This is a genomic window from Winogradskyella sp. SYSU M77433 (assembly GCF_029911945.1).
GTDB lineage: Bacteria > Bacteroidota > Bacteroidia > Flavobacteriales > Flavobacteriaceae > Winogradskyella.
In genome coordinates, this window is sequence record NZ_JARYTG010000002.1 from 1 (window position 1) to 115,343 (window position 115,343).

Below are 115,343 nucleotides of genomic sequence, written 5' to 3' on the forward strand. Positions count from 1 at the left end.
TTTCGGGGCGCAAATATATAACCCTTTTCCTTATTCACAACTACTTTTTTAATCTTTTTTTAATCTTTTTTACAATTCGCTTATAACTAGCTTTTTATATATGAAAGTTTTTTAGAAGACTTATCTATTTATTAAAAGAGATCTCTAAATAATAGTAACTATGTACTATAAGAAGAAATCCCAAACTAGACCAAAACGTATGGTAAAGTCTCTATAAGGATGGTTTGGTGCAGAGAAATAATCGTAACCTGTAAAAGATGAATTAAAATGTTCTGCTTTAAAAAAGATTCTTGTTTGTCTAATTTTTGCATTGACAAAAAAGTCTAATCTAGGAAAGCCTCCAAGTTTTGTATTATTCTGTGTGTAAAATTCTGCCAACAAAGGATCATATCCATTCATATTATACTCACTAAAATAATTTAGTGTTACTCCAGTTTGCAAGGTCATTGCTTTTTTGAAAAGTTGATTTGTATAATACAATGTGTTTCTTGCAATAAAAGCAGGAACATTAAGAACATCTTCATCACTGACTACATTTTGATACATTAAAGTATTGTCTAAAGCAAAATTCCCTACTCTAAACTCTTTTTGAACTTTTAGTCGTAGATATTGTAGTGAGTTTTGGTACTGCTTTGGTCTAATTATTTTGACTCCTTCAATATTGTCTTCTAAATTAAAAAATGTATAGTTATCAATATTTGATATATCTAAATCAGCATATAGATACTTTTCAGATTTTAAACTGAATTTGATTTGTTGTGTGTTTACATTTTCAAACGAATCAAAGTTGTACCAGTTGTAATTGATATATCCACTTTGATACAAAAGGAAATTATAATTAGGTAATCTTGAATTAATATTTAATCCTGCAGAGAGTTTAATATCATCATTTATTCTTAAATCAATATTTGAGTCAATAAAGTTACCCTTAAAATCATTTGATAAATTAAGCCCTGCTTCTCCCCTAAGTTCTATAAAGTTTATCTTTTTATGATATCCTGCCGATATATCTAAAAAATTGGATTTAATTCTATTTGTTATATATTCATCAGGAAATATAACGACACTATTATATCCATAGTTAATATCATTATACCCTATATTGAAATTTATTCCACCTATTATATTATTATCATATAACAGACCTACTTTCGAATTAAAATTCTCTAGGGTTACTTTATCATTTATGTTATTTGTAAAAAACTCTCCAAAGAAATCTCCTGCTGGCGAGTCTTGGTAATATTGAAAGTATTTATCTTGAAAGAAAATACTATTAGTTACCGACAGTTTGTTATATGACAAGGAGTCTTTTTTACTTACTATATCATAGCTATGTTCTAAATAAAAACGCCTACCTTCTAATATGTTTTCTGCATCTTGAAAATTTGGATCAAAAACAGATCTATCTATAAATTCCTCTTCACCAGAAGTGAAATTCTCAATATCTTCATCTTGTAAACCTCCATTTTCTTGATTAAGGAGATCTTGCATTACTATATGACCTCTTGCTTTGTATCTTTTATTTTTGGATTTATAGTTGGATGTAAATCTAAAGTTTCCTGAACTGGTTAAAACATTTTGATAATTCCCCAAGGATCTTAGTCCTTTGTAAGCAATAGAGAAATTAAACTGTCTAGATAAGTTTACTGTGAAAAAAGCATCTAGCATTTGCCCTTGCTCAAAAGCTGTCTTATACGTTAAGCGTGTCCAAGGGGTTGGTACTTCATAATATCTTATATCATCCGTTTCAAGATAGTTGAAATGTCTTGCTCTAGCCGCAAAGAGTGGCATGGAGTTATTTGTAGCTACATTAAATGATAAAGTATTATAGGTCTGACCAATATTTGCAAAAGGCATAAGACCAAAATTATCTTTTTGTAAATAATTGAATTTGTAATCTTTTTTTAGGGATAAGGTTGTATCTACTTCTATAGAATCAGAAGTATTGAATTGAAGATACATGTCTATTGTTGCTGATTTATCCTTGCTAATATTATTTGCAAATTCTTTTCTAGAAATAGAGTCGTTTTGAAAATTACCTCTTCTTTTTTTTGATCCTACAATGTCTTGTGCGTAACAAAACATACTAAACTGCAATAACAATAAAACACTTATAAACCTTGATAACATATATTATTAATTATATAAAATAAATAAGCCCTGCTTTAAAATAAATCAGGGCTCAAGATATTTATTATCTTAATTAATTTACAATAACTTTATGATTGTATACTTTTCCATTATTAACTAACTTTAAAATATAGCTACCTGGTGACAAATTAGAAATATCCATGCTATAACTAGTCAGGGCATTTTCTATGATTTCATCATGAACAATTCTTCCTCTAATATCATATATATATAATTCAGTATGAGGTTCAGGGTAAGCAAAATTTATGTTAAGCTCACTTCTAGCAGGATTTGGCCATATCTTAAAACTTTCGCTAGTGTATGTTTCATTACTTAAAACCAAATCAGGAGCTGTCACTATTAACGAGTAATCCTGGGAAGAACTCTGAAGATTTCCTTTATGAGTAACCTGAATAGTGTAAGTTCCAGCAATTGGTGCTTCAATATCAACACGTTCAACTGTATCTACATTATTATCTCCTTTTGTTGCGCCTGAATTAATATTAAAGGCTAAGAGTTTCCATGGTGTATGCTGGATAAATCCACCTGCATCAATAATCCTCAAATCTAAATCATTAACTAAAGCTGGTGTAGAACTATTAGAACTTCCTGCTTGGCTAACACCTGCAGGATCTGTCCAGCAAATAGTAACACTTATTGGTCCAGTTCCAGAGGTTGTAAATGATTTCGTGTATGTTTGACCATTTTGTAGTGTTAATTCAGATATCAATGAATTTCCCACTTCATTATTTTGTATGACTTCTGCAGCATATTTAGAATTTAATAATCCCCAACCAAAAAAAGGATCTGGTCCTTCACGAGAGGAGTCATCATCAGCTGTATGACAAACAAGCCCCTTTAGAGTAGCCGACCTCATATATTGAGAGTTAAGATCATTGTAGTATTGTTGTAACAAAATAAGTGAACCTGCAACGTTAGGTGATGACATAGAAGTACCTGTAGAAGTTCCATAATCACTAATACCAGTACTTACTGTTGAATAAACTGAAGTTCCATCACCAGCAATATCAGGCTTTATTCTACCATCATCACTTGGTCCTTGACTACTGCTAGGGTTTATAGTCATACTCAAAACTTCACCATTAGCATCTATACTAGGGTTTGCAACATTAGCTACAACTAAATTATTTTTAGAGTTTTTCTCAGCTGTTAATTTATCATAACCAGCTGCTAAACCACCACTATACACAGATTGTCCATCATTTCCTGCAGATAAAACTTGTAGATAATAAGGAAAAGTATAAGCAATATCATCCCAAAGAGCTGCGTCACCATTATAACACCCCATCATCCAAGTAGGAGCATTTTGAGATCCACTTTGATTCAACACTGGAATACCATAAGAATGGTTAGATATTAAAAGTGCATTGTTTGAAGCTTCAGATACTACTTCTGCATTGTCGTTTCCCCAATCATAAGAAACCACATTACCTTGAGGCGCCATACCTTTTGCCAAAGGGTCAGCTCCTCTTGCTACAATAGTTCCAGTAACATGTGTTGCGTGATCGTCAAAAGTGCTAGTCGATAACATATCTGGTGTGGTAACCCTATAAACTGGAGGTAAAGCACCATTTGAAAATTCGGTATGGTTTGATAAAGCTAAGCCTTCATCCCATACACCAACAGTCATATTTTGTCCATCTAAATTTAAACCTAAGCCACCACCTGTGTTTAAAAAATTAGCTCTCGTTGCTATAGCACTGTTTACATTATCTATAGACCTATAGATAGGCTCTCCATTAATAACATCAAAAATGTGGTAATTTACACCATTAATTTGTTTGATAATTTTATTTTCAGGATTACTAATCAAGTAATCGTTAATCCTATCTTCTCTTTTAGAGTTAAGTTCATTTATTTTATCTTTTAGTGAACTAATCTGTGTTGGGTTATAATTAGATATAATCACTGCTTTTTCTTCTTTTGTTTGAGCTTCTACAGCAATTGAAACAAAAAAAATAAGGCTTAATACTAAATAACTTTTTTTCATTTTTATTTTTTTATAAATATAAAAAAAAGCATAGCTGTTAACTATGCTTTTTATGATAAAATTATGTGTTTACTCCTAGATTATTGCAAGGTTAGTACAAATTGGTAATCACCATAACCCTCTAATGGGCCTGTAGCAGTTAATACCGAGTTTGTATAATCATAAGATGAACTTTCTATAGTATGAATAGCAAATAAACCAACAACAGGATCTCCTGTATCTGTATTACCATCATTAAAGCTTAAGCTACCATCAAGTCCAAAAGTTAATACAGCACCATCAATAAAGTATGTATCAAAGCCATCTGAATTTGTAATAACAAACTGAGATGCAGTAACATCACCTTCAACTCTTTCTAACTCTACTTGGTAAGACTCTCCAAAGAAATCACTAAGTCCAAGAGGAGCATTCACCCCAGCTATGAACTGTTCATCAACACTGAAAGTTCCTATAAACACATCAAGAGATGGATTAATAACAACTCTCTTAACTACAGGGTATTGAGGTTCACTTTCTAAGCCAGCTGTGATTTGAGAAGAATCAGTTCCTGTTAATTCAACATCAAATATCATAGGCTCTGTTAATGTTACTCCATCTAATTCACTTAAATGAAAAACTAGATTACCTAAATAGTTATAATCAAAACCAGTATTGTTATCTGGCCCACCATGACTTGTACTGCCTGCAGGTATAACTAAAGTACCATCATTAGAAAAATAATTTGCTGGATTATCACCTGAAACTGGTGTCATAGTATAAAATATAGATAAATCCTTACTTGTCGTAGGTACTTGGATATTAACATCAATCTCGATATCTGTTTGTGCTCCTTGAAAAGCACCTACTGTATCAGGACTACCTTCTACAAATTGTACCCATCCACTTTCAACGTTTGGTTGATACTTTAAATCATCACTACTGTCTTCGCATGAGGACATACTCAAAACAATAATAAATAGTCCTAAAAATTTTAATACGTTTTTCATACTCATTTTATTTTATTGTTTTGTGAATTGATAAGTTGTTTGTGAGGGACTAGAACAGTCGCCTTGTACATCATCAGTAAATGTTACATTTAACACAGTATCGTCAGAAGTATCATACATCTCATTAACTGTTGCTGGACCAAACCAATCATCAAAAGAAGAACATGCACATGAGGTACCGTTTAGTGGTACTACAAACTCATTACATACTAAGTTGATATAAAAGTTACGGAATGTTCCACTACAATATGAAGGATAATTTTCTGTTAAGAATGTTCTCTGTGTAGGACCAGAAGCAGATACTTCCACAATTGTACCATGACTAAGAGTATAACCATCAACTTGCGCAGATGTTTGTTCTATTAGATAAGACCCTACAAAATAATCGTCTGGAATTGGACATACTTGAAAAATATTAACTGTATGTGTAGTTGTTCCATAAACAAGATCAGTAGATGAGTCATCCATATTTAAAACTATTGTTTCAGGAGTTGTTTCAACAGATGTATCAACACCGTTAATTGTTAATATACCAAAGTATTCATTCGCTGGTATTGTAACAACAGGATTAACAATAGTATAGTTTTCGGCATTAGCAGTGCTATTCTCTTCATCAAGAGTTACGGTAATAGTTCTGTCAGATGAAGATACCGTAGAAGATTCAATAACAACTTCTACAGTCCCAACATCGTCAATAGTTACAGCCAAATCCGATGTAGCTCCTTGAAAAGACACTAAGGTTTGACCATTAACATTGTCAAATGTAGTATCGCTTACGTCATCATTACCACAAGCAAAAAATGCAAGTGTGATAAGAGAACTAAATAATATTTTAACTTTTTTCATTTTCTATTTTTTTTATTAATACTGTGGGTTTTGGTCCACTTCTGGATTAGCTACGATTTCAGAAATAGGAATAGGAAGCGTAAATCTGTAATCATCATTATCAATAGCACAGCTATAGAAAGAACATTCTCTAGGATCTCTATCCATAGATCTATTACCTCTATTACCTAATCGCTTTAAATCTACCCATCTATGTCCTTCAAATAAAAGCTCTAATCTTCTTTCATCCAAAATAGCACCAAAAGCTTCTTCTTGAGAACCGTATGTTACAGCTGCTTGAGAAGAACCGTAACGTGCATCTCTTAATTGCTTAAGGTAAGTAGAAACATCACCTAACAAATTAGCATCTGCAGCAGCTTCAGCTCTAATCAACAACATCTCTGCTGATCTAAATACTTTTAAATCATTCATTAAAGGTTGACCTTCACTACCTGGATATTTAAATACTGGTAATAAATCGTCATTAATGAAAGCATCATTTGTTTCATAATTAGGGTCTGGCTGAAGAACAGGCAAGTTTAAGTTTCTACTATATCTTATGTCCGTAGTATTTAGAGCTAAGATATTATAAACCGATCTAGACATCTCCATAAAGAAACCATCATCAGGAGTAGCAAATGCGAATAAGCTACCAGCCCAACCACCACCTGCAGTTCCCTGACCATCATAGCTATCACTAATAGTTCTCTCTAAAGCAAAGATAAGTTCTGTATCATCAGTGTCATCATACATGTTATAGTACTGTGTCTGATCAGCAATGTCATAAGATTCTAATAAATCAGCAGCATAACCATCTGCTAATGTGTATTGCTCTCTATAAGCTGCCATTCTAGCTCTTACTGCGGTAACAAAATCTTGATTAATAAATTTATAACCTAAATCTTGATTCAACAAACCTTCAGCAGTATCTAAATCAGAATTAATTAATTCATAAAACTCACCATTAGTACTTCTAGGTTTTGTTGCAAAAATATCATCAGTAGTAGCATCCATCAATACACCCGCTAAAGCTGTATCATCTGTATAATCAGTTGAAAAGAAAGTTACAATTTTAAAATGACAATACGCTCTAATAGCATAGGCTTGTCCTAAAATATTATCGTAAGTTTCAGGATCCTCACTTCTATCGATACCTGGAGCTGCTTCTATAATTCTATTAGCCATGTTAATGGCTCCATAATTACCTGCCCATATACCTGCCGGATAACCTGAACTACTGTTCATGTTAAAATTTAACAATCCAGCATTCTGCCCACCATTATCAAGCCCTCTATAAGACTCATCAGTTAGTACAGCTGTAAAACCAATCTCAAAAGTTGTGTCAAGGTTATTATATGCTCCTAATAAACCACTTTGTAAATCGTCTATTGTAATAAATGCATTTTCTGCACCTAATCGCCCTGGTTGCTCTATATCTATAGCGTCATTACAACCTACAAATGTTGCTATACCTGCAGCGATAATTAATTTAAAAAATTTATTTTTCATCATCCTTTTTTTTTATTAAAATCCAAATTCTACACCGATAGAGTATGTTCTCGGAGTTGGGTATTCCCATTGTGTTGATCCCACACCTTCAGCGTCAAAACCTCTCCATTTAGTCCAAGTCACTAAATTCTCAGCACTACCAAAAATTCTCATAAAAGAAAACCCAATGTCATCAGTAAACTTCTTTGGTACATTATATCCAAACTGAAGGAAACGTAGTCTTATATAATCTGAGTCTCTTAGGAAACGATCAGAGAATTGATCATCAGGAATGTTAGTAGCAGTTAAAGAAGGAATATTAGTTATATCTCCTGGTTGTTGCCATGCATCTAAGATATCACGTGTGTGTCTGAACTGACCTATTGAAGTAGGATCTAAATAATCAGAATAATCAAAATCATATCTGTAAACCCCAATAGTATAGTTAAACTGTGTATCTAAATAAAAATTCTTGTAACTAACATTGAATCCAAAACTACCTTGATAATCAGGATATAAATTTTTCCCAGTAGCTCTTTGATCTCCTTCATCAATATCTTCAGTTAAATTACCATCAATATCGTAGAATAATAAATTACCATTTGCTGGGTTAACACCTGCGAAAGGAGCTGCGTAAATTTCACTTAGTGGACCACCTACTCTTCTTGTGAATGCCACATCTCCAGCACCACCTAAATCAATAAATTCTTGCTTATTGTAGTTACCAACTAAATTCAAAGTAAGATTCAACCCATCTGTATCGTTACTTCTTAGAAGATCGTAATGTAATTCTAAATCAACACCTCTATTTTCCAACTCACCAACGTTAGCTGAAATTGATGAAATACCACCATTTAAAGCTGGTGAAATAGGTGTAGGCAAGTATAAATCTGTTGTGTTTTTCTTATAAACATCTACAGATCCACGTAATCTATTTTGGAAAACTCCAAAATCTAAACCAATGTTAGCTTGAGCAACGGTCTCCCATTTAAGATCATTATTCCCAATTTGCCCAACACTATAACCATTAGCACCGCCATACTGTCCACCTGTAGCAAACAAGTCTCTAGTTAGATCAGGCGCATTAAATGGTGCAAATTGACCTGCAGCACTAACAATATCCTGATTACCAGCAGTACCGTAAGATGCTCTCAACTTTAACATATCGAAAACTGAACCTTCCATAAATGGTTCGTTATGTATATTCCAACGACCAGAAACTGACCAGAATGTACCCCAACGATTAGATGCCGCAAAACGGTAAGATGCATCACGTCTTAAAGTAGCAGAAACACCATACTTAGTATCATAATCATAATCAACAAAACCAAAATATGAGAATAAACCTGCATTTCTTACAGTAGCATCAGCTGTATCAATAAAATAATCGTTTGCAGAATTGTCATCTACAAAACCAGCACCATCCCCAGGCGAGAATGTATGAAAATCTAAACCTTCAGCAACATAGCCAAAACTTCTCCAATGCGCTTTGAAATATTCTGTAAATACCGAAGCTTCTAAAGTGTGCTTATCGAACATTTTTCTATAGGTCAAAGCATTAGTAACATTTATTAAAACAGACATGTTACTATCTTGATCTTGTCTACCTGGTGTTTCATTACCATCTTCAGCAAAATATTGTGCTTTAAATGAGTCTGGATGCTCAGTATATAAAACCTTTTCATCTGTGAAATCAGCACCAATAGTAAACTTATATGTTAAATTATCTGTAATTTTATAGCTCGCGTTAGCACTTGCTAAAATCTTAATTTCATCTTCTCTATATGTTTGATGCTCTAATAAGTCCAAAAGCAATAATGGTGTATTCTGAAAACTTACAGGTATATTACCTGCATTATCAGGATCATAATCATTAGGAGAAATATAAGGCACACCCGAAACAGCACCTAAAGCCAAGTTTCTATTAACACCACCAGTACCTATAGATAAAGGCACATTATTTCTTGAATAATTAAGCGAAAGTGATGTATTATACTCAAATTTCTTATCTTCAGACTTACCAGAGATATTATTTCTAAAGTTAAATCTCTTTAAACCACTAGCCTGGTTTAATATCCCTTCTTGATCTGTAAAACCAAAAGATGTAAAAGAATTTATATTTTCACCACCAGCAGACAAACTTAAAGTATGCGTTTGAGCATAAGCCGTACCAAAGAACACATCTAACCAATCTGTATTAACCATACTCGCTCTTAGAGCCAATTCTTGATCAGATAAAGTAGAACCAAATCCAGCACCATAATCTTTCTGCAATTGCAACTCTTCTCTAGAATTCATTAAATCATAATCATTTGTCTGAAGCCTTGAAATACTAGAAGTTCCAACATACTTAACCTGAAGACCTGTGTTAAAAGAAGCTCTTTTAGTTGTAATAACAACCACACCATTAGCACCTCTGTTACCGTAGATAGAAGTTGCACCCGCATCTTTTAAAACAGAAAGTGTTTCAATATCATTAGGGTTTAAACTTCTAAAATTATCCTCATCTACAGGAACACCATCGATGATAAATAACGGCTCAGTGTTACCATTAACCGAACCAACACCTCTTAAATTCACTGTACTATTACCACCTGGCTGACCACTTGCTGTGATAATATTAAGACCAGCTACCTGACCTTGCAACGTTTGAACAAAGTTTGCGTTTGGCCTAGCCTCAATTGTGCTAGATGTTACCGTAACACTCGCTACACTCGATGTTTCTTTTGTAGCAGTTCTAAACGCCTGAACAACAACCTCATCTAAAGTGTTATCCAACTCAAGCGCAACGTTATAAGTATTAGCCGCACCTATAGTAATTTCGGTAGTTTTCATACCTACATAGGAAACTGTCAAAACATCTCCTTGACTGACCTGAATAGTATACTTACCATCAAAATCAGTTTGCTGACCTCTAGAGGTCCCTTTTACAATTACGTTAGCACCTGGAAGTGGCAAACCATCATCCTTAGTCGTAACTGTACCTGTGACTGTCTTTTCTTGTGCAAAAGAAAATTGCATCACGAACGCCATAAAAAGCGTCAATAACCATGTTAACTTTAATTTCATAAAACAATTATTTGAGTTAGTCTAGTTGCAAACATCTTAATTAAATATTAAATAAGCAAGTGTTTTTGCCAAAAAAATGTTAAGTCTTTTGCGTTATTGACAACAGAAATAACAGGTCTTTTTTCTAATGTTTTAAACGTCAAACTCAACCATTAGATACAGAAATTGCAAAAGGGTTGCGTTAAAATTTTAACTTTGTTCAAATTTTAACATTTTGAGCCTAAAACATAGATATTCAACATTTAATATTGAATGTGGCACAGACGAAGCCGGAAGAGGATGCTTAGCCGGACCAGTAACTGCTGCTGCTGTAATTTTACCAAATGACTTTAATAATGATATATTAAATGACTCTAAACAACTTTCTATTAAAAACAGAAATTTATTAAGAACCATCGTTGAAAGTGAATCTTTTTGCTTTGCCGTACAACACGTTTCAGAAATTGAAATTGACAGCATCAATATTTTAAATGCATCAATTAAGGCGATGCATAAATCTATAGAGCAACTCCAAACCGAACCTGAATTTATAATAGTTGATGGTAATAAATTTAAACCTTATAAAAACATACCTCATGAAACTATTATTAAAGGTGATGGTAAATTCTTGAGTATTGCTGCTGCCTCAATTTTAGCAAAAACATATCGTGATGAATATATGGAAAGGATTCATGAAGAATTTCCAATGTACAATTGGAAACAAAACAAAGGTTACCCAACAAAAGAACATAGAGCTGCTATTGCAAAATATGGCATTTCCAAATATCACAGAAAATCATTTAGATTATTACCTGAGCAATACCGATTAGACTTATAACTTTTTATATTTGTAAGAACAATTACATTTTAATGAAGAAGTTCGGATTTTTAGTTCTTACGCTTACATTCTTGGTAGCGTGTCAGAAAGATTACAATAAAACAAAAAACGCTTACCAATTTATACCTCAAAATACTTCTACTGTAATAAAAACTAATGAACTCAAAGATTTTATAAGCAGTATTGACAATCATGATGTTCTTTCAAATATTTATGACCAAGAACTCAAAGACGTTTCTAAAATCTTAAAACACCTAAACACAACCAAGGAGGTGTATATCAGTTTTTTTGACAACACAGAAAAACCTTCAAATTATTTAATTCTTACCGAGAAAGACTCCTCTTTATTTGTTGTAGACTCTATTCCAAATCACATCTCTGAAACTTTGAAGGAGTTTCAAGTTGAAAAAATTCAAATTGACAGCACTACTTTTTTCCATAAAACTATTGGAAAAACATTTGCCGCATCAAACGATTTGGAAATTTTGAAAAAAATAGATTCTGAAAACGAAAACAAGGCACTTACTGATTTAATTGAAACAACAGACAACAAATCTGTTGCCTCTCTAATTTTCAAAACAACTTCCGAAGGTTACTCAAATTTATTGTTTACTGAGATTAATAAGCCTGAAAACAAAACTAATTTTACTGCACTAGATATTTATTATTCTGATAATAGTCTTATATATAATGGAGTAACATCTAGCACAGATTCAATCACTAACTTCTTAGATAGCTTTAAAAATACAGTGCCTCAAAAAATAGCGTCACCAGAAATAGCGCCTGTTGGCACTAAGAGTTTACTGAGTCTTACCTATGATAATTTTTCTGTTTTTCAGAAGAACTTAAAAGCTGTTAATACTAAGAATACTGATAGCACACCTACTTTTTTAAATTTCACTAATGAAGTTTCTAAAATTGATAATGTTATTGTCTTACATACACTCGACACTAATATGCTTCTAGAATCGATTGAAGACAAATCTAATTTTGAAACCTTTAGAGATATCGAAATCTATGAATTTGAGCGACCAGATTTTTTTACTTCAAGACTTCAACCTTTTATAACCTTTGAGAATGCCCAATATTTTTCAGCATATGAAAATTTCATCATTTTTTCAGATTCTACTGAAAATATAAAAGCTATTCTCACCGATGCTTTAAACAATAATACACTTGCCTATTCGGACGCATTTATAAATGCCAATGAAAGTTTGACTGACGAATCTTCCCTATTCATTTTTAAGGATTCTGAAAATCTTTCTAAAATACTCGATGGTAATTTTGCTGGCTACAATGCTAACATTGTACAATATGCTTACGAGGATAATTACGCTCACATCAATGGAGTCATTCAGAAGTACAAAAAAAGAGCTGCTTCAAATTCGGTTAATGAAGATTTTATTACAAAATTGGATGCTCCAATCCTTATAGCTCCTCAAGCTGTTCAGAATCATGTTACCAATGCTCATGATATTGCAGTTCAAGATATTGGAAATACACTTTATCTCATTTCAAACTCTGGAAATATTCTCTGGAAAAAGCAATTACAAGGAAAAATTCTTGGTAAGATTGAACAAATAGACATGTATAAAAACGGTCGTCTGCAACTAGCTTTTGCTACAAAAAATCGCGTTTATATTTTAGACAGAAATGGAAATGACGTCTCTCCTTTTCCTTTAAAATTTAACGATGATATTACCCAACCTCTATCTGTTTTTGATTACGATAAAAGAAAAGATTACAGACTTTTAGTCACTCAAGGAAAAAATCTCTTAATGTATGACGACAGAGGAAAATCTATAAACGGTTTTGACTACAACAGCAATGGCTCAGAAATATCTTCACAACCAAAACATTTTAGAATTGGCAGTAAGGATTATATCACTTTTTCAGCTGGAGAAAAACTAATGATTTTAAGTCGTCAGGGAGATATTCGTATTAACGTAAAGGATAAAATCCGCTTCTCAGATAATGAGATTTTCCTGTATAAAAACAAGTTTACCACAACAAATACACTAGGGCAGTTGGTACAAGTTGATACTAAAGGAAAGCTAAGCACTACCAACTTAAATCTTACCGATAAGCACAGCTTAGAAACTACGAGTAAGACTTTGGTAACTATGACCGAAAACAAGCTCAACATAAAGTCTAGAACTGTAGATTTGGATTATGGCGAATACACCAAACCAAAAATATTCTACCTAAATGATAAAATCTACATTTCTACTACCGATCTTCAAGCTAAGAAAGTTTATCTTTTCGATAGTCAAGCAGAGCCGATTCCAAACTTTCCAGTATTTGGAACTTCTGAAGCAGACTTACAAAAACTAGATAGAGAATCTGGCTTGGAACTCATTACCCAAAGTGATGATAACAACATTGTAGTTTACAAACTACACTAAAGTTTCTACCAGGAATACATTTCATTTTTAAGTCTCAATAGTTATCCCTAATTTTAGACCGCTATTAATCAATAACTTATAAATGAAACGTATTTTCAGTTACAAACAACTATTTGTATTTTCTCTAGTATTAGTTTGCTTTGCCAGTAATCTCGAAGCGCAATCAAAAAAACTTAAGCGTCCCAAAAGCCGAGTCGGCATATCTAGTGTCGATAGTTTTGTTCAAGAATCTTTTGATTTGTATGACAAAGTTTACAAATATGATGGCTATGCTGAAGCCGGAACTCCTTTAGAAGATGAAGATCTTGATGTTTTAGAAGATGCCCTAGATGAAGTTACAGCTTTAAGCGAAAGTGCTCCAGATATCCTGAGCGATTTAGATGGCACTGGTGCCCTGAAACAAGCAAAGGCTACACTTCAGATAAACAAAGCAAAAAAAGCTTTAAAGTATAGCATTACAACAGCAAAAAAATTACTCGTAGGAAGCAAAAATGGAGATTCTGAAGACGAAGATGATTCAGAAAAAACTAGTGATAACGAAGAAACGTCATCTGACTATGATGAAGACGAAGATAATGACGTAGAAGAAGTCAAAAACCCAAATGTTTCTGAAGGTTTAGAAGTTTACAGTAAGTTCGATTTTGTTCCTGGTGACAAATTGCTGTTTTTTGATGATTTCTCCCAAGATTTTATTGGCGATTTTCCATCCAAATGGAACACAAACGGTACAGGTGAAGTTGTAAACTTTAATAAGGTTGAAGGCAAATGGTTTGAGCTTAAATCTGGCTATGGTTTGTACTATGTTCCAGATCTTAAAGAATTGCCTGAAGATTTCACTATTGAGTTCGATCTTTTAACAAGCGGACTTTCTACAAGCACCTCTTCTTCTTCAAGATTTAGCATCTATTTAAGCGATAATGCTAAATTTAACGATGGCAATAGTAATTATATTGAAGTATCCATACCGTTAGGACAATATGCAGCATTTCCTTTTAGGGTAAAAAACTTTTTCAACAATAAAGTCGGTGATGTCAATTCTGATATCCAAGCCGATATTAGAACTGAAATTCTCAACCGTCCTCATGTGTCTATTGCCGTAACCAAACAACGCTATCGCTTATGGATAAATGAGGTAAAATACATTGATATTCCTCGTTTAGTTGAAGAAACTAATGTACTTGATTTTATAAAATTCCATATCAATCATTTTAAGGATGGAGAAGAACGCGTATTTATCTCAAACCTTAAAGTTGCTGAAGGTGGTGAAGATTTAAGGCGAAAACTATTAGCCGAAGGAAAAATTTCAACTAATGGTATTCTTTTCAATTCTGGTTCTGCAAATATCCAACCACAATCTTTAGGAATTGTTCGTCAAATTTCACAAGTCTTAATGCAAGACGAAAACATAAAACTCAAAATTGTTGGCCATACCGATGCTGATGGCAATGATGCTAACAATTTAAAGCTGTCCAAAGCTAGAGCCGAAGCCGTAAAAAATGCTTTGGTTAACATCTACAAAATTTCCGCAAAACGTCTCTCTACAGATGGAAAAGGAGAATCCGAACCGGTTGGAGACAATAGCACAGCAGATGGTAAAGCACAAAACCGACGTGTAGAATTCATAAAAATATAGCGGTAACCAAATCTCAAGTCCCTAGGTCTGAAAACGTCGAATTTATTTTCGGCGTTTTCTTAGTTTTAAGATGATCCTTTCGTAGTATTGCAATACGAATATTGAAACAACTACAGCAATGATAAAACGACATAAAGCCTCAATAAAAAACTGCATTATACACAAGGTTGGTAACAAGTTTAACGGTACCAAAAATGCCTTTTCAGATACAGCTGTGCATTTTGATGAAGCCACTTACAATCTTATTTTACCGTTTCTTTTAAAGCCATTTGTAAGTGTTGCCGAGAGCTACCGTTTTCACCATCATAGCGATATTGGACTGAATGAAATTAACACCTACAGCAGTCAAATATTTGAGGATGGAAGTGACTTTGTAGAAATTTCTAAACACGTAGTTACACACCTTTTTGAACAAAGTAATTCTGCACAGATTAAAACTGGTGATGTATTGGTTTGTCACTTTGAAAACATACAATACGAAGACTATTTTGTAGATGCTGTTGGTATTTTTAAAATTGAAAACAAAACCGAGTTTTTTCAAACCTATCTTGAAGATGGTAACTACGATATTTTAGTACAAAAAGGTATACAAGCCAAGAAAGTGGATAAAGGTTGTTTAATCCTAAACACCTCTGACATGGAAGGCAAAATAGCCTTTAGCGTAGACAACAACACCTACGATACGCAGTATTGGATTAAGAGCTTCTTAAACATTAAATATCCTGATGATAGCAACCAACACACCAAGAATTGTATTGAGCTATGTAGAGAGTTTTCTAAAGAGGTTTTACAACCCAATTTTGGTGGCCAGCAACAAAGTAATTTTTTAGCAAAAACGGTAGATTTCTTTAAGGAAAATGAAATTGTAAATATTGAAACTTTTAAAGAAGAAGTCTTTGATGAAGAAGACCAAATTCAACTTTTCGAAGATTATAAAAAGAACTACGAAGCTGAAAACAAGGTCTTGATTAGAAACCAATTCGATGTCTCTGAAGTCGCTTTAAAAAAGCAAAAACAAAAAATAAAAACCGAAATAAAACTCGACACCAACATACAGATAAAACTCGATGTGGATGCACCAGACGCTTCTGCCGAATATCTAGAACGTGGCTACGACGAAGACAAAAAAATGCATTATTACAAAGTGTTTTTTAATGATGAGGCTTAGGTTTTATATTGTAACTAAATTTGTATTCAAATATTTCAAACTATTATGATACCAAATTATTTATATCATTACACATCATTAGACATATTAAAAATAATTTTAGAAACTAAAACAATTCGTTTCAAAAGAATAGATTTAATGAATGACCCTTTTGAAGGAAAATTAGGTCATTTTAAAAATCTAAAAAAACTTGTGTTTTCAACGTCATGGACAGCAGAAAAGAGAGATGAGCTACCAATGTGGAAAATGTATTCTGATTTAAAAGGAGTAAGAATAAAAATGCCAATAGATTTATTTAACACAAATGAGTCAATGAAAGTAGCAAAACTAGGAGGAGGAGAAAACTACTTAATTGAATCTGAATTAGACAAAGAATATACTATTGAAACCGTTGGATTAAACTTAAAACAAAAACAAGGTTTAGCTAAAATCAATAGAGTAAGTAAAGCTTTTGGGCCAACTGCTGTCGAATATTATGATAATGAGTTAGATCTTATTAAGGGATTAGTTAACTTAAAGGAGTCTGATAAAACAAAAACTTACCCAAATAATTTTTATGAGATAAATCTAAACCAAGTCGGTCAAAGAAAGATAGACTTTTGGAAGTTTGAAAAAGAGTATCGATACAGATTATTCTTTGGAAATACAATAATGGTCGCCGGAAGCAAAGATACACTTAATGATCAATTACATGAATCATTAATTAAAACAGAATACATTGATATTAATTTCAAGAAAGATAGCTTAGAGAATTTAGAAATACTATTGGGTCCAAATGTAGATGCCATTAAGGAACAGGAATGTAAAAAAATGCTCGAATCAATGAATATTTCTAATTTCAAACTAACAAAAAGTAAAATTAAGGTTAATTAATTGTAACAACAGACTCAATAAGTCTTAAAAAAAACTTCCTCAATTTTTCCTTAATTTAGAGCCTTATGGCAAAACAAGATAAAGAAGATTTTGAAGATTTTGGCTTGGGCGAAAAGTCCTCCTCAGAAGGGTATCGTTCTTTAAATAAGGATGGTAGTTTTAACATAGAAAAAACAAACATTTCTTTTCTTGAGCGCTTAAACTTCTTCCATAGTTTGGTTACAATGAAATGGTCGCATTTCTTTGGTTTTGTGCTACTCACCTACCTTTTAGTCAACACTTTTTTTGCTGCTATTTACAGTCTTATCGGAGTAGAAAACTTAACAGGTATACGTGGCATTTCGCCTTTTGAGCAGTTTATGGAAGCTTTCTTTTTTAGTGCCCAAACTATAACAACTTTAGGCTATGGACAAGTGGCGCCTTTAGGCTTTTTAGCCAATACAGTTGCCGCAATAGAATCGCTACTTGGTCTTTTGTTTTTTGCATTAGCCACAGGTTTATTGTACGGAAGATTTTCTAAACCCATATCTAAAATTAAATTTAGTGAAAAAGCTGTGATTGCGCCATATAGAGACATCAACGGCTTTATGTTTAGATTGGTAAATCCTCAAAAAAATGAATTGTTAGAGGTTGAAATCAATGTTAGTGTTTCTATGAAACGTGACAGTTCGGAGTTAAGGGATTTTCATATTCTAGAGCTAGAAAGAGACAGTGTAAGGTTTTTTCCTTCCATGTGGACCGTAGTTCACCCTATTGAAGAAAACAGTCCGCTTTTCGGCTTAAATCAAAGAGATTACAACGAAAAAGATATAGAGTTTATCACTACACTGAAGGCTTTTGATGAATCCTCTGGCCAAATGGTATATTCCAGATCGTCTTACAAACCCGAAGAAATAGAATGGGGACAAAAATTTGTCTACACAGCTAAGCGTCACAATGGCAAAACATTGGTAGATGTTAGCAGAATTAATGAAAGCGAGAGTGCCACGTTGAACTAAACAAACTCGGCTTCAAAAAGGGTACTAAAGTGCTTTAAAATTTTCTCTTTTACCGCTGCTTCATCAACGGTTTCCACACCAAGCTCGTTATTTAAAGACGTTACAGCTTTTCCTCTAATTCCACAAGGAATAATATTATCAAAATACCCTAAATCTGCATTGACATTCAGGGCAAAACCATGCATGGTTACCCAACGACTCGCACGTACTCCCATAGCACAAATTTTACGCGCAAATGGTGTGCCTACATCTAACCAAACCCCTGTTTCACCAGGACTGCGTTCAGTATTTAAGCCATAATCGGCTAAAGTGAGAATAATCACTTCTTCTAAAAACCTTAAGTATTTATGAATGTCAGTAAAGAAATTATCCAAGTCTAAAATAGGATAACCTACAATTTGCCCTGGACCATGATAAGTGATATCTCCGCCTCTATTAATTTTATAAAACGTCGCGCCTTTTTCGGCTAATTGTTCTTCAGACAATAAAAGGTTAGATATGTCACCACTTTTTCCAAGGGTATAAACGTGCGGATGCTCCACAAAAAGAAAATGGTTTTGGGTTTGTAAACCTGCATTCTCCCTTCTATTTTTTATTTTAGTATCTAGAATAGATTTAAAAAGGTCTTCTTGATAATCCCAAGTATCTTTATAATCCTTAGCTCCTAAATCTTCTAGTTTTACGGTTTTATTCAAAACTTTAATCTTCTAAAATTACTTCTAAATCTAGTGCTTTTGGGTTTTTTAAATATTCCATAAAGCCATACTCAAGAGTAAGTGTTTTTCCATCTTGGCTAAACATAGCTTTTTCATTAGAAACTGACTTTACCCTTCTAGGAAAGTGATAGTTCAATTTGTATTTAGAAGCACCAAACATTATTTCTAACTGACCTAAACTATCGGTCAATTTACTATAAGCTTCTTCATCTACGATTGTCGCTTCCCTTTTAAAAATTTTACCATCAAATCTATATTTTAAATCTGTTGCTCCATCTTCTCCAAATGAAGAAAAAGGATTGCTGTTATCCATAGGATCTGTTGCGCCTTTTCCTTTTAAATTGCTTACATTATTCATAGCTTTAAACATGTCTTGCAACTCATTGACATCTTTAAAATCATTGAAAATTTTCATTTTCAATTCTGAAGTCTCAGGATCCATAAGCATAGTCATTGTAAATGGTTCTAAGGCTTTTAATTTATCTTGTTCTTCTTTACTTAACTGAGCTATGCTATCCTTTTTTTCTTCAAAAAAATCTTTAAAAACAATAGTTGAATCTATACGCTCTTCACTTTCACCTGCCATTTTTTCACCGCCCATCTGCATCAGCTGTGAGCCATCAAAAGAAAACTCCATCTTGCCAGTACCATCTTCATTAATGTAAATATTTTCAGAAAAATTACAGCTAAAAACAGCCGCAAATAATAAACAAACAAGTAAAACCTTTTTCATAATTAATTTAAAACATCTTATTTAACATACCACAAAGATACATAAAATAAAGTCCTTTTATGAGTGTAAAAAGCCTGTATAAAATTTTTAAAGACGAATCTAATTTTTCTCTTTTGGTGAAAGTAAAAGGGGATTATCGCTCAGGATTATTAAGAATTACCAAAGCTGCTATTACTCCCGGAACCCAACCACAAAGCCATAATAAAAAGGTGATAACTACAGAACCACAACCTTTATCTAATACAGCTAAAGGAGGGCAGATAATTGACAATATAACGCGCCAGATACTCATAATTTTTGTTTTTTGATTTGATGATGAACTTGACCTTAAAGATTTTGCCAAACTGAACTTATCAAAGCCGTAAAAACGAAATGACCTCTAATTCACTTCGACAAGCTCAGTGTGACAATTTTCAATAAAATAATCAAGTACTTCATAAGTCGATAACCAAACAAATTTGTTACAGAATCAAAGCCTACTATTTCAAAATATTATAAAATTACGTAGTTTCGTTTTCATGCGACTCAGACTTTTATTCATCTTTCTATTCATTTCACTTTTTGCGAGTGCGCAATATTCATTTTCTGGCTATATCAATAAAGATGAGTGGCAAAACTCTGTATACTTGTCTATTGTGGAAGATTACCGAAAAATGTCTGGCGTATATGCCGAGCAAATTATTGCGAAAACATCTGCGGATTCTACAGGTTTTTTTGAATTTAAAGGCAATATGCTCGATGCTGAAAACAGAATCTATCGTATTCATGTAGATAAGTGTTCTGACATGCAAAAAGACATTAATCACTTTAACGGTCATTGCAGTGAAAGCGAAGAATTATTGTTCATCGCTAACAATACAGACACTATTAAATTGCCGTTTTCTTTCGGAAACCAAGTCTTCTGTTCGGTTGAATCTAGCAATCCTAAGTCTAACGCTTTTGTAAAAATAGATTCTCTTAAAAACGATATGCGTTTTGCTTACAGTGAAGTGCGGACTGAAGCCAACAGAAAACTGAACAATAAAAAATGGTTTAAAGCTTTACAAGCTTACGGAGAAGCACTAAATGAACCCATTGCTGAGTTAGCAATTTTTGCCTATTTATCAGATAGAAGTAGTGATTTGCATAGTTACTACGTTGAAGATTTACAAAACAGTACCTATTATGATAATCTAGAAACTCGACTAGAAGAGACTTATCCCAATGCACCTTACACTGTGCAGTACAAGAATGAATTGGCTGCTGATCGTTATATGTTAGCGTCGTTTAATGGCACTTTATCAAATTCAAATTGGAATATTTTACTTTACTTTTTGTTAGCTATTTCGGTTTTATTGAATCTGTTTTTATTCCTCAAAACTTGGAAACAAAAGCAGTCCAAAACTGAGGATTTAAAATCTAAACTCTCAAAACAAGAGCAAGTTGTTTTAGAACATTTGCTAGAAGACAAGACCAACAAAGATATTGCTGAAGCACTTTTTTTGAGTGTTAGTACTGTAAAAACACACATCAACAACATTTACAAGAAGTTAGAAGTGCAATCTAGAGATGACGCAAAATCCCTGTTTGCCAAGTAATTACAAAATTCAACCTAGGTACTAGTACCGATTTCCAACCCTGATTTTTTAGATTTTCCGCTTATTCCATTGATGTTTGTTTCATTATTAATCAAAATTTATTTTAATCATGAAACGCGTATTAAATCTATCCTTAGTTTTAATTTTTGCATTATCACTTTTTAATGCAATATCAACAGAATTCGATAAGTACGACACCAAAATTGCCGTTCTTAAATTCAAAACCGAAGTCATTGATTACGGAACTATTGAGCAACATTCCGAAGGTAGAAGAACCTTCACCTTCACAAACACAGGTGATGCTGAATTATTAATTACCCAAGTTAAGACAAGTTGTGGCTGTACAGTACCTAGCTATTCCAAAGCACCTATTGCACCAGGTGAAACAGGCGAACTACAAATAAAATATGACACTAAAAGATTAGGTGCTTTTACAAAAACCATTACGGTAATTTCCAATGCTGAAGGAGGGAATAAAATCCTAAAGATTAAAGGGAATATAGTAACAAGCAAGTAATTTTTTATCAAACTAACAGTCAGATCGTTCATAGTCGAAACTATTTTTTAGCGCTAAACAAAATCTTTCGACTGCGCTCAAGCTGATATTAAATCAATATATCAATCATGAAAACGAACAGTATTTTAACAATCATACTCTTATTGGCATTTCATCTAAATGCTCAAACCATAAATCAAGAAATCATCGAAGAAGGTGAAGCACCATATTTACTAGGACAAATAGACAAATCAGGCTTAGAAAGTGATAACTATTCCTCTTGGTTTAACACAAACTTTGAAGACTACAAGCCTAACCAAAAACTTGTAAATGACATTGCTTCAGACTTAAAAAACTACAACATAACTGTATTTATGGGGACTTGGTGTGGCGACAGTAAAAAAGAAGTCCCAAGACTTTATAAGGTTTTAGAAGCTTGCAATTTCCCAATGGATCAGTTGACTGTTATTGCAGTGAGCAGTTCATCTAGCTTGTATAAACAAAGCCCTCAACACGAAGAAGCTGGCCTAAACATTCATCGCGTACCAACCATTATTTTTTATAAAAATGGTAAAGAAGTAAATCGTATTGTTGAGCATCCTGTTACAAGTTTTGAAAAAGACATTAAGCAAATCATCTCGAGCAACAATTACAAACCTAACTATCAAATTGTTTCAGAAATCGACGCTGTTTTAAATAAAAAAGGCATTAAAGGGTTAGAGAAAAAAAGCGAGAAGATTCTAAAGCAATTCGATGGTAAAGTCACAAGTATGTATGAGCTCAACACCTACGGTCGCGTGCTATATTCCAAAGGAAAAATAGAAGAGGCTATTGCAGTATTTAAGTTCAATACAAAACTATTTCCAAAAGAACCTGGAACCTACATGAGTTTAGCCAATACGTTAGGGGTTAATGGCAAAAAAGATGAAGCCATAAAAGTATTGGAAAAGGCTTTAGAAATTCATCCTGAAAATGAAGACTTAAAAGAAAACCTAGAAGTCATAAAATCTCATTAAAAAGGTATTTCCATTTCTGTTAAAAAATGTAATTTTGCATCTTCCTATCTAAAAAAGCTAGGATTCTAAAATTACAAGAATGCAACTTTCAGAACAAGAATTAGTAAGACGCGAGAAGTTAGAGAAATTAAGAGGTTTAGGAATCAATCCTTACCCAGCAGATTTATTTCCATTAGACCATACTTCAAAACAGATAAAATCTGAATTTGAAGAAGGTAAAAAGGTGGTTATTGCAGGTAGATTAATGTCGCGTAGAATTCAAGGTAATGCGAGTTTTGCTGAATTACAAGATAGCGAAGGTCGCATTCAGGTGTATTTTAATAGAGATGAAATTTGTACCGGAGAGGACAAATCTAAATATAACGATGTTTATAAAAAGCTATTAGATATTGGTGATTTCATTGGTATTGAAGGGGAACTTTTTAAAACTAAAGTTGGTGAAAAAACTGTAATGGTAAAAGACTTTACGTTATTAAGCAAAGCTTTGAAACCATTACCACAACCTCGTGTAGATGCTGACGGAAATGTTCATGATGCATTTACCGATCCTGAGCAACGTTACAGACAGCGCTATGCAGATTTAGTTGTAAATCCGCACGTTAAAGAAGTTTTTGTAAAACGCACAAAACTTTTTAATGCTATGCGTCAATTCTTTAACGATGCAGGTTATTTTGAAGTTGAAACACCAATCCTTCAACCTATTCCTGGCGGTGCGGCTGCAAGACCGTTTATTACACACCATAACAGTCTGGACATTCCATTATACATGAGAATTGCCAACGAACTTTATTTAAAACGTTTGATTGTTGGTGGGTTTGATGGAGTTTATGAGTTTTCTAAAAACTTCCGTAACGAAGGTATGGATCGTACGCATAATCCAGAATTTACCGCAATGGAAATCTATGTATCTTACAAAGATTACAATTGGATGATGGATTTCTGCGAGCAACTTTTAGAACATTGTGCTATTGCCGTGAACGGCACATCTGAAGCTACTTTTGGCGAGCATAAAATTAACTTTAAAGCGCCATACAAGCGTATTTCTATGCGTGATTCTATTTTAGAATTCACTGGTTTTGATATTTATAATAAAACAGAAGCTGAAATAAGAGCTGCTGCAAAAGATATGGGGATTGAAGTGGATGACACTATGGGTAAAGGCAAATTGATTGATGAAATTTTTGGTGAAAAATGTGAAGGCAATTACATACAACCAACGTTCATTACAGATTACCCAAAAGAAATGAGTCCATTGTGTAAAGAACACAGAGACAATCCTGAATTAACAGAGCGTTTTGAGCTGATGGTTTGCGGTAAAGAAATCGCGAATGCTTACTCAGAGCTCAATGATCCAATAGACCAGCGCGAACGTTTTGAGCATCAATTAAAATTAGCTCAGAAAGGTGATGATGAAGCTACAGAGTTTATTGATTTTGACTTTTTGCGTGCTTTAGAATACGGTATGCCTCCAACATCAGGTATGGGAATTGGCATGGATCGTTTAATTATGTTCCTAACTAATAACCAGAGTATTCAAGAGGTATTGTTTTTCCCTCAGATGAAACCAGAAAAGAAACCTTTAGCTATCAGTGACGATGCCAAAGTGGTTTTAAAAGCATTAAAAGATGCTGAAAAAATAGAGCTTTCAGAATTAAAAGCACAGTCTGGTTTAAGTAACAAAAAGTGGGACAAAACCATTAAAGAACTGACAAAAAACAAATTAGCCAAAGTTGAAAAAACGGATGACGGTTTGTTTGTAGAAGTTGTGTAAACTTCATATAAATTTAAAATGACAAAAGGAATTTCAGAAATGAAGTTCCTTTTTTGTTATCTCAATTTTTAAAAAATGGGTTAAATCTTTAAAAACACGTTAAAAAAATACTAAAATCAAATTTCGTTTTGAAAGATTCTTAGTGGAATCCGTATTTTCAGCAAAATTTACTAAAACCGACAATTTTGAAACATCTATCAATCAAGCTACTCTTTGTAGCGTCGGCTTTTTTAGCATTTTCGTGTTCTACGGCTAAGAAAGCAGGCAAATCAAAAGATGCCACAGCTATGGCTAAACCTGCCGGAAAAAAACCTGGCAAAAACGACCCACAACCTTACAGCAAAGTTATTACCAAAGAAGCCAAAAGTGATGCTGGTTTATTTACGGTTCACACTTTAGATGATAAGTTCTTTTACGAAATCCCAGATTCTCTATTCGATAGAGAAATGTTAATGGTTACTCGTATTTCTAAAACTGCTGCCGGACTTGGTTTTGGTGGAGGTAAACAAAACGAGCAAGTACTACGTTGGGAAAAGAAAGACAAAAAAGTAATTCTTCGTGTTGTATCTTACAACGTTACTGCTGCCGATTCTTTACCTGTAAATGAAGCCGTAAAGAATTCTAATTTTGAACCAGTATTATTTACTTTTCCAATAAAAGCGTTTAGCAAAGATTCTACGAGTACTGTTATCGATGCGACACCTTTATTTGAAAAAGATGTAAAATCTCTTGGTTTACCACAATTCAGAAGAACGGGATACAGAGTTACGCGTTTAGAAGGTGATAAATCTTTCATAGAAAGCATTAAAAGTTACCCTAGAAATATTGAAGCACGCCACGTAAAAACTTATGCAGCTGGTCGTCCACCTTCAAATTCTAGCACAGGAACAATTTCTATAGAAATCAATAACTCAATGGTTTTACTACCAGACAACCCAATGAAACGTCGTTATTTTGATGAGCGTGTAGGTTGGTTTACAAGTGGTACAACCGATTATGGTTTAGAAGATCAAAAAAGCAAAACCCTAACTTATCTAGATCGTTGGAGACTTGAGGTTAGAGATGAGGATATTGAAAAGTTTAAACGAGGAGAGTTAGTAGTTCCTAAGAAACAAATCGTTTATTACATCGATAGAGCGACTCCAGAAAAATGGAGAAAATACATTAAACAAGGGATTGAAGATTGGCAAGTTGCTTTTGAAGCAGCAGGCTTTAAGGAAGCTATAATTGCTAAAGATCCACCATCTGTTGAAGAAGACCCTGAGTGGAGTCCAGAAGACGTACGTTATTCTGTAGTACGTTATTTGGCATCACCAATTCCTAATGCAAACGGACCTCACGTAAGTGATCCAAGAACTGGTGAAATTTTAGAAAGTGATATTAACTGGTACCATAATGTAATGTCTTTGTTACGTGGTTGGTTCTTTGTACAGACTGCTGCTATTAATCCAGATGCACAGAGTCCACAGTTTAAAGATGAAGTTATGGGACGTTTGATTCGTTTTGTATCAGCTCATGAAGTTGGACATACTTTAGGATTACCGCACAACATGGGAAGTAGTGTTGCTTACCCAGTTGAAAAACTTAGAGATGCTGAGTTTACTCAAAAATATGGAACCGCTCCTTCAATAATGGACTATGCACGTTTCAATTACGTTGCACAACCAGGTGATGAAGGTGTAGCTTTAATGCCAAATATTGGTATTTACGATAAGTATGCTATTGCTTGGGGTTACAGACCTATTTTAGATAAATCTCCTGAGGAAGAAAAACCAATTCTAAACGAATGGATTACTGAGCACGCTGGTGACCCAATGTATCGTTTTGGACACCAACAAGTAGGCGATATTCACGATCCAAGTTCTCAAACTGAAGATTTAGGTGATAATGCTATGCTAGCTAGTGAATATGGTATTAAAAACCTTAAGCGTATTGTTCCTAACTTAATTGAATGGACTACAGAAGCCGGTGAAGATTATGACGATTTAGAAGAAATGTATGGCCATGTAGTTTCTCAATTTAACCGTTACATGGGTCATGTGTCTAATAACATTGGTGGTGTTTATGAGTATTACAAAACAGCTGACCAAGAAGGTGCCGTTTATACTCCAGTTCCAAAAGCGCACCAAAAAGAGGCTATGCAATTTCTACAAGACAATTTATTTGATACACCAGATTGGTTAATTGACAAAAATATTTTTGACAGAATTGAGTATTCTGGTTCAGTTGAGCGTGTACGTGCTTTACAAGCTAGAACTTTAAATAATATTCTTAGCTTAGGAAAAATGCAACGTCTTACTGAAGCTTATACTTATGACAGCGATGCTTATTCATTAACTGACATGATGAGCGATTTACGCAAAGGTATTTGGAGTGAATTACGTACAGGTAAGAAAATAGATACTTACAGACGTAATCTTCAACGTGCGCATATTGACAGATTAGAATATTTAATGACTGCTGAAAACCAAAGTGGAAGATCACCTAGTCCTTATATGAAAGCTACTGCTGTTAACACAAGTCAATCTGATATTAGAGCTGTTGTAAGAGCAGAATTAAAGACTTTACGCAGTCAATTGCGTTCGGCTCGTGGTGGAGATGCTATGAGTAGAATTCATATTGCTGACGCGATAGAAAGAATTAATTTAATTCTAGATCCTAAATAGTTTAGTTTTTAGAATAGATAAAAAAGGCTTCAAAGAAATTTGAAGCCTTTTTTATTATCTAAGTCAGACTTTAAAAAAGCTATATTAGTATTCTAAAAAAACATCAACTCTTATTCATTATCTCTTTCTATATAATACACAATTGGCTTATCGTTTATAAAGACATCTTTTAAGACAGCTTTCCCAGTTTTAACAGCAACTAAAGCATAAGTCTCACTTTTATTGTTGCCTTGTCTGTTGTATTTTCTGTAAATATCTTCAGCTGGTTTAGCCTTAGATTCCTCCATATAAAAACGATTAAAAGGTAATTCGAAATTAACAGTATCTGAATTCCCATAATTCCAACGGACTTTTGCTTTTACATAATCTCTGTCAGAAGACTTTTGCTCCTTGCTCACACTATGAACTCTAGCAAAGCCTAAACTATCTTTTTCAAGATAAACTAAAATTGTTTCTCCTTGTTCCCATGTTATATCGTTAGTTTTAGCTGAATCCATTTCATAGTTTAAGGTAATGTACTTCCCTCTAAATGGATCATTTGGATCAACGGGTTGTGTTTTAAACTTATAGGTAACTCCTGCTTCTAAAACATTTTCTCTGTCAAAAATCATTTTTGAAGGCACAAATAACTGCACCAATACCACGACTAAGAATAATATAAATATGTGTATAGTTTTCATGTGTTTAAATTTTTAGATTTCTAACGATTTAATTCTTTCTTCTTTTTTAGCATAATATAATTGGTTAAGAAAAATCCAAATCCGACAGCTACGAAAAGAAGCCCCTTAACTTCAAAACCTATATCTATATCAAAAAAGCGACAGACTACAACTGCGGTTACAATCAACAAACCGTAATTAAGCACACTAAACCTAAATGTATCTGCACCTATTTTAATAGCTGAAAGCCCTAAAACCAAAAGCAAAATATTGGTTAAAACAGTAGCTGCAATGGCATTTGCTATGCCTATAAAGAATATAATCGCAACAATTAAAAAGACATATTGAAACAGATTAAAGCTTTCTGCTTTTTCTTTCTTTTTGGTATATAGTAAAATCATAAATGCCAATACAAATAAAACAGTAGCAATTATCATTTCTTGAGTGTGAATGGCTATAGAAGCCAATACTAAAATCTCATCCCAAACAATATTGAAAGATAGAATGATTAACAAAACAACAGCGCCTAAAGACCCAATAACAGTAAAGCTATTGCGCCTTAACTGTTGATTTTTGTAAATAGGTAATTTACCTAGATTATAAAAAACACCAAACAGCATAGCATACATTAAAAAGCCAACAGACCAATTACTACTTATAAAAGCACTTAAAACAACAGTAAAGCTTATAGCATAAAGCCAATTAAAGATGGAGGTTGAATTAGTAATAGGTGATGTTTTTAGCAACTTTAAGTAAAACGGAAGTGTTGCTATAACAAAGACTAAATACAACCAAGGAGTCTTATTCTCATACCCAAAATCGTATCCTAACTCGCAAGCATAATAACTTGCAAATATAACGACCAGAATTGACACTGCTTTAGAATTGAACAGATAAATTAAGGGTAATGCCAGTACTATCCATGTAAACAAAAAGCCACCTAAATCACCAGGAATATTATAAATCTGACTCACCAGTGCAATAGATGCTCCAATGGCGAAAAAGAGAAACGTACCTGAAGATTCCTTCCATACCTGACTTTTCTCTTTATAAATAGAGTAACCTGATACTAGTTGTGCAATAACAAGTGGTATAAATGCAAAAACGGTTTTTATTAATCTTGATAGATTATCCCAATTATGCGCTAGAATTAGAATAATACCCAACCCAACTAATGTAGCACCCAAGACTCCGAAAACGGTAAATAATCTATTAGGCTGGTCATCTTCCTTCGATTTATAATACGCTGTGATATTTGAGGCTACTTCTTGAGAAATTATTTTGTTCTCTAAAAGTTCTGATATATCGTTTAATAGTTTTGATTTCATACCCTTTAAATTTATCTATGAGGAAATAATAGCAGATTTAGAGCTATTAGAGTTAAAGCCATAATTACAAAAGCTCTCCTTTTTGTCTTTTCATTTTTCTTCTTATTGTAATATAATGAATAAACCATTGTCATTATTAAACTTACTAGAAGAAGAAAAGGAATTGTAATTACAATTATTAAAGAAGCGCCTCCGCCTGCAACTGGAAGAATTTCTAATAATGGGATAGTTAAAAATCCTAATAGGATTAATATTATACTTTTTATACAATCTATTTTCATTTCTTTTTCGAATTTAAAACCTCGCAGCTCTAAACCATTCTGCGAGGTTTTGGGGTTACTAACTAACCAATCATCAAAACAAAAAAATCATATATACAATAATACCTTCGGCAATACCTGTGACAATAGACATACCTAAAATGTCTTTGATTTTGCTTCGAAGAAAAAATACAATGCTTAGAATAGCAATAATACCTGCAAGAAGAATTTCCAACGCATCAATCTTAGAGAGTAATAGTGTTATTCCTGTAAAAGATGCTGTTATTCCCAAGGTTATTAATCCGAATTTTATAATATCTTGCTTGGTATAATTACCTTCTATAAACCCTTTTCTTAAATCTCTTAAAATAGAAAGAACAAATAGCAAAGGGACTACTGATAAAAATGGGGCAAAAACAACCTTAATACCTTTAACAACGCTTAAATTGTTATAGAAGAAAAAAGCAATAGCTGTAAATGCTAGAAGTCCTGTAACTATAATTGTTTGAAATGTAAACAGCAACTCCCGTTTTCCTGAATTAGTTTGTTTTTTTAATGATTTAATGGTTTCCATAATATTAAAATTTGATGATTGTACATTTAGTTTTAAGCGGATAAAAAGAAAATATGAATTGCTAAAGCCATAAGTAATCCACTTAATATACCATTGGCTTTTAAGTTATTATACAATAAGAAATTAAACACGTAAGAGCTTATTGATGTTGAATTTATAAGATGCGCTAGTATTAAAGCATCTTCAAGCTTCTTCTGAGTCAGAAACTCCATTAGTTGCATTGATAACAAAACAAGTACAACAGAAATAACTAATAAAATTATTGCAGGCTTTTGATTCTTTACTTTGTATTCATCTGAGTTTACGGGTAGAAAATGTTCAATTACTACAAACCTTATAAAAAAGAGAATTGGTATTGGAAAGAAAATAGAAGCTATAATCTTTACCACATCTTTTAAGGTTTTTATCTCATCATATCCCAAAAAGACCAGATACACAAAAACGACTATAGATATTCCTACAGTAATAAAGAAAGCCATATTCAAGCTCTTCTGCTTCATTTTTAGTATCTCAAAATATTTGTACTGGCAACAGTATTATTAGCCAAGTACTCTACTTTATGATTATATGCATCGATTAGATAGCTAGATATATTCTGAGAATTAATAGCTATACAACCAAGAATAGCAAAAAAAATACCTGCTGATAAGAGCTCTTTTTTTGTGAAATTGAAATGAGATATCATAATACTTTGTTTTAATGATTACAGTACAAATCTGCAATCAAACAGCGTATTATAAAAACTTAATTTTTAAAATTACTGACGATATATTTTTACAAATATTAATAAAAACCTTTATTTTTATTGAACTAATCATTTTAAATATGACGATTAAATGATAGCATTACATTCAATAATTAATACATTTAGCCCTGAAGAACAACAAAAATTCATTGCGTATTTAGAGAAGAAAAACAAACGCAAAGACTCCAAAAACATAAAACTCTTTCAGCTAATTGCAAGAGGAGAAAGTAATCCTGAGGCTATTTGTCACCATTTATATAAAAACGGTAAGAGCAACGCATATCACGCCTTAAGAAAGCGGCTTTTTCAATCATTGATAGATTTTACAGCAAACAAAAATCTTGAAGATGAAAATTCCACCGAAATGCTCATTATTAAATACATTTTGGCTTCACGTACTTATTTACTTCAAAAAAATTACAACATCGCTTACAAAATCCTGGATAAAGCAGAACGACTTGCAGATGAACATCTATTATTCCCGATGCTTAATGAAATTTACCACACTAAAATTCAGTACGCACCAAATTATCCAAAGATTGATCTAGAAAGTTTAATTCTAAAACAAAAGGAAAATCAGGAAAAACACCTATTAGAAGATCGATTGAACATTGTTTATGCGAAATTAAAAACCATACTAAACGAAATAACCTATCAAGGAAAAATCATAAATATTGAGCATATACTCCAAAGTACTTTTGATGAGCACAACATTGAGTTGAATGAATCTCTTTCATTTAAATCATTATACCAAATTATTGCCATAGCCAATATTTCTGCATTGGTCACTACAAAATACTTTCAGATTGAAGACTTTGTTCTTAAAAGCTATCAAATTTTGAAGAACAAAAAGAATACAGACAAACAGTTGTATTACCAGATTCATATCGTTTATATCATAGCAAATACCCTTTTCAGAAACAAAAAGTTTAATCTTTCCTTAATTTACATCAAAGAAATGGAAGAGCTTATGCTCTCAAAAAAAGGAATGTACCACAAGAGCTTCATTCTTAAGAAAACCCTAGTAGAAGCATTAAATCTCAATTTTAGCGACCAGCAAAATGAAGCCATAGCCTTAGTAGAATCTGCAATAAAAAAGAAGCATGTTGATTTAGAATCACAACTAGATCTTCATTTATCCTTGCTAATGTTCTATTTTCAAAAAGAAGACTTTTCGAAGGCAAAAAGTATTCTATCTAAATTCTATCACACAGATAAATGGTACATTGAAAAAGTCGGAATTGACTGGGTTATTAAAAAAAACCTAGCAGAAATATTACTACATATCGAATTAAACGAAGACGATCTATTCTTCTCAAGATTGAAGAGCTTTAAGCGTAAATACACCAAATATTTAAAAAAGATTGATCAGTTTCGACTCCTAAATTTCATCAATATAGCAGAACACTATTATTTAAAACCCGAAGTTGCATCTCAAACTCAGTTTAAAGAAAAGATTGAAACTACCTTTAAATGGACATCTCTCAAGGATGAAGATATTTTTATTATAAGTTTCTATGCCTGGATTAAAAGCAAAATAGACTCTAAAAACCTTTATAGAACCACGCTAAACCTACTAAAATCGTCTTAAAATGTTAAATTTCGTGTTAAAAACAAAACTTAATTTAAACGCTATTCCTCACTAAAAGTCTAAAGGGTATAAAACTTAAAATTACAATAGAAATGAAAAAATTATTAGTTGTTGCCCTAGCTCTATTTACTTTAAATGGAATGGCACAGGAAAGAAATGAAAAGCGCGAAAACCGTAGTGAGAGACATGAAAAATTCAAAGACATGACTCCTACCGAAATTGCTGATTTAAAATCTAAACGATTAACATTAGATTTAGACCTAACAGATGCACAACAGAAAAAAGTTCATAAACTTCTTTTAGAGCAAGCAAAGACTCATAAACAAAAAAGAGAGGCTTACAAGGCTAAACAAGGTGAAGAAAAGACAAAACCGTCTAAAGAAGACTTTATAAAAATGCAAAACCAGAGACTTGATGAGCAAATTGCAATGAAGCGCGAAATGAAAAGCATTTTAACAGATAAGCAGTACGCAAAATTTGAAAAAATGAAGTCTAGACATCACGGCAAAAAAGGAAAACACAAAAAACGTAGTAAATAAAACAGTTTTTCATAAAAAAGATTCGCTTAGGCGAATCTTTTTTATTTTAATTAAATAAAATTGTTACATTAGTAGCAAATAACTAAATAATCCATAATGAAAAAGGTAATTACACTTTGCTTATTTGTGTTTGCTATGTTTATTGGCAACCAAACCCTTACTGCACAAAACACTAAGTTACAAGATAAAGTAGAAGTAAATGCGCAAGCTTCTGAAAAAACAGAAACTCTTAGAAGAGCTTTAAAGTTTGATAATACTCAAAGAGATAATGTCTATGAAGTTTTAAAAACATACTATTCTGCTAAGCTAGGTTTTTCAAGAAATGAAAACACATTACCTGCTGAGATAGAAAAAAATGAAAAAAGGTTAGATACAGAATTGAAAGCTATTTTAACCGATGAGCAATACACAAGATACAAGACTCTATCTCAAGATTAGTTCTTAGATAAAATTGAATCATAAAAAAAGCCTCGCAAACGCGAGGCTTTTTTTATTTTATAATTCTTTGGCTACTTCTTCCACAGCAGCAATAGTTTCGTTTAAATCTTGATATGTTAAAGCATCCGTTATAAACCAAGTTTCAAAAGCACTTGGAGCTATATAGATACCTCTATTCAACATACCATGGAAAAATTTCTTAAACGTATTATTATTGCCCTTAGCCGCTGATTCAAAATCAACAACCTTCTCTTCACTAAAATGAACAGAAATCATAGATCCTTTTCTATTAATAGTATGTACAACATTATTCTTATTCAAGGCTTGCGCAATACCATTATGAAGATATTTTGTCTTTTCTTCTAACCTATTCATTAAACCTTTATCATTATTTATAGCTTTTAACATCGCTAAACCTGCTGCCATAGCTAAAGGATTACCACTTAAAGTTCCTGCTTGATAAACTGGCCCAAGAGGAGCTAGATGATTCATTATTTCGTCTCTAGAAGCAAATGCACCGACTGGCAATCCGCCTCCTACAACTTTTCCAAAACACACAATATCCGCATCTACACCTGTTAATTCTTGAGCTCCACCTTTAGCCAATCTAAAACCTGTCATGACTTCATCAAAAATCAAAAGAATATCATTACTGTCACACAAATCCCTAAGACCTTCTAAGAAACCTTCAACTGGTGGAATACAGCCCATATTACCTGCTATAGGCTCTATGATTATCGCTGCTATTTCACCTTCATTAGCTTCAACAAGTTGTTTTACATTTTCTAAATCATTATACCTTGCTAAAAGTGTATCTTTTGCAGTACCTTGAGTAACACCTGGACTATTTGGTGTTCCAAACGTTACTGCACCACTACCAGCAGCAATCAAGAAAGAGTCACTATGACCGTGATAACAACCAGCAAACTTTACAATTTTGTCCTTTTTTGTAAAACCTCTAGCCAGTCTTATAGCACTCATACATGCCTCTGTACCAGAATTGACAAATCTTATTTTATCAATATTTGGCACCATAGAAACAGCTAGTTTTGCTATTTCAGTTTCAAGTTCTGTTGGCATACCAAACGAAGTTCCTTCTTTAGCCTTTTCTATTACAGCTTCTACAACTGGAGGATAAGCGTGCCCCAATAACATAGGTCCCCAAGAATTGATATAATCGATAAATCGATTTCCATCTTCTCCATACACATAGGCTCCTTTTGCATATTTTGCGAATATTGGTGTACCACCAACAGCATTAAATGCTCTAACTGGCGAATTTACACCACCTGGAATAACTGTTTTTGCTTCTTGAAATAAAGCACTACTCCTTTGATATAACATGAAATTAATTTTGAATTATAAGTTCCTGACCAATGGACAGGTTGTCTGATTTCAATTTATTTTTAGCCTTTATGGCTTCTACTGTAGTATTATAGTAACGTGATATAGAGTATAAAGTATCACCTTTAGTTACTGTATGCACAACCTTTTTATTAGGCTTAACATTTAAGTCTGTAATTTTCACATTACCTATAACTTCTTGATCGTATTTAAAAAGTTCGTAACGCTCAATAAGGCTGATTAATTTTTGAGGATACTTTCTATCCGTAGCATAACCAGCAGCTCTTAATCCTCTAGCCCAACCTTTATAATCATCAGGTTTTAGTTTGAACAAGTCTGCGTAACGTTTTCTACCTGTTAAAAATTCAGAATGATCCTCAAAAGATGATTCTGCTCTCTGGTATTTTCTAAAACACTCTTGAGATCGGTCATCATCATGATAGATTTTTGCACCCTGCCAACCGTGGCATTTTATTCCGAAATGATTATTAGCCTGTACAGCCAATCTTCCTCTTCCCGATCCTGACTCTAAAATACCTTGAGCCAAGGTAATACTTGCTGGGATGTGATGTGTTCGCATTTTATTTTTTGCTATTTCAGCATATAAGTCGATATACACCTCTACAACACTTTTATTTTCTGTACTTTTTACAACCGTAGTTTCAGGCTCAACTTCTTTTTTAGTCTCTACGGTTTTTGGTTCATCAATAACAACTTCTTTTCTTGGACTTTGATTCTTTTTTTTGGTTACAATACCTTTTTTTGGTCCACAACTAAAAATTGATAACCCAAGTAATAGTATTAGTAAGTATTTAAATTTCATCTTTATATTTCAATTAATGGTAGATTCTTTTGGCTTAAAACTTTATTCATACCTGCTATTCCTTGCAAACCTCCTGTATGAATAACTAATATTTTTGAATTTTCAGGGAAAAATTGCTTTTTGATTAAATCAAAAATCCCAAACATCATTTTCCCTGTGTAAATGGGATCTAAAGGAATATTATAATTCCCTTTGAATGTATTGATAAACGTTATTAATTCTGGCTTTATTTTACCATAACCACCAAAATGATAATCGTTTATTAACTCCCAGTTATCTTGGTGCGCAAATTTACGAATATCTTTATGTAAAAAATCACCTTTTAGCGCAGGAAAACCTAAAACTTTTTGCGACTTACTTGAGGCATTTATTAATCCTGAAATTGTTCCGCCAGTACCAACGGCACAGCAGATATAATCAAATTTACAATCCTCCTCTTTTAGGATTTCTTCACAACCTTTCACAGCCAAATCATTAGTACCTCCTTCTGGAATAAGATAAAACTCACCAAATTTATCTCTCAAAGCTTCAATAAAATCTTGACTCGTTTTTTTTCGGTAATCCTCTCTCGAAACAAATTCAAAATGCATCCCACAATCTTTAGCGAACTTCAATGTAGCGTTAAGGTTTGAAATGTTTTTTAATTCTTCTCCTCTAATGATTCCAATTGTCTTAAAGTTATACACCTTTCCTACTGAAGCTACAGCAGCAATATGGTTTGAAAAAGCACCTCCAAAAGTCAATAAAGTATCATGCTTCAACTCCATTGCCTTCTCTATATTAAATTTTAGTTTTCTGTATTTATTTCCAGAAATAAATGGATGAATTAAATCCTCTCGCTTTACTGAAATTTCTACATTAAAACCTTTAAAATCTATAGATTCGTTATGTACTTTTAAATTAAACAAACGTTTATTTTTTTTTATGCAAAAATAACTATAAAACAAAAAATGTGATAAACTTTAAAGAGCGTTGTAGCATTTCAATAATATTTTATAAAACCCAAAAAAGATCGCTTTTTCAAATAATTGAAATCTTTTTCATTTCTATACGCTTCCTGTTCAAAAGAAATATTTCTATAAGCTAAATGCCATTTTTTATTTTGGATAAAACGAACCAAAAACTCAATAACATACAAGATATAAAAAGGCAGTACCAGCAACTCTAATTGCTGTCTTAAGTGAATTTTTTCATGATTTACAAGAACACGATTATGTTTTAAGTTTTTATACCTAAAAAATATAAAAGGAAAAAGAGTTATTCCTAAATAGCCTTTTGGCACGATGTATTTTGAAACTAATATCACAGGTCTGTAAACTTCAAAAATCAATCCAAATTACATTATCTTTGTTTTATATGAAAAAATACGTCCCAATAGAAGAAGGTGACTACTACTTAACACCAGAAGGTTACCGTTGCTTCACTGAGCAATACCATCTTAAACGTGGCTACTGCTGTGAGAGCAGTTGCAGACATTGCCCTTATGGTTTTAATAAAAACAAATTAAAAAAACAGTAATGCAAATAACAAGCACATCATTTAAAGCACAAATTCTTGAAGGAATCCCTAAAGAACTACCTCTACCAAAACCTTATGACGATAGTTTAAACCATGCTCCAAAAAGAAAAGATATTTTAAATGATGAAGAAAAAAAACTAGCGCTTCAAAATGCATTGCGTTACTTTGAACCTCTACATCACACTACATTACTTCCTGAATTTAAAGATGAACTTGAGAAGTATGGACGCATATACATGTACCGTTTTCGTCCAGATTACAAAATGTATGCGCGACCAATAGATGAATACCCAGCACAATCAAAACAAGCGGCTGCCATAATGTTGATGATTCAGAATAATCTTGATTATGCCGTAGCACAACATCCACATGAATTAATTACTTATGGTGGAAATGGAGCTGTATTTTCAAACTGGGCTCAGTACCTTCTTACTATGCAATATCTAGCAAGTATGACTGATGAACAAACGCTCGTCATGTATTCAGGCCATCCAATGGGTTTATTTCCTTCACATAAAAATGCACCTCGAGTTGTTGTCACTAACGGTATGATGATTCCTAATTACTCTAAACCTGATGACTGGGAAAAATTTAATGCGCTTGGAGTTACACAGTACGGTCAAATGACTGCTGGAAGTTACATGTATATTGGGCCACAAGGTATTGTTCACGGCACTACAATTACAGTCTTAAATGGTTTTAGAAAAATAAATAAATCACCCAAAGGTCACATCTTTGTAACCTCTGGTTTAGGGGGAATGTCTGGCGCACAACCAAAAGCAGGAAACATTGCGGGTTGTATAACTATTTGTGCTGAAGTGAATCCGAAAATCACACAAATTCGTCTAGATCAAGGCTGGATTGATGAAAAAATAAGCGATTTAGATCAATTAGTTGATCGTGTAAAAGTAGCTCAAAACAATAAAGAGACGATTTCTATTGCTTATTTAGGCAATGTGGTTGATGTATGGGAAAAATTTGATGAAGCTAATATCCATATCGATTTAGGAAGTGATCAAACTTCATTGCATAATCCATGGGCTGGAGGCTATTATCCTGCAGGTTTATCTTTTGAAGATGCCAATGAAATGATGGCAAACAATCCTGAATTGTTCAAAACCAAAGTACAGGAAAGTTTACGCAGACATGCTGCAGCCATTAATAAACATACAGAGAAAAGCACCTATTTCTTTGATTACGGAAATGCTTTCTTATTAGAAGCTTCTCGTGCTGGTGCTGATGTGATGTCTGAAAATCCAACCATTGGTCGCGAATTTAAATACCCAAGTTATGTGCAAGACATTATGGGTCCTATGTGTTTTGATTATGGTTTTGGGCCATTCCGTTGGGTTTGTGCTTCAGGTAAACCAGAAGATTTAGCAAAAACCGATGAGATAGCTTGTGAAATTTTAGAAGAGATTATGAAAAACTCACCTGTAGAAATCCAACAGCAAATGGCTGATAACATTCAATGGATAAAGGGTGCGCAAGAAAACAAATTAGTCGTTGGCTCACAAGCCAGAATATTATATGCTGATGCAGAAGGCCGCATGAAAATTGCTAAAGCTTTTAATGATGCTATTTCAAAAGGCGAAATTGGTTACGTGGTTTTAGGTCGTGATCATCATGATGTCTCTGGTACAGATTCACCTTATCGCGAAACCAGTAATATTTATGACGGTTCACGTTTTACATCAGATATGGCCATTCAGAACGTTATTGGAGATAGTTTCAGAGGAGCGACTTGGGTAAGTATCCACAACGGTGGTGGTGTTGGTTGGGGAGAAGTTATAAACGGTGGATTCGGCATGGTTCTTGATGGTACTATTGAAGCTGAAAAACGCTTAAAATCAATGCTTTTCTGGGATGTCAACAATGGAATTTCACGTCGCAGCTGGGCAAGAAATGAAGGTGCTGTTTTTGCAATAAAACGCGCCATGGAACAAGAACCAAATTTAAAAGTTACTATTCCTAATTTCGTTGATGGCAAACTTTTAGAATAACAAGTAAAAAAAAAGCAATATGAAAAAACTACTCAAATTATCACCGATTCTTTTATTTGCTCTACTCCTATCTTCATGTAGCTCAGTTAGAGTTGCAGCCGATTATGATAGAGAAGCAAATTTTGACCAGTACAAAACCTTTGCGTTTTTTAAACCTGGAATTGACAAAGCTGAAATAAGCGATTTAGACAAAAGACGAATCCTTAGAGCTATTGAAGCCGAACTAATGGCAAAAGGCATGACTAAATCAGAAAACCCAGATATGCTAGTGAGTATTTTCACTAAATCTAACCAACGTGTTGATGTTTATAATAACGCTTGGGGCTATGGAGCTTGGGGCTGGGGAGGTTTCAATCGTTGGGGTTGGGGCTGGGGTCCTGGTTGGGGCGGAAATAATGTTTCAACATCTACAGAAGGAATGCTTTTCATAGATTTTATTGATGCAGGCCAAAAAGAATTAATCTGGCAAGGTTCAGGAACTGGCTACCTTGTAACATCTGATGTTGAAAAGAAAGAAGCTAGAATCAAGGAATTTGTTGCGAAAACTTTAGAGCAATTTCCTCCATCTAAATAAAATATTAGACATAATTTTTAAAAAGCACTATTATCCAATAGTGCTTTTTTTGTTAATCTTAGTTTAATTTTCGATTTGTTAAAATAGCCTATCTTTGCCCCCTTTTAAATGTAAATAGTAATATCATGGTATCTGGAAAGACTATATTTAAAAATTTCACTCAAAATCCTAAAAACGATATCCTTGCAGGTATAACAGTTTCCCTTGCTATGATTCCTGAGGTTGTTGCTTTTGCGTTTGTAGCTCAAATTGATCCTTTAGTAGCACTGTCCGGAGCTTTTATTCTAGGTCTAATAACTGCTATTTTTGGAGGTAGACCAGGACTAATTTCTGGTGCAGCAGGTGCGGTTGCTGTTATTTTTGTAGACTTAATTGCTAAGGGTCACGACAAAGGGTTACTTTTTGATGCTCCAATAGATAATATGGGTTATTTCTATTTATTAGCTGCAGTAATATTAATGGGAATTATTCAAGTTGGTGCAGGTGTATTAAAGCTTGGTCGCTTTGTGAGATTAATTCCACATCCTGTAATGATGGGCTTTGTTAATGGTTTAGCGATTGTTATTTTTCTAGCCCAAGTACGCATGTTTTCACATAAGGAACTACAAGTTGGAGCTGATGGATTAAAGAAGTACATCAATATACCTATGGAAGGCACAGAACTCTATACTATGCTTGGACTTGTAGGTTTAACAATGGCTGTTATTTGGCTACTTCCAAAACTAACAACTAAAATTCCAGCTGCACTTACTGCTATTTTAATCACTACTGGAGTCGTTGTCTTTGGCGGATTAGAAGTAAGCACAGTTGGCTCTTATATCATTGAAGGTGGTGGTGAAGGTCTTAAAGGCGAATTCCCTACTCCAAACGTTGAACTTTGGCAAAATCTTCCAATAAATTTTGACACATTAAAATTCATCTTGCCTTATGCATTTTTAGCAGCTTCAGTAGGTTTAATAGAATCTCTAATGACTATGAACTTGGTTGACGAACTTACTGAAACCCGTGGAAATGGTAATAGAGAATGTGTTGCTCAAGGTGTTGGAAACATTACTAGCGGTCTTTTTGGAGGTACTGGTGGCTGTGGTATGATAGGGCAAACCGTAATTAATATCAATGCTGGTGGTAGAGGAAAATTATCTGGTGTAATGATGGCTCTAACACTACTTACATTTATTTTATTTACAGCACAGTACATAGAACAAGTTCCTATTGCGGCTTTAGTTGGTGTTATGTTTATGATGGTTATTGATACGTTTGCTTGGTCTAGCTTTAGAATTATAAGAAAAATACCTATTTCTGATGCCGTTGTACTAATAATTGTCTCTGCTGTAACGGTTATTTTCGATTTAGCAATTGCTGTATTTATTGGTGTTATTGTCTCTGCTTTAGTTTTTGCATGGAAAAGCGCTACGATGATTAGAGCACGTAAACGTATACAACCAGATGGCACCAAAACTTATGAAATATGGGGACCTCTATTCTTCGGATCCATTCAGAGTTTTAACTCTAAGTTTGATGTAAAAAATGATCCAGACAATGTTGAAATAGATTTTGTAGAATCTCGAGTAAGTGATCATTCTGCTATGGAAGCTATTTTCAATTTGGTAAATAAATATGAAGCTGCTGGAAAGAGTTTAAAATTGAAACATCTTAGTGAAGATTGTAAAGCTTTAATGTATAAAGCAAGCCCTAAGTTTAAAGAGGTTATAGTTGAAGATATTAATGATCCTCGTTATTATTTAGCCGCTAATCCTGAAGAATTTACAAAACCACTTTCGGAATACGATTTATAAAAGAAAAGCGACTCAATTGAGTCGCTTTTTTATTTAATAATCTAATAAGGCTTCAATCTTTGCTTTCACCTTTTCAGTAGAAGGAATCATGGTTTGCTCTAATGTAGAATTCAATGGAATGGCAGGCATATTTTCACTGCCAATTGTCATTACTGGTGCATCCAAATATTTAAAGCATTCTTCCTGAATTTTTCCAGATAAGGCTCTCGCAAAACTATTATCACTTGGCTCTTCAGTTACTACAAGACATTTGCCTGTTTTCTTAACCGACTTCATTATGGTTTCTTCATCTAAAGGATACAATGTCCTTAAATCTATAACTTCTATTTGATCCTTTAAATCAAGTTCTTCAGAAACATTCATTGCCCAATGCACACCCATTCCGTAAGTTACAATAGTGCAGGTTTCTACATCGTCTTGCTTCCAAATTTCTTGTAAAACCCAAGCTTTTCCAAAAGGTAATACGTAATCTTCGGCAGGTTCTACAGAAGTTGCGCCTTGCGTTCCCGGAACCTTAGACCAATACAAGCCTTTGTGTTCTAAAATTACTACTGGATTTGGATCGTGATACGCTGCTTTCATTAAGCCTTTTAAATCTGCACCATTACTCGGATAGGCAATTTTTATACCGCGAATATTGGTCACTACACTTTCTACTGAAGACGAATGATAAGGTCCACCACTACCATAAGCACCAATTGGCACACGCAAAATCATACTTACAGGCCATTTTCCGTTACTTAAATAACAACTACGGCTTACTTCGGTAAATAATTGATTGAGTCCTGGCCAAATATAATCGGCAAACTGAACCTCAACAATTGGCTTAAGTCCTACTGCACTCATCCCAACGGTTGAACCTACAATAAAAGCTTCTTGAATTGGTGTATTGAAAACTCTGTCATCACCAAATTTCTGCGCTAAAGTCGCTGCTTCTCTAAACACACCACCTAATCGTCCACCTACATCTTGTCCGTAAAGCAAACATTCTGGATGTTCTTTCATTAATTCTTCAACAGCAAATAAAGCGCAATCTACCATCACCACTTTTTCAGCACCTTCTGGAGAACGCTCTCCTTTTTCCTCGGTAATTGGAGTTGGTGCAAAATCGTTCGTAAATAAATCTTCAGGTTTTGGGCCTTCTGCTTTTTGTGCTTTTTCAAAATCAGATAGTACCTTTTCTTTAACCTCTTTTTCTATTTCTGAAATTTCCTTTTCTGAAAACCCATTATCCAACAATTGTTGTTTAATAACTGGATAAGGGTCACGTGATTTTGCTTCTTCCAAATCATCTCGATACCATTCCATTCGCACACCAGAAGTATGGTGATTTAACAACGGAACTTTGGCATGAACCAAAAATGGACGACGCTCTTCTCTGATAGTTTTTATAACTTTTTCTAAAGCTTCGTAGCTTTCAATAAAATTAGCTCCGTCTATAGAAATGGCTTCTAATCCATGAAAACCTTGCGCATACTCAAAAGCACTTTGCGCTCTGGTTTCAGCTTCATTAGCCGAAATATCCCAACCGTTATCTTGTACTAAATAGAGAATTGGCATTTGTTTTAAAGCTGCCATTTGAAAGGCTTCCGCAATTTCACCTTCGGTGACTGATGCATCTCCTAAACTGCAAACCGTGATTGGGTTTAATTGCGATTCTTCACTATCATTTTGAACAACATTTGAATTTTGAAGTCCCTGTTTTTCCAAATATTGCATTCCCATCGCAACTCCTGTTGCAGGAATGGCTTGCATACCTGTTGCCGAGGATTGGTGTGGAATTTTAGGCTTATCATCATCCTTTAAACTCGGATGCGAATAGTACGTTCTTCCACCAGAAAAAGGATCATCTTTTTTTGCCAACAACTGCAACATTAAATCATAAGGCTGCAATCCAAAAGCCAATAACATTGCATCGTCTCTGTAATATGGAAATGCATAATCTTGTGGCAATAATTGCATACCTATAGCGGTCTGAATAGCTTCATGACCTCTTGATGTGGCATGAACATATTTTGAAACTTGTTTAAAGTTTTCTTCATACAATTCTGCCATTGCTTTGGCTGTGCATAAATTTGAAAATCCTTTTTTTAATATGTCTTTATTCATCTTATGCTAATTCTTTTTGGACTTTGGTAATCCAACCAAATTTATCTTCAATCTTTCCTGTTTTAATACCATTCAATCTTTGATTGATTTCAAGACCAACAGGACTATCTTTTGAAACAAAAATTTCTTCGTCACCAAAACCAATACTTTCTATGTAAGCAATACCCACAGCAGTTCCAGTCCCGAAAGCTTCTTTTAAAGTGCCATTTTCAGAAGCATCTTTTATTTCATCAATGGTAATTTTTCGTTCTTCAACTTCGAATCCTTGATCTTTTAAAAGACTAATCACACTTTTCCTTGTGATACCATCCAATACACAACCATCCAATTCTGGTGTAATGAATTTGTCTTCAATTTTAAAGAAGATATTCATCGTTCCTACTTCTTGAATATACTTATGTTCTACTGCATCTAACCACAATACCTGATCGTAACCTTTCGCCTTAGCCAATTCAGTTGGACGTATTGCTGCAGCATAATTTCCCGCTGCTTTGGCTTCACCTGTTCCACCTTGAGCTGCTCTTATAAATTTCTTTTCGGCCCAAAGTTTTATGCGCTTACTAAAAAATGGCCCAGCAGGTGATGCCATGATTATGAATTTATAGTGGGTTGCCGCACGCATACCAATAAAAGGCTCATCCGCATACATAAACGGTCTTAAATACAAAGCACTACCATCCATTGGTGGAATCCAGTTGCGCTCTAAGTCAACCAATTGTTTCAAACCTTCAACAAATAAATCACTAGATATATTTGGCATTCCCATACGGTCTGCACTAAAGTTCATACGTTTTGCATTTTCATCTGCCCTAAAAAGCATCGGATTACCTTCAGCATCAACCGTTGCTTTCATACCTTCAAAAATGGCCTGTCCGTAATGTAAAGCCATAGCTGCTGGATGCGTTGGTATTAATCCCATAGGTTGAATTCTTGGGTTGGTCCACTCGCCATTTTCATAATCACAAATAAATATGTGATCGGTGAATACAGTTCCTAATGGTATGTTGTTGAAATCGATGTTTTCTACTTTTGATTTTTCTACTTTTTGGATGGATATGTTGTAAGACATAAATTTAAATTGATGAGATCCTGAAACAAGTTAAGGATGACAGTTAATTATATTTTTCTATTGGTATCAAATTGTTCAAAATAATCAGCGACTCTTCGTACGAAGCTTCCTCCGAGGAAACCATCTACAACACGATGATCGAAGGATAATGAGAGATACATCATACTTCTAATAGCGATTTCATCTCCTTTTTCGGTTTCTATAACTTCGGCACGCTTTTTAATTATTCCCAAAGCTAAAATGGCAACTTCTGGTTGGTTAATAATTGGTGTACCCATAACGCTACCAAATGTTCCAACATTAGAAATCGTAAACGTACTTCCCTTAATATCATCACCTGCCAACTTGTTTTCTCTAGCTTTATTTGCCAATTCATTAACGTTTGCAGCCAGTGTTTTTAAATCTTTAGTATCCGCATTTCTCACCACTGGGACAATTAAATTTCCACTTGGTAAAGCGGTTGCCATGCCAATATTAACATCCTCTTTTACAATGATATTATTACCATCTACCGAGGCATTGATATTTGGAAAATCTTTAACGGCTTTAGCTACAGCCTCAACAAACAACGGTGTAAAGGTTAATTTTTCACCATATTTTTCTTGAAAAGCAACCTTATTTTCGTTTCGCCAGTCTACCATATTGGTTAAGTCTGCTTCTACATAAGCGGTAACGTGAGGCGACGTATGCTTAGAATACACCATATGATCGGCAATCATTTGACGCATACGATCCATTTCTATGATTTTACCTTTGCCTTTATCAAACTCTAATTGCGGAATACGATATGCTGTTGGATCTTGTATCACAGGTTGTGCAAACTTGTAAGGTCTACCGTCTTCAATATAGTTGAATACATCACTTTTTCTTAATCGTCCTTCTTTTCCGGTTGCTGGAATTCTTGCTAATTCCTCAAAACTGATGTGATGTTCTTTGGCTATGGAAATGATTAATGGTGAAAAGAACGTGTTTGTATTATTAACCGAAAATGAATTTGAACTAGGTTTCTCAACTGTACTTGATGCGATTGTCCGATTCTTTTTAGTTTTCTTTTGAGACGTATCGACTGCACTCGACTTGACAGCTTCTTTTTTTGGCTGCGACTTCGAACTCGATGCCTCAACTTCTAATATCGCAATAATTTCACCAACTTTAACAACATCTTTAGCCTGAAACTTGGTTTCAACCAAAGTTCCTGCTGCTGGTGCAGGCACTTCGTTATCTACTTTATCTGTAGCAACTTCAAGTATAATATCGCCTTCTTCAAAGGTATCTCCTTCAGCAATTAACCAATTGATAATGGTTCCTTCTGTTATACTTTCGCCCATTTTGGGCATTTTTAGTTCAAAAGTCATTAATCTATAAAAATAATTGATTTAAGAATTAAAGATAATATATAACGCAATCAACAATTGTTAAAATCTCTTATTATCACATTAAAAAGCAAATAATTCTTTAAATTCAACATATCTCAAAAAATACAACTTTAAAACCTTGAATTTGCGGTGTGAACCAAATAATTTTTCTCATGGCACATACACTCGATAAAATAGATATCCAACTATTAACTATTCTTCAAAAAAACAGTAACCGTACAACAAAGAGTATTGCTGAAGAGCTTGGTATGACAACCTCACCAATATTTGAACGCATTAAGAAGTTGGAAAAAGAAGGCTATATTGAGAACTATGTGGCTGTATTAAATAACAAAAAAATCGGACTAAAACTAACTGTTTTTATCGGCATTACATTGCAAGGGCATACCCGAAGTTATCTTGAAAAATTTGTAAAGGAAATCAATAGTTTCCCTGAGGTTATAGAATGTCACAGGGTAAGTGGAAACTTTGATTATTTATTGAAATTAGTTGTTGAAGATATTGAGGCATATGAAACCTTTATCATTTCAAAATTAACCTTACTACCCTATTTAGGCAATGTTCAGAGTTTAATTGCAATGTCTACCAGCAAGGAAACTAATGCTATTGATTTGAGTCGGGTGTTGTGATTTTAGATATTACGCAGACAAAAGCTGTAGCAATCTTTTAATTTAATACAACCTACTAGGATGATGAGATTTTTCGTCTCTCATTCTTCGCTCTGTCGAAATGACAAACCTACTTTTTAAACGTTTCTCGAAGCGTTTTATATATGTTATCTTGAACTTTCATATTTTGAGGAACCTCACGAAGTGGCTCTACTGCTTTTAAAGATTCATGACAATCGGCTGGTAATTGCTGATATAGTTGTGTACCTTTTGTTTTCCAAGCAATCATTTCATCGCTTACCTGCTTGATGACTTTTGCTGGATTACCAACGACTAAACTTCGGTACGGAATTTTGGTTTCAGCTTTAATAAACGACATGGCGCCAATGATACATTCGTCTCCAATTTCGGCATCATCCATAATTACGGTATTCATTCCAATAAGACAATTACGACCCAAATTGGCGCCATGAATAATAGCACCATGACCAATGTGCGCACTTTCTTTTAAGACAATGGATTTACCTGGAAACATATGAACCGTACAATTTTCTTGTACGTTAACACCATCCTCTAAAATAATTTGTCCCCAATCTCCACGAATGGCAGCACCTGGACCGATGTAACAGTTTTTGCCAATGATGACATTGCCTGTGACTGCTGCCAATGGATGCACGAAACTACTTTCGTGTACGACTGGTGTGTATCCTTGGAATGCGTAAATCATAATGCAGCCCCTTTTAATTTCCCCAAAGGGAAAAAACACTCCTGTGTTCTTACTCTTGTATACTTTTTCATTTTCTACATTTACTAGTTCCTTCACTTTGGGAAGGTTAGGATGGGCTTCTCTTTACTTAAATCGTTTTAATGTTTCTTTTGTAAAATCACTTAATACCAAGCGTCCACTAATGGCTGCTCTTTCGGCTAGAAGCGTGTCCCAATCTTCGGTACCTTGCCAGAAGATTTTCTTCATTTCTTTCATTGCTTCTGGATTGTAATTGCAAAGATTTTCGGCAAAGGTTTTAACGGCTTCATCTAATGCTTCTGTAGTATCAAACACTTGTGTAAATAAGCCTTTTTGTTTTGCCCATTCTGCAGGATAAAATGTATTGGCATCAATGGCGATTTGTGACATTCCGCTTAATCCTAACTTGCGCTCTACAGCTGGACCAACCACAAACGGACCGATACCAACGTTTAGCTCGCTTAACTTTATGGATGCAAACTTGGTTGCCATACAATAATCGGTTGCCGATGCCACTCCTACTCCACCACCAACAGTTTTTCCTTGCACGCGACCAATGATAAATTTTGGACATTTGCGCATCGCATTAATCACGTTGGCAAATCCGGAAAAGAATACTTTCCCTGTGGCTTCGTCATTGATATTGATTAGTTCGTTAAAACTTGCGCCTGCACAAAAGGTTCTATCGCCTCCACTTTTTAGGACGATAACTTTAATGTCGTCATTATTGCCAGCATCGGTTATAGTCTGTGCTAATTCTGCTAGAATATTTCCAGGTAATGAGTTATGCGCAGGATGGAAAAACTCGATGTATCCTACTTGGTTTTCTATTTCTAATTTTACGTAAGGTTGGCTCATTTTTGAATTTTAATATGTTGTTTTCAAAATTACAATAAAACTTATCATCTATTAAATGATAACTTAGAAAAACCATCGAAAGCTTAGATTAAATTGATTCGTTTATTTTCCACTCAACACAAATGGTGCCCAGATTTTTGGTGTTTGAAATTGCTCGCCATACACACCATTGAGCATTGTGCGTTTAGCTGTATTCACAGCATCTTCCACACTCATTTTTTTTACATAAAGATTGTTATACATTTCGGTCATTAATATCATAGTTCCTGCATCATTAACAGGCCACAAACTCAATAAGGTACTATTAGCACCTGCTACAAGTAATGCTGAATTTAGACCATTAACCCCTTCTCCATTATAATTTTTTCCTAATGCAGTTTCACAAGCAGAAAGCACAGCTAAATCTGCCTTTAAATCTAGTTGCGCTATCTCGTGAGCTAACAAAAATGTATCCTCAGACCCATCTCCATTAGCAGGCTGCGTCATCATTACACCAGAAAGTTCAGGAATACTATTACTTGCAAATCCGTGAGTTGCAATGTGTACATATTTATATTGATTCAACTCGCCTGATTTATTCAATCTTTTGATATCGCTTTCTTTCATCTGACCATCAATCAAAACAGTAGCTTCTGGAATTATTTTTTTAAGATTCTGAACCTCTCTCAAAGTTCCTGGTAGATAGTTAGCTCCACCAAAGCCCAAAGCAGCCAATTCTTTACTTAAATTAGACTGTTTATTATTGATTTTTGTGGTTAATTGGTCCTGCAACTCAAAGTAGCTTTGAGTTGATCTGCTATTGGAAGCACTACTTTGAGGTTCTTTATACGTAGCTCCTCCCATTGCTAAAAGCGGTTTTCTGTCCTCACTATAATTTCGGTTAGACAGACTTGCCCAAACACTTGCCGAGGGTATATATTTAACATTAAATCGTTCTAAAAGATATTTTCCGTTTCCATCTAAAAATGCTTCAAAAGGCATTGCATTCAATTCTCCTTCCGCACTTATAATAAGCGTAGTTTTTCCTGCTAGTTTAGCTTCTAAAGGTTGTATTAAAAAATAATACCAATGTTTTAATATTTTTTGCTGAAGATCTAAATACTGAGCATCTGACAACTCCATTACCTCTCGTGACAACGCAACAAAATCTCTATAATCTTTAGCCTTAAATGCAGTTTTAGGATCTGAATGTCTATAGATTTGACCATTAATTATTTCTTCATTTAATTTAGTAACATAACCATTAATACTATTTGGTTTCTCCTGTATATTATTGATATACTGTTTTTTCATGTTTAGCCATGCAGTAACTGGAAAATGTTCTATCACATCAGCAGAATTACTTGTTATTAAAGTTGCTATCATTTGACCTGGCTCACCATTAGAATAGTATATAATTGCCTCATGTGGCCTAAGCTTTGCCTGTGCTTGCTCTAATGTTATTTGTGGCAAACTCTTATCTAATTTCTGACGGAGAATTCTGCTTCGGTTCATATCCTGAACTTTGAATAGCTCATTTGTATTGCCTAATTTTTGAAGCGACATTATTAACCCAGAATAGGCATTTGCATGTAAATTTCTAGCATAGAGTTGCTCTTGAGTATTAAATTTAGGTAAGAATTGTTCTGTTATATCTACTGCTTTCTGAAATTGATCAGCTGCATTTTTATAATCATTTTTCATATAAAACATAAAACCAATGTTATTGGCTGCATTTTGTGCAGAAGCCCAATTCTTCGTTTTTAAATGATAATCGTATACTTCATTATTTAGTTCTATGGCTTTTGATTTATTTCCAATTTTAAACTGCACAACAGCATAATTACCAGCAGCTTTCATTTTTTGATCTTCAAAATTTCTCTTGCTTGCTAAAACATAAGCTTCACCCAAATGTTTATTGGCTAAACTAATTGATTTTGATTCTGGCAGCATTACATAATAAGCGCCTATGAGGTTGTTGGCATTTATAATGTGATAATCGTTACCAAGCTCGGTTGCTAACGTTAAAAGCTGTTCTGCAAGTTGAAGCATGTCGTCACGTTTACCCATATCTCCAACGATTTGAGCTTTACGGAACAATAAATCTGCTTTTGTTAAAGTGGGAAAATCTAACTTTTCTATTTCCGCTAGGCCTTTATTAGCATACAGAAATGTTTTATTAAGATCGTATCTATCATACCAAGTTAAACGCTCAAAACATAAAGCTTTTGTATATGGATTAAGGTATTGCGAATTTATAGCCGTTTCTAGTCTCGGCTTGGCTAAATCAAACTGACCTGCAAAATAATATGCAATAGCTTGTGTTGCATTTGCAAAATCTTTCAATAAAGGATTTACAGGTGAATAATTTGCCCAAACCTTTAAATATTGAGAGGGATCACAAGCTTTACCTTCGTACCATTGATTAACACAAACATTGTAATCATTATAATTCTGAATGGCACCCGCTGTTGCCTTTTCAGCATTTTCTGCAATAGTTTTTAAAGCCGAGAAGTCTTTACCAGTTAATTCCGTTAATATATCTAATTCTTCTTTTGTAGATGCTGCACCTTTTACATCTGGAGAGAGTTGAAACGCATAATGCATAAATTTACTAGCCTCACTTGTTTTTCCTTCTAAAAAAGCGATATAACTCGCCAAAGTATAATTGCTAGACTCCATTGGAAACATCTGATTCGCAGTTTTAGCATAGCGTTTTGCTGTAGTTAAATCGTTTTTTGCTATTGCTGCAAAGGCTTTGAATATGTAACCAAAACTATTATCTGAATTGTATTTAATATACTCATCAGCAGCAACATCCATAAGTGCCACATTTTTGGTTTCATAACCTTGAGAAAATTTTTCTTGAGCTTGCTGTGCATTTTGAGCCTTGGTACATAAAGACAAAAGCAACACAAAAGTTAAAACAATATGTTTCATAATAGATTTGTTTTAAAAGACATTGAGATTACCAGTTGGCATCACAACCACAGTCGATTTGACCAGAAGATGATTTACCAGTTCTTAAGTCGGTTTTGGTATAGTCGAACCGAACTCCGTTAGCTGTTTTAAAGAATGTAAAATTAGTTTTTGCTGCAATTTGCCCATTAACCATAGGCACACTTAACAAGTGTTTTTTACCCATAAGCTGCCCTCCACCTTTACTAACCTTGGCAACACGAATATCAGTATTATTAGGGTCGTTGATAACATAGAACAGCATCCATGTAAATCCGCAATCTTTAATCTTACCAATAGCTGCTTTTTGTCCCCAAGTTTGTCCTAAAATTTCGTTTGCAATAGGAATACTATTTAAATCTCTTCCGCGAAGCTTGTCTAGACTATACGGTTTTCCTGTTCCTACAAAATCAAAATTGCTAAAAAAGAAGTTTATGTTTTTGCGACGCTCTTGGTCTTTCAACCCTTTATCAGCCAATTCTATTTGGCTTTCTAAATCATTCTCGTGATAAGTTTTTATTTGTGCTTCTAGGTCTTCCTTTTCAGAAGCTGATTGTGCTGTAAGAAACACTTCGCTTTTGGTATTGTTTTGTAAATTGGTAACTACTAATTTCTTTGCTTTAAATCCATTAGAAACTACGTCTACAATTTCAGGAGCATAATGACTAACATTATTTTCGTAATTAAGACTTCTTGCAATATCAGGTGCTAAATTATGACTTTGTTTAGTGTTGATGTTGTATGCCAAAACTTTGTCTGGAATTCCACTTTTTGTCAGTTTAACAAAATATATGATGTCTTGCTTTTTTAAATCGAATTTCACTTGTTGATAGCTAGATTTTACTTCATCTATTTTCTGAAGATTATTGAACGTAACATCTTTATATTTATACAATTCATATTTTTTATCATATTGCACTAACAAGATTTTTTGCCCTGGAATGAGGTCTAAACCTTTTGCTTCTGGAAATCTTTTTGAATGCCATTCTTTAGTATCTACATTCATAAATTGATATTGCGCCCACAATGGTTTATCAAAATCTAAATGTCCTTTTTTATCCTTTTCATATCTCGAAATTACCATACCAACTTCGCGATCATTTACATAAGACACATAACCTCTATCCTTCGGTATATTGGTATTACCGTCTAAATGCTTATTCTTATCAACTATGGCATAATCTCCCGTACCTGATAGTCTTTGCATACCAATAATAAGCGCATTGTCTCTATCTTCTTCAAAATCGAAATGCCAGTTATATATACCATCTTTACTCGCTGGTTTAATAAAATTATAGACTTGTTCCATAGTTTCAAGATTCCAAATTGCAATTTGCTCTCCTTCTTCACTATTTATTGCCAAGTATTTACCGTTTTGACCTAGCTTCCAATCGTATTTATCTAACTCAGGAAATTTAAAGACAGGTGCTTTAGCATCTATTTGTTCTTGCTCCTTGGCTATTTCAGCTTGTTCTTTTGCCTCTTTGGCTATTATAAGATCTTGAACCTTTTTATGTTTATTTTGAAAATCCTCTAGCGGCAAACTGAATCTAATCTCATTAATCTTCTCACAATTATTAATTTTGTACTGCACAAGCTTGTAAGGTATTTGTGCTATTTCTGAAGGCTTGGTATTATTTAAAACATCATCTACCTCCACTACGAAATAGTAGTTTTTGGTTTTAAAAACATTTGAGTTATCTGAGTTGTTATTGATACAATTCTTAAATTTTCCTAGCACTTTAGAATTGGTTAAAGCCTTTTTACTTTTCTCCATTGTTTCGGCTTCAATATCATAAATGGCATAAGTGTCACCTTGAGTTGCGTAAACATAATTTCCGTTATTCATGTTTCTATTTGAAGCAACATCTAACACAAAATCCTTTTCAGGAAATTTTGAAGTTTTTTGTGTTTTATGATTAAAAATGTAGATGTTTCTGTCATTCTCTTTAGTATAAATACTGAATAACCCACTTGGTTTTACAATAAGGTCTTTATAATCTGAAACTTTAGATGCAATTTCTACATCATCTGAGGGATGATTGACATAAAGACTTTTATCATTTTTTTTATATTGAATTGGATTTCCCTCATAATCAACACCTGAGAATGCATACTTTTTATCGTATTGAGCAGGTAATTCAAACTTATTTTTAGCGGTATTTAAAGACCAAAATGAATTCTCTTTATTTGAAATGATGACTATTGAAAGGTCTTCTGCAAAAGATGTAATGTGTTCACCATTATCATACTTAATTACATCATCATAAATAAAACTATGGTATGTAAGCGGTTTTCCTGTCTCCAGATTGTAAGTCGTTAAGTAATCTCCTGTAAATACAGCCGCTTTGGTTTCGCTGTCATTTACCAATATTTGAATCTGTGTATTATCATTTTGTGTTTTCCAAAAATGCTTCCCTTGAGCACTGCAAAATGACACCACTAAGAATGTAACAACAATAATTAGATTTTTCATTTAGTAAGATTTGATGGCCAAAACTAGCTGTAAATCCTACGCAAAAACATACGATGAATATCGTATATTTTAAAAACTAAAGACTCCTTACAAAACAAAAAACGCTACCTAAAGGCAGCGCTTTTATGAAGTATCTATAAAAACAATTACAACAAACCAAATTGTTCAAAATGATGGTTTAAATGTTTTCTTTCGAGTAAGTATGATTCATAACGATTCAATTCACCAAAGACTAAATTCTTCAATTTAGCATCTGGATTTTCTTTAAAAAACTCTAAATATTTCTCACGTTGTTCCTTAAATTTTTCGATTGCTGTTTCTAAATCAGGATGTTTTAAATCATCTAATTTATCTTTCTCTAATTGTGGAAACTGACTATTTTGAGGAAACTTTTGATAATTGTATAAACTCGCATGAACTTTATCTAAAATCTTTTCTGATGTGGCAACTTCAAAATCCTGAATTTCACCTGAAGCGATTTTATATGTATATTCTAGATGCTCAATCATATGCTGAGGAGTCATGATTCCCCATTTTGGTTTTAGATCTGGCTTAAGCTTTAGCAATAGTTCTTCAATCTTTTCTTCTGTCATTTCAACAAAAGTTTCTTGTTTCTTCTGAACCATTGTTAATACCGTTGCAAATGCTACTTTTTCATCATTTGTAGCATCAAAAATTTCGGCATACCATTTTACAATTCCGCTAGGATGTTCTGCTGATGCGACATCTCTATCTACTTTTTGCTTACACGTTAAACGTACATAAATAGTGTCGTTATGATACAGAGGACGTAAAAAACGACATTCTTCTAAGCCGTAATTGGCAGACACAGGACCTTTATTTGGATACACAAACAAGCCTGCGGCAGCTGATATAATGAAATACCCATGAGCAGTTCGCTTTTCAAAGATACTTCCATCTAAAGATGTAATATCTGTATGTGCATAAAAATGATCCCAAGTAATGTTTGAGAAATTAATGATATCGGTATCTGTAATTGTTCTGTTATGGGTTTTCATTGACATTCCTGGTTGAATATCTTCCCAATGATATTTAAATGGATGCTGTTCTGCCTCTTTGTATTTCGCATTTTGCTGATATATACCAGTGATTTCTGAAATTGTAGTTGGAGAACCTTGAATCGCTGTGCGCTGTAAATAATGTTTTATACCACGCATGCCACCCATTTCTTCACCACCTCCAGCGCGTCCTGGTCCTCCATGAACCAAATATGGTAAAGGCGAACCGTGACCTGTGCTTTGCTTTGCCATTTCACGATTAATGACCATAATACGACCATGATGAGATGCTGCATTTACAACATAATCGGTTGCTATTTTATCATCAAATGTTGCGATGGAAGACACCAGCGAGCCTTTACCCATTTTAGCCAATTGCACAGCTTCATCTATTGATTTGTAAGGCATAATAGTACTAACTGGCCCAAAAGCTTCACGTTCGTGTACAACACTACTTTGGAATGGATTATCAGTTCTAAAAACTACAGGACTTATAAATGCACCTTTGTTGGCATCTGCACCAATAGCTTCAATATGTTCTAAATTTCCATAAACTATTTCAGCTTCTTTACTGATATCAGAAATGGAACTTTTTACGGCTTCAACTTGTTGTTTACTGACTAAAGATCCCATTCTGACCTCTTTGAGTCTTGGATCTCCAATAGTCACTTTATCTAAAGCTTTACCCAAAGCTATCTGAACGTCTTCAACTAGATTTTCAGGAACAATAATTCTTCTAATCGCCGTACATTTTTGACCTGCTTTTACGGTCATTTCATTTCTAACTTCTTTGATGAACAAATCAAACTCTGGTGTTCCTGGAACAGCATCTTCACCCAAAATTGAAGCATTTAACGAATCAGCTTCCATAGTGAAAGGTACAGATTCTTCAATCAATCTTGGATGAGCTTTTAACAATCTACCTGTTGCTGCTGAGCCTGTAAATGTTACAACATCTTGAGATTCAACAGTGTCTAAAACAGTTTTTACGGTTCCGTTTATAATTTGAAGTGCACCTTCAGGTAATATACCAGAGTTGATAATTTCTCTTGCTACAGCTTCAGCTAAATATGACGACGATGGAGCTGGCAAAACCACTGCTGGCACACCTGCCATCCAATTAACCGCACATTTTTCTAACATGCCCCAAACTGGGAAATTAAATGCGTTAATATGAACCGCAACACCTTTTTTAGGTACCATGATATGATGCGCCATAAAGCGTCCACCACGAGATAAATCTATTGGATCGCCTTCAACATGAAAGGGTTGATTTGGAAACAATTTTCGTAATGAAGCGTTAGCAAACAAATTACCGAAACCACCCTCAATATCAATCCAACTATCAACTCTAGTTGCACCTGTTCTATAACTTAAATCGTAAAATTGTTCTTTACGCTTGGTAAGGTAAAGCGCTAATTTCTTGAGCATATTACCACGCTCTTGAAAGGTCATTTTACGTAGAACTTCTCCTCCTTTTGCACGTCCATAATTAAGAATTTCAGGAATATCTAATCCTTCAACAGCCCAATTGGTAAAATGCTCACCTGTAATGGCGTCGTAAATCGGTGCGCCTTCTTCCTTTCCTGTGGTCCATTGTCCTTGGACGTAGTGTTGTATTTTGTTCATACTTGAAACTTTATGATAGATTCCGCATCAGGTGCGGAATGACAAATCTTTAATTATTTACACGTTCAATTACTGCAGCATAACCTTGTCCGACACCAACACACATTGTTACTAATGCATATTTTTTATTCTGTTCTTTTAATTCTAAAGCTGCTGAATAGGCAATCCTTGCTCCTGTAACTCCTAGTGGATGACCAATAGCAATTGAGCCTCCATTAGGGTTAATTCTAGGATCATTATCATCTAATCCCCAAGCTCTGGTACATGCTAAAGCTTGAGCTGCAAAAGCCTCATTCAATTCAATAATATCGATATCATCCATTATTAGACCTGCTTTAGCCAAAGCTTTGTTGGACGCTTCTACAGGGCCTACACCCATAATTCTTGGTTCTACACCAACCACTGCAGAACTTACTATTCGTGCTAATGGTTTTAGATTATATTTTTTAACAGCATCTTCTGAAGCGATAATTGTTGCCGCAGCTCCATCGTTTAATCCTGATGAATTTCCTGCTGTTACGCTACCACCTTCTTTTTTGAAAGCTGGTCGAAGTTTTCCTAATATTTCTTTTGTTGTTGTTGGTTTTACAAATTCATCTTTTGAAAAAATGATTGGGTCTTTTTTACGCTGTGGTATTTCAACAGGAATAATTTCCTTATCCAAACGACCGTTTTCTTGTGCTTTAGACGCTTTCATCTGGCTCCAATAGGCGAATTCATCTTGATCTTCTCGAGAAATATTATATTTCTCAACAAGATTTTCAGCAGTGACTCCCATGCCGTCCGTACCGTACATTTCGTGCATTTTTGGATTTACAAATCTCCATCCAAAACTACTGTCGTACATTTTAGCATCGGTACCAAACGCACTCGATGGTTTTGCAATAACATAAGGTCCGCGAGTCATATTTTCCACACCACCAGATATAAAGAGATCTCCATCACCAGCTTTTATTGCTCTATTGGCATGAATTATAGCCGATAAACCTGAGCTACACAATCTATTTACGGTCTCACCAGGTACCGAAAACGGTAAGCCTGCCAAAAGCGATGCCATTCTAGCGACATTACGGTTATCTTCACCTGCTTGGTTAGCACAACCCAAAATAACATCGTCATAGGCTTCTTTTGGGATATTTGGATTTCTTTTTACAATTTCTTTTATAACTAAAGCACCCAAATCATCTGTACGTACAGCTGACAATGTGCCTTTGTAATTTCCTATTGGTGTTCTAATTCCGTCTATTATATATGCTTCTTTCATAACTATTTTTAATTCAAAATTGCAGAGAATGTATCGCCTTGGCGCATATCTCCTGTTCTGTAACCTTTCATAAACCATTGCATGCGTTGCTCTGATGTACCATGTGTAAAACTATCTGGTGACACAGAACCTCGCATACGTCTCTGTATAGCGTCATCTCCAACAGCATTGGCAGCACTCATAGCTTCTTCTATATCTCCTTCTTGTAAATATTTTCTGTTGTGGTTCGCCCAAACACCTGCGTAAAAATCTGCTTGTAACTCTTGAGCAACCGACAATCTATTGGCTTCTGTTTGACTAACACGTTGTTGTAACTGACGAACATTAGCAGAAGTTCCTAATAATGTTTGAATGTGATGACCTATTTCATGAGCAGTGACATAAGCAATAGCAAAATCACCTCCTTTAGCACCAAAACGTGTTTTTAATTCGTCAAAAAAGGCTAAATCCATATATACTTTTTGATCGGCAGGACAATAAAATGGGCCAGATGCAGAAGACGCATTGCCACAGCCCGTACTTACGGCATCCGTAAACAAAACCATTTTAGGCTCTTTGTAATCTCCTAAGTTATTTTCTATAAATAAGCGATTCCAAACATCTTCAGTATCAGCTAAAACAGTAGCCATGAAATTCACCATAACTTTTTCATCATCGGTTAATTCTCTTTGCTCAGTTTGCTGAGCAACCTGACCACTACCTACTTGCTCAATAATTGGTGCTAACTGTTGACCTGTTTCACCGCCAAAGAGTTGTAAAAGAATTACAACAACTGCAATTAGTCCACCTCCAGCTGCTACTTTGCCTTTGGTTCCCATTCCTCTTCTATCCTCGAGGTTACCACTTTTTCTTCTGCCTTGCCATTTCATAATTTTTTGATTTTGGTTAGTTTATAGCTTAAAAATTATTCTGACCAATCTTTTTGAGTACGATATACGACACCTTTAAATAAGGCTACTAATTCATCTCCTCTTTTGACTTCTACAATATTAAATCCTAATCTGTTTTTTACATTTTCTATCACTGATTCAGCAACTAAATAATCGCCTTCTTCTAAAGCTTCAATATGGTTAATACTTGTTTCTATGGAAACTGCAAATTTCCCATGAGTATTTGCTGCAAAACCAAAAGCGGTATCTGCTAATGCATAACTGATGCCTCCGTGTGCTTTTCCCATACTATTCAACATCTCTTTTCTAACAGTCATTGCAACACGGCAACGACCGATTTCACATTCTAAAATTTCGATGCCTAGCCAAGTACTAAAAGCGTCTTGACTTAACATTTTATATGGTATATCTTCTCCTTTCAACCTAATTACCTTTATAAATTACAGCTTTTTGTCTCAGAATATCTGATTCAATAATCATATTTAGTTCTTCTTCATTTTCCCATTCAATCAGTAAACCTAGAAACCTAGTCTTTACATCTTTTAAATCTAAATAATGTGGTGGACGAAAATAGTCCACACCTTTAATCTTTCTTATGATTTTTCTACTTCCAGTATTAAACTCAAGATAGTTTCCAGATTCTATCTTCCCATAATATTGAGCATCTATCCCTCCAGTAATAATAAGCCCAAGACTAGATTTAAATTTATCATCTAAATTGATGTCTAGTATTTTTTTCATTAAAAAAATTTCTTTCTTTCTTGATTCATCCTACGCAACAACGGACTACAACGGTAACGTTCTTCATGATACTCGTTGTATAATTCATCTATTTTTGCAACACACCAATCTATTCCTTTTTCATCTGCCCAAGCCAATAAGCCTTTTGGATAATTAACTCCTTTCGTCATAGCATTGTCTATGTCTTCAGCAGAAGCAACATTTAAAAACAATGCATCTGCAGCTTCGTTGATAAGCATGACTAAGACACGATCGAAAATAGTTTGTGCTAATTCTTGATGAGATCCTAAATCAAGTTCAGGATGACAATTATTTATGATTTTTCCATTAGAATCATAAACATAATAGCCCTTTCCTGACTTTCTTCCTAAATACCCTGCTTCACTTAAGCGTTTTTGTGTAAAACTTGGTTTGTATCTTGGGTCAAAATAAAAGGCTGTAAATACCGTTTCTGTTACCGTATAATTCACATCATTACCAATAAAATCCATTAGCTCGAATGGTCCCATTCTAAAACCACCAAGCGATTTTAAACTATAATCGATAGTAGCAAAATCAGCAATACCTTCTTCATAAATGCGTAAGGCTTCACCATAAAATGGTCGTGCCACACGGTTTACTATAAATCCTGGCGTATCTTTGGCAACAGCTACTGTTTTCTTCCAACTCTTTATGGTTTCAACAGACTTATCTAAAACTTCTTTTGAGGTTTGCACTGCTGGAATCACCTCAACCAATTTCATTAATGGTGCTGGATTGAAAAAGTGAATTCCGATGCAACGTTCTGGTTTTTGTAAAGATGATGCTATTGAAGCTATGGATAAACTAGATGTGTTAGAAGCGATAATACAATCTTCCGAAACATAGCTTTCCAACTCTGAAAAAACCTTCTTCTTAATATCCAAATTTTCAACAATAGCTTCAATCGTTAGATTTGAATCTGCTAACGCTTTTAAGCTATCGACATAAGTGATATTTGATTGAATTCTTTTCTTTTCTTCAGTATCTATTCGATCTTTTTCAATGAGTCTACTTAATATTTTTTCAAGACTTGCTTTAGCTTTATCTAAAGCTGCTTGATTAGTATCGTATAATTTTACGGAACAACCTGCAGTAGCCGCTACTTGAGCGATGCCACTTCCCATTGTTCCTGAACCGATTATTCCTACGTTCATATTTGTTTTTATATTGAGATCCTGAAACAAGTTCAGGATGACAAATCATCCAAAGGGAAGATTTGTCAAATCTACATTTCCGCCAGAAATTATGATTCCGACGTTTTTGTTCTTAAATTCTTCTTTATTCTTTAAAACAGCAGCAAAAGCTACTGCGCTTGATGGCTCTACAACTATTTTCATTCGTTCCCAAATAAGTTGCATTGCCTCTTTAATTTCTTGTTCTTCTACTCTGATAATTTTATCAACCAAAGTTTTTATGATTGGAAAATTACGATCGCCTAAATACGTTTTTAAACCATCTGCAATGGTATTTGTACTTTCATTTTTTTCAATCTTACCTGATTTTAAAGAGCGATAAGCATCATCAACTTCCATAGGTTCAGCACCCATAATTTTACAATTCGGAGCAAACTGATTAACAGCCAAAGCTGTACCTGCCAACAATCCACCGCCTCCAACCGGTGCTATAATTACATCAAGATTAGGCTGTTCTTCTAACAACTCCATTGCTGCTGTTGCATTACCAAAAATAACCTTATCTTGATTAGATGGATGTAGAAATGACGCTTTAGTTTCTTCCTGAATTTTAATAGCTGTGAATTCTCTAGCTTCAGGTGTTGACTCACATTCTATAATTTCACCACCATAGGTTTTTACACCATTCTTTTTAGCTTGTGGTGCGTTTTCTGGCATAACGATATATGCCTTAACACCAATTTTTTTAGCTGCTAATGAAACAGCTTGAGCAAAATTACCTGAAGAATGTGTAACGACGCCTTTTTGTCTTTCTTCATCGGAAAGGGATAAAATCGCGTTTGCTGCACCTCTCATTTTAAATGCTCCCATTTTCTGAAAGTTTTCACATTTAAAAAACACATTACAACCTGCTATTTCATCTAATAATTGTGATGTTAACATAGGTGTTTTGTGAATAAATGGTTTTATTCTTTCGTGGGTTTGTATGAGAAGTTCTTTGTTCATTCAAAAAAAGATTCCTGCCTACGCAGGAATGACAAAAATTTATTTTCCTTTAAAAGTTGGTTTACGTTTTTCTACAAAGGCTGAAACTCCTTCTTCGTAATCTTCGGTTTGAGCTGCTTCTATTTGTAATTTTGACTCTAATGCTAGTTGACTTTCTAAATCATTGGTTAACGATTGATTGAAAGCTTCCTTAATTTTTCCTAAAGCTAATGTTGGCATATTAGCGAGTTTTAAGGCTAGCTTATTTACTTCCTCTTCAAAACTTTCTAAGGATAAAACTTTGTAAATCATTCCCATTTTTTCGGCTTCATCGGCAGACACTTTATCGCCTAACATCGCTAAAGCTGATGCTTTTTGAAAGCCTATCAATCGTGGTAAAAAGAACGTTCCTGCGCTATCAGGTATCAAACCAATTAAACTAAAGGCTTGAATGAAGCTTACTTTTTCGTGTGCCACAACGATATCACATGCCAACGCAATGTTAGCTCCTGCTCCTGCCGCTACACCATTTACAGCACCAATAACTGGTTTCTTAATGTTTCTAATTCTGATGATTATTGGATTGTAATGCTCTTCTAGAATTTTCTTAAACCCAGGATTTAGTTCCGGACTAGTAACTTCCTTGAGGTCTTGACCTGCACAAAAAGCTTTTCCGTTTCCAGTTAAAACAATAGCTCTTACTTCTGGATTGCTTTCGCAGTCATCTAAAACTGATTGAAGTTTTAATGCCATTTCGCGGTTGAAGCTATTAAAGACTTCTGGTCTATTTAAATGAAGCCAAGCAATGTTATTCTCTATTTTCGATTGAATCGAACTCATATTTTAAGGTAATTTGAAATGTGGATTATAAATAATTCCTATGATATTCTCCCAAGGATCTTTAACGGTTGCTACCATAATATCCTCTCCTACATTATTAGGAGCTTCGTGTTCAGCAGCTCCTAAGCTAATTAACTCTTGATAAGCTTCTTGAATATTTTCTACGCCCCAATATGATAGAACATTGTCACCTTTTTGAGATTCGTCTGGCAACAATCCTAATTCGTAACCACCAATATTAAAGCCCACATAGAAGGGCTCATCAAAATACGGTTGTGTTTTAAATGCTTTGGAGTACCATTCTTTAGCATCTTTTAAACTTGCAACTTTATATATTGTTGTTCGTAATCCCTTCATTTCAAACATTTAAAATAATCAAATGGTTCTTGACAGTCGTTGCACTGAAATTGTGCTTTGCAAGCTGTTGAACCAAATTGACTTATCATTTTTGTATTTGTGCTTCCGCATTGCGGACACTTCACTAACTTTTTTCCTTCTAGCAACACTGATTTGTCCGACTCAGCATCTAATGGTGCTGCGATACCGTAATCTTCGAGTGCTTTTCTGCCTCTTGGTGTAATCCAATCGGTTGTCCAGGCTGGATGTAAAATCAAATCTACTTCGACCGTATAACCTGCTTTTTGCATAGCACGTTTGATATCGTCTCCGATAACATCCATTGCAGGACAGCCGCTGTATGTTGGTGTGATTTCGATTTTCACAAGGTTGTTTTCGATAACTGCAGAACGTACCACTCCCATATCCATAATGGATAATACTGGGATTTCTGGGTCTGAAATAGACTCTAGAATTGAGACCAAAGCCCCATCCACCTTCCCCAAAGGGGAAGAGTTATCACTCGATTGTAATATTTGATTTTCCTTACTCATATTTTTCTTCTTCCCTTTGGGAAGACTGAGATGGGCTTTTTACCATTCCATATTTGGATAGGTACGTTGCATGTATTGTAATTCTGCTAATAAATATCCCATGTGTTCAGTATGAATGCCTTGTTTTCCTCCTTTTTGAAAATATTTACTTTCTGGTACGCTTAAAGTTGCTTCTTCTAAAACTGCATTTACCTCTTCGTAATAAGCGTCTTTCAATTTAGTAACATTTACTCCAACGCCTTCTGCTACCATAGTTTTATCAGCTTCAGTTTGATGGAATAATTCATCTGTATAGGTCCATAAATCATTTATTGAGGTTTGAATACGACTATGGCTTTCTTCTGTTCCATCTCCTAATCGCTTTATCCAATCGGATGAGAAACGCTTATGATAACTTACTTCCTTGATAGATTTTTTTGCAATTGCAGACAGATTTAAATCGGTACTTTTTTCTAATTCGGTTAACATTAAAAAATGATACACATCGAATAAGAACTGCCTTGCCATTGTATATCCAAAATCGGTATTTGGTTGTTCTACCAATAACACATTGAAGTATTCGCGTTCTTTACGCAGCATTGCGATATCATCTTCTGTTCTACCATCACCTGCAATTTTTGCCGCATATTGATAATAACTACGCACTTGTCCTAATAAATCTAATGACATATTGGTGCAAGCGATATCGGTTTCTAAACTTGGTCCGTGACCGCAAAGTTCTCCTAATCGCTGACCCAGAATGAGGCTATTATCTGCGATGCCAAGGATGTAGTTGTATAGGTTTTTGTTTTTCATTTTCATTCAAATTGAGACCTTTCGACTGCGCTCAAGGTGACATTTAACCCTAATAAAGAGATCCTGAAACAACACTTCGACTCTACTCAGTGTGACAATTCAGGATGACAAACTTTGTTATTTTACATATGCTTTACCTCGTCTGGTAAATCATAAAATGTTGGGTGACGGTATACTTTATCTTGTGCAGGCTCAAATAATTCGCCGTTATGCTCTGGGTTTGATGCTGTAATATGTTTACTTTCTACAACCCAAATGCTTACACCTTCGTTACGTCTTGTATACACATCTCGTGCGTTTTCTAAAGCCATTTCAGCATCTGCCGCATGAAGGCTTCCAAAATGACGGTGTTCTAATCCGTTTTTACTTCTTACGAAGACCTCCCAAAGTGGCCAGTTTTTTGTTGCCATAATATCTTTAATTAATACCTACAAGGTTACCAAAACCTTGCAGGTGAATTATATTGCTTGTTTTTCTTTCCTATTTTGCTTTTTCTGTGCGTGAGTCATCGCTGCATCACGAACCCATTCCCCACGCTCCCATGCTCCTACTCTGGCTTTCATTCGTTCTTTGTTCATTGGACCGTGACCTTTGACAACTTGCCAAAACTCATCCCAATTAATTTCACCGAAGTCATAGCTTTGACGCTCCTCATTCCATTTTAAATCTGGATCTGGAATTGTTAATCCTAAAATTTCAGCCTGTGGCACAGTTTGGTCTATAAACTGTTGACGTAATTCGTCATTCGTTTTACGTTTCAGCTTCCACTTCATGCTTTGTTCTGTATGTGTAGATTCTGCATCTGTTGGACCAAACATCATTAAACTTGGCCACCACCAACGGTTAAGCGCATCTTGAGCCAGCTCCTTCTGTTCTAGCGTACCTTCACATAACTTCAACATGATTTCATAGCCTTGACGCTGATGAAAACTTTCTTCTTTGCATACACGTACCATTGCTCTTGCGTAAGGTCCGAAAGAGGTGTTACAAAGCGGTACTTGATTGATAATAGCTGCGCCATCTACCAACCAACCAATAGCTCCCATATCTGCCCAAGTTACTGTTGGGTAATTGAAAATGGAAGAATATTTTGCTTTACCAGAATGTAATTGCTCGTATAATTCGTCGCGAGAAATTCCTAGTGTTTCACAGGCACTGTACAGATATAATCCGTGACCAGCCTCATCTTGTACTTTAGCCAATAAGGCTACTTTGCGACGTAATGAAGGCGCACGAGTAATCCAGTTCCCTTCTGGTAACATCCCAACGATTTCGGAATGCGCATGCTGACTGATTTGCCTAATATGTGTTTGACGATATTTTTCTGGCATCCAGTCTTTAGGTTCGATTTTCTCATCACGTGCAATACGCGCTTCAAATTCTGCTTCTAGATTTTTTATTTGTTCTTCACTCATCTTTTTAGCTTTTTGCTATTAGCTGTTCACTTTTAGCTAGTGAAACATAATTTTTCTTTTTCAATATTATAAGATTCCTGCATTCGCAGGAAGTTTATACATCAAAGTCGACCACTACTTTTTTAGTCGTTGGCACAGCTTGGCAACTTAACACATAGTTTTGTGCAACCTCATCTTCCTCTAGTGCGTAGTTGATTTTCATTTCAACTTCACCTTCCATAACCTGACATTTACACGTACTGCAAACACCACCTTTGCACGCAAATGGCAAATCTGCACCAGCTGTTAAAGCACCATCTAAAATATTATCATCGTCTTGTTGCATTGTGAAACGAAATTCCTTTCCTCCATCTATAATGATAACTTCGACTCCATCAATTTTTTGTTCAGACAATCGTTCTACACGTTTTTTATCTTCTTCGGTTAAGCCTTTTACAAATAATTCAAAATGAATTAATTCTTTTGGCAAACCTGCTTCCGCTAGATAATTACTTACGTAATTCACCATATCTTCTGGACCGCACAAAAACACTTCACTAGTATCTGGAATATCAATAAATGTTTTGGTGAGCACTTTCATCTTATCATCATCAAAACGTCCATTAAATAGCTCAATGTCTCGTTTTTCTTTGGTTAAAAAATAATAAATTTCCAACCTTCCAAAATACGTGTTTCTTAGCTGTTCTAACTCTTCCTTAAAGATAATGGATTTAGCTGTTTTATTCACATAGAATAATTTGCAAGTAGAATTCGGTTCTGTTGCTAAGTGTGCTTTTATCATAGATAGGATTGGTGTAATACCACTTCCTGCTGCAAAAAACAGATAGTTCTTAGCGTTCTCAGCATTACATTTTACACCAAAAGTTCCACTTGGAGGCATTACCTCCAACTCATCACCAATTTTTAATGTTGAGTTTACGAAAGTTGAAAACTTTCCTCCTGGTATTTCTTTTACAGCAACTTTCCATTCGTTATCAAACGGACTTGAGCATAGTGAATAAGAACGACGTACATCTTCAGAATCTATTATAGTCTTTAATGTTAAATGTTGCCCTTGAGAAAATATAAATGCTTTTTGAAATTCTAAAGGCACATCAAAAGACACAACTGACGTATCGTTTGTCTCTTTGTAAATATCCTTAACCTTTAATTTATAAAATTCTGCCATAAGCGTTTCTGTACTGCAGACATCTTCCTACTTCGACTGCGATAAGCATAAACTAGGAAGAATTTATCTTAATCTATTATTACAATTTGTACTACTCGAAAACGTTTTCGATTTAGAGCAATAAAAAAACTAACAATCGTTAGTTTACTTTACAAATTTACAAAAATTAATTAATTTCTTTGTTAATTCCTTTAACAAGGATTTTACTTAATTGTTCGGACAGCTCCTTAGGTTTTAAGTCCTCTTTCTTAGAAATCCACAGATACAATAACCTTAAAGTTGATAGAATTGAAAAGAGAATAACATCAATATTTTCATTAACAATTTCATCATTTTCTATTCCCTTTTTGATAATATTCCTGAACTCATCTTCATAATTAGAACGGAGTAAAAGGTAATATTCTAACTTTTCTTCCAAATGCACCCAATCATTATTTAAGGAAGCCATTTCATCAGTATTCTTGGAAGTAATATCTACATGAAGATTCACTACCGCTTCAATTTTTTTAATGCTAGTAAGGTTTGATTTCTCTATATTTTTTATGCCTTCGGTAAAATCTTCTGCCAAAGAAATAATGATTTCCTTTAAAATTTCTTGCTTAGAGCTAATATGATTGTAAAGACTTGCCGCTTTTATTCCCATTGCCGTAGCCAAATCTCGCATTGTTACTGCACTGTAGCCCTTTTCTTTAAACAGTTTTGCAGCTGTTTTAACAATTTCTTCCTTACGAGTTATTCCCTTCAATACTTTATATAGTCTTTTATTATTCGTAAATTTAATTAAATTTTAAGTATGGGATTTTTAGATTTTATTTTCGGCACAAAAAAGAGAGAAGTTGAAGACTATTTAGCAAATGGAGCATTGATATTAGACGTTAGAAGCCAACAGGAATGGGACAGTGGCCATATTGATAATGCTAAACATATTCCATTGAACGAGTTAAACAATCGCGTAGAAGAAGTAAAGAAACTCAATAAACCCATTATTGTATGCTGTGCAAGTGGTGTCCGTTCGGCAAAGGCTGCTAAATTCCTAAATTTACACAATATTGAAGCTACTAATGGTGGTGGCTGGGTAAACCTTAAGAAAAAACTATAGTTTTAAATCACCAATTTCATTAGAGGATTCTATAATATTTTCGTTGTATTGTAACGTCCAACCAAGTGAATTAGTTAAAATATAAAATTTAGAGATTTCACTTAACAAGCGATTTTTAGCATTTGATTTTAAATCTGAATTCTCGATTTTTTTCATCAATTGCTTTTTCACTGTCTCTTTAATATCGTTATAGTCTTTGGCTTCGAATTGATTTAAAAAATCTGCTTGGATATCATAATATTCAAAGTCTGGATTGATTTTAATTTCCTGATCTGGAATATGTGTTATAAGTAATATTTTATTCTCTTCATCAATATCATATTCCAATTTGCTTAAATCATAGGACACTGTTACATCTGCGTTAACAACAACCAAAGCTTTCTTTTCAACTTCAATTAAATCTCCAAAAATTGCTTTTGAATTCTTGTAACTAAACACCTCGCTAAAGTGACCTTCAGTAACAACCAACTTGCTTACATTTTTTAGCTGTTCTTGAATTAAAGCTGAGTTTTCTTTTAAAATTATTTCGTTGTTCTTTTTATCTCCACAATATTTAAAAGTAAAAAGAACTACTAATGTTATAATAACGCCAAAAAGGATTTTTCTCATGCTTAAAATTAACTAAATCTATGATAAACAAGTGTGAAACAAAACCTAATTAAATCCTATTTTTTTGCTTTACATCGTTTACGAGTGCTAATTACCTAAAAAAACTACGGAATATCGCCTTCTTATTGCGAATTTACTAATCAACTCTACCTTAGCTATGTAATTAGCAATAATAAGCGCTGATTTTTACGATTAATTCATTATCCTCAAATCTAAAACGTGAATATTATGAAAAGAATATGCACACTACTAATCCTACTTTCGACTACACTTTCAAATAGTCAAGTTACACTATTAAAAAACTACAATCCTAAAGCGCAAGATTTAGAACACCACTTAAATTCAACCAAGGATAGTTTGATTTTATCTTCAGATAAAAATATTGTTCAAGTTGATATCTTCAACGAAGATTTTGAGACATCTATTAAAGTTGAAAATAAAAACACTGCAATCTCACTGAGAGAAATTCCTATCGGCGAATTTTCTATTGAAGCTAAATTAACCGATAAAATCGTTGTAATGGATATTATAAAATATGATGATATTACTAACACCTCATCTTCTAAAAAAGAAATCGTAGAGGGTATGGGAATGATGCTAGATGAAGGTTTGAAGGTTATAAAAAGCTCACCAAAAACAAGTATAGAATTTTTATTAACAAGAGGTAGAGCAAAAAATCCAAGCAAAAAAAATCAAAAGTTTTACTACACTGTAATTAAAATAAACAATGGTAGTAGCACAAGTAAAACCATGAGGTTAGTAGACGAAAAGTCTATGGAACGTATGGTTTTAAAAAATAAAATAGAGTTTAAAAGTTCTACTACAAAATCTAACGAACTGACTGTTTGGGAAATTTATGACACCGAAAAATTTATGGAATTTCAGTCTGTTAATTCTGATTATGTATACACTTCAAACTCTGAAGCCTTTAATCCAAACCCTTATTATACAACTAGCAAAAAAGAAACAGCAACCATAGCTGGTTTAAAATAGAAAAACACTAGTTTCCTTTCTCCATATGAAAGCCTAACTAATGTTTTTAATTAATGACTAATAGCACTACAAATATAGCCAGCCTAAATCTCTAAATTTAGCAAACTGTATTACCAAAAGGTTACCTTGTTTTTAAATTTTCTGCTACAGAAAAACGAATAATCATACACCTAATCTAAAAAATATGTAAAATATCTATATTTTAGCATTACATTGGTCTTGTCTATTACATTTGTTTTAGAACTTAGAACCCAATGATAAGTTCTTATTTGTTCCCCCAAGACAAAACCTACTTATGAAAAGAACATTGTATTCCCTTACCCTTATACTTTTGGCTACTTTAGCCTATGGTCAAAAATCCACACTTTTACAAAACATTAATTTTAGAGCTAAAGAACTGAAGCACCACTTGAATGATGCAGGTGACAGCCTTATCCTAGAAAGTGAACGTCCAATTTATAAAGTAGAAATTTTCAATAGTGATTTTGAAAAATCTCAAATTGTAAAAAACACCAAAGTAACGATTCCTTTACAAGATATTCCTGTAGGCAGATTTGTTGTTGAAGCAGCATTACCAGACAGACTCATAGTAATCACATTACTTAGAAATGAGATTATAGACACAAGGCCTGCTATGAATATACCAAACCCAGTAAGAAACACTTCTTTATTTGGCAATGCTATGCCAAAAGCTAGTGAAAGGCCAGAAAACCCAATGACGACTCCACTAGAAGACAGAATTGTTATTGTAAACAAAAATAATTCTGAACGAAGAGAAAATTCAAGCAACGTAAACGAACTAAAATCTGAGATTGCTTCCGTAAAAGAAACTAAAGCAACTGTTGAAGAAAACTCAATTAAGATCACAAAAAGACACACTCCAACTACAAACAAAATAACTGAAGTTGAGAAAAACAGTGTATTAAAAGCAGATACACAACAAGAGAATGATGCGCTTTTCTTTGCAAATAACAATACAGTTTCAGCTAATCCTGGAAAAAGAGTTGTCCAAGCTTATTGGATAGTTTATAAGACCAATAATGCTTCAGGTTCTGGAAGCATAAGAAGGTTTGGAGATCAAAAAATGGTTAACAAAATGATCTCTTTTATAAACTTAGACAAGAAAACAATTGCAGGAAAACACAACGAACTCTATGTTTATGAAGTATATGATGTAGATGCTTTTGTAAAAATGAAATTAAAGAATCGTGATTATATGAATGTAGAAACAGACTGCTTCGATTCTACCCCTTACTTTAAAGCTGAAGACAGAGAAAAGGAATCAAGCCTTCCTTAATCTAGAAAAGCTATTTCTTAAGCTCTAATTTTTCAGCAAAATAATCACAGAAATCTTTCATAGTTGCGGTCATCTTTTCGTCTTGAGTTGCTCTATGAAAAGTATCACTCATGGTTACTAAAGTCTGATGAAAAAACTTTTTCATTTCATCTACAGGCATATCTTTAGTCCATAAGTCAATCTTTAAAGTTTCTTGAGCATTACTATCCCAAACCGATAGCATTATAGCTTTAGCTTCTTCATTAACCACACCTCCATCTTGTGCTGTCCACTTTAATTTTTCAGGCACTCGATTTTCGTCAAGTTCTACGTTAAGCTCTATTTTTGATTTTATGATTTTTGACATTACTTTTTTGGTTTAAATTTTGATTTTCTAAAAATTTCCTCGGGCTCTTTCTCTAAGATAGACATTGGCTTTTCACCTGTATTCTCAGCATAAGCTTTCACTATTTGCCAACCTATATATTGACCCAACCGTCCAGGAGATTGATTATCTAATTCAAGATAAAACTTAGAAAATGGTGCATCTGCAATAAATCTGCTAGACAACTTAGCATCTGTACTGTACAACAACTCCTTTTCTATAAAATAGCTCCAAATGGGACTTTCATTGGCTTCTGCCCACTGTAATTGTTCTTCTGAATATCCTATTTTTTCTGCATCTGTAACAAATGGAATCATTACATCTTTAAAATATAGAAGCTTTCCGAAGTAAATCATCTCATCTAGCAAGGTCTTTCTCTCACTCTGAAACACATACTTTTTAGCATATCCTTCTGCTACTTCTGGCACTATTTGAGCCTCATTCATATTTGCCGCTAAATACTTTGGTATATTTTGATAAAACTTATGCTCTGACCCTAAAAAATTATCCAATGCTATTAAAACTAGAGTGTCAGTGACAATTGTTTTATTTCTATAATCCACATCATTCGTCAGTGTAATCACTCTAGGCGAACTAAACGATTTGTCATAATACTTTAAATGCTGAAACAAATCTTTAAGATCAGCCTTTACGTTCTTAAAATCTGAATATTTTGAAGTTACCTCTTCAAGAAGTTCTCTTTGAAGCGTATCATTCATTCTATCTATCCAAAGAGAATCAGGCACATGCTTTGAAAAAAGAAAAGGATAAGCACTTTTTAGCCTAGGCAAATCAGTTGATTTTGCTTCAAAAAATGCTTTATCAAAACGTTCAACTACAAAATCGACATCGACTTTATCTATTTCTTTTTCTACCTTAGATGCTTCTTCACAAGACATAAGGCATACTCCCAAAATTAATATTACGTAAATTCTTAATGGCATTTGGTAAAACATTTTTAATCCTAACACTATTCTCTTACTTTTGTTGTGCAAAGGTACACTTCTTTACATTAAAACTTCAAAAATTATGCAAACAGAAAAGGTTGTAAATCACATAGTGGATTGGTTAAAAGATTATGCTACCAAAGCCAAAGTAAATGGTTTTGTAGTTGGTATTTCAGGTGGAATAGATTCTGCCGTAACTTCAACACTTTGTGCCAAAACTGGTTTAGATGTTTTGTGTTTAGAAATACCCATACACCAAGCTGAGAGTCATGTTTCAAGAGCTCACGAGCATATAGCCCAACTACAAAAACGTTTTACCAACGTACAAGAAACAAGAGTAGATTTAACTCCTGTTTTTGAAGAGTTTAAAACCGAAGTAAGCCTCGAAGGAAAACAAGAAACCGTTGATATGGCATTAGCCAATACCAGAGCCAGATTAAGAATGACCACACTTTATTACCACGCAGGTTTATTAGGAAGACTTGTTGCTGGCACAGGAAATAAAGTTGAAGATTTTGGTGTTGGTTTCTACACCAAATATGGAGATGGAGGTGTTGACCTAAGTCCTATTGCTGATTTAATGAAGTCTGAAGTTTACGAACTCGGTAAATATCTTGAAGTACCAGAATCTATAATGGAAGCTGCACCAAGTGATGGCCTTTTTGGTGATGCACGTAGTGATGAAGATCAAATAGGTGCTTCGTATCCTGAGTTGGAATGGGCTATGAAAATGAAAGACGAAGGCAAAACCGCAGATGATTTTGAAGGCAGAAAACGAATAGTTTTTGAAATATTCACAAGTTACAATACAGCCAACCAACATAAAATGATTCCGATACCTGTTTGTGAAATTCCTAATATTTTAAGGTAAAAATTGTATTTTATCAAATATTTTTAGAAAATCAATTAAATTTTAACTAACTTTAAGCAACAAATCTCCGCTATATCCTTGACGTAGCTTTTGCTATCGTATTTTTTTAACCCTAACCAAATAATTGTCATGATACAAATCTTGATTGTTGACAGTCATCCTATTGTAAGAGCTGGCTTGGAACTTTATCTTAACTCAAAACCAGATCTTAAAGTCGTAGGAAGTCTCGGCAGTGGTATTGAAATTTTTGACTTTATACGAAAACAAAAAGTTGATGTAATAATTTCTGAAATAGATTTACCCGAACTAAACGGTATTACAGCTCTTAGAGCCATTAAAAAAGAAAATAAATCTATTAACGTTTTAATGTTTAGTCATCAACCAGAAGAGATCTATGCCATAAGCACATTAAAAGCTGGCGCATCTGGCTATTTAAACAAAGAGGCAAGTGTAGACATGATAGAAGAAGCGGTTAGAAAAGTTCACTCTGGTGAAATTTCCCTAAGTGAAAAGATGGACAAACATCTGCGTTATGAAGATACTCGTAGAAGCCGAAGCCGTATGTTTAAAAAACTATCTACTAGAGAAGTTGAAGTTTTAAAATTGCTCTCAATAGGTAGAAAAAACAAAGAAATAGCTGAGGAACTAGATATCAATGAAAAAACGGTAAGTACTTATAAAGCTAGGCTTTTCAAAAAACTTAATGTAAATAACATTATAGATTTAATACACCAAGCCAAGCATCATAACCTTACTTAGCCTCCAACAACTTTTCCTAGTTTACGAGATAATAACATTTTTAAACCAAGATAATCTTTTACATCTTCAATGATAGTACGAGTATCTACATTTTGGTTTAAAGTTTCGTTCTTATATTCAGCTACCTTTTGGTCAATAAGAAAACAGCGCAAACTCAAAATAGTTTGACTGACCAATTGAGATATAGAATGCTCTTTTTCTTTTGGAATGATATTGTTTCGATGCCAATCGTGCAACGTATACTTTTCATCTTCCATCAAGATACCCGTAACTGTACTGGCAGATTCTTGGTCGAGTTGATTGATAAAATCTTTTGTCGAAAAATTTTCATCTTGATTTAGTTTATCAATGATAGAATAATACAATTCCTTAAACTTTTCATTGGTAAACTGCATCTCATCTTCTTGAAGATCTAAGTATATTTTTTCAAAAACTTTAGCCTCATGTATGGTTGGCTCTAAAATCAATTCACCAGAAGCTTCATCTTCTTTTAGAATTAAATCTTCAAACTGTTCGGTTTTATCACCATACAGCATTAATATTTCAATAATTTTTTGCTCTAACTCAAACTGCACATCAACCCTCGGCTTTGACTGATTTTTATTCTTTACAACCTCAAAAGCTTTTTGTTCTTGCTGGTATTTTTTATTAGCATCATTAACATCCTTTTTGTTGATCTGTGCTAATGTGCTAAAAAGTACATTCTCGCTTATATCCATAATTCGAGCACATTCTTGAATATAAACTTCGCGCTTTATCTGATCTGGAATCTTAGCGATACTGTTAACAATTTCACGAATGGTTTCTGCCTTCTTTATAGGATCATTACTAGCCTCTTTTACCAATAAAGACGCTTTAAATTGAATGAAATCCTTAGCGTTTTCATTTAGGTATTCGGTAAGTTCTTCAAACGTATTAGATCTCGAGAAGCTGTCTGGATCTTCACCATCTGGGAACGTACAAACCCTTACATTCATACCTTGTTCCAATATTAAGTCAATACCTCGTATAGACGCTCTAATTCCCGCCGCATCACCATCAAATAAAACTGTAATATTATTGGTCAATCTATTTATCAACCGTATTTGCTCAGGCGTCAACGCTGTTCCAGAAGAAGACACCACGTTTTTTATTCCTGTTTGATAAAATTGAATAACATCTGTATAACCTTCTACTAAATAACAATTATCTTCTTTTGAGATGGCTTGCTTAGCAAAGTACAAGCCATAAAGCACTTTACTTTTATGATAAATTTCACTCTCGGGAGAGTTAAGATATTTGGCTGCTTTTTTATCATTTGTTAGAATACGTCCACCGAAACCAAGTATACGTCCACTCATACTGTGAATTGGAAACATCACACGACCTTTAAACCTATCGAAACGCCTTTCATCTTTAACAATAGTAAGCCCAGTTTGCTCTAAAAACTCCAACTGATAGCCTTTACCTAAGGCATCATCTGTAAAGGCTTGCCATTCATCTAAGGAATAACCTAGCTGAAACTTATTAATAATCTCTTCCTTAAATCCACGCTCTTTAAAATAGCTTAGACCTATTGCTTTTCCCTTATCGGTTTTATGTAGTACTTTTTGAAAATACTCATTAGCATATTCACTTACCAAATACAGGCTTTCTCTTGTATTGGCTTGTTCTTTCTGCTCGTCAGTTCTTTCAATTTCGTCGATTTCAATATTATATTTCTTGGCCAAATATTTTATAGCTTCAGGGTACGTAAAATGCTCGTGCTCCATTAAAAATGTCACAGCATTACCGCCTTTTCCTGTTGAGAAATCTTTCCAAATCTGTTTCACTGGAGACACCATAAAACTAGGAGTACGCTCATCACTAAATGGACTTAAGCCTTTAAAATTGCTCCCAGATTTCTTTAACTGTACAAAATCACCAATGACCTCCTCTACACGAGAAGTTTCAAAGACTTGAGATATGGTGTTTTGTGAAATCAAAATGTACGTTTTTGCAAGTTGGTAAATTTAATACAACTATTAGTTTTTTGAAACTATATATCACAAATGTTAAACTAATTACAATTGTCAAAATTTAATTTAAGCCCTTTATTAACTTTGAGTGTATGAGCTCAAAACCTACCAAAACAAAATCTATAAGAAAGCCTTACAAAAAGAAGCGCTATACACTACCAATCATCATAATTATTATTTTGTTAGGTCTTAGAATTTACTTACCATATTACGTTAAATATGAAGTTAATAAGGTATTAGCCGAATTACCAGGTTACCATGGAGCTGTTGATGATATTGACATTTCACTCATAAGAGGTGCTTATGTTATTAAAGGTATGTATCTCAATAAAATCAATGCCAAGACAGAAGTTCCTTTTTTAAAATTTCCGAAAAGCGATATTTCTATTGAATGGAAATCTCTACTTAAAGGAAAAATTGTTAGTGAAATTGTAATGGATAGCCCAGAGGTTATTTATGTTTTTGAAGACCAACAAACCGAAGGAGAAATGCCTGATGTTGATGATTGGACAAAAGCTTTGACAGATTTAGTACCGATTGAAATTAACCACTTTGAAGTCCATAATGGTAAAATTGCCTTTGTGGAATTGCAGGCAAATCCAAATATAGATTTACATTTTGATAAGCTTGAACTCTACGCTGATAATTTAAGAAATGTAACCTCTATGGAACGTACTTTACCGTCTCCTATTTCTGCAACAGCAGTTTCTATAGGAAATGGAAACGTAAAATTAGACGGCAACATTAACCTTATCAAAGAAATACCTGATATGAATGTTGAGTTTGCTTTACAAAAAGCTAACGTTACTGCTCTTAATCCTTTTACAAGACACTATACTGGTATTGATTTTAAAAGTGGAACATTTGAGCTTTTTAGTGAAGTTGCCATTGCCGATGGCCATCTTAAAGGTTATATGAAACCTATGGTTATAGATTCTAAACTTATAAGTAAAGATGATGGTTTTCTTGGAGTTTTATGGGAAGGTTTTGTAGGCTTTTTTAAATTCATATTAAAAAATCATAAGACTAATACATTAGCTACAAAAATTCCTATTGAAGGAAATTTGAATAATGTAAAATCTAATACGCTAACTGCTGTGGTAAATATTTTTGGTAATGCTTGGATAAAGGCTTTTAAAGGAGTTATTGATGATGATATTGAGTTTGAGGATGCTTTTAGCAACAGCGAAAAATAAAAGCCCTAATCCATTCTCTAGATTAAGGCTTTTGACACTCAAAAATTGATTGATGAAAAACTGATTGGTTTAGTCCATATCGAATCTTACTCCGACAGAAATGTTATTCTGGTCTACTAACTGATCTTTAAACAACGGATTAAGATCGTATTTCACATATAGCGCTACATCTCCTAGAGATACATAACTACTGAGTCCGTAAACAAATTCACTAACTTCAAAACCATCTCTTTGTTTATCCTTTACTCTATTTCCATCTTCTTTGTACTTTAGTTTCTGCATGCTACCAATATTAAAACCTGCATAACCACCAATACCTATTTTTAATTTATTGTGAGTAGAATATCTGAAGTAATCTTCCTTTTCTATCTTTTTAGAAGGACCAAATTCTAGGTGAACAGGAAAAACCAAATTAGTAGTTCTAAATTTTGCTTTGTCTAAATTTGTTGGAAATTCTTGAAGTGACACATCACCATCTGTGTTTACTAGGTAATTATTGTCTTTGATATTAAGTTTGTTCCATTGAAAAGAAAAACCATATTTTAATCTCCAGAAATTAGTGTTATCAAAAATTCTTGTTTTCCAAGCATAACCTAATTCCATAAATCCAGAACCTGCAAGTTTATATGGTGAATCATCTATACTTTCTCCATCTATAAGGGTATTATTAAAACCTAATGCAAAAACAATGTCGCTAGTCGTTCTTCTATCATATTTTCTTGGTTTTTTCTTATTTTTCTTCTTGCCTAGAAAAATAAATTCCTCTCCATACTCATTATTTCCTCCTATACTAAAAACATAGGAATCGTCATCATCGTTATTGTCGTAGCCAGATTCATTACGTTGTAAAAGCGCAATTTTACTATCAACAATTGTCAATCTATTTTCTATATTTAAAGCTCTTTTTTTTGCAGCTTCTTTCTTTAAATCTTCGGCTTCAGCAGCTGTTATTTTTCCTGCATCCAATCGACTATTGATTGCTTCTATTTCAGCTTTAAGCAATTCTCTTTCCTCTTCTTCAATTTTTAATTTTAGCGATTCTAATTTTTGAATCTTAATAAGGTTGGCATTTTTTTCGATGTTGACCGAGTCTACTTCCTTTTCTTGCGCTTGCAAACTGTTTAGCGCAAGCATTGATACCAATAGGCCTATTGCCATTCGTGTAATTGTATTCATAACTGTTCGTTTTTTGATGTATTGATGTTAATTTGATTTGTGATTGTAAAATTCTAAACGCTCTTACTCAATATTTGCTGTACAATAAGTTTTGAAAACTCTTCTTAATTATTACGTTCCGCAACCGCTGTTCTTACCGTTTCATAGCTATCCTTTAAAGCTTCAAAAACTTTTGTTCTAAACGACTGTCCCATTTCATCCTCTACACTCATAAGCAGTGATTCTGCATCAACAGTCTTCGAAGTTTCTTTCAGTAATTGTTCTTTGAAAATTTCTTTGCTAGCTAACTTTAATAGTGAATCTACTTCTCTATCCGTAACTGTACTGTTAGTATCTTTAATACCCTTTAAGGTTTCTGCAACTGCATTGTCAATAGCTTCTTTATCTAGTGTTAGATTTATGCTATTCTGTTTTTCAAGATTACCAACTTTTGATTTATTCTGTTGACCTTTATCATCGCTTACTAACTGCTTTTGTTCTTTTTGATTAACAACTTTTTTATAATCTATAATTTCTGGTTGCTTAATATTTTCAGAATGCTCTTGTTCTCCTTTTACAACATCTTCATTAGCCAACTCTACAGACTCTTCTTCAAAAATTGCTTTAGATTCATCATCTAACTCTTGCTTTATTTCTTCTTCGTCTACAATTTGTGGTAAACTATTTTCAATATCAGGTTGATTAAAAAATTGAACGGTTACTGCAATCATAATTATAATTCCAGCCGCAATACTCAACCACCAAAATATGGTGTTTTTAGATTTCTGTTCGTCATCATCTAAACGTTGCGATAGTTTTGACCAACTATCTTCTGATGGAGACATCGTACGCTTTTCGAGCTTGTCTTTTAATTGTTCTTCGAACTTAATTGGAGCCATAACTATTGTTATTTAATTCTTTTATCTTTTTCTGTAGCATTTGTCTTGCTTTAAACAGTTGCGATTTAGATGTACCTTCAGAAATATTTAATATCTCTGCTATTTCATGGTGTTTATAACCTTCAATGGCATACATCACAAATACAACTTTATAACCTTCGGGCAAACTATCAATGAGCTGTTGTATTTCAGCAACTTCTATATTAGACTTAATGTTATTTGAGTAATCATGCTCTAAATATTCATCTTTGGCTGCAAATTCTATTTGCTTTTTTTGTCTTAAATACGAAATTGCTTCTCTTACCATAATTCGTCTAATCCACCCTTCAAAACTGCCTTCATTTCTAAAATTTTTGAGGTTTTTGAACACCTTAAAAAAACCATTAAGCATTACTTCCTCTGCCTGATGCACATCCTTAATATAGTAGCGACAAACACTTAACATCTTTGGTGCATGCAGCTCATACAAGATATGCTGTGCTTCACGATTTTGTTTCGCAGCTTTCTGTATCAGTTTAGATTCGTTTTTATGAAGTTGGATAACTTTCATTACCTAGGTTTCGATTGCTCTTCTACTTATAAAGACGCAATAGTTGTGCTAATGGTTGTCTGGAAAACAAAAAATAATTAAAATAAATTTTAAAAAACTGAATTACAATATTTTAAAGTTTATTTTTTTCTATCGATGACATAATCTACCATAAGTTTTAATGAAGATTTATAGGTAGAATCTGAGTAAGTATCTAAAATATTTAAGGCCTCTTCTTGAAAAGCTTTCATTTTTGAAATAGCATAATCTAGTCCGCCGTTCGCTTTAACGAAGGCTATAACTTCTTTAACACGCTTTTTATCCTTATTATGATTTTTAACAGAATTAATGAGCCAAGACTTTTCTTTTTTTGAAGCATTATTGAGCACATAGATTAGAGGCAGTGTCATTTTTTGCTCTTTAATGTCTATACCTGTCGGCTTTCCGATAGCTTCTTCCCCATAATCGAATAAATCGTCTTTAATTTGAAAAGCCATACCAATTAGCTCTCCAAACTTTCTCATAGCTTCCACTTCCGCACCATTTGGCTTTACAGATGCAGCACCAAGACTACAACAAGCTGCAATTAAAGTAGCTGTTTTTTGTCTTATGATCTCATAATAAACAGCTTCTGTAATATCTAAATTTCTAGCCTTTTCAATTTGAAGTAATTCTCCTTCACTCATCTCCCTAACAGCAACCGAGATGATTTTGAGTAAATCAAAATCGTTATTATCTATGGAAAGTAACAAACCTTTAGAGAGTAGGTAGTCACCAATAAGTACAGCGATTTTATTTTTCCAAAGAGCATTTATAGAGAAAAATCCTCGACGTCTGTTGCTATCATCTACAACATCGTCGTGCACTAATGTTGCTGTATGAATTAGTTCAATAACCGAAGCTCCTCTATAGGTGCGTTCACTAACCTCACCGTTATTTAGCATTTTAGCCACCAAAAAAACAAACATAGGACGCATTTGTTTTCCCTTTCGGTTAACGATATAATGGGTTATCCTATTTAATAAGGCTACTCTACTCGCCATAGAAAGCTGAAACTTTTGCTCAAAAAGTTCCATTTCATAGGCAATAGGTTGTTTAATCTGTTCGGTTATTTTCATTTAAGAATTAAAGAGAACACTTATCCTGCAAAACTACAAATTATGCCTGGTCTTTAGTGATAAAAAAAGTAATTATAAGCCTTTAACATTTATTTAGAAGTTTTCTTTGTAGTTTTAAAGTTCATAACTAAAAATCAAGAAACATATGAAAAAAATTACTTTTTTACTTACTTTTTGTTTAGCTGTTACCTTGAACTCTTGGGCTCAATGTACTACTAACACTGGAGGGCAGTGGCCAAGCAGCACTATAACTCTAGCCAATTCTGGTGCAGCAGAAACAATTGCCTCAAATAACTGGCCTAATGCTGAATTTTCTTTAATAGATAATGTGTTAGCAGGTTCTGATTATACCGTAGCTGGAACAGGCATGTTTATTACAGTAACTAACACAGCAGATTCTTCTATTATAACTTCTGGAAGTAATAGTGTTTCTTTTACAGCTGGACCTGGTCTGACTGGCATAACGGTCTTTTGGCATTTAGATGCTTTATGTGGAACAAATAACGGTCCTAACACATTAACCACTATACAATGTACTACATGTACATGTCCTGAAACTTCTGCCCCTAGCGTAGCAACACTACCTACACCTTCAGATGGTGCTACTGACATCATGATTGACGATTCTGACCCAGACAACCTTCTAATAACCCCTTTCTCTTGGACAGATGGCACAGTTGGAGGCAGTGTAGAAAGTACTAATTTAAGTTTAGGCACCACGCCTACAGGGGACGATATAGGCACTATAACTGGTGCAACAAACGGTAATGGTATAATTTACACATGGCAACCAAATACTACTTACTATTGGTTTGTGGAATCTATTAATTGTTTTGGATCAACAACAAGTCCTGTTTGGAGTTTCACTACTTCTTCATGTACACTTTCAGCACCAGACGCCATAAATAATGTGGTAGAACCTATAGATGGTGCAGTTGATGTTGCTATTGATACAACTGATCCTGCAAACTTACTCGTTACTCCTTTTTCTTGGACAGATCCAATCACAGGTGATGCTCCAAGCTCTTATAATTTGAGTTTAGGTGTTACACCTACAGGAGATGACATAGGCACTATAACTGGTGCTGGAAATGGAAACGGCATTATTTACACTTGGGCGTATAGCACAACTTACTACTGGTATGTAGAAGGTGTTAACTGTGGTGGTACTGGCACAGCTAGTCCCGTTTGGAGTTTCACTACAGAAGCAGACCCTAATCTTTCTATTAGTGAATTTAGCAAAAGTTCTTTCAATCATTATTACGACAACGATACAAAGATTCTTAACATAGAATCGTCAACCTCTACACTTACTAGTATTGAAATTTACTCTATTACAGGTAAAAATGTGATTTCAAAAAAATTAAGTAATTCAAGAGAAGCTATTAATCTATCTGAATTAACAGATGGTATTTACTTAGCTAAAGTAAATATTAATGGAAATTCTAAAACTGTGAAGTTTGTGAAGAATTAGCCTGATAGAATTTAAAAATAAAAAAAGCGGCAGTATTGCCGCTTTTTTTATTTATCCTTTATTAGCCAACTGACCACAAGCAGCATCAATATCCTTTCCTCTACTTCGTCTTACAGTTACAGTGATATTATTAGCCTCTAGTGTATTAACGTACATATCTAAAGCTTTTGGATTAGCTTGCTGAAACTCTCCGTCATCAATTGGGTTGTATTCAATAAGGTTTACTTTACTCGGTGCAAACCTGCAAAACTCAACCAAAGCATCAACATCTTTTTGTTTGTCATTTATACCTTTCCAAACAACATATTCATAGGTAATTCGGTTTTTGGTTGCAGCATACCAATACTGTAATGCCTCTCTTAAATCACTTAATGGAAATGTTGCATTAAACGGCATTATTGATGTTCTTACCTCATCTATAGCAGAATGTAATGATACGGCCAACTTAAACTTCACCTTATCATCTGCCATTTTCTTAATCATCTTTGGTACACCTGAAGTCGATACGACTATACGTTTTGGAGACATTCCTAAACCTTCAGGCGAAGTTATTTTATCAATAGCCTTTAGAACATTATTGTAATTCATCAAAGGTTCACCCATACCCATAAAAACAATATTGCTCAGTGGTCTATCATGATACAATCGGCTTTCATTATCTATCGCAACTACTTGATCATATATTTCATCTGGATTGAGGTTACGCATACGTTTTAATCGCGCTGTTGCACAAAACTTACAATCTAAACTACAACCTACTTGAGAAGATACACAAGCCGTTGTTCGGGTTGCTGTAGGAATTAGAACAGACTCCACAATAAGATCATCGTGCAACCTTACAGCATTTTTTATGGTACCATCAGAACTTTTCTGCATCTGATCGACCTTAATATGGTTGATTACAAAATTGTCTTCTAGCATTTGGCGAGTATTTAAAGATATATTGGTCATATCTTCAAAACTATGAGCCGATTTCTGCCACAACCACTCGTAAACCTGATTACCACGAAAAGCCTTATCTCCTTGTTTCACAAAGAATTCTCGCAATTGCTCTTTAGTTAATGCTCGTATGTCTTTCTTTTTTACTTCCATCTTATGCAAAAGTAATTAAATGAAATGGTTTCTTATTTAAAAAGAAAAAGCCTCACAATTGAGGCTTTTATTTAAGTTTTATATTTTACTCTTAAAGGATAAGCATTGCGTCTCCATAAGAGTAAAATTTATACTTTTCTTTTACAGCCTCTTCGTAAGCTTTCTTCATGAAGTCGTGCCCTGCAAAAGCTGATACCATCATCAACAACGTTGATTTTGGTGTATGGAAATTAGTAACCATACAGTTTGCGATACTAAAATCGTATGGCGGAAAAATGAATTTATTTGTCCAACCATCATAAGGATTCAATCTTCCGTTTGAAGATACAGAACTCTCAATAGTACGCATAGACGTTGTACCTATTGCACAAACACGTCTTTTGTTCTCAATACCTTTATTTACAGTATCTGCTGCTTGTTGAGAAATTATAATTTCCTCGCTATCCATTTTGTGCTTAGACAAATCCTCTACTTCAACAGGATTAAAAGTTCCTAAACCAACATGAAGTGTAACTTCTGCAGTTTCTACACCTTTAATTTCTAAACGTTTTAATAAATGCTTTGAGAAGTGAAGACCTGCTGTTGGAGCTGCAACTGCACCTTCATTTTTAGCAAAAATAGTTTGATATCTTTCTTCATCTTCTGGCTCAACATCTCTTTTAATATATTTTGGAAGTGGAGTTTCACCAAGTTCGGTTAACTTTCTTCTAAAATCAATATAAGATCCATCATACAAGAAACGTAACGTTCTTCCTCTAGACGTTGTGTTATCAATAACCTCAGCAACTAGAGTTTCATCATCACCAAAATACAGTTTGTTACCAATTCTTATTTTACGCGCTGGATCTACCAAAACATCCCAAAGACGTTGTTCTTGATTTAACTCACGTAACAAAAACACCTCAATACGCGCACCTGTTTTTTCTTTATTTCCATATAATCTTGCAGGAAAAACTTTAGTATTATTCAGAATCATCACATCACCTTCATCAAAATAATCTATAATATCTTTAAAAAGCTTATGTTCTATAGTTTGTTTTTCTCTGTTAAGCACCATTAACCTTGCTTCATCTCTGTGTTCAGCAGGATGCTCAGCTAACAATTCATCTGGAAGTTCAAAATTAAAATTTGATAATTTCATACGGTATTGTTGTTTTTTTGAATTTGCAAATATACAATCTCAAAATAGGGGTTGTCAAGTAAATGGGTGTTTTATTTTAAATTGAACCCAATAGTTTTTAAATCTTCCCAAAACTGAGGGTAAGATTTACTAACGACATCAGCATCATTAATTATTAAATCTGTGACCAAACCCAGTGGAGCAAATGCCATTGCCATTCTATGGTCGTTATAGGTTTCAATTTTAATATTTTCTTTTATAGAAATTGAAGTCTGAAGGTACAAAGAATCATTTGTTATATTCACTGTAGCTCCCAATTTCTCTAATTCTGTTTTAAGCGCTACTAAACGATCTGTTTCTTTTATTTTCAAAGTATGAAGTCCTGTCATAAAACACTCCAATCCCAAACCAAAGGCTGATACTGCTATTGTTTGTGCTATATCTGGAGCATCAGCAAGGTTAAATTCTAATTTTGAATTTGAAACATGCTCTTTAACCAACCTTATAGAATTATTCTCATAATAGGTTTTTACACCAAAAGCCTCATAGATATCCGACAATACTGAATCACCTTGCAAGCTCTCTTGCTTATACGATGAAATAGAAATTTCTGCTCCAACCTCTCTTAAGGCGACAATACTATAAAAGTAGGAAGCCGAGGACCAATCAGACTCTACAACTACCGTTTTAGTGTTTACATCTTTGGTACTAGGTTTTACAGTAATTTGGTTACCTATAAAACTATTTTCAATGCCGAGTTCATCCAATAAGCTTAAGGTCATCTTTATATACGGTACAGAAGTAATTTTTCCGTTTAGAGTTATTTCTAAACCGTTTTCTAATTTGGAAGCAATAAGTAATAAAGCTGATATATATTGACTACTAACGCTAGCAGTCAATTCGACTTTATGTTTAGTTAACTGCTTCCCTTTAATCTTTAAAGGTGGAAAACCATCATTTTGAAGATAAGTAATATCTGCTCCTAAAGACTTTAAAGCATCGACCAAAATTTTTATCGGACGCTCTTTCATGCGTTTAGAGCCTGTAATTTCAATTTCCCTTCCTGCTTGTGTAGAAAAATAAGCGGTTAAAAATCGCATCGCAGTACCTGCATGATGAATATCAATCAATGAATCTTTGGAATCTAAAGCCTTTTTCATCAGAACAGAGTCATCCGAATTCGAAAGGTTCTCAATTATAATCTGTGGATATAGCGATTGTAATAATAACAATCTGTTAGATTCACTTTTTGAGCCTGTCATTTTTACAGTTTGCTTATTTACAAGTTTGGATTTTCGGATTGTAATATCCATAGGATAAATTCTAAGAAATTAAAGCTACAAAACTACTTTAATTTCTCATTATTATGGTGTCTATCGTGATCGCGTTTGGTCTTTTTATCCATTTTCTTATCAAAAGACGCTTGCAAATCTATTCCTGTTTGGTTCGCTAAACATAAGACAACGAATACAACATCTGCCAATTCTTCTCCAAGGTCTTTATCCTTATCACTTTCTTTTTCACTTTGCTCACCATAACGTCTTGCTATAATACGAGCTACTTCACCAACTTCTTCGGTTAGCTGAGCCATATTGGTAAGCTCATTAAAATAACGGACACCATGTTCTTTTATCCACTTATCTACCTCTTGTTGTGCGTTTTTAATATTCATAATAAAATTATTCTCTATTTTTTGAATCTATAATTATAGTCACTGGACCATCATTGATTAGTGCCACTTTCATGTCTGCGCCAAACTCACCAGTTTGAACTTGTTGACCAAATTCTGCTTGAAGCGTGTTCACAAATTCCTTATACAAAGGAACTGCTATATCTGGTTTAGCAGCTTTAATATAACTTGGCCTGTTACCTTTTTTAGTACTGGCGTGAAGTGTGAACTGGCTTACCACAATGATCTCTCCATCGGCATCCAAAATGGACTTATTCATAACATCATTGTCATCAGGAAAAACACGAAGGTTTAATAGCTTTTTACACAACCAATCGATGTCTTCTTTGGTATCTTCATTTACAATACCAAGCAAAACCAAAAGACCCTCTTTAATATTGGCTATTTTCTTTTTGTTGATTGTTACTGAAGCTTCAGATACACGCTGTATTACTATTTTCATTTCCTATTCCTTATCCCAATTATCCGTTCTGTAATGTTCATCTTCACCTTCTAAAATTTGAAGGTAACTACGATATCTCGAATACGAAACCTCATCATTTTCTAAAGCTTCTTTAACAGCGCATTTTGGCTCATTAAGATGAATACAATTATTGAATTTACAGTCTTGCTTTAAAGCAAAAAACTCAGGAAAGTAATCACCGACTTCTTCCTTTTCCATATCTACAACACCAAACCCTTTAATACCTGGTGTATCAATAATTTTAGCATCAAAACTTAGGTCAAACATTTCAGCAAATGTTGTGGTGTGTTGCCCTTGCATGTGCTGTTCAGAAATTTCTTTAGTCTTTAAATCTAAGGAAGGTTCTATGGCATTTACTAGAGTTGATTTTCCCACGCCAGAATGTCCAGAAAACATACTTACTTTTCCTTCCATTAAGGCTTTGACTTTGTCAATATTTTTTCCTGTTTTTGCAGAAATACCAATGCACTCATAACCTATCTGTCTGTAAACACTTGCTAGATATTTTACTTCGAGCAAAGTTTCCTCGTCATAAGTATCTATCTTATTGAAAAGTAATATCGTCTGTATTGAATAGGCTTCTGCCGTAACCAAAAAGCGATCTATAAAACTGGTAAATGTTGGTGGATTATTGACAGTAACCAATAAAAAAACCTGATCTATATTGGCTGCAATTATGTGGGTTTGTTTTGAAAGGTTAACCGACTTTCTTACGATGTAATTTTTACGTTCACCAATTCTATTGATAACACCTGTTTCAGTATTGTTTTTTGTTTCGAGCTTAAACTCTACTTTATCGCCAACAGCTATGGGATTTGTACTTTTAATACCTTCTAACCTAAAACGCCCTTTAATTCGGCATTCATAAAATTTGCCATTAAAGGTTTTTACTGTGTACCAGCTACCTGTAGATTTATATACTATCCCAGTCATTATTAACAATTAAACAATAGCAAAGGAAGTGATTTTATGGTAAAAAATCACTATTTTAAACTCATAATCAATTAAATCAACGGTCATGAAAAAAAATTTATTATTCATTGCAGTTATTGCTGTAGGACTTATCTCATTTTCCTTTATCAATAAACAGGAAAATAATGAACAAAATCAGATAGAATACAAAGTCATTACCAGTGTAGAGTCTATTGTACCTAATGGTCTAGGAAGGTCTCGTCTTATTTCTTCAAATGCAGAACGCGATTATTCTGAATTCACATCAGAACAAACTGAAGAAGATCATGAAAGAAATAAATCAAAGAGAAAAGACATCAGAGTTAAAGATTTTGAAGAAACCAAACTCTTAAACTTTTACAATCTAGGAGGTATTCGTTTTCAAAACATTGTTGCCAATGATGCTCTTGTTGCTTCTAAATTAACAGCAATGGGCAGTGAAGGCTGGGAACTTGTTTTTGTAGCCAGCTCTTCTGAAAGTGATGCTGGAAAAGATGATGGTCAAGGTATTTTTGTAACACGCTACACCTTTAAACGACACGTCAATTAAATGAAAAGTCTCTTAAATTAGAGCCTTTTTTATTTATTTGAGTTAGTATTACAAAACTCAATTACTCATCTTTGCGATATGCGTAAAATTATATCAGAACATATTAAAAACTACATCAATCCTACAGAAAAAGATTTACAAGTTTTCACGTCTCATCTTAACGAAATTTCTGTTGACAAAAAGAAATTCCTCCTACGTCCTGGCACCTTTGTAAAGTATGAATATTTTGTAATAAAAGGCTGCCTAAAAGCTTATTATTTAGATGACAAAGGCAATCGCCATATCATTCAATTCGCTGTAGAAAACTGGTGGATTGGTGATTTCGATGCGTTCTATAACAATGTTCCTTCAAGATTGCATATTGAAGCGATTGAAAATTCACAACTACTTTCTATAAATTATGATTGCCTAAAAAAGATATATGAAGAAGCTCCTATTTTTGAACGCTATTTTCGAATTTTAGTCACTAACGCCTTCATCTCTCAACGTAAGCGCATATTATCTTCTTTAGAGAAAAATGCCCAACAACGCTACATAGAATTTTGCAATACTTATCCGAATATAGAAGATAGAGTACCCAATTACGATATTGCCAACTACCTTGGAGTTTCTGCGGAAAGCTTAAGTCGAGTAAGGCGAAATTTAAAAAGTTAATTATGTCTTAATTGACATAAGTCAATAAGATTGAAATATTCAAAACGTAACTTTGATTCTATTCAAAGAAAACAATAAAAGCTAACTGCTTTTAAAAGTATAATTACAACACAAAAAACTATGAGCAAGCAACCATTATTAACCCCTTACAACAAAAACATTAAACTAGATAATAGAGTTGTTATGGCACCAATGACACGTAGTCGTGCCGATAACAAAGATAAAGCTCCAACAGATGAACTGCATGGACTATATTACGAACAACGTGCATCTGCAGGATTAATTATTACTGAAGGTTCGCAAGTTTCTGAACGTGCAGTAGGTTATATTAATACTCCTGGAATTCATACAAAAGCTCAAGTAGAAGGCTGGAAGAAAGTCACTAAACGTGTTCATGATAAAGGTGGAAAAATCTTTATACAGCTATGGCATGTCGGTAGAATGTCGCATCCAGATTTTCACAATGGAGAACTGCCATTATCTGCTTCTGCCATAAATCCAGAGTCAAAATCTTACACACCTGAAGGTTTTAAGGATACTGTAGTACCAAAGGAAATGACAATTGAAGACATTAAAACTACGGTAAAAGATTTTCAAAACGCAGCTGCAAATGCTGTAAAGGCTGGATTTGATGGTGTTGAAATTCATTCTTCAAATGGGTATTTATTTCACCAGTTTTTTAACGGAACTTCAAACAAAAGAACAGATGAATATGGCGGAAGTAAAGAAAATAGAGCACGATTCTTTTTTGAAGTTTTAGATGCGATAAAAGAAGTTATTCCTGAAGAAAAAATTGGAGCGAGATTCAACCCGTCACTCAACGGTGTTTTTGGTATGACAATGGATGAAGACACCATACCTACATTTGAATACATCATTAAAAAACTTAATGATTACAATTTAGCATACGTTCACTTATCGGAGCCTTTTACAGATGTTTCTGATATTCCGTATGCTGTTACAGAAATTGCCAAGCATTTTAGACCGTTATACAATGGTACATTAATGATTAATTCTAATTTCGATCAAGAAAAAGGTAATAAAGTTATTGAAGATGGTTATGCAGATTTGGTTGCCTATGGCAAACCTTACATATCAAATCCCGATTTGGTAGAACGTTTTGAGCATAACTTAGAATTAGCAGAATGGGATCAAGACACATTCTACACAACTGGAGAAAAAGGATACACTGATTACCCTAAAGCTTCAGAAAAAGCAAACGTTTAATTTTAAAAACACAACATTATGAAATTTACAAGAAAAGCTAGTGCTGTATGGAATGGCAGTGGGAAAGACGGCAACGGAAACCTCACTACAGGAAGTAAAGTATTAGAAAACACTCAATATTCGTTTCACACCAGATTTGAAGATGGTGAAAAAGGCACCAACCCTGAAGAACTTATAGGTGCAGCACATGCAGGCTGCTTTGCTATGCAACTGAGTTTTTTATTAAATGAAGACAATTTCACCGCAACAACACTTGATGTTGATGCTACTGTAACTTTTGAAGATGGAGCGGTAACAAAAATCACTTTAAATCTTGAAGGTGACGTACCTGAAATAGACGCTGAGCAGTTTCAACAAATAGCCCATAAAGCTAAGGATGTTTGTCCTATTTCAAAATTACTAGATACAGAAATCGAACTTAAAGTAACCCTAAAAAACGCATAATTAATGACAACAATAAAAGCTTACGGAGCTTCAGCTTCTACTGAAGATTTAAAACCTTTAGACATTGAGCGTAGAGCTGTTGGAAAAGACGATATTAAAATAGACATAACGCACTGTGGAGTTTGCCATAGTGATATTCACACTGTAAGAAATGATTGGGGCGGATCTTCATATCCTGTTGTACCTGGTCATGAGATTATTGGTAAAGTTGTAGAAGTTGGCGATAACGTTAGCAATTTTAAAACTGGTGATTTAGTTGGTGTGGGTTGTTTGGTAGATTCTTGCCAAACCTGTCCTTCTTGCCAAAAAGATTTGGAGCAGTTTTGTGAGAACGGAGCCACATTCACATACAATAGTGTAAACAAACACATTGATGGCACACGCACTTATGGTGGCTACTCTACAATGGTTGTGGTCAATAAAGACTTTGTATTGAAAGTTCCTGAAAATTTAGATCCTGCTGGTGCTGCACCTCTATTATGTGCTGGTATAACAACTTGGTCTCCATTAAGTCACTGGAAAGTAAAAAAAGGTGATAAGGTTGGAGTGATTGGTCTTGGAGGTTTAGGACATATGGGAGTAAAGTTTGCTAATGCACTTGGAGCTCATGTGGTAATGATAACAACTTCACCTGAAAAAGGAAAAGATGCTAAAGCTTTAGGTGCTCACGAAGTATTAGTTTCCAAAGATGAAGAGGACATGAAAAAGCATCAAGGTAGTTTCGATTTTATTTTGAATACTATTCCTGTTGGCCATAAAATGGATCCTTACATTAACCTTTTGAAAATTGATTCGACTATGGTATTAGTCGGAGCTGTTGAACCAATGGAAGGTTTCCACGGAGGTGGACTAATAATGGGTCGCAAACATGTTGCAGGTTCTCTTATTGGTGGCATTAAAGAAACTCAAGAAATGTTAGATTTTTGTGGAGAACACAATATCACCAGTGATATTGAACTTATAAATATGCAAGACATCAATAATGCTTATGATCGAGTAACCAGCAATGATGTAAAATATCGATTTGTAATTGACATGGCATCTTTGAAAGACTAAGTTTTCTTAAGCATACATAATATAGAAAAGGCTCGCAGTTGCGAGCCTTTTATTTTCTAATTTCTTACCGCTTTTATTGACTCTAGAGCTTTTCCATCTGCTATAATATTTATAATATAAATTCCTGTTGAAAATTGAGATAAATCTATCTGCTTCTGATTTCCGAATTTTTCATAACCTAAACTTTTAACTATTTGACCAGACATATTTGCTACTGTTATTTTTACCTCGTCGTAGTCTTCAGAGAGTTTGAGATTAAAAATTCCATTTGAAGATGGGTTGGGATACAATCTATTCATATTTAAGTCTGTAACAAATCTTGTTTCATAAACAAAACAAACTCCACATCTCAATTTACATGTATGTAAATCAAAAGCATTAACCACTACCTCATCTAGTAACCCACCTTCCTCTAATATTATATTTACCTTTCTTTCATTAGAAACAGAAAACTCTTTAGTTTCATAACCTAGATAAGAAACAACAAGTGTATCTCCTTTTTTGACTTTAAGTTTGAATTCGCCTTTCTGATTTGTAGCTATTCCATTTGTAGAATTCTTTACAATGACATTAGCAGATTCAAGTGGAATGGAATCATTAGTAACTACTCCCGAAACAGAAATTTGTGCAAATGCAGTAACAGCAAAGACTGAAGCAATAATTAAAAGTGTAATTTTTTTCATGACATTTTGGTTTTTGTTAATAGCTCAAACCTATCATGAAATATTCAACATAAAAACTAGGAATGCGTGAACATACCTTTTCAGCAAGTAAAGTAACCTAATAAAAAAGGCTCGCTACTGCGAACCTTTTTTTAACTTATATAACTCTAGTAATCAATCTATTTCCGCTCTATCCACAAAATCACCATTGAAAGCAAACTCGTTTTGAAGTTTTCTACTTCGTTCGGTTTTTTTTTCCATTTTCAACAAATCGCCTTCTAAGTTTTCAATATCCTCACTATAATGACCAATAGCGATTGCTGTTGCCACATGATAATACTCTGGAAGTTTGAATTCTTTCTTTGCATCTTGATGTTTCACACCTGCCATTTGATGTACCGCAATTCCCATGCTTTGTGCTTGTATACTCATATTCATTGCAAAAAGTCCTACATCGTGTAGTGCGTGGAAATTGTCTTTTCCATTTGGCATTTTAGTATTATAGGCAGCAATCATAAGCAATGGTGCATTACCTGCCCACGATTGGTTGAATTCATCTAAACTTTCAAAAAGTCTATCGTAGGTTTCACTTCCTTTTTTTCCCCAGATAATAACCCAAGGTTGAATATTATTTGAACTTGGCGCCCATCTTCCTGCTTCCAACAAAGTATGCACATCATTATCTGATATTGGCATATCGGAAAACGATCTTGGACTCCATCTTTCTTTTAATAATTTGTGAATTTCGTATTCAGTTGGTGCTTCTTTCTTCATCGTATTTTTTTATTTATTTTTTGACACTATCAAGTTGGCATTTTTTGAATAAATACGTTATCGCTATTAAAATTTATTTTAATGCGAAAACTAATATTGATGATCAATAAAGCCCCAAAAGCTCATTAGCTATTAATAACCTTCTCCTGATGATTAATTGATTCTTGGTGAATCGCTTTAAACATTCTTAAAATAAACTCCTCACTCAAACCTCTTTCTTCACCTTCAAGTACCATTTTACCAAGAATTTCATTCCAACGTTTACTTTGTAAAACAGCAACGTTTTTCTGCTTTTTAAGTTGACCTATACCATCCGCAACCTTCATACGCTTGCCTAACAAATCGATAATTTGATTATCTACTACATCAATTTGTGCTCTGAGATTATCCAATTCTGAATTGTACGCTGCTTCAGGGTCTGACTCTTTTCTAATTCTAAGATCCTTCATAATTTGCACTAACGTTTTTGGAGTTACCTGCTGAGCGGCATCACTCCAAGCGTTATCAGGATCGTAATGTGTTTCTATCATTAAACCATCAAAATTTAGATCTAGAGCCGTCTGAGATACATCAAAAATCATATCACGTTTTCCTGTAATATGAGATGGATCATTGATTAATGGTAAATCGGGAAATTTATCCTGAAACTCAATTGCTAATTGCCATTCTGGTATATTTCTATATTTTGATTTTTCATAAGTTGAAAATCCTCTGTGGATAGCACCTAGATTTTTAATTCCGGCAGTATGTAAACGCTCAATACCACCTAACCACAAAGCCAAATCTGGATTAACCGGGTTTTTCACCAAGACAATTTTATCAGTTCCTTCTAAAGCATCTGCCAATTCTTGCATAATGAAAGGGCTTACCGTAGAACGTGCGCCAATCCACAACAAATCGATATCATTTTCTAAAGCTAATTCCACATGGTTTCTATTAGCTACTTCAGTAGCCGTTTTTAAACCTGTTTCTTCTTTTACTTTCTTAAGCCATTTTAGTCCTAAAGCTCCTACTCCTTCAAAGTTTCCTGGTCTGGTTCTTGGTTTCCAAATACCAGCTCTGTAGTAATTGACATCAGTATCTTTTAGCTCGTGAGCTATCTTTAACACTTGTTCTTCTGTTTCTGCACTACATGGTCCTGCAATTACTAACGGATGATTTAATTTCATATCATCTAACCATGTTCTCATTTCCTTTTTATTTTCCATAACGTCTATTAATCTTTTTATAGTTTTTTATTCTATTCCGTTTAAGATATCTTTTATATGATTTGTTGTTTCCATCTCATTAAAAACCGCTTCAAAATCATCATCTTCCATCAGTTTTTTGAAGTGTTTTAAGTTCTCAATGTATTCATCTAAAGTCTCAATGACATTCGCTTTATTTTGTTTAAAAATTGGTGTCCACATGGCTGGTGAACTTTTAGCCAAGCGTACCGTACTTGCAAAACCACTACCTGCCATATCAAAAATATCGCGTTCGTTTTTCTCTTTTTCGATTACGGTTTTACCCAACATAAAAGAACTGATGTGCGACAAATGCGATACATAAGCAATGTGTTTGTCATGCGCTTCAGGATTCATGTAACGAATTCGCATTCCTAAGTCTGAAAACAATTTCAAAGCTTTTTCCTGCAGCTTAAAAGCCGTTTCTTCAACTTCACAAATGATGTTGGTTTTATTTTTATACAGCTTTTTAATTGCTGCTTTAGGCCCAGAAAACTCGGTACCTGCAATTGGATGTGCTGCTAAAAAATTTCTACGTCTTGGATGGGACTTTATAATTTCGCAAATATCCTTTTTAGTTGAACCAACATCAAAAACAATAGTATCATCTGAAATATGATCTAGAACTTTTGGTAAAACTTGTAAAGTTGCATCTACAGGAATGGCCACTACGACAACTTCAGCATTTTTTAAATCTTCAAAATTTGAAATTTCATCAATAACTCCAAGCTGTTTCGCTTCTTGAAGGTGATTTTCATTTTTGTCAACACCATGAATATTACATTGTGGATATAGCTCTTTTATATCCAATGCAAAACTGCCACCTATTAACCCAACGCCTATAACAAAAACATTATTCATAAATCTAAACTCTTGCTATTGCTTCTTTAATTACACTTTCTTCCGCACACAACGAAAACCTCACATAACCTTCACCATTACTACCAAATACAGTTCCTGGTGCAATAAAAATGGAATGCTCTTTTAAAACTAAATCAGCAAATTCCTCAGATTTTATATGTGGAGGTAACTTCGCCCAAACAAACATTCCTGAAGCATGTTTATCATAAGTACAATTAAGTTTTTCTGCTAATTTCCATATTAACTCTCTTCTTTGCTGGTAGACACTATTTAAACTTGAATACCACATATCGGAACTCTTTAAAGCCTCTATTGCTCCTTTTTGAATACCATAAAACATTCCAGAATCCATATTGCTTTTTACACGTAGGACAGCACTTAATAGATCATAATTTCCAACCAACATTCCTACTCTCCAACCTGCCATATTAAATGTTTTACTCAACGAATTCAGCTCTAAACAAATATCCTTAGCGTTTCTGTAGCGCATTATACTAATCGGTTTGTCGTTTAACACAAAACTGTAAGGATTATCATTGACTATGAGAATATTATGACGCTTTCCGAAAGCAATAACCTCATCATAAAATTTATTTGGTGCATTTGCTCCAGTTGGCATGTGCGGATAATTAACCCACATGACTTTAACCTTGGTTAAATCCATTCGCTCCAAAGCCACAAAATCTGGCAGCCATTCATTTTCTTCTTTTAAATCGTAATAGATTGGTTTAGCCTCTAAAAGTTTAGTGACCGACGAATAGGTTGGATACCCTGGATTTGGCACTAAAACTTTATCTCCTTTATTTAAAAAGGCCATAGAAATATGCATAATACCTTCCTTACTTCCCATTAACGGTAACACTTCGGTCTGCGCACTAATATTGACATTGTACCTAGACTTATAAAAACCCGTAATAGCTTCTCTAAGTTCTGGCAAACCTTGATAGGATTGGTATTTATTAGCACCTTCATCATCCAAACTATCTTTAAGCAACATGGTTGCTTTGAAAGGAGGTTCTAAATCTGGACTACCTATTCCTAAATTTATAATTGGTTTTCCTTGTGATTTTAGAAACGCAACTTCTCGCAGTTTTTTTGAAAAGTAGTATTCTTCAACTTGTTTTAAACGGTTGGCAACTTCAATCATAATCTTGCATTTTTATATTGTCCCAACACTTTAAAATTTTCTGCCATAATTTTCATTATAGAATGTGCTTTATCAAAATCCTTGTAATCTTCAAATGTAGCATCAACAAAAAAAGCGTATTTCCAAGGAGTTTCAATTTTTGGTAAGGATTGTATTTTGGTTAGGTTTAATTTACAATCGCTCATTACATTTAGAATAGTAGCCAAACTACCTCGTTTGTGATCTAATTCAAACTTTAGAGAAACTTTATTGACTCTAGTTTCATCGATTTCTGCATTTTCACTTTTAACAACCACAAAACGTGTTTCATTATGCTTTATGGTTTGAATGCTCTCAGCCAAAACCTCTAAATTATACAATCGTGCAGCACCTTTACTCGCTATAGCTGCAATACCTTTTAGGTTCTGCTCTGCAATTTGCTTGGCCACATCTGCAGTATCTTTTGCCTCAACCAACTTAATATGCGGATAATCTTTAAAGAATACTTTGCATTGCAGTAATGCCATTGGATGTGAGTGTACTTCTGAAATTTCGCTGATAACTTGCTCCTTTAAAGCCATTAAATTATGCTGAATATCTAAATAATATTCACCTATAATATTAAGGTTATAATTATCTATAAGCGCGTAATTTGGGATGATTGATCCTGCAATTGAATTTTCCAGCGCCATAACAATGGTATCTGAATGTCCTTGCAACAAACTATCTACTGCACTATCAAAAGACATACACTCCACCACTTCTGCGTCTAGATTGAAGTATTTCTGAACGACTTCATGATGAAATGATCCTTTTATTCCCTGTATGGCTATTGGTTTTATCAAAATTTATTTATGTTTCTAAAAATAAAGTTTTACTAAAAAAAAAGTCCCGAACTAAATCGAGACTTTTTATAAATTATATTTTAAATAAAACATACTAAGCCTCGTTTCTTTCACTAAAAAAGAAATAAAACCAGTTAAAATATGTTTTAGTTATGTTCATTAAAATCAATTATATGGCTAATGTAATTATTATTTTAAAAAATCAAAATTGTTGCCTTAGTTTTTTGAAATAAAATTGAAAATTTTAAAGAATCTATAATATTTACAAAACAATATTCTGAAATAACTATTTTTGAATAAATTCTTTGTCGCATGTCTATTGAAGTACAGAACATTACAAAATTATATAAAGACCAAAAGGCTTTAAATGATGTTTCTTTTAAAGTTAATGATGCAGAAATTGTTGGTTTTTTAGGTCCGAACGGAGCCGGAAAATCTACAATGATGAAAATCTTAACCACTTACATAGAAGCTTCGGAAGGTTCTGCTAAGGTTAATAGTTTTGATGTCGCATCTGACAAAAAGAATGTTCAAAAAAGTGTTGGGTACTTACCTGAACATAATCCGCTGTATACTGATCTTTACGTTAAAGAATACCTTAGCTTTAATGCTAATGTGTATGGTGTTTCAAAATCTAGAATAGATGAAGTTATAGAACTTACTGGACTAACACCTGAATCGCATAAAAAGATAGGACAACTCTCTAAGGGTTACAGGCAGCGTGTTGGATTAGCTAACGCCTTATTGCACAATCCTGAAGTTTTAATTCTTGACGAACCAACAACAGGTTTAGACCCTAATCAATTAGTAGATATTAGAAACCTTATTAGAAATGTTGGTAAGGAAAAAACCGTTTTTCTTTCCACACACATTATGCAAGAAGTTGAAGCTATGTGCGACCGTGTAATTATTATAAACAAAGGTGAAGTTGTTGCTGACAAGTATTTAAAAGACCTTAGAGACGGACAAGAACAAGTAATCATCGTTGAGTTTGATTACAGGGTTGAAGATGCTTTTTTATTAAGATTACCAAAAGTATCCTCTGTAAAAAATGTGCACGATTTCACTTATGAAATTACATTTGCTACCAAAGAAGATATGCGCTCTCATGTCTTTGATTTTGCTCATGATAATAAATTGAAAATCCTTCAGCTTAATCAGAAAAATGCTAGTTTAGAGAGTTTGTTTAGAGAATTGACAAGTTAAAGAGCCCATCCTAACCTTCCCAAAAGGAAGGAAACAGCACTAAAAAATGATAAGAAAAATCACATTACTAATTCTTCTCATTTTCATCTCTTGTGAAAAGAAGTTGAATAATAATGAAATTAACAACTTCTGCTTTAAGTTTGTTTATTCCATCCATTCAAAAAATGAATACTCCTTAAGATCATTAATCAATGAAAAGAAATTAGTTGAGAACACAAATAATAAACTGAAAGACAAAAACTTTACCGTTGACTCTGGTGATATTATTACTGGACTTTTTATAAATTATAATCCTTTAAAATATGGCCGTGGCTATAATGAAAAATTAAACGATTTTAATACTGATGATTTAGAAATAATAATCTTAGAAAACATAAGTAATATCAAAAGGTTAAATATAAAATGGAATAATATTTTTAGTTGTGTAGAAGAATCAATTATTATAACAGTAGAAAATAAAAAGATAACTTTAATTGAATAGGTCAAAAAAGAAACTAATTATATATTCTCAAATAAAAATAACATAATAAGCTACTCAAAAATCAACTGCCCAGTGTAAATACGTTCTACTTCAACAATTGGAGGCTGGTTTACTGAAATTAAATTCCCTGTACCTCTTAGCTGACCTTCTAATGTTTGTTGAGGGTTTACCACAATATCATTGCTTCCTCTATGATATACATTAACGTTTTGGGCTATGAGATTTTCCCCTTCAAAACGTCCAGCACCTGAATAAAAACCAACAAATAGATTTTCAACGGTTCCCAATATGTAAAAAAAGGAAAGATTGTTTGAAGTGATACTTAAATGTTGTGAGGCTATCTCTAATCTAAAGTCACCAACTGTAAATTCACTTGGACCACTGTAATCTTCTGAAAAGAGTCTGATAACAGGATAATTTAAAACACCGTCTGATGAAATTTCATACTGAGATGATGTTCTTATATCTGTAAGATTAGGAGCTTCAACATACACCTTTGTAATACCATAACCTCTAACGTAATTACACGAATTGTGGTCTGTAAGAACAAGTTGATTGTCTACAACTTCAACCGCTACATCATTTATTAAATTTTCGCCTGTTTCAACAATAACTGAATATTCTGGAGCTTCTTTTATAATAAGTTCAATATCTCTATTAACTAATATTTGTTCAAAACTGGAGACTTCAAAAGTTTGCTGAATGATACTTCCAGATGTTTGAAAACAATCGTTAGCATCTTCGCTATTACAAGCAAATACTAGAAATAGTAATACGTATAAAAAGTTCTTCATTTTTTTTAATAGATTCCTGACTTCTCAGAAATAACAAAATTATAATCTTACTCCTATTCCAAATTCAACTGCTTCGGCTTTTGCTCCGTGTGATTTTAAGGTTACTGCCCCAAAAAGTTTTTTTCCGAAATAACGTTTTAGTCCAATCCTCATATAAACTCTACCTTCAAAATCAAACGGATAATAGACATAGTAGCCTAATTGTGTTTCCAAAGACATTTTATTGATAAACAATTCATGACCTGCAAATAAGCCTACACGCTTGTAATCTTCATCTCCACTAACATCCTCCTCTGGAAAAGATACGGATTGATAGTATATCAACTCCTTTAAAAAATTAGAAAAGAATACATCTACACCCAATTGAACTGCACTAACATGACTTAAACGCTTATCTGCATAAGCTGAAACAATGTAAAATGGATATTGTCCGCTACCAATAATATCACTTTGATTAATCCCTGAACGAAACGCTATATTATATTTAATCGGTTCAGTAAATTTTCCATCTTCTAAATCGTCAATGTATTCTATCTGCTCATCTAAATTGTAGTTGAGCCCAATATTAAAAGCCAACGTATTTATACTTGTATTTGGCGCTTTTACATTGGCATTGGAGTAATGCGTTAAAGTTAATCCAGCTTGAAGCCCAAAACGATCAATTATATTCTCTTTTTTATAATTGAGCATTAAATAGGTAGCACTTAATATATGAGAACCAAATGCAATATTTTTTGGGTTTTCAATCTTATCGTAAGGATTGGTGTTTAAAGCTAAACCTTGAGCCATTCGTAACATTACATTTCGCTTAAAAAAATAGAAGTTGTAATGCGCATAAAGCCCATAATTTTCACCTAAAAGTTCATTTTTTAAATCTTGATAAATGAATGAAAAACCATAGTCTGGATAGTTGTAACGTTGTTCCCAAGCGTCGTTTCCAAAAGTTTTTTTATTCCAACTGAAGATAAAGCCTTCAGGATGTCCTTTTATAAGATGCAGAATATCGTTATTGTGAAGTGCAATGTTGCCACCAAAATAACTAAAGTCTAACTGCGAAGCATTCTTTTTTTCTTGCGCACCAATAATGGTACAAATTAGTAATACAACTGTAGTTAAAGTTTTTCGCATTTTCACCTTTTGGAAAAGCAAAAATAGTCAATAATTACAATTACTAATTGTAGTAGTTATACAAAAAAAGTAGCAATCAGTGATATTGCCGTTAGTAACAAAACCTGAACAGCGAATCTAAATTCAGACTTATTCTTTTTTATAAGCTTCATTTTTAAGGGGCTTTAGAATTTGATGCAAATATCTAACTAATAGCGAATTCTTTTGTTAAATAAAATCTAAGAAATGGTTACGGATTTGTAGTATGAAATTTTATTGGAAATGAATGCCACACTCTCTACTCAACAAAGCTTTTACAGGATCGAAGTAATCACTATTTTTTGGTAGTTGATTAGCCTCAAGATAGGCGTCTAAATCCTTATCACTCCAATAATAAAATGGACTGACTTTTAATATACCATCTTTACTGTAACTTAGAATATCCTTTTTATCACGATACTCGGTTTGTCTTACTCTAATATTTGTAAACCAAACTTCAGGATCTTGTTCTTTTAAGGCACGTCTAAAAGGCTCTAGCTTTACAACTTCAGAAAATTTATCGTGATTATCATTTTCTACACTAGGTAAACCGATAGTTTTATCTATTGTTTCTTTACTTATTAGAGGCTGATACTTATTTATATTAAGATTATAAGTCTCAATAAGATTTGAAGCGTGCTCGTATGTACTTGGTTGATTATACAATGTGTCACACCAAACTACTCTGATATCTTTGTCTAACTGAGACATCGTGCTCAATAATACCGAAGAATAAACTCCAAAACTAGTGGTTACAATTTTATTATCTGAAAGCCTCAAAGCCCACTCTGCAATTTCATGAGGTGTTCTGTCTTTCAACTTTTTGTTCCAAGCATCTATGTCTAATCTAATCATATTATTTTGACGACAAAATGAATAATCTTATTACCCTATCGATTTAGTAGGTTAATATGCAAACCTATGTATTATTTTATAATTATTTGATGTATTTAAGAAAAAAATGGGATTTCAATAGTCTGAAAGATCTGCCAAAGATGTATTTCTAAAAATTTTTAAAGTACTGTCTCTTACCTTTAGCATTACTTCGTGCACCGCACAAGTATCTTCATCTGGACAATCATCACATCTTTCATAATAATTAAGACTTACGCAAGGCACCATAGCTATTGGTCCTTCGAGTAAACGCATTATTGTAGTCATTTGTATTTCTTCTGGTCTCTTAAGCAAATAATAACCACCTCCCTTGCCTTTTTTTGCACCGAGTATTCCATTTTTTTTTAGTGTTAACAAAATACTCTCTAAGAATTTCTTGGAAATGTTTTCAGATTCCGAAATTGTTGAAGTTTGCACAGGTAGTTTATCTCCTTTTTTTGCGAGATATACCAGAGCTTTAATCCCATATTTAGTTTTTTTAGATAGCATTCTATTAATCTAATGATGAGTAATTTAAATAAAACAACTTTTTAGTACAAACCGATTTTAATTATTTTACAAGATATAAACTAATCTGTTTTGGGTTTTAATTTTAATCCGTATTTTTGTCAATCGAAAAATTAGAGGAAAAATTTGACCTGATTGCAACCTCGTAAAAAAATGCTAAAGCAGTAAGTTATGTACTTCTCTAGCGACCGAGCAATCTAAAGTTTTTCCTGAAATAAAATTATAAATAAAAAATAAGGATTTATGCCATATTTATTTACTTCAGAAAGTGTTTCTGAAGGACATCCAGATAAAGTTGCCGATCAAATTAGTGACGCATTAATAGACAACTTTTTAGCTTTTGATCCAGAATCTAAAGTTGCTTGTGAAACCTTAGTAACTACAGGACAAGTTGTACTGGCTGGTGAGGTGAAATCTTCAACTTACCTTGATGTACAAAAAATTGCTAGAGATACTATTAACAAAATAGGTTACACCAAAGGAGAATACATGTTTGATGGAAACTCTTGTGGTGTACTTTCTGCAATACATGAACAATCTGAGGAAATAAGCCGAGGAGTTGACAGAGCTACAAAAGAAGAACAAGGTGCCGGTGACCAAGGTATGATGTTTGGTTACGCAACTAGCGAAACAGATAACTTTATGCCTTTAGCTTTAGATTTATCACATAGCATCTTAAAAGAATTGGCAATTTTACGTCGTGAAAATAAAGACATCACTTATCTAAGACCTGATTCTAAAAGTCAAGTAACTATTGAATATAGTGACGATAACGTTCCTCAACGTATTGATGCTATAGTAGTATCTACACAACATGATGAGTTTGATAATGACGATGCTATGTTAGCAAAAATCAGAGAAGATATCATCACTATTTTAATTCCTAGAGTTATTGCTAAACTGCCTGAACATATTCAAGCTTTGTTTAATGATGATATCACCTATCACATTAACCCAACAGGAAAATTTGTGATTGGTGGACCTCATGGAGATACTGGTCTTACAGGACGAAAAATTATAGTGGATACTTACGGTGGAAAAGGTGCTCACGGAGGTGGTGCATTTTCTGGTAAAGACCCGAGTAAAGTAGACAGAAGCGCAGCTTATGCTACAAGACATATTGCCAAAAACCTTGTTGCTGCTGGACTTTGTGAAGAAGTACTAGTACAAGTATCTTACGCTATTGGAGTTGTTGAACCTATGGGAATATTTATAGACACTTATGGTACTTGTCCATTCAATCTTACTGATGGGGAAATTGCCAAAAAAGTTTCTGAAATTTTTGATATGAGACCTGCTGCTATTGAAGAGCGTTTAAAATTACGCCAACCAATGTATAGTGAAACTGCAGCTTATGGCCATATGGGTAGAAAAAATGAAGTAGTTACCAAAACCTTTGAACAACTTAACGGAGAGCCTATTTCTATAGATGTTGAATTGTTCACTTGGGAAAAATTAGATTATGTGGATAAAGTAAAAGCTGCTTTTGAAATCTAATGACAACATAGAATATTAAACAAAGAAGCCATGCGTAATGCATGGCTTCTTTATTTATCGTTACTTTTTAGTTTTAGGAACATCTCTGTTCATTTCAGTGATATCTACATTCGAAGCTTCCACCCCTAAAAGATGTTTGCTAAAATGGTCTGCTCTTAACCAAAAAGAGTATTCTGTCATACTTCCAAAACCATGTCTTTGACCTGGCATAATCATAAAATCGAATCGCTTGTTAGCATTTATTAATGCATTGGCCATACGTATGGTGCCACCTGGATGTACATTATTATCTACATCGCCTGTAATAAGCATCAGTTTACCTTTAAGATTTTCAGCTAAAGATTGGTTATTATCAATCATGTATTTGTACTTCACGTTACCATCATCATCTTTTTCTTCTTGTACTCCATGATGCGTTTCGCTCCACCAACTATTATAAATTGTATTGTCATGATTTCCTGCTGAAGACACAGCTGCTTTATAAAAATCTGGATATACCAAAAGAGCCGCTGTTGACATAAACCCTCCACCTGAATGACCGTAAATTCCAACTTTATCAATATCTATAAAATTGAATTTATCAGCTAATTGTTCTGCTACATGTCTTTTGTCTGCTAAACCGTAATCTCTTAAATTACCATAACCGTAATTGTGATACCATTTTGAACGGTCTGGATGTCCACCACGATTTCCCATAGTAACAACAATAAAACCAACTTGAGCCATTCTATCTAATCGATCCATACGAATTGAAAAAGATTTATTTACAGCTTCAGTCTGAGGACCTGGATATACATATTCTAGCAATGGATATTTTTTAGTTTCATCAAAATCGAAAGGTTTGTACATTACTCCATAAATATCTGTAATACCATCATCTGCTTTCATCTTAAATGGTTCCGGAAATTTGTAACCTGTGGCCATTAATTGAGATAAATCAGCCTCTTCCAATTCCATAATGACTTTGCCTGAACTACTTCTTAGCTCTGACATTGGCACTGTATTCACTCTTGAATAATTACTTACAAAAAAAGCGTTAGAGTCCGACAGGCTTGTATTTGTATTGTAGTCACCCGCATTTAAAGCTGTTAATCCTGTTCCGTTCAAACTAATTTTGTACAGATGCTCATAGTAAGGATCTTGATCTTTAGGAATACCATGTGCAGTGAAGAATAAACTTCGAGAATTTTCATCTACTCCAACAGCTTCTTCAACGTGATAAGAACCTTTTGTAACTTGATTTTTTAAATTTCCATCCGTATCATACAAGTAGTAATGCGCCCAACCTGAACGCTCTGCCCAATGTAACATTTCCGTTTCATTGTTGAATAACACCAATGGTCGTGTTTCTATATAAGTATTAAATCGTTCTTCAATCAATACTTTGGTTTCTCCCGTATTTATATCAGCTACGCAGATATCTAGTTTCTTTCGGTCTCTGCTGATGGTATTATAGTATATTTTCCCCTTTTTAGACAGTAATAATGTTGGCATAAAATCGTCGTCATAACTCGACTTTTTCACAGGAGCTCTATACACCTGAACACTTTGTTGATTAACTGTATCTAACTTAACTTGAATACTGCTTTTTGAAGGAATATCAAACACATGAAGCTCGGTTTTGTAATACTCATCTTCACCAGGCATATGATATTTATAGGTTTCTAATGTAGGACGCTTACTTTCGGTTGTATTTATAACCCAAAGATCACCTATATGTCTAGAGTCTGTTCTTTGAAACACAAACTTCTTAGAATCATGAGACCAAATTCCAAAAACGCGTTTGCGCTTGTCTTTATTCTTTTTCATGGACTCATTTGTTTCGTTACGTCCACTACCTCCTCCATAAGAGTAATAAAGTTCACCATCTGTTGTCCATTGGTTTTCAACTATGGTAGTATCTTTTTCATTTTTTACGGCTTTAAGAAAGTTTTCCTTATCCATCCAATAGAGATTGTAATTTTTAGAAAATAAAACCACAGAGCTATCTGGAGCTATATTTGCCCATTTTTTCCAATCTTCTTTTTCTTTCTTCTTATTGTCTATAACTGTAAGGGAATTTCCACCTAAACGGTATTCAAAATGGTAAACTTTGTTAACCATCTTAGGCTTCTTTTTCTTTTTTCCTTTAGTTGTTGTTGAATCTGTATCAACCTTTTCATCATCATCATCTTCTTCTTCCTGTTCCTCTACTTTTTCTGTTGATGTGACATAAAAACGAATTGCTGTTTCATTTTTCACAAATTCAAAATCGAAACGAGGCAAGTGTTTTGCGTCATATGGATCTTTAGTAATTTCAGTTAACCACTGTGCCATTTTTTCATTGTCGAAAAGCTCTTTTTTAGTTTTCTTATCCGCATCAACAATGTAGTAGTTAGAGCCTTCAGTGGTTTTGTACTGATACCAAAAACGGTTTCCGTTTTTCAACCAATGTGGTCTTACTGAAGTCGAATGAACCAATTTACCCAAGTTTTTAGGCGAGTATTTAGCGGCTGCTCTGTAATTGGGTGTCGGAGTTAAATTTTCTGCATCTTGGGCCATTACAAAATTGCAAATAAGCCCAATAGCAAAAAGTAATACCTTTTTTTGCATAAAGCGTTTAGATTATTTAAAGTTAGAGAGCCACTAAAATAGCAAAACAAATCTCTACAAGCATTCTAATTAATATTAACACTATCTATTTAAAGAAATATTTAACGTTTTCTTTAGTTTTAGTATCTTCATAACCTCTAATACAACCCAAAACTTGAGCTGGTTTAAAAAAGACCCTTTACAGATTATCACCTTTCAGAGCTATGGCACTGATTCTCACTTTTATGCCAGAGGAAGGGCTTTAGAAGATGAATCTATAGACTTAGAGGAACAGCATATTTGGCACCTTATTGTAAATACTTGGAAGCGTTTTGAAACTGACGAAATAAAGCACGTTGGACTAGACGTAAAACTTCCTAACAATAAAATTATTAAAGTAAAAACCGATGATAGCGGCTATTTTATAGCTGAAGAAAACATAGAAAACCTCAAAAGTTTAACCAATGATGAAGGCTGGCTTAGTTTTGAATTATCCTATAATGACGTTAATATAAAACGTACCATACAAAATCAAAATAGGTTTCCTGGTGAACTTTTAATACCATCAAGCAAAGCACAATTTGGTGTGGCTAGTGATATTGATGATACCATACTACATACTGGAGTTGTTTCTATTTTGAAATGGAGAGTTATCTATAACTCCATCTTTAGGCATGCTAAAAATAGAATTCCTTTAGAAGGTGCTGCTGATTTTTACCATAAACTACACAGAGGAGTTTCTGGTGAAAATGCTAATCCTATATTTTATGTAAGTCATAGTCCTTGGAATTTATACCGCTATCTAGACCTTTTCCTGAGGCAGAATAATTTCCCAAAAGGCCCAATTCTTTTACGAAGTTTAAGCAATCTCTTGAAACGAAAAAGTCAAGATGAAAAACCGCAAAAGCAAAAAGAAATATTACATCTTTTAAAAACCTACCCTAACCTACCTTTTATTTTAATTGGTGATAGTGGCGAACATGATCCTGATATTTATATGGAAATTGCTGAAGAATATCCAGACAGGATTTTAGCCATATATCTTCGAAGTGTTAAACACAAGAAAAAAATGTTGCGAGTAAAAAGTCTTGTAGATAATTATAAAACTACAATGGTTTTAATGGTAGAAAGTAGCGCGCAAGCTATTGAGCATGCTAGAGAACATGGGTTTATTGCTTAGAATAACCCATTTATCTGTGCATCAATCTTATTGATAATACCTCCTAAATCTTCAGGGTTGGCAACAAAATCAAGGTTATCTACATCAATAATCAATAAGTTTCCTTTGTTATAGCCATGTATCCATGCTTCGTAACGCTCATTCAATCGGCTTAAATAATCAATACTAATCGTATTTTCATAATCGCGACCGCGTTTGTGAATCTGAGACACCAAATTAGGAATTGAACTACGCAAATAAATCAATAGATCTGGACCTTTTACAAAAGACTCCATCAACTCAAAAAGTGATGCATAATTTTCAAAATCGCGATTGGTCATCAATCCCATAGCATGCAAGTTAGGAGCAAAAATATGAGCATCTTCATAGATAGTTCTATCTTGAATGATGTCCTTACCACTATCATGTATTTGGTTGACTTGTCTAAACCTACTGTTTAGGAAATACACTTGCAAGTTAAAGCTCCAGCGTTCCATCTGATTATAAAAATCATCTAAATATGGATTGTCCACTACGTCTTCTAATTGTGCTTCCCATTTGTAATGTTTGGCGAGTAATTTTGTGAGCGTAGTTTTTCCAGCTCCTATATTTCCAGCTACAGCAACATGCATAATTTATTGTGATTTTAGTTGATATCGACGTAGGGTTTCGTCGTGGTAAAGATACAAGGTTTCATTGGTTACCAAAAACTGATTTATTAACAAATTAGGATGTTTAATCGGTTCTATTTTTTGTCCATCCTTTGGTAGCGTATACAGTTCACTCTCCTTTTTCAAAATCAAATAAGCATCACCAAAAGCTAATTTTTCGTAACCCTCGTTTTTGTACTTTGCAATAAGACTTCCAAAATAACTATACACATACAAGTAATTTTTGGTAAGCATATAACATTGGTTGTAATCGCTTTTTAAGTCTAATACTTCCGACTGAACAGGAACCGTTTTCTGTTTAATCTTTTTGGTTTTATAGTCATAAAGTTCTAACTGTTGTAGATCTTGGTTAAAAATCCAAAGTGTATTATCATAACCTGTAGACACAAAACTCACATTTTTATAAGGCTGAAGTGTATTGAAGTCTATTTTAAAAATTTCTGCTAATCGGTTATCTAATATAACTACCGTATTAAAATCCTTGTAAAACAGATTTATTTTTAACGGATTGAAGGTATTAGCCGAAGTAATTTCACCCAACTGAAAATTACTATAAACCAAGGTGGTGTCTTTAGACTTTTTATAAAAACTATTATCTTCTGAAGTGAAATATGCTGTTCCAAAAGCATCAATACCAAACAGATCTTTTGCTTTCAACGAGGTTGAATCCCGCTGCACAGCATTCACTTTGTGTTGCGAATACCCAAAACATCCCACGAATAGAAAAATAAAAATCAATCTTTGCATACTGCGGTTGAAATTACAAAAATTGAACCAATGATGATGTTATTCTGAACTTGTTTCAGAATCTTTTTTTGATTTAACGTTGAGAATTAATCCGTAAGCTTATAGCCAAACCCACGGACATTTATAATTTGTATGCTTTCATCTTTTTGAAGCTTTTTCCTCAATTTGGTAATAAAGACATCCATACTTCTAGCAGAGAAAAAATCATCGGTTCCCCAAAGTTTATTCAATATTAAAGAACGGTCTAAAACCTGATTTTTGTTTTTTATCAAATGAAAAAGCAAATGTGCTTCCCTGTGAGTTAACTGTATAACCTCTTCATTTTTATATTGCAATTGTTGTTTTGGAAAGTCAAAAATAAATTCACCAAGTTCCAATACTTTAGATGCTTTCTGAACTTTTGTTCTACTTATAAGATTATGAATTCTAACAATCAACTCTTCCATACTAAACGGTTTCTTAAGGTAATCATTTCCGCCAATAGAAAACCCTTCTACCACATCTGCCGTTTGCGATTTTGCAGTTAAAAATATTATAGGAATAGTATCATTTATAGTTCTTATTTCTTTTGCCAAAGTAAAACCGTCTTTTTTAGGCATCATAACATCAAGCACTAAAATTTCTGGTTCATCAGACTTGTATTTTTCGAAAGCTTTCTCACCATTTTCGCATAGAATCACCTCAAAATCTCTAGTTTCTAGACTTTCCTTTATAATTTGACCAAGTGCAGCTTCATCTTCTGCCAACAGTATTTTTATCTTCTGATTATCCATTTGGCAAAGTGATTTTAAAAATGGTTAAATCTTTAGTAACATCTACAGTTATAGAGCCGCTGTGCTTTTCAATGATTGTTTTAGTGTAATACAAGCCAATACCAAACCCTTTAACATCGTGTGTGTTTCCTTTTGGTACACGGTAAAATTTTTCAAAAATGCGTTCCTTATTTGCTTTTGAGAGGTTACTACCATTATCTGAAATCACAATTTCAAAAGTATTTTTCTTAGGAAAAAAATCTACTGAAATTAGATTTCCTCCATATTTTACAGCATTGTCTAAAATATTATTTAAAGCATTTTCAAAATGAAAAATATCAACTGTAGCTTCTAAACTTTCAACTTTAAAACTTGTATTAAACTGCTTTTCTGCAAATTGAATTTTATAACGATCTACCAAATTTTTTAATATATCTACAACATCAATTTGCTCTTTATTTAACTCAAGGTTTTCGCTATCTAAAGTTGCTGTTTCTAATAGCTTTTCAACCATAATATTGAGTTTTGAAAGCTGGTCTGAAGACATATTTATATATTTTTTTGTCTTCTCTTTATCCTCTATAGCATTAAAGTTATTAATACTTTCCAGAGCTACACCAATGGTTGCAATAGGTGTTTTAAACTCATGTGTGATATTACTAATTAAATCATTTTTTACTTCGGCAAGCTGCTTTTGGTGTTTTATGATTTTAAGCAAGTAAAACAGGCTACTTATTACTGCCGCAATAAGTAAGGTTGATATAAGGATACCACCAAGACTGCGTTTTAAAACTGTTGATGTTTCGTTGGTGAATTCAACTTTGAGTTTACTCTCTTTAGGTAAAAAAGTAGATTTTGAAGTTGTACTTAAGTTGTATTTATTCTTTGACTCTAAAACTTTTACAACAGAGTCAGCTTCTTTTTTTAATCCATTTTTTATATTCTCTTGATGAAAAACAAGCTTACTCTTTATATCAATGTTTTTTCTAGCAAGTTCATTATTGAATAAACTATCTACTTCTTCAATATCTAAACTATCATTACTTATAGATATCATAACCTTAGACGTTAGAATTTCAAAATTTGAAAATTCAATCTTTCCTCCGTTTAGCTTTATGCTATCCATTCGCTTTTTAAAAGTATCCTTGTTAAAGGTTTTATGTAGCTCATCATATCTTTTAGACATGGAATCTGCCTTATAACCTTTAAAAATTGAAATACCTTTAATTGATTCAACATCAAGAGAATCTAAATTACCAAGTGGATTATCGGAATCATCGATATTTTTTAAAATTTTTTGTAATTGACTACCTTCTCCAAATACATCTTTTTGCTGATCCTCTTCAATAAAAACGCCAACAGTAGTTCTTTCTGCCAAAGCCGTATAATAATCATCAACAGCTTTATCTAAACTTATTTGTACTTCATTTATGAGCTGCTGTTTATTGGCTAGATAGTTTTTGTAGTTCCAATATACCTGAATTCCAATGGTTGCTACTATTACGGTAACAATGGTATATAATATCCAACGGTATGTATTATTGTTCATACTTCAAAAGTATAAAGTTACAACTTACAAATACTAATTGGTTAACACTCGTTAACGTTAGTTAACTCAAAAACAGATATTAGGTTGTGATATTTGTGATGTATTAATCATTAAAAACGACAGTTATGTTTAAAAAAGTATTGACAGGCATAGCGTTAATAGTAGCTTCAACAAGTATAGCGCAAACTATTAATGTTGAAAAAACATCAGAAGAACGAAAAGCACACATCTATGAAAAAGCAGAATTAAAAAGCGTTAGTATTGAAGTCTCTGTTGATTCCTTAGAAGAACTAAAAACTACAGTTACAAAAAAAGACATTAAGGAAATACTAGATCATTCTGCTCCTAATGAAGAAATCACTTTTAAGATAGTTTGTAACGGAAGAAACACTGATGAAGGTTTAAAATCTCACGCTACATATGAGATTAAAGGAAATACAGACGACAAGGATTTTTTCTTAAACCTAATAGGAAAAGTACGTAATGCAGCCATCAAATATTATAAAAGTTAAAAATCAATCAAAAAATGAACACAATTATTAGAGTTTTAGTCATTGCGTTAACGGTAGTATTTTCTACCGTTAATGCTCAAGATTTTCAAGGCATAGCAACCTACAAAACACAACGTAAGGTTGATATTAAGTTCGATAGCACCCAAATGGACTCTGACATGCATGAGCGCATGGTAGCCATGATGAAAAAACAACTTCAAAAAACCTTTAATCTTACTTTTAACAAAGAAACCTCTACCTATAAACAAGAGGAAGGACTAGGCAAACCACAAGTTGGTGGTATGGGTGATGTTGAAGTCATGGTTATTGGCAATGGTGGTGGCGACGATGTTCTTTATAAAAACACCAAAGAAAATCGCTACGCAGAAGTAAGAGATACTTTTGGTAAAGTCTTTCTTATCCAAGATGAGCTAGAACCTATTGAATGGCAATTAGAATCAGATACTAAGTACATTGGAGAATATCAATGCTACAAAGCAACCTATACCAAAATGGTAGAAAAACCAAGAACCTTTTCTAACAATGCTTCTACCGACGACAATGAAGAAGAAAATAAAGAACCTGAAATGGAAGAGAGAACTGTAACGGCTTGGTACACTCCTCAAATTCCTGTTAGCAATGGACCAGATGATTACCAAGGTTTACCAGGTCTTATTTTAGAAGTACATGATGGAGATCTCACAATAATTTGTAGCAAGATTGTCTTGAATCCAAAAGACAAAATTGAAATTGTAGAACCAACCAAAGGAAAAAAAGTTAACCGAGAAGACTACGAAGAAATCATGGAAAAAAAGGCTAAAGAAATGATGGAACGTTACGCACCAAGAAACGGAAGAAACAATGGTGAAACCTTTGAAATTAGAATTGGTGGATAAACCATTAACATAAGTTTAACCAAAGACATTTTAACTTTCTTGCTCCTTTAGAGTCTTACATCCATTAATCCAGATTGCGATAGTGTTAATATTATCACAAACAAAAATCACTATTCAATCATTACTTAAATTTGTAAGAATAATTTAATACTCTAAAGATGAAGACATCAGTTCTAAAACGCGCATTACTTTTATTTTCAATTTGTATCAGCGCAAACACATTTGCTCAAGATTTTCAAGGTAAAGCTCATTATATGTCTAAAACCACAATGGATTTAGATCAATGGGGAGGACGAGACATGTCGGCAGAACAAAAAAAGCAAATGCAAGAGCGTATGCGAAGTTTTCTTGAAAAACAATTTGTACTCAACTTCAACAGAGAAGAGTCTATTTATAAAGAGGAAGAAAAACTTGAAGCACCTGGCAACCGAGGATTTAGAGGTTTTGGCGGAAGCTTTACAGCTGGTCCAAAATATAAAAACGTAAAGACAAAAGAATTACTTCAAGATCAGGAATTCTTTGGAAAACAGTTTCTAATTAAAGATGAATTAAAAAGTCTTGAATGGAAGATGGGCACCGAAACCAAACAAATAGGTCAATATACTTGTTTTAAAGCTACAGCTACAAAGCCTGTAGATCAGTTCGATTGGAGAAGCATGCGAAGAAGACGATCTGATGATGACAAAAAGGAAAGTGAGAAAACAAAAGATTCGACACAAACCAATAATCCTATAGAAGATATAGAAGTCCCAAAAACAATAGAAGTTGTGGCTTGGTACACACCTCAAATCCCAGTTAATCAAGGACCAGATGATTATTGGGGTTTACCTGGATTAATTTTAGAAATCAACGCAGATAGAACAACTATTCTTTGTACTAAAATTGTTATTAATCCTGAAGAAAAAGAAGAGATTGAAAAACCTAAGAAAGGTGAAGAAGTAACTCAAGAGGAATACACAAAAATCATCACAAAAAAAATGGAAGAAATGCGCGAGATGTATGGCGGTCGTGGTAGAGGCGGACGCCGAAACTAATTAAACCATAGACTATTGAGTATTCTTAACCTAAAGCTAAACCGTAAGAAATGAAAAAAATATTAATGCTACTTTTTGTAGTAGTATCAGGTAGTGCCTTTGCACAAATAAAAATGGAAGGTATTGTAAAAGATAGTATTGGCACACCTTTAGAACTTGCCAATGTTATTGCTATAAACCAAGAAACTAATGCTCTAGAATCTTATGCCATAACTAACGACAAAGGTAAATACGTTCTTTCTTTAGGTAAAAATGGCAAATACAAAGTACAAGTCAGCTACATAGGATTAAAAACTTTTGATGAAGCTGTTACTACTCAAGAAGCAGATATCATAAAGGATTTCACGTTAATGCCAGACAATTCTCTAGACGCAGTTGAATTGACTTACGAAATGCCAGTAACGGTTAAGGGAGATACTTTGGTTTACAATGCTGATTCTTTTAAAAATGGAAGTGAACGTAAACTCGAAGATGTCCTAAAAAAATTACCAGGAGTTGAAATTACATCAGATGGAAAAATAGAAGTTGAAGGTAAGGAAGTTAGCAAGCTTATGGTTAACGGTAAAGATTTCTTTGACGGTGACACTAAATTGGCTACCAAAAATATCCCTTCCAATGCTGTTGATAAAGTTCAGGTTTTAAGAAACTATGCCGAAGTCGGGCAATTAAGCGGAGTACAAAATAATCAAGATAATGTTGCTATAAACATCAAATTAAAAGAAGGAAAAGAAAACTTTTGGTTTGGAGACGTTACAGTTGGTGCCGGAACAGCTCCATCACCTAATGATGAATTGTATTTGGTACAACCAAAACTCTTTTATTACAGTCCAAAGTATAGCGTTAATGTTATAGGCGATATGAATAATATCGGTGAAGTAGCTTTAACCAACAGAGATTTAAGGAACTTTGGAGGTGGCTTTAGAATGCCAAGTAGAACAAGTGGTACTAACATTAACCTTGGTGATAATGGACTTGGAGGATTGACAAACATAGCTAGCGCTCAAGAAGTAGTTACAAAACTTGCTGCTGCTAATTTTAGTTATTCACCTAACAAAGCCTTGGATTTAAGTGGATTTTTAATCTACAACAGCTCTAGAATGCGTACACGCGAGGAAAGCTATATCGACTACTTAGAACTAGAAGAAGGTGCCGGAGATGTGGCTCCAGATGAAGAAACTACCCAAATAGGTAGAGAAGCCACAAATCAATTCTTAGCAAAACTTAGTGCAGCATACAAACCTAATGTTAACAATCAATTAGATTATGATGTTTTAGCTCGTTTTTCTGATGATGAAGAACGTCAGAACCTTTTTTCATCAATAGTAGGTAATACAAATCAACTTGATGCAGCTACCCCTTTTAGTATCAACCAGAACTTGAACTACTATTACACCTTAAATGAAAACAACATCTTTGCTTTTGAAGCACAACATTTAATTAAAGATGAAGATCCGTTTTATAATGCACTATTAGTAAATGACCCAACTAATAATGATGATACTGACCAAGATGCATTTGATCCTACAGCTGAAGTATTAGGCTTTAATTTAGATCAAATGTCTTATGATTTAAATCAAGATAGACGTGTAAAATCTAATCAATTAGATGCAAAATTAGACTACTATAATATATTGAACTCTAAGAGTAACATCAACTTTACTTTAGGAACAATTTTGAGCAATCAGAAGTTTAACTCTAACATTTTTCAATTCTTAGATGATGGTACACAATTTGAGCCTAACCCAACATTACTAGATACTAATGGTAACTTATTATCTACTACAAATGATGTAGAATACAATTTTAGTGACATCTACCTTGGAGTGCATTACAGGCTTAAATCTGGAAAATTCACTTTTACACCTGGTGTATCACTTCACGCTTATAGCAACAAAAACACTCAAGATGGCGAGACATTATTTGATGATAATTTCTTTATGGTATTACCAGATTTTGAAACTCGCATTCAATTTAAAAAGAGCGAAAGTTTAACGCTTAATTATAGAATGAATACATCTTTTACGGATGTTACTAATATTGCTGAAGGTTTAGTAATGAATAATTACAACAGTTTTCAATATGGTAATCCTGAATTACAGAATGCATTATCACATAATGTAAGTTTATTCTACCAAAGTTTTAACCTTTTTAACTACACCAATGTATTTGCTGGTGCTAACTATAGTAAAAATATAGACCAAATTCGTTCATTGACAAATTTTGAAAATGTTATTAGAACAGGAACATTTTTTAACTCAGCTTTTGCCGATGAAAGCGCTTCAGTTTTTGGTAGAGTACAACGTACATTTGGTAAAGTTAGAGCTAGCTTAAGAGCTAATTTCGGATACAGTAAGATCAATCAG

109 protein-coding genes (1 of these 109 running past the window's edge) are annotated in these 115,343 nt (G+C 33.7%); 39 read left to right on the plus strand and 70 right to left on the minus strand.

All coding sequences use genetic code 11. The features are described 5' to 3' along the window. Positions 1–165: 165 nt before the first annotated feature. The 6 genes from QGM60_RS03240 to QGM60_RS03265 all read right to left on the minus strand — a co-directional run bounded on the left by QGM60_RS03240 (position 166) and on the right by QGM60_RS03265 (position 10,509). The gene (locus QGM60_RS03240; protein ID WP_281138807.1) at positions 166–2,130 is read right to left on the minus strand and encodes a putative porin; all 1,965 of its coding nucleotides are present in this window, start codon (positions 2,128–2,130) and stop codon (positions 166–168) included. Between the two features lie 73 nt (positions 2,131–2,203). After that, positions 2,204–4,141: a S8 family serine peptidase gene (locus QGM60_RS03245; RefSeq protein WP_281138809.1), complete on the minus strand. Its 1,938-nt coding sequence runs from the start codon at positions 4,139–4,141 to the stop codon at positions 2,204–2,206. Positions 4,142–4,221: 80 nt separating this feature from the next. Beyond that, positions 4,222–5,127 carry a hypothetical protein gene (locus QGM60_RS03250; RefSeq protein WP_281138810.1) on the minus strand — a complete coding sequence of 302 codons (906 nt, stop codon included), beginning with the start codon at positions 5,125–5,127 and terminating at the stop codon, positions 4,222–4,224. 12 nt (positions 5,128–5,139) lie between these two features. Then, positions 5,140–5,973, minus strand: coding sequence for a hypothetical protein (locus tag QGM60_RS03255; RefSeq protein WP_281138811.1), 834 nt, complete (start codon positions 5,971–5,973; stop codon positions 5,140–5,142). Positions 5,974–5,988: 15 nt separating this feature from the next. After that, a complete protein-coding gene (locus QGM60_RS03260) occupies positions 5,989–7,461 on the minus strand; it encodes a RagB/SusD family nutrient uptake outer membrane protein (protein WP_281138812.1) in 1,473 nt (490 codons plus the stop codon). A gap of 15 nt (positions 7,462–7,476) precedes the next feature. Further along, positions 7,477–10,509: a SusC/RagA family TonB-linked outer membrane protein gene (locus tag QGM60_RS03265; protein ID WP_281138814.1), complete on the minus strand. Its 3,033-nt coding sequence runs from the start codon at positions 10,507–10,509 to the stop codon at positions 7,477–7,479. Positions 10,510–10,720: 211 nt separating this feature from the next. Here QGM60_RS03265 and QGM60_RS03270 point away from each other — a divergent pair, with 211 nt between their 5' ends. From QGM60_RS03270 to QGM60_RS03295, 6 genes are all read left to right on the plus strand, one after another. Beyond that, positions 10,721–11,326 (plus strand): ribonuclease HII, encoded by a 606-nt coding sequence (locus QGM60_RS03270; protein ID WP_281139331.1) that lies wholly within the window; start codon positions 10,721–10,723, stop codon positions 11,324–11,326. A 32-nt stretch (positions 11,327–11,358) separates the two neighbouring features. Next, complete coding sequence (locus QGM60_RS03275) at positions 11,359–13,731, plus strand: ribonuclease HII (RefSeq protein WP_281138815.1); 2,373 nt, start codon at positions 11,359–11,361, stop codon at positions 13,729–13,731. Between the two features lie 82 nt (positions 13,732–13,813). Continuing rightward, complete coding sequence (locus QGM60_RS03280) at positions 13,814–15,364, plus strand: OmpA family protein (protein WP_281138816.1); 1,551 nt, start codon at positions 13,814–13,816, stop codon at positions 15,362–15,364. Positions 15,365–15,482: 118 nt separating this feature from the next. Next, on the plus strand, positions 15,483–16,532 hold the full coding sequence (locus tag QGM60_RS03285) for a nucleoid-associated protein (protein WP_281138817.1): 1,050 nt from the start codon (positions 15,483–15,485) through the stop codon (positions 16,530–16,532). Between the two features lie 45 nt (positions 16,533–16,577). After that, entirely contained in the window at positions 16,578–17,405 is an 828-nt protein-coding gene (locus QGM60_RS03290; protein ID WP_281138818.1) for a DUF2971 domain-containing protein, read from the plus strand. 65 nt (positions 17,406–17,470) lie between these two features. Further along, positions 17,471–18,403, plus strand: coding sequence for an ion channel (locus QGM60_RS03295; RefSeq protein WP_281138819.1), 933 nt, complete (start codon positions 17,471–17,473; stop codon positions 18,401–18,403). On the opposite strand, the gene lipB is transcribed toward QGM60_RS03295, so the two are convergent. The 3 genes from lipB to QGM60_RS03310 form a co-directional block, all read right to left on the minus strand. Continuing rightward, positions 18,400–19,098, minus strand: coding sequence for a lipoyl(octanoyl) transferase LipB (gene lipB, locus QGM60_RS03300; protein ID WP_281138820.1), 699 nt, complete (start codon positions 19,096–19,098; stop codon positions 18,400–18,402). The two genes, QGM60_RS03295 and lipB, sit on opposite strands and share 4 nt — an antisense overlap. A gap of 4 nt (positions 19,099–19,102) precedes the next feature. After that, on the minus strand, positions 19,103–19,852 hold the full coding sequence (locus QGM60_RS03305) for a hypothetical protein (protein WP_281138821.1): 750 nt from the start codon (positions 19,850–19,852) through the stop codon (positions 19,103–19,105). 133 nt (positions 19,853–19,985) lie between these two features. Then, a complete protein-coding gene (locus QGM60_RS03310) occupies positions 19,986–20,144 on the minus strand; it encodes a YqaE/Pmp3 family membrane protein (protein WP_281138822.1) in 159 nt (52 codons plus the stop codon). A gap of 226 nt (positions 20,145–20,370) precedes the next feature. Between QGM60_RS03310 and QGM60_RS03315 the strand changes: the two genes are divergently transcribed. The 5 genes from QGM60_RS03315 (at position 20,371) to QGM60_RS03335 (ending at position 27,378) form a co-directional block, all read left to right on the plus strand. Beyond that, the gene (locus QGM60_RS03315) at positions 20,371–21,429 is read left to right on the plus strand and encodes a LuxR C-terminal-related transcriptional regulator (RefSeq protein ID WP_281138823.1); all 1,059 of its coding nucleotides are present in this window, start codon (positions 20,371–20,373) and stop codon (positions 21,427–21,429) included. A gap of 109 nt (positions 21,430–21,538) precedes the next feature. Next, on the plus strand, positions 21,539–21,946 hold the full coding sequence (locus tag QGM60_RS03320; RefSeq protein WP_281138824.1) for a DUF1573 domain-containing protein: 408 nt from the start codon (positions 21,539–21,541) through the stop codon (positions 21,944–21,946). A 107-nt stretch (positions 21,947–22,053) separates the two neighbouring features. After that, a complete protein-coding gene (locus tag QGM60_RS03325) occupies positions 22,054–22,941 on the plus strand; it encodes a hypothetical protein (protein WP_281138825.1) in 888 nt (295 codons plus the stop codon). A gap of 79 nt (positions 22,942–23,020) precedes the next feature. Continuing rightward, complete coding sequence (gene lysS, locus QGM60_RS03330; RefSeq protein WP_281138826.1) at positions 23,021–24,712, plus strand: lysine--tRNA ligase; 1,692 nt, start codon at positions 23,021–23,023, stop codon at positions 24,710–24,712. 185 nt (positions 24,713–24,897) lie between these two features. Continuing rightward, positions 24,898–27,378 (plus strand): zinc-dependent metalloprotease, encoded by a 2,481-nt coding sequence (locus QGM60_RS03335; RefSeq protein ID WP_281138827.1) that lies wholly within the window; start codon positions 24,898–24,900, stop codon positions 27,376–27,378. Between the two features lie 110 nt (positions 27,379–27,488). On the opposite strand, the gene QGM60_RS03340 is transcribed toward QGM60_RS03335, so the two are convergent. The 6 genes from QGM60_RS03340 to QGM60_RS03365 form a co-directional block, all read right to left on the minus strand. Further along, positions 27,489–28,058: a GDYXXLXY domain-containing protein gene (locus tag QGM60_RS03340; protein ID WP_281138828.1), complete on the minus strand. Its 570-nt coding sequence runs from the start codon at positions 28,056–28,058 to the stop codon at positions 27,489–27,491. Positions 28,059–28,078: 20 nt separating this feature from the next. After that, positions 28,079–29,365, minus strand: coding sequence for a DUF2157 domain-containing protein (locus QGM60_RS03345; RefSeq protein WP_281138829.1), 1,287 nt, complete (start codon positions 29,363–29,365; stop codon positions 28,079–28,081). A gap of 11 nt (positions 29,366–29,376) precedes the next feature. Then, on the minus strand, positions 29,377–29,646 hold the full coding sequence (locus QGM60_RS03350; RefSeq protein ID WP_281138830.1) for a hypothetical protein: 270 nt from the start codon (positions 29,644–29,646) through the stop codon (positions 29,377–29,379). A 73-nt stretch (positions 29,647–29,719) separates the two neighbouring features. Beyond that, positions 29,720–30,199 carry a hypothetical protein gene (locus QGM60_RS03355; RefSeq protein WP_281138831.1) on the minus strand — a complete coding sequence of 160 codons (480 nt, stop codon included), beginning with the start codon at positions 30,197–30,199 and terminating at the stop codon, positions 29,720–29,722. 32 nt (positions 30,200–30,231) lie between these two features. Next, the gene (locus tag QGM60_RS03360) at positions 30,232–30,699 is read right to left on the minus strand and encodes a hypothetical protein (protein ID WP_281138832.1); all 468 of its coding nucleotides are present in this window, start codon (positions 30,697–30,699) and stop codon (positions 30,232–30,234) included. A 2-nt stretch (positions 30,700–30,701) separates the two neighbouring features. Beyond that, the gene (locus tag QGM60_RS03365; protein ID WP_281138834.1) at positions 30,702–30,884 is read right to left on the minus strand and encodes a hypothetical protein; all 183 of its coding nucleotides are present in this window, start codon (positions 30,882–30,884) and stop codon (positions 30,702–30,704) included. A 151-nt stretch (positions 30,885–31,035) separates the two neighbouring features. Here QGM60_RS03365 and QGM60_RS03370 point away from each other — a divergent pair, with 151 nt between their 5' ends. The 3 genes from QGM60_RS03370 to QGM60_RS03380 all read left to right on the plus strand — a co-directional run bounded on the left by QGM60_RS03370 (position 31,036) and on the right by QGM60_RS03380 (position 33,512). After that, positions 31,036–32,535 (plus strand): hypothetical protein, encoded by a 1,500-nt coding sequence (locus QGM60_RS03370; RefSeq protein WP_281138835.1) that lies wholly within the window; start codon positions 31,036–31,038, stop codon positions 32,533–32,535. A gap of 92 nt (positions 32,536–32,627) precedes the next feature. After that, positions 32,628–33,074: a hypothetical protein gene (locus QGM60_RS03375; protein ID WP_281138836.1), complete on the plus strand. Its 447-nt coding sequence runs from the start codon at positions 32,628–32,630 to the stop codon at positions 33,072–33,074. A 96-nt stretch (positions 33,075–33,170) separates the two neighbouring features. Further along, on the plus strand, positions 33,171–33,512 hold the full coding sequence (locus tag QGM60_RS03380; protein WP_281138837.1) for a hypothetical protein: 342 nt from the start codon (positions 33,171–33,173) through the stop codon (positions 33,510–33,512). 57 nt (positions 33,513–33,569) lie between these two features. Here QGM60_RS03380 and hemL read toward each other — a convergent pair whose 3' ends face one another. The 4 genes from hemL to QGM60_RS03400 form a co-directional block, all read right to left on the minus strand. Further along, on the minus strand, positions 33,570–34,856 hold the full coding sequence (gene hemL / locus QGM60_RS03385; RefSeq protein ID WP_281138838.1) for a glutamate-1-semialdehyde 2,1-aminomutase: 1,287 nt from the start codon (positions 34,854–34,856) through the stop codon (positions 33,570–33,572). Positions 34,857–34,860: 4 nt separating this feature from the next. Beyond that, positions 34,861–35,679: a glucosaminidase domain-containing protein gene (locus QGM60_RS03390; RefSeq protein ID WP_281138839.1), complete on the minus strand. Its 819-nt coding sequence runs from the start codon at positions 35,677–35,679 to the stop codon at positions 34,861–34,863. 2 nt (positions 35,680–35,681) lie between these two features. Continuing rightward, a complete protein-coding gene (locus tag QGM60_RS03395) occupies positions 35,682–36,587 on the minus strand; it encodes a pyridoxal-phosphate dependent enzyme (RefSeq protein ID WP_281138841.1) in 906 nt (301 codons plus the stop codon). Between the two features lie 74 nt (positions 36,588–36,661). Further along, positions 36,662–36,985 carry a hypothetical protein gene (locus tag QGM60_RS03400; protein ID WP_281138843.1) on the minus strand — a complete coding sequence of 108 codons (324 nt, stop codon included), beginning with the start codon at positions 36,983–36,985 and terminating at the stop codon, positions 36,662–36,664. A 50-nt stretch (positions 36,986–37,035) separates the two neighbouring features. Between QGM60_RS03400 and QGM60_RS03405 the strand changes: the two genes are divergently transcribed. The 4 genes from QGM60_RS03405 to QGM60_RS03420 all read left to right on the plus strand — a co-directional run bounded on the left by QGM60_RS03405 (position 37,036) and on the right by QGM60_RS03420 (position 41,570). Next, positions 37,036–37,197 carry a DUF5522 domain-containing protein gene (locus QGM60_RS03405; protein ID WP_281138845.1) on the plus strand — a complete coding sequence of 54 codons (162 nt, stop codon included), beginning with the start codon at positions 37,036–37,038 and terminating at the stop codon, positions 37,195–37,197. Continuing rightward, positions 37,197–39,200, plus strand: a complete 2,004-nt coding sequence (locus QGM60_RS03410) for a urocanate hydratase (RefSeq protein WP_281138846.1) — start codon at positions 37,197–37,199, stop codon at positions 39,198–39,200. Before QGM60_RS03405 ends, QGM60_RS03410 begins: the two co-directional genes overlap by 1 nt. 19 nt (positions 39,201–39,219) lie before the next feature. Further along, positions 39,220–39,774, plus strand: coding sequence for a DUF4136 domain-containing protein (locus QGM60_RS03415; protein WP_281138847.1), 555 nt, complete (start codon positions 39,220–39,222; stop codon positions 39,772–39,774). Positions 39,775–39,899: 125 nt separating this feature from the next. Next, positions 39,900–41,570 (plus strand): SulP family inorganic anion transporter, encoded by a 1,671-nt coding sequence (locus tag QGM60_RS03420; RefSeq protein WP_281138848.1) that lies wholly within the window; start codon positions 39,900–39,902, stop codon positions 41,568–41,570. Between the two features lie 33 nt (positions 41,571–41,603). Here QGM60_RS03420 and QGM60_RS03425 read toward each other — a convergent pair whose 3' ends face one another. Genes QGM60_RS03425 through QGM60_RS03435 form a run of 3 tightly spaced genes read right to left on the minus strand, consistent with a single transcriptional unit; the run spans position 41,604 to position 46,103 of the window. Beyond that, positions 41,604–43,679, minus strand: coding sequence for an alpha-ketoacid dehydrogenase subunit alpha/beta (locus QGM60_RS03425; protein WP_281138849.1), 2,076 nt, complete (start codon positions 43,677–43,679; stop codon positions 41,604–41,606). A gap of 1 nt (position 43,680) precedes the next feature. Beyond that, positions 43,681–44,748, minus strand: coding sequence for a branched-chain amino acid aminotransferase (locus tag QGM60_RS03430; RefSeq protein WP_281138851.1), 1,068 nt, complete (start codon positions 44,746–44,748; stop codon positions 43,681–43,683). 47 nt (positions 44,749–44,795) lie between these two features. Next, positions 44,796–46,103 carry a dihydrolipoamide acetyltransferase family protein gene (locus tag QGM60_RS03435; protein WP_281138852.1) on the minus strand — a complete coding sequence of 436 codons (1,308 nt, stop codon included), beginning with the start codon at positions 46,101–46,103 and terminating at the stop codon, positions 44,796–44,798. A gap of 173 nt (positions 46,104–46,276) precedes the next feature. Here QGM60_RS03435 and QGM60_RS03440 point away from each other — a divergent pair, with 173 nt between their 5' ends. Further along, the gene (locus QGM60_RS03440) at positions 46,277–46,753 is read left to right on the plus strand and encodes an Lrp/AsnC family transcriptional regulator (protein ID WP_092446684.1); all 477 of its coding nucleotides are present in this window, start codon (positions 46,277–46,279) and stop codon (positions 46,751–46,753) included. A gap of 109 nt (positions 46,754–46,862) precedes the next feature. On the opposite strand, the gene QGM60_RS03445 is transcribed toward QGM60_RS03440, so the two are convergent. The 19 genes from QGM60_RS03445 to QGM60_RS03535 all read right to left on the minus strand — a co-directional run bounded on the left by QGM60_RS03445 (position 46,863) and on the right by QGM60_RS03535 (position 67,282). Beyond that, positions 46,863–47,459 (minus strand): transferase hexapeptide repeat family protein, encoded by a 597-nt coding sequence (locus QGM60_RS03445; protein WP_281139332.1) that lies wholly within the window; start codon positions 47,457–47,459, stop codon positions 46,863–46,865. Positions 47,460–47,582: 123 nt separating this feature from the next. Beyond that, a complete protein-coding gene (locus QGM60_RS03450) occupies positions 47,583–48,335 on the minus strand; it encodes an enoyl-CoA hydratase/isomerase family protein (protein WP_281138857.1) in 753 nt (250 codons plus the stop codon). Positions 48,336–48,437: 102 nt separating this feature from the next. Beyond that, positions 48,438–51,254 carry a CHAT domain-containing protein gene (locus QGM60_RS03455; protein WP_281138858.1) on the minus strand — a complete coding sequence of 939 codons (2,817 nt, stop codon included), beginning with the start codon at positions 51,252–51,254 and terminating at the stop codon, positions 48,438–48,440. A 28-nt stretch (positions 51,255–51,282) separates the two neighbouring features. Next, on the minus strand, positions 51,283–53,748 hold the full coding sequence (locus QGM60_RS03460) for a hypothetical protein (protein ID WP_281138859.1): 2,466 nt from the start codon (positions 53,746–53,748) through the stop codon (positions 51,283–51,285). Positions 53,749–53,894: 146 nt separating this feature from the next. Beyond that, positions 53,895–56,396 carry a phenylacetic acid degradation bifunctional protein PaaZ gene (gene paaZ / locus QGM60_RS03465; RefSeq protein WP_281138860.1) on the minus strand — a complete coding sequence of 834 codons (2,502 nt, stop codon included), beginning with the start codon at positions 56,394–56,396 and terminating at the stop codon, positions 53,895–53,897. A gap of 49 nt (positions 56,397–56,445) precedes the next feature. After that, positions 56,446–57,660 (minus strand): 3-oxoadipyl-CoA thiolase, encoded by a 1,215-nt coding sequence (gene pcaF / locus QGM60_RS03470; protein ID WP_281138861.1) that lies wholly within the window; start codon positions 57,658–57,660, stop codon positions 56,446–56,448. A gap of 8 nt (positions 57,661–57,668) precedes the next feature. Continuing rightward, the gene (locus QGM60_RS03475; RefSeq protein ID WP_281138862.1) at positions 57,669–58,529 is read right to left on the minus strand and encodes a neutral zinc metallopeptidase; all 861 of its coding nucleotides are present in this window, start codon (positions 58,527–58,529) and stop codon (positions 57,669–57,671) included. 35 nt (positions 58,530–58,564) lie between these two features. Continuing rightward, entirely contained in the window at positions 58,565–58,972 is a 408-nt protein-coding gene (locus tag QGM60_RS03480) for a hotdog fold thioesterase (RefSeq protein WP_281138863.1), read from the minus strand. A gap of 1 nt (position 58,973) precedes the next feature. Continuing rightward, positions 58,974–59,291, minus strand: a complete 318-nt coding sequence (locus tag QGM60_RS03485) for a hypothetical protein (RefSeq protein WP_281138864.1) — start codon at positions 59,289–59,291, stop codon at positions 58,974–58,976. Next, positions 59,291–60,466, minus strand: coding sequence for a 3-hydroxyacyl-CoA dehydrogenase NAD-binding domain-containing protein (locus QGM60_RS03490; protein ID WP_281138865.1), 1,176 nt, complete (start codon positions 60,464–60,466; stop codon positions 59,291–59,293). Before QGM60_RS03490 ends, QGM60_RS03485 begins: the two co-directional genes overlap by 1 nt. Before the next feature lie 45 nt (positions 60,467–60,511). Further along, a complete protein-coding gene (locus tag QGM60_RS03495) occupies positions 60,512–61,450 on the minus strand; it encodes a pyridoxal-phosphate dependent enzyme (RefSeq protein WP_281138866.1) in 939 nt (312 codons plus the stop codon). A 39-nt stretch (positions 61,451–61,489) separates the two neighbouring features. Then, the gene (locus QGM60_RS03500; protein WP_281138867.1) at positions 61,490–62,269 is read right to left on the minus strand and encodes an enoyl-CoA hydratase-related protein; all 780 of its coding nucleotides are present in this window, start codon (positions 62,267–62,269) and stop codon (positions 61,490–61,492) included. A gap of 3 nt (positions 62,270–62,272) precedes the next feature. Next, entirely contained in the window at positions 62,273–62,626 is a 354-nt protein-coding gene (locus QGM60_RS03505; protein WP_281138868.1) for a VOC family protein, read from the minus strand. Continuing rightward, the gene (gene paaD, locus QGM60_RS03510; RefSeq protein WP_281138869.1) at positions 62,623–63,111 is read right to left on the minus strand and encodes a 1,2-phenylacetyl-CoA epoxidase subunit PaaD; all 489 of its coding nucleotides are present in this window, start codon (positions 63,109–63,111) and stop codon (positions 62,623–62,625) included. Before paaD ends, QGM60_RS03505 begins: the two co-directional genes overlap by 4 nt. A gap of 87 nt (positions 63,112–63,198) precedes the next feature. Beyond that, positions 63,199–63,954, minus strand: coding sequence for a 1,2-phenylacetyl-CoA epoxidase subunit PaaC (gene paaC / locus QGM60_RS03515; RefSeq protein ID WP_281138870.1), 756 nt, complete (start codon positions 63,952–63,954; stop codon positions 63,199–63,201). 122 nt (positions 63,955–64,076) lie between these two features. Then, a complete protein-coding gene (gene paaB / locus QGM60_RS03520; protein WP_188606830.1) occupies positions 64,077–64,364 on the minus strand; it encodes a 1,2-phenylacetyl-CoA epoxidase subunit PaaB in 288 nt (95 codons plus the stop codon). A gap of 48 nt (positions 64,365–64,412) precedes the next feature. Beyond that, positions 64,413–65,369, minus strand: a complete 957-nt coding sequence (gene paaA, locus QGM60_RS03525) for a 1,2-phenylacetyl-CoA epoxidase subunit PaaA (protein ID WP_281138871.1) — start codon at positions 65,367–65,369, stop codon at positions 64,413–64,415. Between the two features lie 94 nt (positions 65,370–65,463). Beyond that, on the minus strand, positions 65,464–66,537 hold the full coding sequence (locus QGM60_RS03530) for a 2Fe-2S iron-sulfur cluster-binding protein (RefSeq protein WP_281138872.1): 1,074 nt from the start codon (positions 66,535–66,537) through the stop codon (positions 65,464–65,466). A 166-nt stretch (positions 66,538–66,703) separates the two neighbouring features. After that, positions 66,704–67,282, minus strand: coding sequence for a TetR/AcrR family transcriptional regulator (locus QGM60_RS03535; RefSeq protein WP_281138873.1), 579 nt, complete (start codon positions 67,280–67,282; stop codon positions 66,704–66,706). Between the two features lie 48 nt (positions 67,283–67,330). On the opposite strand from QGM60_RS03535, the gene QGM60_RS03540 reads away from it, so the two are divergent. After that, on the plus strand, positions 67,331–67,636 hold the full coding sequence (locus QGM60_RS03540; protein ID WP_281138874.1) for a rhodanese-like domain-containing protein: 306 nt from the start codon (positions 67,331–67,333) through the stop codon (positions 67,634–67,636). On the opposite strand, the gene QGM60_RS03545 is transcribed toward QGM60_RS03540, so the two are convergent. Beyond that, entirely contained in the window at positions 67,631–68,245 is a 615-nt protein-coding gene (locus QGM60_RS03545; protein ID WP_281138875.1) for a DUF4230 domain-containing protein, read from the minus strand. The genes QGM60_RS03540 and QGM60_RS03545 overlap by 6 nt on opposite strands. 228 nt (positions 68,246–68,473) lie before the next feature. On the opposite strand from QGM60_RS03545, the gene QGM60_RS03550 reads away from it, so the two are divergent. Both QGM60_RS03550 and QGM60_RS03555 read left to right on the plus strand, forming a co-directional pair. Beyond that, positions 68,474–69,238: a hypothetical protein gene (locus QGM60_RS03550; RefSeq protein WP_281138876.1), complete on the plus strand. Its 765-nt coding sequence runs from the start codon at positions 68,474–68,476 to the stop codon at positions 69,236–69,238. A 295-nt stretch (positions 69,239–69,533) separates the two neighbouring features. Further along, positions 69,534–70,535 carry a hypothetical protein gene (locus tag QGM60_RS03555; protein WP_281138877.1) on the plus strand — a complete coding sequence of 334 codons (1,002 nt, stop codon included), beginning with the start codon at positions 69,534–69,536 and terminating at the stop codon, positions 70,533–70,535. A gap of 10 nt (positions 70,536–70,545) precedes the next feature. On the opposite strand, the gene gldC is transcribed toward QGM60_RS03555, so the two are convergent. Together gldC and gldB are read right to left on the minus strand one after the other, a co-directional pair. Next, complete coding sequence (gene gldC, locus QGM60_RS03560; protein WP_281138878.1) at positions 70,546–70,881, minus strand: gliding motility protein GldC; 336 nt, start codon at positions 70,879–70,881, stop codon at positions 70,546–70,548. After that, positions 70,881–71,843 carry a gliding motility lipoprotein GldB gene (gene gldB, locus QGM60_RS03565; RefSeq protein WP_281138879.1) on the minus strand — a complete coding sequence of 321 codons (963 nt, stop codon included), beginning with the start codon at positions 71,841–71,843 and terminating at the stop codon, positions 70,881–70,883. The genes gldC and gldB overlap by 1 nt, the downstream gene beginning before the upstream one ends. Before the next feature lie 85 nt (positions 71,844–71,928). Here gldB and nadE point away from each other — a divergent pair, with 85 nt between their 5' ends. Both nadE and QGM60_RS03575 read left to right on the plus strand, forming a co-directional pair. Further along, a complete protein-coding gene (gene nadE / locus QGM60_RS03570) occupies positions 71,929–72,717 on the plus strand; it encodes an NAD(+) synthase (protein ID WP_281138880.1) in 789 nt (262 codons plus the stop codon). 129 nt (positions 72,718–72,846) lie between these two features. Further along, on the plus strand, positions 72,847–73,476 hold the full coding sequence (locus tag QGM60_RS03575) for a response regulator transcription factor (RefSeq protein ID WP_281138881.1): 630 nt from the start codon (positions 72,847–72,849) through the stop codon (positions 73,474–73,476). On the opposite strand, the gene dnaG is transcribed toward QGM60_RS03575, so the two are convergent. Continuing rightward, positions 73,473–75,440, minus strand: a complete 1,968-nt coding sequence (gene dnaG, locus QGM60_RS03580) for a DNA primase (RefSeq protein ID WP_281138882.1) — start codon at positions 75,438–75,440, stop codon at positions 73,473–73,475. The genes QGM60_RS03575 and dnaG overlap by 4 nt on opposite strands. 125 nt (positions 75,441–75,565) lie before the next feature. Here dnaG and QGM60_RS03585 point away from each other — a divergent pair, with 125 nt between their 5' ends. Further along, a complete protein-coding gene (locus QGM60_RS03585; protein WP_281138883.1) occupies positions 75,566–76,669 on the plus strand; it encodes a DUF748 domain-containing protein in 1,104 nt (367 codons plus the stop codon). A gap of 69 nt (positions 76,670–76,738) precedes the next feature. On the opposite strand, the gene QGM60_RS03590 is transcribed toward QGM60_RS03585, so the two are convergent. The 4 genes from QGM60_RS03590 to QGM60_RS03605 form a co-directional block, all read right to left on the minus strand. Further along, on the minus strand, positions 76,739–77,845 hold the full coding sequence (locus QGM60_RS03590) for a hypothetical protein (RefSeq protein WP_281138884.1): 1,107 nt from the start codon (positions 77,843–77,845) through the stop codon (positions 76,739–76,741). A gap of 104 nt (positions 77,846–77,949) precedes the next feature. After that, positions 77,950–78,723: a hypothetical protein gene (locus QGM60_RS03595; RefSeq protein WP_281138885.1), complete on the minus strand. Its 774-nt coding sequence runs from the start codon at positions 78,721–78,723 to the stop codon at positions 77,950–77,952. Then, positions 78,710–79,273 (minus strand): RNA polymerase sigma factor, encoded by a 564-nt coding sequence (locus QGM60_RS03600; protein ID WP_281138886.1) that lies wholly within the window; start codon positions 79,271–79,273, stop codon positions 78,710–78,712. Before QGM60_RS03600 ends, QGM60_RS03595 begins: the two co-directional genes overlap by 14 nt. A gap of 119 nt (positions 79,274–79,392) precedes the next feature. Further along, positions 79,393–80,370 carry a polyprenyl synthetase family protein gene (locus tag QGM60_RS03605; protein ID WP_281138887.1) on the minus strand — a complete coding sequence of 326 codons (978 nt, stop codon included), beginning with the start codon at positions 80,368–80,370 and terminating at the stop codon, positions 79,393–79,395. Positions 80,371–80,515: 145 nt separating this feature from the next. Between QGM60_RS03605 and QGM60_RS03610 the strand changes: the two genes are divergently transcribed. Further along, the gene (locus QGM60_RS03610; protein WP_281138888.1) at positions 80,516–81,844 is read left to right on the plus strand and encodes a T9SS type A sorting domain-containing protein; all 1,329 of its coding nucleotides are present in this window, start codon (positions 80,516–80,518) and stop codon (positions 81,842–81,844) included. Between the two features lie 51 nt (positions 81,845–81,895). Here the strand turns inward: QGM60_RS03610 and rlmN are convergent, their stop codons facing one another. The 6 genes from rlmN to rsgA form a co-directional block, all read right to left on the minus strand. After that, complete coding sequence (gene rlmN / locus QGM60_RS03615) at positions 81,896–82,936, minus strand: 23S rRNA (adenine(2503)-C(2))-methyltransferase RlmN (RefSeq protein WP_281138889.1); 1,041 nt, start codon at positions 82,934–82,936, stop codon at positions 81,896–81,898. Between the two features lie 91 nt (positions 82,937–83,027). Then, a complete protein-coding gene (gene queA, locus QGM60_RS03620) occupies positions 83,028–84,077 on the minus strand; it encodes a tRNA preQ1(34) S-adenosylmethionine ribosyltransferase-isomerase QueA (protein ID WP_281138890.1) in 1,050 nt (349 codons plus the stop codon). Between the two features lie 71 nt (positions 84,078–84,148). Beyond that, entirely contained in the window at positions 84,149–85,369 is a 1,221-nt protein-coding gene (locus QGM60_RS03625; RefSeq protein ID WP_281138891.1) for a 3-phosphoshikimate 1-carboxyvinyltransferase, read from the minus strand. A 32-nt stretch (positions 85,370–85,401) separates the two neighbouring features. After that, positions 85,402–85,728 carry a nucleotide pyrophosphohydrolase gene (locus QGM60_RS03630; RefSeq protein WP_281138892.1) on the minus strand — a complete coding sequence of 109 codons (327 nt, stop codon included), beginning with the start codon at positions 85,726–85,728 and terminating at the stop codon, positions 85,402–85,404. A 7-nt stretch (positions 85,729–85,735) separates the two neighbouring features. After that, positions 85,736–86,188 carry a D-aminoacyl-tRNA deacylase gene (dtd, locus tag QGM60_RS03635; protein ID WP_281138893.1) on the minus strand — a complete coding sequence of 151 codons (453 nt, stop codon included), beginning with the start codon at positions 86,186–86,188 and terminating at the stop codon, positions 85,736–85,738. A gap of 3 nt (positions 86,189–86,191) precedes the next feature. Then, positions 86,192–87,142, minus strand: a complete 951-nt coding sequence (rsgA, locus tag QGM60_RS03640; RefSeq protein ID WP_281138894.1) for a ribosome small subunit-dependent GTPase A — start codon at positions 87,140–87,142, stop codon at positions 86,192–86,194. Positions 87,143–87,227: 85 nt separating this feature from the next. Between rsgA and QGM60_RS03645 the strand changes: the two genes are divergently transcribed. From QGM60_RS03645 to QGM60_RS03665, 5 genes are all read left to right on the plus strand, one after another. Beyond that, positions 87,228–87,710: a hypothetical protein gene (locus QGM60_RS03645; RefSeq protein ID WP_281138895.1), complete on the plus strand. Its 483-nt coding sequence runs from the start codon at positions 87,228–87,230 to the stop codon at positions 87,708–87,710. Positions 87,711–87,788: 78 nt separating this feature from the next. Next, positions 87,789–88,364: a Crp/Fnr family transcriptional regulator gene (locus QGM60_RS03650; RefSeq protein WP_281138896.1), complete on the plus strand. Its 576-nt coding sequence runs from the start codon at positions 87,789–87,791 to the stop codon at positions 88,362–88,364. A gap of 120 nt (positions 88,365–88,484) precedes the next feature. Further along, positions 88,485–89,591: an alkene reductase gene (locus QGM60_RS03655; RefSeq protein WP_281138897.1), complete on the plus strand. Its 1,107-nt coding sequence runs from the start codon at positions 88,485–88,487 to the stop codon at positions 89,589–89,591. An 18-nt stretch (positions 89,592–89,609) separates the two neighbouring features. Further along, positions 89,610–90,035, plus strand: a complete 426-nt coding sequence (locus tag QGM60_RS03660; protein WP_281138898.1) for an OsmC family protein — start codon at positions 89,610–89,612, stop codon at positions 90,033–90,035. Positions 90,036–90,038: 3 nt separating this feature from the next. Then, positions 90,039–91,091, plus strand: a complete 1,053-nt coding sequence (locus QGM60_RS03665; RefSeq protein ID WP_281138899.1) for an NAD(P)-dependent alcohol dehydrogenase — start codon at positions 90,039–90,041, stop codon at positions 91,089–91,091. Between the two features lie 56 nt (positions 91,092–91,147). Here the strand turns inward: QGM60_RS03665 and QGM60_RS03670 are convergent, their stop codons facing one another. The 6 genes from QGM60_RS03670 to QGM60_RS03695 form a co-directional block, all read right to left on the minus strand. Next, positions 91,148–91,774 (minus strand): carboxypeptidase-like regulatory domain-containing protein, encoded by a 627-nt coding sequence (locus QGM60_RS03670; RefSeq protein ID WP_281138900.1) that lies wholly within the window; start codon positions 91,772–91,774, stop codon positions 91,148–91,150. Between the two features lie 153 nt (positions 91,775–91,927). Next, the gene (locus QGM60_RS03675; RefSeq protein ID WP_281138901.1) at positions 91,928–92,527 is read right to left on the minus strand and encodes a nitroreductase family protein; all 600 of its coding nucleotides are present in this window, start codon (positions 92,525–92,527) and stop codon (positions 91,928–91,930) included. Between the two features lie 125 nt (positions 92,528–92,652). After that, positions 92,653–93,735: a bifunctional 3-deoxy-7-phosphoheptulonate synthase/chorismate mutase type II gene (locus QGM60_RS03680; RefSeq protein ID WP_281138902.1), complete on the minus strand. Its 1,083-nt coding sequence runs from the start codon at positions 93,733–93,735 to the stop codon at positions 92,653–92,655. A gap of 27 nt (positions 93,736–93,762) precedes the next feature. Further along, complete coding sequence (locus tag QGM60_RS03685) at positions 93,763–94,614, minus strand: prephenate dehydrogenase (RefSeq protein WP_281138903.1); 852 nt, start codon at positions 94,612–94,614, stop codon at positions 93,763–93,765. Between the two features lie 4 nt (positions 94,615–94,618). After that, the gene (locus tag QGM60_RS03690) at positions 94,619–95,761 is read right to left on the minus strand and encodes an aminotransferase class I/II-fold pyridoxal phosphate-dependent enzyme (protein ID WP_281138904.1); all 1,143 of its coding nucleotides are present in this window, start codon (positions 95,759–95,761) and stop codon (positions 94,619–94,621) included. Further along, entirely contained in the window at positions 95,758–96,585 is an 828-nt protein-coding gene (locus QGM60_RS03695; protein ID WP_281138905.1) for a prephenate dehydratase, read from the minus strand. The genes QGM60_RS03690 and QGM60_RS03695 overlap by 4 nt, the downstream gene beginning before the upstream one ends. Before the next feature lie 312 nt (positions 96,586–96,897). Here QGM60_RS03695 and gldA point away from each other — a divergent pair, with 312 nt between their 5' ends. Next, positions 96,898–97,791 carry a gliding motility-associated ABC transporter ATP-binding subunit GldA gene (gene gldA, locus QGM60_RS03700; protein ID WP_281138906.1) on the plus strand — a complete coding sequence of 298 codons (894 nt, stop codon included), beginning with the start codon at positions 96,898–96,900 and terminating at the stop codon, positions 97,789–97,791. A gap of 46 nt (positions 97,792–97,837) precedes the next feature. After that, positions 97,838–98,272, plus strand: coding sequence for a hypothetical protein (locus QGM60_RS03705; RefSeq protein ID WP_281138907.1), 435 nt, complete (start codon positions 97,838–97,840; stop codon positions 98,270–98,272). Positions 98,273–98,322: 50 nt separating this feature from the next. Here QGM60_RS03705 and QGM60_RS03710 read toward each other — a convergent pair whose 3' ends face one another. From QGM60_RS03710 to QGM60_RS03725, 4 genes are all read right to left on the minus strand, one after another. Then, entirely contained in the window at positions 98,323–99,066 is a 744-nt protein-coding gene (locus QGM60_RS03710; protein ID WP_281138908.1) for a head GIN domain-containing protein, read from the minus strand. Positions 99,067–99,105: 39 nt separating this feature from the next. Next, entirely contained in the window at positions 99,106–100,194 is a 1,089-nt protein-coding gene (locus QGM60_RS03715; protein WP_281138909.1) for an acyloxyacyl hydrolase, read from the minus strand. A gap of 252 nt (positions 100,195–100,446) precedes the next feature. Then, a complete protein-coding gene (locus QGM60_RS03720) occupies positions 100,447–101,067 on the minus strand; it encodes a phosphoadenosine phosphosulfate reductase family protein (protein ID WP_281138910.1) in 621 nt (206 codons plus the stop codon). Positions 101,068–101,181: 114 nt separating this feature from the next. Further along, positions 101,182–101,595 (minus strand): Rrf2 family transcriptional regulator, encoded by a 414-nt coding sequence (locus QGM60_RS03725; protein ID WP_281138911.1) that lies wholly within the window; start codon positions 101,593–101,595, stop codon positions 101,182–101,184. 261 nt (positions 101,596–101,856) lie between these two features. Here QGM60_RS03725 and metK point away from each other — a divergent pair, with 261 nt between their 5' ends. Next, positions 101,857–103,110, plus strand: a complete 1,254-nt coding sequence (metK, locus tag QGM60_RS03730; protein WP_281138912.1) for a methionine adenosyltransferase — start codon at positions 101,857–101,859, stop codon at positions 103,108–103,110. Between the two features lie 60 nt (positions 103,111–103,170). On the opposite strand, the gene QGM60_RS03735 is transcribed toward metK, so the two are convergent. Beyond that, positions 103,171–105,702 (minus strand): DPP IV N-terminal domain-containing protein, encoded by a 2,532-nt coding sequence (locus QGM60_RS03735; protein ID WP_281138913.1) that lies wholly within the window; start codon positions 105,700–105,702, stop codon positions 103,171–103,173. Between the two features lie 154 nt (positions 105,703–105,856). Between QGM60_RS03735 and QGM60_RS03740 the strand changes: the two genes are divergently transcribed. Further along, positions 105,857–106,861: a phosphatase domain-containing protein gene (locus QGM60_RS03740; protein ID WP_281138914.1), complete on the plus strand. Its 1,005-nt coding sequence runs from the start codon at positions 105,857–105,859 to the stop codon at positions 106,859–106,861. On the opposite strand, the gene QGM60_RS03745 is transcribed toward QGM60_RS03740, so the two are convergent. The 4 genes from QGM60_RS03745 to QGM60_RS03760 all read right to left on the minus strand — a co-directional run bounded on the left by QGM60_RS03745 (position 106,858) and on the right by QGM60_RS03760 (position 110,559). Beyond that, a complete protein-coding gene (locus QGM60_RS03745; RefSeq protein WP_281138915.1) occupies positions 106,858–107,472 on the minus strand; it encodes a deoxynucleoside kinase in 615 nt (204 codons plus the stop codon). The genes QGM60_RS03740 and QGM60_RS03745 overlap by 4 nt on opposite strands. Positions 107,473–107,475: 3 nt before the next feature. Beyond that, complete coding sequence (locus QGM60_RS03750) at positions 107,476–108,168, minus strand: hypothetical protein (protein ID WP_281138916.1); 693 nt, start codon at positions 108,166–108,168, stop codon at positions 107,476–107,478. A 176-nt stretch (positions 108,169–108,344) separates the two neighbouring features. Then, on the minus strand, positions 108,345–109,031 hold the full coding sequence (locus tag QGM60_RS03755; RefSeq protein ID WP_281138917.1) for a response regulator transcription factor: 687 nt from the start codon (positions 109,029–109,031) through the stop codon (positions 108,345–108,347). After that, positions 109,024–110,559, minus strand: a complete 1,536-nt coding sequence (locus QGM60_RS03760) for a HAMP domain-containing sensor histidine kinase (protein WP_281138918.1) — start codon at positions 110,557–110,559, stop codon at positions 109,024–109,026. The genes QGM60_RS03755 and QGM60_RS03760 overlap by 8 nt, the downstream gene beginning before the upstream one ends. Before the next feature lie 125 nt (positions 110,560–110,684). Between QGM60_RS03760 and QGM60_RS03765 the strand changes: the two genes are divergently transcribed. The 4 genes from QGM60_RS03765 to QGM60_RS03780 form a co-directional block, all read left to right on the plus strand. Beyond that, positions 110,685–111,071, plus strand: coding sequence for a hypothetical protein (locus QGM60_RS03765; protein WP_281138919.1), 387 nt, complete (start codon positions 110,685–110,687; stop codon positions 111,069–111,071). Between the two features lie 14 nt (positions 111,072–111,085). Continuing rightward, positions 111,086–111,946, plus strand: coding sequence for a GLPGLI family protein (locus tag QGM60_RS03770; RefSeq protein WP_281138920.1), 861 nt, complete (start codon positions 111,086–111,088; stop codon positions 111,944–111,946). A gap of 158 nt (positions 111,947–112,104) precedes the next feature. After that, the gene (locus tag QGM60_RS03775) at positions 112,105–112,980 is read left to right on the plus strand and encodes a GLPGLI family protein (RefSeq protein ID WP_281138921.1); all 876 of its coding nucleotides are present in this window, start codon (positions 112,105–112,107) and stop codon (positions 112,978–112,980) included. Positions 112,981–113,030: 50 nt separating this feature from the next. Beyond that, positions 113,031–115,343, plus strand: the 5' portion of a protein-coding gene (locus QGM60_RS03780) for a TonB-dependent receptor (RefSeq protein WP_281138922.1). 453 nt of this gene lie beyond the right edge of the window; 2,313 of the gene's 2,766 nt are visible here — the first part of the coding sequence; the start codon lies at positions 113,031–113,033; the stop codon falls past the right edge of the window.

Coding starts and splice junctions, on each gene's coding strand:
- QGM60_RS03505 (WP_281138868.1), bottom strand. CDS start 62,626: ATGAAGGGATTACGAACAACAATATATAAAGTTGCAAGTTTAAAAGAT.
- QGM60_RS03710 (WP_281138908.1), bottom strand. CDS start 99,066: ATGAAGAACTTTTTATACGTATTACTATTTCTAGTATTTGCTTGTAAT.
- QGM60_RS03450 (WP_281138857.1), bottom strand. CDS start 48,335: ATGAGCCAACCTTACGTAAAATTAGAAATAGAAAACCAAGTAGGATAC.
- QGM60_RS03745 (WP_281138915.1), bottom strand. CDS start 107,472: ATGCATGTTGCTGTAGCTGGAAATATAGGAGCTGGAAAAACTACGCTC.
- QGM60_RS03265 (WP_281138814.1), bottom strand. CDS start 10,509: ATGAAATTAAAGTTAACATGGTTATTGACGCTTTTTATGGCGTTCGTG.
- gldB (WP_281138879.1), bottom strand. CDS start 71,843: ATGCCATTAAGAATTTACGTAATATTAATTTTGGGAGTATGCCTTATG.
- gldA (WP_281138906.1), top strand. CDS start 96,898: ATGTCTATTGAAGTACAGAACATTACAAAATTATATAAAGACCAAAAG.
- paaZ (WP_281138860.1), bottom strand. CDS start 56,396: ATGAACAAAATACAACACTACGTCCAAGGACAATGGACCACAGGAAAG.
- QGM60_RS03760 (WP_281138918.1), bottom strand. CDS start 110,559: ATGAACAATAATACATACCGTTGGATATTATATACCATTGTTACCGTA.
- QGM60_RS03660 (WP_281138898.1), top strand. CDS start 89,610: ATGAAATTTACAAGAAAAGCTAGTGCTGTATGGAATGGCAGTGGGAAA.
- QGM60_RS03355 (WP_281138831.1), bottom strand. CDS start 30,199: ATGGAAACCATTAAATCATTAAAAAAACAAACTAATTCAGGAAAACGG.
- QGM60_RS03685 (WP_281138903.1), bottom strand. CDS start 94,614: ATGAATAATGTTTTTGTTATAGGCGTTGGGTTAATAGGTGGCAGTTTT.
- QGM60_RS03495 (WP_281138866.1), bottom strand. CDS start 61,450: ATGAACAAAGAACTTCTCATACAAACCCACGAAAGAATAAAACCATTT.
- QGM60_RS03575 (WP_281138881.1), top strand. CDS start 72,847: ATGATACAAATCTTGATTGTTGACAGTCATCCTATTGTAAGAGCTGGC.
- QGM60_RS03455 (WP_281138858.1), bottom strand. CDS start 51,254: ATGAAACATATTGTTTTAACTTTTGTGTTGCTTTTGTCTTTATGTACC.
- QGM60_RS03720 (WP_281138910.1), bottom strand. CDS start 101,067: ATGATTAGATTAGACATAGATGCTTGGAACAAAAAGTTGAAAGACAGA.
- QGM60_RS03665 (WP_281138899.1), top strand. CDS start 90,039: ATGACAACAATAAAAGCTTACGGAGCTTCAGCTTCTACTGAAGATTTA.
- QGM60_RS03475 (WP_281138862.1), bottom strand. CDS start 58,529: ATGAAATGGCAAGGCAGAAGAAAAAGTGGTAACCTCGAGGATAGAAGA.
- QGM60_RS03755 (WP_281138917.1), bottom strand. CDS start 109,031: ATGGATAATCAGAAGATAAAAATACTGTTGGCAGAAGATGAAGCTGCA.
- QGM60_RS03690 (WP_281138904.1), bottom strand. CDS start 95,761: ATGATTGAAGTTGCCAACCGTTTAAAACAAGTTGAAGAATACTACTTT.
- QGM60_RS03260 (WP_281138812.1), bottom strand. CDS start 7,461: ATGAAAAATAAATTTTTTAAATTAATTATCGCTGCAGGTATAGCAACA.
- QGM60_RS03315 (WP_281138823.1), top strand. CDS start 20,371: ATGCGACTCAGACTTTTATTCATCTTTCTATTCATTTCACTTTTTGCG.
- QGM60_RS03290 (WP_281138818.1), top strand. CDS start 16,578: ATGATACCAAATTATTTATATCATTACACATCATTAGACATATTAAAA.
- QGM60_RS03705 (WP_281138907.1), top strand. CDS start 97,838: ATGATAAGAAAAATCACATTACTAATTCTTCTCATTTTCATCTCTTGT.
- pcaF (WP_281138861.1), bottom strand. CDS start 57,660: ATGAAAGAAGCATATATAATAGACGGAATTAGAACACCAATAGGAAAT.
- rsgA (WP_281138894.1), bottom strand. CDS start 87,142: ATGACTGGGATAGTATATAAATCTACAGGTAGCTGGTACACAGTAAAA.
- QGM60_RS03325 (WP_281138825.1), top strand. CDS start 22,054: ATGAAAACGAACAGTATTTTAACAATCATACTCTTATTGGCATTTCAT.
- QGM60_RS03410 (WP_281138846.1), top strand. CDS start 37,197: ATGCAAATAACAAGCACATCATTTAAAGCACAAATTCTTGAAGGAATC.
- QGM60_RS03320 (WP_281138824.1), top strand. CDS start 21,539: ATGAAACGCGTATTAAATCTATCCTTAGTTTTAATTTTTGCATTATCA.
- QGM60_RS03370 (WP_281138835.1), top strand. CDS start 31,036: ATGATAGCATTACATTCAATAATTAATACATTTAGCCCTGAAGAACAA.
- QGM60_RS03490 (WP_281138865.1), bottom strand. CDS start 60,466: ATGAACGTAGGAATAATCGGTTCAGGAACAATGGGAAGTGGCATCGCT.
- QGM60_RS03425 (WP_281138849.1), bottom strand. CDS start 43,679: ATGAATAAAGACATATTAAAAAAAGGATTTTCAAATTTATGCACAGCC.
- hemL (WP_281138838.1), bottom strand. CDS start 34,856: ATGTTATATCAAAGGAGTAGTGCTTTATTTCAAGAAGCAAAAACAGTT.
- QGM60_RS03380 (WP_281138837.1), top strand. CDS start 33,171: ATGAAAAAGGTAATTACACTTTGCTTATTTGTGTTTGCTATGTTTATT.
- QGM60_RS03420 (WP_281138848.1), top strand. CDS start 39,900: ATGGTATCTGGAAAGACTATATTTAAAAATTTCACTCAAAATCCTAAA.
- QGM60_RS03430 (WP_281138851.1), bottom strand. CDS start 44,748: ATGTCTTACAACATATCCATCCAAAAAGTAGAAAAATCAAAAGTAGAA.
- QGM60_RS03275 (WP_281138815.1), top strand. CDS start 11,359: ATGAAGAAGTTCGGATTTTTAGTTCTTACGCTTACATTCTTGGTAGCG.
- QGM60_RS03670 (WP_281138900.1), bottom strand. CDS start 91,774: ATGAAAAAAATTACACTTTTAATTATTGCTTCAGTCTTTGCTGTTACT.
- QGM60_RS03680 (WP_281138902.1), bottom strand. CDS start 93,735: ATGGAAAATAAAAAGGAAATGAGAACATGGTTAGATGATATGAAATTA.
- QGM60_RS03675 (WP_281138901.1), bottom strand. CDS start 92,527: ATGAAGAAAGAAGCACCAACTGAATACGAAATTCACAAATTATTAAAA.
- QGM60_RS03595 (WP_281138885.1), bottom strand. CDS start 78,723: ATGGCTCCAATTAAGTTCGAAGAACAATTAAAAGACAAGCTCGAAAAG.
- QGM60_RS03590 (WP_281138884.1), bottom strand. CDS start 77,845: ATGAATACAATTACACGAATGGCAATAGGCCTATTGGTATCAATGCTT.
- QGM60_RS03240 (WP_281138807.1), bottom strand. CDS start 2,130: ATGTTATCAAGGTTTATAAGTGTTTTATTGTTATTGCAGTTTAGTATG.
- QGM60_RS03365 (WP_281138834.1), bottom strand. CDS start 30,884: ATGATATCTCATTTCAATTTCACAAAAAAAGAGCTCTTATCAGCAGGT.
- QGM60_RS03530 (WP_281138872.1), bottom strand. CDS start 66,537: ATGGCAGAATTTTATAAATTAAAGGTTAAGGATATTTACAAAGAGACA.
- QGM60_RS03485 (WP_281138864.1), bottom strand. CDS start 59,291: ATGAAAAAAATACTAGACATCAATTTAGATGATAAATTTAAATCTAGT.
- QGM60_RS03770 (WP_281138920.1), top strand. CDS start 111,086: ATGAACACAATTATTAGAGTTTTAGTCATTGCGTTAACGGTAGTATTT.
- QGM60_RS03500 (WP_281138867.1), bottom strand. CDS start 62,269: ATGAGTTCGATTCAATCGAAAATAGAGAATAACATTGCTTGGCTTCAT.
- QGM60_RS03725 (WP_281138911.1), bottom strand. CDS start 101,595: ATGCTATCTAAAAAAACTAAATATGGGATTAAAGCTCTGGTATATCTC.
- QGM60_RS03655 (WP_281138897.1), top strand. CDS start 88,485: ATGAGCAAGCAACCATTATTAACCCCTTACAACAAAAACATTAAACTA.
- rlmN (WP_281138889.1), bottom strand. CDS start 82,936: ATGGAAGTAAAAAAGAAAGACATACGAGCATTAACTAAAGAGCAATTG.
- QGM60_RS03310 (WP_281138822.1), bottom strand. CDS start 20,144: ATGAGTATCTGGCGCGTTATATTGTCAATTATCTGCCCTCCTTTAGCT.
- QGM60_RS03435 (WP_281138852.1), bottom strand. CDS start 46,103: ATGACTTTTGAACTAAAAATGCCCAAAATGGGCGAAAGTATAACAGAA.
- QGM60_RS03405 (WP_281138845.1), top strand. CDS start 37,036: ATGAAAAAATACGTCCCAATAGAAGAAGGTGACTACTACTTAACACCA.
- QGM60_RS03600 (WP_281138886.1), bottom strand. CDS start 79,273: ATGAAAGTTATCCAACTTCATAAAAACGAATCTAAACTGATACAGAAA.
- QGM60_RS03775 (WP_281138921.1), top strand. CDS start 112,105: ATGAAGACATCAGTTCTAAAACGCGCATTACTTTTATTTTCAATTTGT.
- paaB (WP_188606830.1), bottom strand. CDS start 64,364: ATGGCAACAAAAAACTGGCCACTTTGGGAGGTCTTCGTAAGAAGTAAA.
- lysS (WP_281138826.1), top strand. CDS start 23,021: ATGCAACTTTCAGAACAAGAATTAGTAAGACGCGAGAAGTTAGAGAAA.
- QGM60_RS03285 (WP_281138817.1), top strand. CDS start 15,483: ATGATAAAACGACATAAAGCCTCAATAAAAAACTGCATTATACACAAG.
- QGM60_RS03460 (WP_281138859.1), bottom strand. CDS start 53,748: ATGAAAAATCTAATTATTGTTGTTACATTCTTAGTGGTGTCATTTTGC.
- QGM60_RS03585 (WP_281138883.1), top strand. CDS start 75,566: ATGAGCTCAAAACCTACCAAAACAAAATCTATAAGAAAGCCTTACAAA.
- QGM60_RS03445 (WP_281139332.1), bottom strand. CDS start 47,459: ATGATTTACGCATTCCAAGGATACACACCAGTCGTACACGAAAGTAGT.
- QGM60_RS03645 (WP_281138895.1), top strand. CDS start 87,228: ATGAAAAAAAATTTATTATTCATTGCAGTTATTGCTGTAGGACTTATC.
- QGM60_RS03255 (WP_281138811.1), bottom strand. CDS start 5,973: ATGAAAAAAGTTAAAATATTATTTAGTTCTCTTATCACACTTGCATTT.
- QGM60_RS03360 (WP_281138832.1), bottom strand. CDS start 30,699: ATGAAGCAGAAGAGCTTGAATATGGCTTTCTTTATTACTGTAGGAATA.
- QGM60_RS03610 (WP_281138888.1), top strand. CDS start 80,516: ATGAAAAAAATTACTTTTTTACTTACTTTTTGTTTAGCTGTTACCTTG.
- dtd (WP_281138893.1), bottom strand. CDS start 86,188: ATGAAAATAGTAATACAGCGTGTATCTGAAGCTTCAGTAACAATCAAC.
- metK (WP_281138912.1), top strand. CDS start 101,857: ATGCCATATTTATTTACTTCAGAAAGTGTTTCTGAAGGACATCCAGAT.
- QGM60_RS03550 (WP_281138876.1), top strand. CDS start 68,474: ATGAAAAGAATATGCACACTACTAATCCTACTTTCGACTACACTTTCA.
- QGM60_RS03350 (WP_281138830.1), bottom strand. CDS start 29,646: ATGAAAATAGATTGTATAAAAAGTATAATATTAATCCTATTAGGATTT.
- QGM60_RS03280 (WP_281138816.1), top strand. CDS start 13,814: ATGAAACGTATTTTCAGTTACAAACAACTATTTGTATTTTCTCTAGTA.
- QGM60_RS03415 (WP_281138847.1), top strand. CDS start 39,220: ATGAAAAAACTACTCAAATTATCACCGATTCTTTTATTTGCTCTACTC.
- gldC (WP_281138878.1), bottom strand. CDS start 70,881: ATGTCAAAAATCATAAAATCAAAAATAGAGCTTAACGTAGAACTTGAC.
- QGM60_RS03340 (WP_281138828.1), bottom strand. CDS start 28,058: ATGAAAACTATACACATATTTATATTATTCTTAGTCGTGGTATTGGTG.
- QGM60_RS03735 (WP_281138913.1), bottom strand. CDS start 105,702: ATGCAAAAAAAGGTATTACTTTTTGCTATTGGGCTTATTTGCAATTTT.
- QGM60_RS03440 (WP_092446684.1), top strand. CDS start 46,277: ATGGCACATACACTCGATAAAATAGATATCCAACTATTAACTATTCTT.
- QGM60_RS03540 (WP_281138874.1), top strand. CDS start 67,331: ATGGGATTTTTAGATTTTATTTTCGGCACAAAAAAGAGAGAAGTTGAA.
- paaA (WP_281138871.1), bottom strand. CDS start 65,369: ATGAGTGAAGAACAAATAAAAAATCTAGAAGCAGAATTTGAAGCGCGT.
- QGM60_RS03245 (WP_281138809.1), bottom strand. CDS start 4,141: ATGAAAAAAAGTTATTTAGTATTAAGCCTTATTTTTTTTGTTTCAATT.
- QGM60_RS03650 (WP_281138896.1), top strand. CDS start 87,789: ATGCGTAAAATTATATCAGAACATATTAAAAACTACATCAATCCTACA.
- nadE (WP_281138880.1), top strand. CDS start 71,929: ATGCAAACAGAAAAGGTTGTAAATCACATAGTGGATTGGTTAAAAGAT.
- QGM60_RS03295 (WP_281138819.1), top strand. CDS start 17,471: ATGGCAAAACAAGATAAAGAAGATTTTGAAGATTTTGGCTTGGGCGAA.
- QGM60_RS03765 (WP_281138919.1), top strand. CDS start 110,685: ATGTTTAAAAAAGTATTGACAGGCATAGCGTTAATAGTAGCTTCAACA.
- QGM60_RS03625 (WP_281138891.1), bottom strand. CDS start 85,369: ATGGATATTACAATCCGAAAATCCAAACTTGTAAATAAGCAAACTGTA.
- QGM60_RS03345 (WP_281138829.1), bottom strand. CDS start 29,365: ATGAAATCAAAACTATTAAACGATATATCAGAACTTTTAGAGAACAAA.
- QGM60_RS03630 (WP_281138892.1), bottom strand. CDS start 85,728: ATGAATATTAAAAACGCACAACAAGAGGTAGATAAGTGGATAAAAGAA.
- QGM60_RS03375 (WP_281138836.1), top strand. CDS start 32,628: ATGAAAAAATTATTAGTTGTTGCCCTAGCTCTATTTACTTTAAATGGA.
- QGM60_RS03545 (WP_281138875.1), bottom strand. CDS start 68,245: ATGAGAAAAATCCTTTTTGGCGTTATTATAACATTAGTAGTTCTTTTT.
- QGM60_RS03390 (WP_281138839.1), bottom strand. CDS start 35,679: ATGAAATTTAAATACTTACTAATACTATTACTTGGGTTATCAATTTTT.
- QGM60_RS03305 (WP_281138821.1), bottom strand. CDS start 19,852: ATGAAAAAGGTTTTACTTGTTTGTTTATTATTTGCGGCTGTTTTTAGC.
- paaC (WP_281138870.1), bottom strand. CDS start 63,954: ATGAAAAACAAAAACCTATACAACTACATCCTTGGCATCGCAGATAAT.
- QGM60_RS03555 (WP_281138877.1), top strand. CDS start 69,534: ATGAAAAGAACATTGTATTCCCTTACCCTTATACTTTTGGCTACTTTA.
- QGM60_RS03715 (WP_281138909.1), bottom strand. CDS start 100,194: ATGCGAAAAACTTTAACTACAGTTGTATTACTAATTTGTACCATTATT.
- QGM60_RS03605 (WP_281138887.1), bottom strand. CDS start 80,370: ATGAAAATAACCGAACAGATTAAACAACCTATTGCCTATGAAATGGAA.
- queA (WP_281138890.1), bottom strand. CDS start 84,077: ATGAAATTATCAAATTTTAATTTTGAACTTCCAGATGAATTGTTAGCT.
- QGM60_RS03250 (WP_281138810.1), bottom strand. CDS start 5,127: ATGAAAAACGTATTAAAATTTTTAGGACTATTTATTATTGTTTTGAGT.